Origin of the sequence: Bacillus cereus group sp. N14 (assembly GCF_016483555.1) — a bacterium.
Lineage (GTDB): Bacteria > Bacillota > Bacilli > Bacillales > Bacillaceae_G > Bacillus_A > Bacillus_A wiedmannii.
In genome coordinates this window covers 57,672-173,014 of record NZ_JAEHBQ010000010.1, presented here as the reverse complement: position 1 = coordinate 173,014, position 115,343 = coordinate 57,672, and the positions used below count along the sequence as shown (strand labels likewise).

Here is a 115,343-nt window from a genome sequence, read left to right as displayed (position 1 = left end):
GGATCATTTAGATGAACATGATAAAGAGGGGATTCATAACTTAGTACAATTTTTAAAAGAGACGAGTGATAATCCGAATACGTGGTTATATACGGTTAAGCATTTAGATGTTGAAGTAGATAATGAGTTTATTATATGTTGTATTGAAAAGTTAATGGAGAAGTTTCCGAACTCAGATTTTGTTAAATTGCATGGTGCGCAGTGCTTTATTCGCCTTCAAGAATTAGAAAAAGCCGGGCAAATGCTGACAAGTGTTGAGAAGAAAAATAATCGTGCTTTATATCATTTAATAAACGGAAGATATGCTTTTGAACAGGAAAGTTATATAGAAGCGATTTCAAGTTTTCGTTCATCATTACAATTAGACGCAGATCAGCCGATTGCTTGGAGTTTTCTCGCTTTATCATACATGTATATCGATCAATCTGAAAAGGCGTTGCAGTTTTCTCAAGTTGCTTTAGAACGTAGTCCAGAAAGATTCACTTTAACGAATCACGGATTAATATTAATAGATTTAGAAAGATATGAAGAAGCGTATGAAATTTTTAATGACCTATTAAGAGAGAATAAAAATGAGGCACATGTATGGTATGAGCGCGCGAGATGTGCGCATCATTTAGGGAAATTACATTTAGCGATAAAAGGGCTTAAAGTAGCGATTTATTTGGATAGTAATGCACCTTACATCTATACGAAACTTTCGGAAATATACGAGTCTGATTTGAAGGATGAGGAAAGTACGAAAGAAATTTTATTAAAAGGTATTGAGAATTGTGACGATAAGGCACCTCTATACGTAAAACTCGGTGACTATCATTTTCAAAATGATAGTCTGGAAGAAGCAGAAATATTGTATAATCGTGCTTTAGAAGAAAATCATGATGATGTTTATTCTCACTTTGGACTTACGCAAGTTTATATGGCGAAAGAACAATACAAGGAAGCGAAACAATATATTCTCGGTATTGAAAAACAAATTGAAAAGAGCCAAGATTTTCTTATGAATGCGGGAATGGTTTTATGGGATGCTGAGATTGAACTTGGTGGAAATGAAGAAGGGTTTAAAGTAGCTTTGTCTAAGTTAGAGAGTGGTATAAAGCAGAGCGAATATAATGTGGCAAGTGCGTTAGATGAATATGTGAATCGAATTAAAGGAACGGTATTTGTACAAAGAGGTATAGCATTCTTAAGAACGTTACACAAAGAAAGAAATGAAATAAGCGAATACGGTTGTTATACAGGTATTTTATATGAATCTATTGGGCAGTACGGCCAAGCGATGAAAAGGTATAATAAGGCGATAGAACAAAAGGAAACGGCATTACCGTATTACCGAATTGGTGAAACACTTATGGCATTAGGGCAATTGACAGAAGCAAAGCAAGCGTATGAAACTTGTTTAGAGCTTGATGGGAATTTCGTCGGTGTACATTTACAGCTTGCGGAAATATACGAAAAAGAAGAAAACCGTTCTAAAGAACAAAGTCATATGGTTCAGGCTATGAAAGAAGAGCCGATGCATATTAATATGGAATATTTGGCACAGCTTTCAGTAGAAATGAGTCTTCAGGAAGAGTTACTGACAGAACTAGAACAATTAGCGGACGAAGTACCTGAAATATGGCGATTAGATGCGATTGCATATGTGTATGGAGCGATGGATGAAATAGATAAAGAACAAGCACAGATTGAAGAGGCACTTCAATTAGATAGTGAGCATATAGAAGTTCTATATCATTATGCCAAAGTGTTAGTGAAAAAAAGGAATGCAAAAGCAATTGAAATTGCAATGAAAGTTATACAAAAAGATGCAAATAATGAACAAATATTTGATGTGTATGTAAAAACGATAGAACAACATAAGAAATTGTCTAACATACGAGATTTTCTTCATACATTAAAGGTGAAGAAGGCAGAAAGAAGTATGGCATTTATGTATGCTGCATCTGCGGTGACGGAAAGATGGATTGAACGGCAACAAAATGAACAGCCGAAAAAATCCATAATTACGAGAGCTTTTTATCGTATGAAAAACCGTGCGAAAGAAATTTCGATTATTACTACAATCATTGATTTGTATGAAATCTCGTTAAAGTTAAATCAAAAAAATAGTATGGCAGCGCAGCGATTTTCACTATTTTACGAGAATGTGGCGATGTATAAAGAGGCGATAGATGTATTGCAAACATCGTTAGAAAATAAATGGGATTACGATGTAGCGAAGCAACTTGTAAATCTTTTCATGGCGTGTGAGGAAGAAGATATGTTACGGGATGCTTCAGAATTAACGAAGCAAATGGTTCGAGAGTTACCAGATGATTATGATACGCTTCTTTTACAAGCACAAGTATTCTTTAAAATAGGAGAAGAAAGAAAAGCAGAAAAGATTACCTTACAATTAATGGAGCAAACACCGTTTGTAAGTAGAGCGTTTCTTGCTTTAGGAGAAATGTATCAAAGTCAAGAAAGGTTTGAAGAGGCAATTCATGTATTAGAAAATGCTTCTATACATCATCCAAATGAAGCAGCAATTCTTCTTTCTTTAGCATCTTCGTATCATGGTGCCGGACAAACACTAAAGGCAGAAAAAATAACAAATGATGTATTAACAATAGATGCGAGTGATTTGTTAGCAAGATATGATCGCGCTTGTTATTTAGCACAGTTAAATAGAATTGAAGAGGCGAAGCAAGAGCTTGAAATTGTTCTTCGTGAGGATGAATCAAGATTCTTTGCTGAGCTTATTGAAGAAGATGAAGATTTAGCTGGAATACAAGAATTTAAGAAATAATTGTATAGGAATTGTGAAAAAAGGGTATAATTAAATATATATTTCGAATTAGTTGACAATTTATTGCCCAATGGCATAAAATAGCTTTTAATAAAGTATACAAATCTGAAGACGAGAACGAGTAAAATAATGAATTGTTCCCCAGAGAGCCGGTGTATAGCTGAAAGCCGGTGTGCAGACGTTATTTGAAAATCATCTCCGAGGAGCCGAGGCTGAAAATAAGTAAGCCCGGACGGATGTCTACCGTTACAAAGAACACGTATGATAGTACGTTGCTAAGTGCTATTAGCGAAGAGCTAATAGAATTAGGGTGGTAACGCGGTTAAACCCGTCCCTACTTCATGGGGACGGGTTTTTTGTGTGCTTTAAAATATTCAAAAGGAGTGATTGTAGATGAAGAAAGTAGATGTAAAAGAGTCAGCTGTAGGGAGAGAAACACGTATTCGTAAGCAGTGGAACGAGCAAAGTATTTTCGAGCAATCAATTCAGAATCGAGAAGGCGCACAGTCTTTTGTGTTTTATGAAGGACCACCAACGGCGAATGGATTACCGCATGTAGGTCATGCGCTTGGACGGACAATTAAAGATGTAGTAGCAAGATATAAAACGATGGCTGGTTATAAAGTGCTACGAAAAGCGGGATGGGATACACACGGTTTACCTGTAGAATTAGGTGTTGAGAAGCAACTCGGTATTTCTGGTAAACATGAAATTGAAGAGTATGGAATTGAGCCATTTATTCAGAAGTGTAAAGAGAGTGTATTCACATATGAGAAGCAGTGGCGTGAATTCACTGAAAGCATCGGTTATTGGGTAGATATGGATGATCCATACGTTACGCTAGAGAATCCATATATCGAAAGTGTATGGCATATTTTAGGGACGATTCATGAAAAAGGATTATTGTACAAAGGGCATAGAGTCTCACCATACTGCCCAAGTTGTCAAACTTCACTAAGTTCACATGAGGTTGCACAAGGGTATAAAACAGTAAAAGACTTAAGTGCAACAGTTAAGTTTCAAGTAAAAGATAGTGAAAATGAATATTTCCTAGGGTGGACAACGACACCTTGGACACTTCCAGCAAATGTTGCGCTCGCTGTACATCCAAATATGGAATACGTGAAAGCGAAACAAGAAGGTCATGTATACATTGTTGCGAAAGAACGTGTACAAGATGTATTAAAAGAAGACTATGAAGTATTATCTGTTCATAAAGGTGAAGAATTAGTAAACACATCTTATATGCCGCCATTTCCAATGAAAGAAGTTACAAATGGCTATCACGTTATCGCAGCAGATTTTGTCACGGCAGATAGTGGTACAGGACTCGTTCATATCGCTCCAGCATATGGGGAGGACGATTATAGAGTCGTTCAAAGTGAAGGATTGTCATTCTTGCATGTTGTAGATGAGAAAGGTGAATATACAGAAGCAGTACCATTTTTGAAAGGGAAATTTGTTAAAGATTGTGACGTGGATATCGTTCGTCATTTAGCGAAGGAAGGTTTACTGTATCATAAAGAAAAGTATGAACATAGCTACCCACATTGCTGGCGTTGTGATTCACCACTTCTTTATTATGCAGGAGAGAGTTGGTTAATCCGAACAACTGCAATTAAAGATACATTTTTGCAAAATAACGATTCTGTTACTTGGTATCCAGACCATATGAAACATGGACGCTTTGGTAAGTTTTTAGAAAATATGGTGGACTGGAATATTAGCCGAAATAGATATTGGGGAACACCATTAAACGTATGGGAATGTGAAAGTTGCGATCATCAATTCGCACCGAAAAGCATTGCTGATTTAAGAAAGCATAGTACAAAAGAAACACCGGAAGATTTGGAATTGCATAAGCCATATGTAGATGAAGTGCAAGTTTGCTGTGAAAAATGCGGAAGTACAATGAATCGTACACCAGAAGTAATTGATGTTTGGTTTGATAGTGGTTCCATGCCATTTGCGCAATATCATTATCCATTTGAAAATAAAGAGTTATTTGAAGAACAGTTTCCAGCGGATGTTATTGCAGAAGGCATTGATCAAACACGCGGATGGTTTTATAGTTTATTAGCAGTATCAGCACTATATACAGGAAAAGTACCTTATAAACGAGTGTTATCACTAGGACATGTATTAGACGAAGAAGGACAGAAAATGTCTAAAAGTAAAGGGAATGCACTAGATCCAGTTGATTTAGTAAATCAGTTTGGTGCAGATGCTTTAAGATGGGCGCTACTCGTTGACAGTGCACCGTGGAATGCGAAACGTTTTTCTGAAAGAACAGTACTGGAAGCAAAATCTAAGTTTGTAGATACATTAGTCAATGTGTATAGCTTCTATGTTTTATATGCAAATTTAGATGGGTATAATCCGAAAGAAACGTATGATGTAAAGCGGACGAAATTGGATGAATGGGTATTATCAAGATTGCATAGCACTACGAAAAAAGTGAGAACAGCACTTGATGATTATCAATTTACGAATGCAGCTCGTGAAATCGCGGCACTTGTAGATGAAGTAAGTAACTGGTATGTAAGACGATCACGTAATCGTTTCTGGGAGTCTGGTATGAATGCTGAAAAAGCAGCTGCGTATGAGACACTTCATGAAGTACTTGTAACAATTAGTAAATTAATTGCACCATTTACACCGTTTGTCGCTGAAGATATTCATTTGAATTTAACTGCAAGTAGCGTTCATTTAGAGGATTATCCAGTTGTAAATGAATCACTACTTCAGCCGAAATTAGAAGAGGAAATGGATGCAGTTTTACAGGTTGTTGAACTTGGAAGAAGTAATCGTAATCAGCATTCTTTAAAAGTAAAACAGCCGTTAGCAGAACTTGTATTACTAGCGCATAATGAAAATGATATGGATTGGGAATCTTATCGTGATATCGTCATGGATGAGCTAAATGTCAAAGCGTTTCATGTTGAACTCGATGAAACGAAATATACGTCCTATCAATTAAAGCTGAATTTTAAAACAGCTGGGCCGAAGCTTGGTAAAAATGTGAATGCAGTAAATACATGGCTAAAACAATTACCAAAAGAAGAAGTGCAACATTTTGTATCTACAGAAAGAGCAGTTTACGAAGCAGCACCAGGAGAAGAAGTAGTTGTAACAGCTGAAGATGTACTGGTAGAGAAAGTCGCAAAATCAGGATTTTCTAATACGACTAACGGACAATATACAGTTATGTTAGATACGAATGTAACGGAAGAATTGTTACAAGAAGGAGTAGCTCGTGAATTCATTCGAGCGGTTCAAGAATATCGTAAGCAGTTAAATTTACCGGTTAATTTACGAGTAGATGTTATTCTTGATACAGAGGAAGAACTACAACGAACATTAACGAACCATAAAGATTTATTGGAAGAAAATTTACTCGTTAAGCAATTTACATTTGATCACTTAACGAATGAAGACGATGAACTATCTTTAGGTGAAGCGAAAGTTCGAATTAAATTAAGCGCGGCTCATTAAAGAAAAAAGGAAGTTGGAATGATTCCAACTTCCTTTTTGTATGATGGAAATTTATCCGGCTAATTTCCTCATAATCCATTCGATAGGTCCTCTAGAAAATTTCTTTCCCCATAACACACTAATTAAAATGCTAAAAATGAAAAATCCACTAGCAAATAATAAAACGAATAGTAGTGATTGTTGTTCCATTTTATTTAATAGAATTAACGTCCCAATACCGATAAATACATGGCTGACATAATGAGTTAATGTTAATTGTCCTGTTTGTACAATGGAAGTGACAAACCAATTATTTCTATATTTTTCAGCGATGTTGAGGCAAATGATTAATATAGCAATAGCGGATCCTGTAGCAGATAAAATATATAATACATTTGGTAAGATGGGTCCTGTATTAAATAAAAATGTGGCAGCCTCTTTGCCGATATATGGAATAAAAAAGTGAGTAAGCCCTTTTGATAAAAGTTCTGACAATATTGTAATTGTAATACCCAGTAAGAGTAATCTTTCTCTAATTTTCTTATTATGAAGATCTAACCTGCCAATTATCATACCGATTAAGAAGAACGAGAACCAAGGGAAAATAGGGTGATAGCCATTAAAGAATAAATTGCGAAGAAAACCTTGTATTGTCCAGAAGTCTACATAGTTTATGAATGGAGTAGGTCCTCCCCAACCTTCGAAAGTATTGAAAGTAAGCTGAAGAGCTTGTGCGATTAATAAAATAATGATAGAAAGAAAAAGTAATAGTTTTTTGCGTACTGTAATGAGTAATGCAGCGACGAAAAGGTAAACACCGTAGTAGTGTATTATATCCCCAGTCCACTCTAGTCCATATAGTAGTAATCCTAAAATAAATAAGAATAGTGATCGTTTCCATATGGTCTTTCGGCTATTAGAAATTTTTATTTTTTCATTGCTAGCAACGGCTGACCTAGTCATTAAAGTGATACCGATGCCTGCAAGTATAACAAACAAAGCAGAAGCTCTACCTTCAAATAGTGACATGAGGGTTATTAAAAAAGGGGGACCATTTCCTTCTGCACCTGTTATCACCATGAAATTAACAAGTAGCATACCAAACATCGCCAAAGCTCTAGCGAAATCTAAGCCGATAATGCGCTTTTTTGTATTCACTTCAATCCCTTCTTTCAAAAATGCTATTTACAGCTTCAATCCAAATTTGTTTATAATCTATCTTTGCATCAATCATCATAAAATTCCCGATATTATCAAGCACCAATGCTAACATATGAGCTTTTGAAACTAGATTTTTATTTTCAATTAATTGAAGTTTATTTGCTTTTGTAAGGAGTACCTCAAATCCATGTAAATATTCTGTTTGCACAGTTAGTAATCGATCTTTGTACATATTGTTTCTTGAAGATAGTAAAACATATTCTTGTAACACAAGATTAAAATAAGGGTCGTTTCGCTGTTCATCAATTATTTTAAGGCCAATTGCAATACATTTTTCAATAAAATTTGTTTTCGTAAATTCTTCTGTATGAAAATACGAAGAGAACTGCATAGCTTTACATAATTCAGTAAAAATACATTCAATCAAGGCATCTTTAGACTTAAAGTAGTAATATATAGATGGTTTTGCGATACCAACCTTCTCACCAATCATCGTATAAGTTGTTTTAGCAATACCGTACGTAGCAAAAAGGCGATAACTTGCTTCCATTATTGAAGAGAGTGTTTCTTCACTTTTACTCATAATAGATCCTCCTAAAAAAGGTTATTTAAATCGTATCATTCATTAATAATTTTTTCAACCTACCGTTAGGTAAAAAGTCTATTTTTTTAAACAGTAATATGAAAAGTTTCAGGGATAAGGAATGACTTTAGAAATTTCTTTCTAAAGTATTGTTTTCACTTTACGCATAAATATTGAGAAAATTTCACTGACCCTAAATGGAAAGGTAATAGAATTGTTTATAGAGAATTACTCGTAGATTCAATTTTTATCCCCCCATGTTGTGGGGAATGATTGCCTAGTGGTAATGGGATAAGGTTGAGCTACTTTATTAGGGGGAGTGGTTCTATGTTTAATAAAAAAATGGTGGCAATGGCAATGACTGTGCCATTAGTAATGGGGACGATTTCTACGGTTTCGGCGTTGGAAAAACAACAGCAAGTAAAGCTAGAAGCTTATTCGCCGCAGAAAAAAGCAACTGAATATTTAAAAGAAAATGCTGCACAGTATGGATTGAAAACAGACCTTTCAGACTTGCAATATATTTCTACAACAGAAACGTCAGTAGCTTCATATGTTAGATTCCAACAAGTTGTTAATGGTGCGCCTGTATTTTCAAAACAAATTACAGTTACACTTAACGGAGAGGGAAAGGGCGTACTTGCTGTTTCTGATTATCAATCCGTCAAAGGTGTGAAGGAAGTAACGACAAAAATTAGTGAAAAAGATGCAATACAAAAATCAATGGCGTATGTTGGAGAAGCAAGTGAGCAAAACTTATGGGCTCCTACAGAGAAAGAATTCGGATATATTGTTGAAGAGGGAATTGCTCGTCCAGTATATAAAGTTGTAGTCCATTCTAATAACCCGTTTGGTGCATGGGAAACATTTATTGATGCAGAAAATGGGAAGTTAATTAAAAAGGTTGATATAAACCGAAAAGCTGAAGGGACAGGAAAAGTATTTTTACCTAACCCAGTCGTATCTAGTGGTAGTAAAGTAGGCTTAAAAGATAATAACGATGCGGATTCAACAGCGTTAACGAATCAATTGAAGACTGTTACGTTAAAAGGTTTAGATGGGACAGGATTTTTAATTGGAGAGTATGTAACAATTTCTTCAAAAGCAAAAACAAAATCTACAAATTTACAATTTAACTATACACGTGCAAATGATAGCTTTGAAGATGTTATGTCGTATTATCATATCGATACATTACAGCGTTACATTCAAGGGTTAGGTTTTAAAAATATTAATAATCGCTCTATTAAAGTGAATGTGAATGGAACGACGGCGGATAACTCATTTTATTCTCCGACAACGAAAGCTTTAACTTTTGGTACTGGCGGAGTAGATGATGCAGAAGATGCTGGTATTATCGCACATGAATACGGACATTCAATTCAAGATAACCAAGTTCCTGGCTTTGGTAGTTCAGCAGAAGGCGGAGCGATGGGAGAAGGATTTGGTGACTTCTTAGGTGCTACGTATGAAGATGCAGTATCGACAACAGGCTACGGAAAAGCATGTGTTGGAGAATGGGATGCGGCTGCTTATTCTAGTTCAGATCCGACGTGCTTGCGCCGATTAGATACGAATAAAGTGTATCCGAAAGATGTTACAAATGAGGTACATGATGATGGGGAAATTTGGGCACAAGGTCAATATGAGATGGCACAAGCTTTTGGACGTGATGTAGCAACGAAAATTATTTTACAATCACACTGGTCATTAACACCAAACTCTAAATTCAGTGATGGAGCAAAAGCGATTAAGCAAGCGGATACTCTTTTATATGGCGGACAACATGCTGCTGATATCGATCGTATTTGGGCAGCAAGAGGAATTAGTACGAATTAATATAAAAAGTCGTGGCGTTTATAAGCCACGACTTTTTAATTTGCTTAAGAACTGGTACTAGTAAAGTAAGCTATATGAATGCTAATGTAAATTCATCCGCATTCTAGTTGTTTTTTTCTTCTTTAAAAACAAAATGCTCTTTAAATTTTCTAGACTCAACTTTTTGACCGTTTCTCATAGAGCGGAAAGGGTGTTCTTGCCAAGTAATGATTACATCAACTTCATCTGCTTTTGTGGCAACTGGAAAATTAGTATGTTCAAATCCAGTTTTTCCACTTGCTAAGCGACTTTCCTTTCGTGAGAAAAGTTCATATTTCGTTTTCGTTTTTGGCTCGTTGCGGAATACTTCGACTTGTACGTTATATACTTCACTGTTACCAACATTTTTTACTGAAAATTGATATGTTTTAAATTCATCTTCTTTAGCTTGAAGCATATTTTTATCTATGTTCTTCGGTTCATCAATATTCACTTTCCATTGATCAGAGTTTTGGGAGATTGGTAAAGATTTTGGTGAATAGGCGTATGTTTCATTCACTGCAATTAGGCATAACAAAAGAAGAAAGAAACTAATCGCTTTTTTCATATAAACACCTCGCTATAAAATTTTTATCCCGCATTAACGGGCAGTAAGACCCCCACCTCAAAATTCAGGGAAAGCAAAGAAGTTAGGTGGGGGATCAACTGCCCGTAAAAGCCCGATTGGTTCAACTAATAATCAGTGGGGATGAACAAAATCCCCACTGATTAAAGTTTCACTTTATTAATATGCGTAAATAAAACGGAATTTATGTAATAAAATGGAAAAAGGTGATACTTTGATTCAAATAAATTTGAAAAAACTTGAAGAGGTAGTAGGTGGTGAAGGGTTACAAGAATCGTTTCATCATATAGAGATACATGGTGTCTGTATAGATTCCAAAAGCATTAAAGAAGGAAATGTATTTGTCCCAATCATTAGGGTGAAAGATGGACATGATTATGTGAAAGAGGCATTCGATAATGGAGCTGTCGCTTCCTTATGGAAAAAGTCTTACGGCACTCCGCCAAAAGGGATGCCAATTATATTTGTAGATGACACTTTATTTGCTTTGCAACAATTGGCACAATTTTATCGAAAAGAGCTAAATGTAAAAGTAATTGGAATTACAGGTAGTAATGGTAAGACAACGGTAAAAGATATAATAAGCACGATTTTAAGTACAACTCATCGTGTGCATAAAACAAAGGGGAATTTTAATAGTCAAATCGTTTTACCATTAACAATTTTAGAGATGAAACGAGATACAGAGTTTTTAATTCTTGAAATGGGGATGAGTGAAAAAGGACAAATTCGAAACTTATCAATAATAGCACAGCCAGATGTAGTAATCATTACAATGATTGGCCATTCTCACTTAGAGACGCTTGGATCAAAAGAAGAAATTGCGAAGGCTAAATTAGAAATTATTGATGGATTAAAAGGTGAAGGATTATGTTTGTATAATGGAGATGAACCATTGCTTTTGAAAAATAAGAATCTATCGAGTATAAATTGTAAGGCATTTGGTGAAAAGTATACAAATGATTTGATTCCAACAAACGTGCAATTAGATGAATATGGTGTTCATTTTAAATTAAATGATTCAAAAATACAGTACGATGTTCCCTTACATGGAAAACATAATATTTTAAATACGATTGTCGGAATCGCCGTAGGTCAATTTTATAATGTCACTACAGAAAAAATACAGAAAGCATTGCGACAAGTAAATATTACTCATATGCGCTTTCAATTTTTAACTGCTAAAACAGGGTTTACAATTATTAACGATGCATGGAATGCCAGTCCCTCTTCAATGAAGGCTGCAATTGAAACGTTACAGATATTAAATGCCTATAAGAAAAAAATGATAGTAATTGGGGATATGCTGGAGTTAGGGGAGAATGCTGAAACATATCATAGAGAAATTGGTAAAATGTTAAATGAAGAGAGCATTCAATATGTATTCACTTATGGAGAGTTAGCTGAAATTGTAGCGGAAGAAGCGAGAAAGAAATATGATACAGGAAAAGTACAGTCATTTAATAGTAAAGCCAAGATAGCAGAGGAAGTATTAAAAGTTATAACGAAAAAGGATGTTGTATTACTAAAAGGCTCACGTGGAATGGCTTTAGAGGAGATTGTACAAAATTGGATATGAAAAATCAAAATATATTAAAAAAGGCTTGCGTTTTATAAAGTGAAGAGATAGAATACTCTGTAAATATAAAAAGTGAGGATCAGGAAAAGTACATGATGCAAAGGTCTACAGAGAGCAATCGGTTGCTGAGAAGATTGCGATACCGCATGATGGAAGGACACCTGTGAGTGTTGCTTTGAACGTGATAATTAGTAAAAGCAAACGGTACCTACCGTTATCGGGGCTAAGATGGTCATTATGACAATTTGGGTGGTACCGCGGAAAAATCCGTCCCTATTTATAGGGGCGGATTTTTGTATTCTTTGAAAGGAGGTGAGTGACCGTGGATGATGACGATGACAACAATAACGTAAATAAATATAAAATTACTGGAGGGAAAATAATGAAGCGTTCACTCACAAAAGAATGTACAAAGCAAAGCGGAAAGGTTGTATTACTTCAAGGATGGGTAAAAAAGATTCGTCATCTAGGTAATGTTAGTTTTTTATTAATAAGGGATCGATCGGGAGTTATGCAATGTGTATTAGAAAATGAATTAGCTGGATATAAGGTAGATGTGGAAAGTGTCGTTCAAGTCGTTGGTGAAATTGTAGAGACTTCGAAAACAGAGTTAGGGGTTGAAGTGCTTGCTCACGAAGTGAAAATATTAAATGGCGCAGAACCACTTCCGTTTGAAATAAATAAAAAGAAGTTACAAATTGGTTTAGATCAACTACTGAATGAGCGGGTATTATCATTAAGACATGAGAGAACCGGGGCGATATTTAAAGTGAAATCTACACTCGTTCAGAGCTTTAGTGAATTTCTTATAGAGAACGATTTCACACGTATATTTACTCCGAAAATTGTTTCGCAAGGGGCAGAAGGAGGCGCGAATGTTTTTAAGCTTCCATACTTTCAAAAAGAAGCTTATTTAGCACAATCACCACAGTTTTATAAACAGATGATGGTAGCTGGAGGTTTAGAACGTGTTTTTGAAGTTGCACCTGTTTACAGAGCGGAACATCATAATTCTTCCCGTCATTTGAATGAATATATATCGTTAGACGTAGAACTTGGATTTATTCATGATTTTTATGAAGTGATGCAATTAGAAACGGATGTTTTACGATATATGTTTCAACAAGTAGCAAAAAACTGTGAAAAAGAACTACAACTATTACAAATAGAAGTACCTGTTATTATAGAAATACCAAAAATTACATTGTTAGAAGCGCAAGAAATTTTGAAAAATAAATACCGGAAAGAGTCGCCAAGTGGGGATTTAGATACAGAAGGTGAAAAACTACTAGGGAAATATGTGAAGGAAACATATAAGAGTGAGTTAGTTTTCATTACACATTATCCGAAAGAAGCTAGGCCGATGTATACGATGCCGAATAATGAGAATCCGTCTATTACTGATTCGTTCGACTTACTATATAAAGGATTAGAAATAACATCAGGGGCACAACGAATTCATGATTATGAAAAGTTACTTGCTTCTTTTAATGAAAAGGGATTACATCCAGATACATTTCAATCTTATTTAAATACATTCCGATACGGTTGTCCCCCGCATGGTGGTTTTGGAATTGGATTAGAGAGAGTTGTATACAAACTATTAGAATTAACAAATGTACGAGAGGCGAGTGCTTTTCCAAGGGACTGTACAAGACTTATCCCTTAATAATAGGGGAGGGAAGTGTATCCGTTGTGCTATTTTATAGTACAACGGATTTTTTAGTTCATAAAACTCAGCACTTTCTCACCAAATTTTAATGTAAGCTTAATTGTTCTCTCTTTTTTCACCTTTAGTATAATCCTTAGAAACGAAAGAGATATACAAGGTGAAGGGAGAAATATTACATGCGTATTTTAGTTGTACCATCAGGATTTAAAGAAAGTTTAGGGGCGAAGGAAGCTGCTGATGTAATGAAAGAAGGGATTTTAAAAGTCATGCCGTTAGCTACTGTAGAGACTTTACCAATGGTGGATGGTGGGGAAGGTTTTACAGAGGCAATTATAAATATTACTGGTGGAAAAATGTATGAAGTAGAAGTAACGGGACCTGTAGGAGAAAAGATACAATCTTATTTTGGTGTTTTTGAAACGAGAAATGGTGAGCGTACAGCTGTTATTGAAATGGCTGCTGCAGCAGGATTACGCCTTGTACCGAGAAATTTACGTGATCCTAGAAAAACGACTACTCATGGTGTTGGGCAGTTAATAGAATTAGCTTTAAATAAAGGGGTAGATCGTATATTAATAGGGTGTGGTGATTCAGGAACATCTGATGGCGGAGCTGGTATGGCTGAAGCGTTAGGTGTAAAGTTTTTAAATGAAGATGGAAAGGAAATACAAATTCAAGGTGGAACCTCTTTATTACAAGTTTCAAACATAGATACATCACAAGTAGATGCTAGATTAAGGCATGTTCAAATCGATGTTGCCTGTAATTGGTTTAATCAATTATGCGGCGAGCAGGGAGTAGCGCGAGTATTCGGTCCGCAAAAAGGTGCTAACGAAGCCCAAGTAATAGAACTAGAAAAAGCACTGGAGCGCTATGCTTCTGTTATAAAAAAAGATATAGGTATAGATGTACATCATACGCCAGGTAGTGGTGCATCTGGCGGACTTGGTGCTGGACTGCAAGCTTTAATTGGTGCAACGCTTCATCCGAGATACGATATTATTATGAAGTATATGGATTTAAATAAACTATTGCTAGCGTGTGATCTTGTATTTACTGCGGAAGGAAGTATAGATTTTCAAACACCACGTGGAAAAATTCCAGCTGAGGTGGCTAAATGCGCAAAAAAATATGGATTACCAGTAATCGCATTAGTTGGGACAGTCGGTAAAGGTGCACGTATTAATTACGATTATGGAATTGATGCATATACAAGTATATTACCAATGCCATCTTCATTAGAAAATGCATTTTCTAATGCGGAGAAATGGCTTCGTGATTGTACAGAGAGTACGATGCGTACAGTTTTAGTTGGTTATCAAATCGCTTCTCGGTTGAATAAAAGTGGGTACGTATCATGATTGAAAAAAATGTAGTGGAATTACATGTGAACAGTACTGATCATCCGAAAACTAAGCCATCTTGGATTCTGCCCATAGCACTTATATTAATAGTAGAAATAGTTCTTTTGCTTCCATCGTCATTAACGATGGAAGCAAAATGGAGTTTGTTTGGATTTTGCTGTGCAATTATATTATGGACAACAACAACGATAAATTCGGCCTATATCGCACTTGGATCTGTCCTATTTCTAATTATTTCAGGAATAGCAAAGCAAGATCTTTTATTTGATTCGTTAGCTTCAGATGTCATTTGGCTTATGATCGGTTCCTTTATTTTAGGAAGGGCACTTCAAGTTACCGGTTTAGCTGAGAAAATGACGTGCTTTGTTGTAAATCGTGCTCGGAATATTTTGGGCTTGTGCGGGATTTTGACAATGATTATTCAAATACTCGCATTCTTTATTCCATCAACATCTGGACGCGCAGCGGTTGTATTACCTGTTTTTCAAGCTATATCAAAAGAAATTGGGAGTAGAAGAATTACGAAAGCATTAGCAATTTTAATGCCTACTATTATTTTAGTTTCAACAAGTTCTACAATTATTGGTGCAGGTTCCCATTTAATTGCCCTAGATATGTTAAAGGAATTTAATAATAAGGATATTACATTTGTGGAGTGGTTAATATGGGGATTTCCATTTGGATTCATAATGAGCTTTATAAGTTGTCGTGTAATATTATTTTTATTTTTAGACAAAGAGGAAGTAAAAACAAAACTGAAACAGAAAAAAGTTAAGTTTGAATTATCGCGAAATGAAAAGTATACAATCAGTATTTTAATAGCGATGGTAGCTTTTTGGTTAACAGAGTCGTTTCACGGTTTGGAAATTGCAACTGTAACGATAATCGGAGTGTTTTTATTAACTTTGCCAAAACTGGGCGTGATGCAGTGGAAAGAAAGTTTAAAAGGTGTCTCATGGAACTTAATTTTATTTGTTGGAGCAGCAATTGCATTAGGGAAATCTTTAATGGAGAGTGGTGCAGCGCAATGGATTATGCAGAAGTTATTTTTAGTAACAGAACTAATTAATAAGCAATCCATTTTCATCGTGTTACTCGTAATTGTTATTCTTTCAGTCACATCACATTTATATATTACATCTCACACAACGAGAGCGGTAATTTTTATTCCGCCATTATTATACTTTGCAAGTAGTCTACAGCTAAACGAAGTCGCTGTACTATTTTTAGGCATTGTTGGCATGAATTATTGTTTAACCTTTCCAGTCAGTTCTAAAGCATTACTTTTATTTCAAGAAAGTGATAGAGAAACTTTTCAGCCGCAAGATTTATTAAAGTTAAGTAGCTATTTAAGTGTTATGTATATGTTTGTAATGGTTGTATTTTACTATGCATATTGGCAGTGGGTTGGATTGTCTCTCTAAAAATCAGGAATATAATTCATTCCTGATTTTTTCATTAAGTCGAAAAGAATATTGGGTATTATTTCTTTTGGAGGAAAGTCTTACTTGTTATACTGAAATGGTATGAAAAGATTATATAATGTGGGAGGCTTTTATGGGAGAAAGGATTTTAATTGTTGAGGATGAAGAAAAAATTGCGCGTGTCGTGCAGTTAGAATTAGAGTTTGAAGGATATGAAAGTGAGATTGCTAAAACAGGAACAGAGGCAATGGAAAAGTTTCAAGCTGGTAAATGGGATTTAATTTTACTTGATGTAATGCTTCCAAATATAAGTGGGTTAGAAGTACTTCGAAGGATACGTTTGAAAAATGCTGCAATACCTATTATTTTATTAACCGCTCGTGACTCAGTTGTTGATAAAGTAAGTGGCTTAGATCAAGGAGCAAGTGATTATATTACAAAGCCATTTCAAATAGAAGAACTTTTAGCGAGAATTCGTGCATGTTTAAGAATTTCAAACGTAAGAAAAGAAGAGGAAAATAGTAGTTATCAAATTGCAGATTTATATTTAGACGAGAAAACACGAGAAGTGAAAAGAGGGAATCATTTAGTGGAATTAACACCACGTGAGTTTGATTTATTACTATTTTTAATGAAGCATGAAAATCAAGTGTTAAATCGAGAACAGATCGTAACGAATGTTTGGGGATTTGATTATTATGGTGATACAAATGTTGTCGATGTGTATATTCGATATTTACGTAAAAAAGTAGATTGTAATGTGGACGTACCACTTATTCACACTGTTAGAGGTGTTGGGTATGTCTTAAAGGTGTAGTATATGAAAATTAAAAATAAAATATATTTATTCTCTACAGTATGGTTACTACTTATTTTGTTACTTATTAATAGTTCTATATACTTTTTGTTTTATAAAGTTACAACGAACGGAGAGTTAGAACGATTAAAACGTGAGGCAGTACATATTATAGAAGGAATGAATGCGGAATCAGCCAAAGAAATAGACGCAGTAAATCTACTACAACCATACTTACCTTCAAACGGTATGATTAGAGTTATTAATGAAAATTCAAATGTAATGATTAGACAAGAAGTGGATAGTACAAAACCAATCCCAGCAGTAAATACGAAATTTGAAAGAAAAGAATCGGCGGGAATTTATGAGAAGAATGGTGGGAAATTCGCTTATATAAAAATGCCAATTATTTGGAATGATGGGAAAATCGTTTCGTTAGAAATGACAGAACGTTTAGATAGTTTGCAAGAGAATTTAAATATGTTAAAAAATGTATTAGTTATTGCTTCACTTTTCGTTTTAATTCCGTCTTTTTTTGCGGGAAGAATGTTAAGTAAACTCATTTTAAAACCTGTAAACTCTTTAATACAAACAATGGAACATATACAAGATAGAGGGATATTCAAAAAGATATCGCTAGAAAAAAAATCAAAAGATGAATTGTACAAAATGGGAACGACATTTAATAAAATGATAGATTTATTACATCAAAACTTTGAAAAACAACAGCAGTTCGTTTCAGATGCTTCACATGAATTGAGAACACCGTTAACAGTTATTGAAAGTTATGCAAAATTATTAAAAAGATGGGGAATGAAAAAACAAGATGTTTTAGAGGAATCTGTAGAAGCGATATACTCCGAGGCAGTAAGAATGAAAGGTATGACAAATCAAATGTTACTGCTTGCCAACAGTAGTGCGGGGTGGAAGTTGGAAACGAAAGAATCAGATGTAGTTCGTTTATGCAAGTTGACTGCGGAACAACTAGAAAAAACATATAATCGGGATTTTCGTGTTATTACAAAGGAAGAAAAGATTGTTGTAAATATTGATGAACAAAAAATAAAACAAGTATTAGTAGTATTATTGGATAACGCAATGAAATACAGTAAAGATTCAATCGATATGATAGTAGGAATACAAAAAGAAAGAGTCTTTTTTTCTATTCAAGATTACGGTATGGGAATTCCTAAGGAGGATATACAGAAAGTGTTTGATCGCTTTTTTCGAGTGGATAAAGCGAGGAGTAGAGAAACAGGAGGAACAGGTCTAGGATTGTCGATTGCGAAACAAATTATTGATGCTCATGAAGGGAATATACAACTGGAAAGTGAAGAGGGAAAATGGACGAAAGTTACCGTATATTTGCCTCGTTTTTTATAAAGAGATAGGAGCTTGAAAATGAAAAAGAAATGGAAGGTTGCATTGTTACTTTGTTTTGTGCTTGTAAGTGTGGCTTTTGTATCACAACGTATTGTTTTTAAGCAAGGAGAAAACATATTATCTGAAAAACAAATTCAGAATATTGTGTCTGAACAGTATCCTGGAAAAATAAAAAATATGAAATTAGTAAACAAAGGGGAACAAGATGTATATAAGGTAAATCTTTCAAATGAAAAAGGCTCATATGAAATAATAGTAGATGCTCAAAGTGGTAACATAAAACGTGCAAAAGAAATATCATTAAAAAGTAATACAATAACGAAAGAAAAAGCGGAAGAAATGGCACTTCAGAAAGTACAGGGGATCATTAAACAAACTATATTAGAAAAAAGAAATGGGATAGAAGTATTTGTTATAACGATAGAAACAAATGTTGCTCAAAGTACATTAGTTGAGATTGAAAAAACAACTGGCAAAATTCAATTGTTACAGAAACAAACGACAAAAGTTACAGAGCAGCAAGCAAAAGAGATTGCAGTGCAGCAAGTACAAGGGAATGTGAAAGGGATAAGACTAGAGAAAAAGAACGAAAAAAATGTCTATGTAATAGAGATAGAGAAAAGTGCGAATGAGAATGTAATGGTAGAAATTGAAGAAGCGACGGGTGCTTTTATTGGTACTTCACAAATACAAAAAGTCGTTACAGAAGAGCAGGCGAAAGAAGTTGCGTTACAAAAAGTACCAGGCGGTTTTATCGAGAAGGTAAGTGTAGTCAATATAAATGGTACGTCTACCTACCAAATTATAATAAAAAAACAAACAGAAACGGTTGATGTAAGAGTACATACAATAACAGGTGAAGTCATGTCTACTACAGCAGTAAATAATGCTATTCAGCAAAAGGAGTCATCTCAACAACAAGATGACGATGATCAAGAAGAAGGTACTGATGATCACGGTGATGATCACGGTGATGATGACGAAGGATAATGAAAAAATAAAAGAGGTTTCTCATCAAATTTTCATATAGCCCTTGACAGTTATAAATATAACCGATATACTTCATATTAATTTCAAAAGAAAATATATTCTAAATATTAAAATGTGTTGAATAGGAGTAGTAAGGTCGTATATTTGTACAGAGAGCTATGGGTTGGTGTGACATAGTCAAATGACATCCTGAACTCGCCTAGGAGCAGTAAGGTGGAACGGAATCACATTCTTAGTAAATCTTAACGGTTAACCTTCGATATTAGGTTTGTAATCAAACGATTACTACTAAGGTGGATTCATAATGGAATCAATAAGGGTGGTACCGCGTTAAGTAAATGGCTTAGCGTCTCTTTATATAGAGACGTTGAGCCATTTTTTTATTTTATGGAAATAGAAATGGAGGTTTTATTCGGATTGGTTTAAAAGATTTAATTATTTATATAAAGTAATTTAACTAGGAGGAAAATAAGATGAAACAGACGGAGCAATGGACTTCGAAATTAGGTTTTATAATGGCTGCAGCAGGATCAGCAATTGGACTTGGCGCAATATGGAAGTTTCCTTATATCGCTGGGAAGAGTGGGGGAGGAGCATTCTTTTTAATCTTTATATTATTTACTGTATTAATTGGACTACCACTACTTATAGCTGAATTTATGATTGGACGCAGTACGCAGAAACAAGCAGTTGGAGCATTTAAAAGTATCGCACCTAATACAGGATGGCACTGGATTGGACGCCTTGGCGTTGGAACTTGTTTTATACTACTTTCGTTTTATAGTGTTGTAGGTGGATGGGTGTTAATTTATTTATTCAGAGGAGTAACGGGACAACTTATTACTCCGGGACAAAATTATGGAGCATTATTTACTGAAACAATTGGAAATCCCGCTTGGGCGATTATGGGACATTTCGCTTTTATGTTCATTACGATTTGGGTTGTATCAAAGGGTGTACAAAATGGAATTGAAAAAGCAAGTAAATATATGTTGCCAGCATTGTTCGTTTTATTTGTTGCTCTTATTATTCGTTCATTAACACTTGATAATGCAATACAAGGTGTGAAGTTTTTCTTACAACCAGACTTCTCAAAGATTACTTCAGAAAGTATTTTATTCGCGATGGGACAATCATTTTTTGCGATTAGTATCGGGATTTCGATTATGGTTACCTATAGCTCGTATTTAAATAAAAAAGAAAGTTTACCAAAATCAGCAGTTACAATTGTTGGATTGAATTTATTTGTTTCATTATTTGCAGGTCTTGCTATCTTTCCGGCCGTATTTTCATTAGGAATGGAGCCGACAGAAGGTCCTGGATTACTATTTATCGTATTACCATCTGTATTTAGTCAAATTCCATTCGGTGGGTTGTTCTTAACAGTATTTCTTGCACTATTTACATTTGCAACATTAACATCGGCATTTTCTCTACTAGAGACAGTTGTTTCAGCATTAGCAAATGGTGACCAAGAAAAGAGAACGAAATTATCATGGATAATCGGTTTCGGCATTTTCTTAGTAGGTATACCATCCGCGTTATCATTTGGAATATGGAGTGATATTACGATTTTCGGAAAGAATATTTTTGATGCAGTAGACTTCTTATCTAGTAATATATTAATGCCACTTGGAGCACTATTTATTAGTATTTTCGTTTCATTCAAAATGGAAAAGAAGGTGCTAGAAGCAGAGTTTTTTGTAGGTGGAAATTATGGAAAGAAAGTATTTACTTGTTGGGCGTTTTTACTTCGATTTGTAGCGCCACTTGCAATAATCATCGTCTTTTTAAATGTAATAGGGATTATTTAATCTAGGATGTTATAATATTCAGTAAAAAAGAAGGTGATGATTATAAAGGCGAATTTGATGGGAACAGGGAAATACATGAACATTAGAGGGAAAAAGCTATACGTTGAAACGTATGGAAATCTTAAAAATAAACCAGTCCTATACTTGCATGGTGGACCAGGAGAAAGTTGCTATAATTTTTCATTTCATCAAGCGGAACGTTTAAAAGATGCTTTATATGTAATAATGATAGATCAAAGAGGTGTTTGTCGCTCAGAAGAAATTACTGAGGACGAAGCTTTTGGATTAAATGATTTGATTGAAGACTGTGAGGAACTAAAAAAAGTATTACAAATTGAGAAATGGTCTGTCATTGGACATTCTTTCGGTGGATATGTAGCATTGTTATATGCTTCGATATATCCAAGTTCAATAGAGAAAATCATATTTGAAGCGCCAACTTTCGATTTTGCATTAACAAGTAGAGCTTTGTTACAAAAGACAGGGCATTTATTAAAAAAGTATGGAAAAGAAGAAGTAGCAGAAGAGTCCATCGCTTATTCATCTAGCAATGCTACTTCAGAAGAGTTGCTAGATGCTTATATAAGACTAAGCAATGAATTAGAAGAAAATAGAATGGGGATTTACAATTATAAGGAAGATGTGACAGACGAGAGTTTGTATAGTGATGAAGAGTGGGAAGTATTTTCAAATCGCTCCAAAATTCATTTTGATAGATTAAAAGTAGAAGGAGCAGTTCATACTTCATTATTACAAAAAATAAAAGATATACAAAATCCAATGTTATTAATTGTAGGAAAACACGATGCAGTAACGTGTGAAAAACAAATTGAAATATTTAATAAAGATGCTCAAAATGGGGATTGTATTGTATTCGAAGAGAGTGGTCATACACCGCATTATGAGGAAGCAGATAGATTTGCAGAAACAGTCATGCATTTTTTGAAATGAAGAAAAGGGTGCTTCTATAAATGAGAAGCACCCTTTCTAAATTTCTGGATATGTGATTGTTATGTTTGGCCATTTACTTTGCCAATTCTTTTTAATAACTCTGTTTTTGTACATATGTATACGTTCTTTTGTTTCAAGAAAATGAGTTGTTGGCCTCACTTGTAAGGAAAGAACATCTTCAATACCACATGGGGCTGTTAATATGACGTTGTTTAGTTCGTCAAGCGTAACTCCTAAAGCGGTCGCTGTTTCAGGAAACCTAGAAATAGCATCAACGGAAGAAGAGTACGGTGGCATATTATTCACTACATGCATACGAGCTTGATTTTTTACCGACCAAGGTATAGAAGCATCCATATTTACCAGTGCTTTCTCTAGTGATTGCTCATATACCTCATCTGTATGTAATTGATCAAAATAAATGACATCAATATCTGGTGTAGCCGTTCGTATTTCGTAGTCATGTAAAGTATCCCAAACTTTAGAGCGAACAAATCCGGCGCAAATCCACCAATCTGGTAGCTCTAGTGATTTTGCCATTTGTAATATATCCATCATCCATTCGTCGTTTTCGATTAAGCGAATTATATCTTGCTCTGTTTGTATAGTCATTTGTTATCCCACCTACTATTTTTATAGAGGACTAATTCATCAGTTTAATAATCCATGTGATCCAGTAAGCACCTGGTATGAATAACAGTTGTGCTAATAACGTACCAAAAAGTCTAGAAATCATTAGCCAACCATACATTTTACTCATTGCTTCTGCACCTTCTTCTGATTGAAGAGCTCGCTCTGTTAAAAGAGCGATACGTGGATCGAGCAGCACTGTTAATAAAATAGTAGCAAAACCATTAATAAGGCCAGAAGTTGTAGTAGCTTTTGTTGCGTAAGCTGGAAGTAAAAAAGAAGCGTATAGGGCTGAAAGAACACCAGCTGTATAAATTGCAGTAGCAAACATGTTAATAAGCATAATACGTTTTGGAATACCACCGATACGCAGTCTATGAATCATTTCTAATTTTGGAAAGCGTACGTATTTTCTTGTGTACTTTAATTTTTGAATGTTATTTGTTTTCATCATTCGAATGAAAGAACCATCTGTTTCAAAGTTTTGAATGACGTATCCAAATAATTTGGTCAAAGTTGGATACAGTATAATTGCAAGTAAAGTACCGACAGAAGCGGATAATAGAACGAGCCGTATAGTATGTTCTAAATTAATGGAAGCGTCTCGTTTTGCCTCATCGACAATCCCGCCGATTAAAAAGGCTTGTAGCATGTTAGATGTTCTTGATATAAGTAACACCATGCCTACGACAGACAAAGCAACAGCAATTCTCTTTAAACGCACTCCAGCTAATCGAATACTATAAGAGCTTGTTTCAACCGCGTGAATAACAATTGTGAAAACCATTATAACAATTAAGGTTATTGACATTAGATTCACCAGTTTCTATTAAAATAATTATAACCTTTTTACTTTATCATATGTATTCCATTTTGTAACTGAACGTATGTGACATAGAATAAGAAATTTCCGAAAAGATAAATAATGATAGTATAGTAAAAGGTAGGCATGAAAAAGCCTTCTATATAATATGCAAAGTAAATAGGAGCGGGGGATTAAATTTGTACACAACATTTCTATTTGACTTAGATGGAACCTTGACGGATCCGAAAGAAGGAATTATAAATTCAGTATTATATGCATTAAAAAAGGTTGGAATTGAAGAATTACATGTAAGCGAGTTAGATTCATTTATTGGTCCACCCATCCAGCAATCATTCGTAGAGAGATACAATATGAACGAAGGAGAAGTTGAACGAGCTGTTTTTTATTTCAGAGAGTATGTAAAGCAGCGTGGATTGTTAGAAAATAATGTTTACGAGGGTATTCCAAATCTCTTAAAACAATTAAAAGATACCGGAAATCATTTATTTATAGCAACTTCAAAACCTACTGTATTTGCAAAACAAGTACTAGATCATTTTCAACTAACGAATTATTTCGAAAGTATCATTGGAAGTAATTTAGATGGTACAAGAATAACGAAAGAAGAAATCATTGCTCATATTTTACAAACAAATGAAGAATTTAATAAAGAAGACATTGTTATGATTGGAGATAGAAAGCACGATATAATCGGTGCGAATCATAATAAGATTGCTTCAATTGGTGTTTTATACGGTTATGGTAGTAAAACAGAATTGACTGAAGTTGGTGCGACTCATATAGTAAAGGATGTAAAAGAACTACATCATTTTTGTTTAGAAAATAGTTTGATAAAGCAGTAAACATAGAGACTAAAAATCCCTTTATAACGTATGACGATGAAATCGTTTATCCCGCGTTAACGGACAGTAAAACTCCCACCTCAAAATTCAGTTGGAGCAAAGAAGTTAGGTGGGAGATCAACTGTCCGTAAACGTCCGATTGGTTCAACTAATAATCAGTGGGGGATGTACAAAACCCCCACTGATTAAAGTTTCACTTTATGTTTAAAGGGATTTTTCATATGTAATCGAATACTTATAATTAGACATTTTTAGCATGAAAAATTTGTATGAATAAGAGGAGGGATGTCAGAAATAAAAGATTAGTAGAAGTTTATCAATAAAAGTTTGAATTTTCAGTTTAAAGGAGGGGTATGATTGGAGCTAGTTATTATATTATTAGCACTTAGTTTACTTATGTTTGTAGCATATAGAGGGTTTTCTGTTATTTTATTTGCACCGATATTTGCATTATTTGCGGTATTTTTAACAGAGCCTAGTTTTGTATTACCTTTCTTTTCGAATATCTTTATGGAGAAAATGGTAGGTTTTATTAAACTATATTTCCCTGTATTTTTACTTGGGGCAATATTTGGAAAAGTAGTAGAAATGTCAGGAATTGCAGACTCGATTGCAAAGACAATTATAGAGTTAGTTGGTGAAAAACGTACGATTTTAGCGATTGTATTAATGGGTGCTATTTTAACGTATAGTGGCGTTAGTGTGTACGTAGTAGTGTTTGCTGTATATCCGTTCGCAGCTAAGCTGTTTCGACAAGCGAATATTCCGAAGCGTTTAATCCCTGGAACGATTGTACTTGGAGCGGTCACATTTACAATGGATGCGCTACCTGGATCACCACAAATTCAAAACGTAATACCTACAACATTTTTTAAAACGGACATTTATGCTGCGCCGATACTGGGTATTGTAGGGGCAATTTTTGTACTGACGTTAGGATTACTATATTTAGAGAGTAGACGTAAGAAGGCGAAGGCAGCAGGAGAAGGGTATTTTGGTTTTAACGATGGGGATACTGAAATGGCAGCTTCTTTGCAAGTGCAAGTAGAACAAAAAGATATGCCATTACTGAAAAGCATTGAAATTACAAGAGTTCAGCAAGTGATTGCTTTTATACCACTTATTTTAGTAGGTGTAATGAATAAAGTTTTTACTATTATGATACCGAAGTGGTATCCGAATGGTTTTGATTTTTCTGCAATTGGCATGAAAGCATTTGGAAAAGTAGAATTAAGTGCAGTAGTTGGAATTTGGTCAGTAGAATTAGCACTTATTATAGGTATTGTAACAACGTTATTATTATATTGGAAACGAGTAGTAACAGGATTTCAAGCTGGATTGAATACAAGTATTGGTGGAGCGTTACTTGCAACGATGAATACAGGAGCTGAGTTTGGATTCGGTGGTGTCATTGCAGCACTTCCAGGATTCGCGATTATGAGAGATGGTATTTCTGCCACATTCACAAATCCTCTAGTGAATGGAGCAGTAACGACAAATATTTTAGCCGGTATTACAGGCTCTGCATCAGGAGGAATGGGAATTGTTTTAAGTGCGATGGGAGATAAGTTTATTGCAGCGGCTAATCAATTTGATATTCCATTAGAAGTAATGCACCGTATCGTGTCAATGGCATCGGGAGGAATGGATACATTACCACATAACGGAGCTATTATTACTATTCTTACAGTAACAGGTTTAACACATAAACAGTCATATAAAGATATATTTGCTATTACAATTTTGAAAACGGTTGCTGTATTTTTAGTAATTGCATTCTATACTGCAACAGGAATTTATTAAGTCGATATTTTATAAACTAAAACATTAATTAGGGTAAGAAGGGGTGGGGTACTTGCAAGAAGTTGCTGAGTTTCGTATGCCGAAGTCCGTATTATATGGAAGAAATTCGCTAGAAAAGCTGGGGGAACAATCTAAGAAGTTGGGGAAAAGAGCGTTTATAGTTACGGATACAATTATGGAGAATTTAGGATATGTTGAGAGGTGTATGCAACAATTAAATACGAAAGGTATTACTGTTATTACATATAATAAAGTAAATGCTGAGCCTACAAATATACACGTGTTAGAAGCGTTAACTATTTGTAAAGAAGGAAAGTGTGATTTTATTATTGGTATTGGTGGTGGAAGTTGTATTGATGCGGCGAAAGCAGTTGCGGTGTTATATACAAATGGTGGAGAAGTGGAAGATTATGTCCAAAAAGATATGGAAATAGACAAAGATCCGCTACCACTAATTGCAATCCCAACAACTTCTGGTACTGGATCGGAAGTAACAAGTGTAGCAGTAATTACGAATAAACGAACAGATGTAAAAATGATGATGAAGCATCCAAATTTCACACCGCAAGTAGCGATTATTGACCCAATTTTAACGCGTTCGGTACCACCTCATATTACAGCAGCAACAGGGATAGATGCATTATGTCATGCAGTCGAAGCATATATTTCTAAAGTTTCACAATCGCTTACCGATGTACTTGCACTTTCCGCTATTGAAAGTATTATGAAATATTTACGTAGTGCATATGAAGATAGAGAGAATATGGAGGCAAGAGAAGCGATGATGATTGCTTCTTTACAAGCTGGAATCGCATTTTCAAATGCATCTGTTACGTTAGTTCATGGAATGTCAAGGCCGGTAGGAGCGTTATTTCATGTACCACATGGTATATCGAATGCAATACTATTACCTACAGTTTTAGAATATACAAAAGTTAGTGCAGTAAAAAGACTAGCGGATATTGGTCGTTGTTTAAATAAAGATTTGTATTCCTATTGTGATGAAGAAGTAGCCGACTACACGCTGGGAGAAATAAAAAAACTTTGTTTTGATCTTCGTATTCCAAATTTAAAAGAATACGGAATTGGTGAGGTTGAATTTGAAAAAGCTATTTCTAAAATGGCATCAGATGCAATTGAAAGTGGAAGTCCAGCAAATAATCCACGTGTGCCATCATATGATGAAATTAAACAGTTGTATCGAGAATGTTTTCATTATCAATATGAAGATTCTATAAAAACATTCGGTAATTAATTTCAGAATATTCTTATAAAATTTCCTTGGAAATAGTTAAAACAAGACTTTATATTATAAAGTCTTGTTTTATTATGTATAATATACATAATAAAATGTTGTGATTATTTTTGAAAAACAGTATAAGGTGGGTGTTTGTGTAATGAAAACAATAGGTTTAATTGGTGGTATGAGTTGGGAATCAACTTCTGAATATTATCGAATCATAAATGAAGAAATAAAAGAGAGATTAGGAGGGTTACATTCAGCAAAATGTATGATTAATAGTGTGGACTTTGAAGAGATTGAGCGATTCCAGTCTAACGGAAATTGGAATGGAGCGGGAGAAGTATTAGGGAATGCAGCATATTCGTTACAGAGGGGAGGAGCAGATTTTATAATTATTTGCACAAATACAATGCATAAAGTAGTTGAGAAAATAAAGGAGAATATTCATATTCCAGTCTTACATATCGCTGATGCAACTGCGAAAGAAATTAAAAGGAAAGATATTCAAAGGGTTGGTTTGCTTGGAACTAAATATACAATGGAGCAAGATTTTTATAAGTTACGCATAGAAGAGAATCATATAAAAGTAATGGTTCCATCAGAAAAGGATAGAGATAAAATAAATGAAGTAATATATAAAGAATTGTGTTTAGGAAAGATAACATCCCAATCTAGAGAGTATTATAAAAGAGTTATAGAAGAGTTAGTAAAAGAAGGGGCACAAGGAATCATATTAGGTTGTACAGAAATAGGGTTATTAATAAAACAGGAAGACATATCCATTCCGGTATTTGACACAACTTATATACATGCAGTTGAAGCAGTTAATTTCGCTTTACAAAATAGATTATAATTATATTATGTAACCTAGTTCAAGTTTGTGGAAAACATTCAGAAAATATTTTATAATGTAAGTGGTTACAATTGAGGGGGAATGCGTATGTTTTCAGTTCAACCAATCGCATTTGTACATAATGAAAGAAAGGAAATAAAAGATGATGAGTGGGGAGAAGTAAGATCCTGTATTACTGTAACTGAAATGTATACAGAGGAAAGTATACAAGGGATTGAAGATTTTTCTCATATTGAAGTTGTTTTTTATTTTCATAAAGTAACTGATGAACAAATTCAATATTTTGCTAGACATCCTAGAAATAATAATGATTATCCTAAAGTAGGCATTTTTGCACAGCGCGGGAAAAATCGTCCGAATCGCATAGGAGCAACAATTGTAAAGGTGATCAAAAGAGAAGGTAAATCAATTATTGTTGAGGGGTTAGATGCTATTGATGGCACACCTATATTGGATATAAAGCCGATAATGAAAGAGTTTATGCCGAAAGAAGAAATTGTACAGCCTAAATGGGCAACGGATATAATGAGACAGTATTGGAAGGGGAATGGAGTAAAATGAGAATATATGAGGCAACAATTGCAGATTTAGATGGACTAGCATCAGTTTTTAATAACTATCGTATGTTTTATAGACAAGATTCCGATTTAGAAGGAGCAAAAGTATTTTTGCGAAGTCGAATCGAGAGAAAAGAATCCGTTATTTTTGTTGCAGTTGAAGACGGCAAATATATTGGCTTCGCACAATTATATCCATCATTTTCTTCCATTTCGATGAAAGAATTATGGATTTTAAATGATTTATTTGTACAAGCAACTAAGCGCGGGGCAGGAACAGGTAAAAAATTATTAGAAGCTGCTAAAGAATTTGCATTAGAAAATGGTGCAAAAGGTGTAAAATTACAAACGGAGATTGATAATTTATCAGCACAGCGATTATATGCTGAAAATGGTTATTTGAGAGATAATCGTTATTTTCATTATGAATTAACGTTTTAAAAAAATATAAGATTAAAAGAGACGTTTTCATTGTGAAAACGTCTCTTTTAATTTGTATTATAGTTGATTTAAAATCCAATTTGTAGCATCTTCAAAGTTTTCTGCAATGTAGTTTGGTTCAATATGTGCCCATTTGTCTCGGTACGTATGTAAAGCATCATATCCAGCGCCTGTTCGAACTAATATCGTTGTCGCATGTACTGTTGCGCCTGCAACGATATCAGTCCAGCGATCACCAATTACAGCGCATTTTTTTAAATCAAGCCCATGTTTTTCAGCTGCTTGCAGCAGCATACCTGTACTTGGTTTACGGCATTCACAACCATCACCGTGTTTGTGAGGACATACGTAAATATCATCAAAGCCGAAACCTATTAATTCTTGTGCAAAATCAGCTACAGTTGCTATCCCATCCGCGATACCTGGCTGATTTGTGAAAGAGAAAATTTTTATATTTTGAGATTTTAGTTTTTGCAGAGCTGCTTTTGTAAAAGGAAATAATGTAAAAGATCCGGGGTAATGTATTGTAGTGTCACCACCAATTGTACCGTCACGATCAATAAAAATTGCTTCGATGTTTGTCATAGTTATAGTCCTTTCAATTAAAAAGTAGTTTAAAAATGTTTTACAAATCGATATCCATTTACTTCATATCCTAATTTTTTGTAAAAAGGATGTGCCTCTACTCTTTTTGTTCCACTGACTAGCCATGTGCCGATACAATTATGTGTCTTTGCTAATTGCTCCGCATAATCCATTAATATTTGTCCAATGCCTTTCCGTCGTATTGTAGAATCAACACTAATAATTGAAATCTCTCCATAACGAGTTACATCTTCTAGATTTTCACGTATACGAAACCCAAGTAATCCACATATGGTTTCTTCTTCCTCATAAACATATAAAAAATCAAACGGACTCATTTGTACGAATTGCAATCGGTTGTTCATATCTTCATAGGAAATAGAGGAACCCTTTAATTCTGTTGTTAAAGAACAAAGTGCATCTATATCGCCTATCGTAGCTTCACGAATTTGAAAAGACATATAATCCACTCCAATAAAATGTAATCAAACATTAAATATTCTGTTAAAAAGTATGTATTCCTGCAACGAAAATAAATATTTTATAATGATATATAGATAGTTATATGTTATTCTTTTCCTTGATTGTATTGGAAATGGAAAGAAGGGGAATGTATGTTAGAAGTGAATATCCGCTCTGCCGGATATGATATAGGAGAAAAGACAATTCATGATATTGCCTTTTCAATTGAAAAAGGTGAATTAGTTGCACTTATTGGTGCGAATGGTGCTGGGAAGAGTACGACGATTAAAACGATGCTCGGTTTACTTGTAAATATGAATGGTGAAATATCATTTGGTGAAAAGAAAAATCCTTATGCATACGTGCCGGAACACCCGACATATTATGATTATTTGACGCTTTGGGAACATATCGAACTATTAATGGCTGCTCGCGAGAATGAGGTAGGAAGCTGGGAAAGAAAAGCAGAAGAGTTATTACATATGTTTCGAATGGATAAACATAAACATGAGTATTTATCAAAGTTTTCAAAAGGTATGAAACAAAAATCGATGCTCATTTTGGCATTTTTAACTGAACCAGATTTTTATATCATTGATGAACCTTTTATCGGTTTAGATCCAGTAGCTACGAAAGAGTTTTTAAGTTATTTATATAAAGAAAAAGAACGTGGCGCAGGAATTTTACTTTGTACGCACGTATTAGATACAGCTGAAAGAATTTGTGAGAGATTTTTACTCATTTCACAAGGTACATTAGTCGCAGATGGACATTTAGAATCTATCCAAACGTTAGCGGAAATGCCAGGGAGTTCATTATTAGACTGTTTTGATGTAATCGTAAGGCGTGAACAGCATGATTAAACAACAATTTTATAAAAGATTGCGCCATGAACTGGGGCGTAAATGGAAGTCAATACGTTCTATAACTGATTGGACGGTTGCACTATATATTATTATTCCTGCACTTATATTTATAGGGATTTATTATCGTTCACTATGGATGGAAGAATTATCGATGGGAGAGACAGTTTATTTCGGATTAGGTCTACTCGCATTTTATGTGATTACATATTCTAGAGGAGTTCGCTCATTTTTTGAACAAGCGGATAGTTTATTTTTAATTTCTTATCCCACTCACATGCAAAAGTTAATCCAGTATGGCATGACATATACGTTCATTCGAATAGCGATAACGAATGTAGTGGTAGTAGTTGCTATGTTACCCGTGTTGATGAAAAGTATTGGAGTGGCGCAGGTACAAATCATATTATTTTGGCTATTCTTTACTGCATTTCGATTTATGTTATCGTTGTTAACGAGATTTATTCATATACGTGTGGGGAAACGATGGCTAATATGGATTGTAAAAAATGTGATATTTTCTATAAGTCTATCCTTTTTTGGATTGAGTCTGTTTCTTATTTATAAAAATTCCTTTTATTCTATACTATGTATCGGTCTAGCAGTTTTATTAATCATCGTATTAATAAAAGAAAAACTAAATTATAAAAATTGCTTTTTTAAAGAAGTTGAGAAAGAGAAAGAAGAAAGTATGCGCTGGACGAGTGGGATTATGCAAGTTGGTGGTCATGCGGCTAAACCGAGTAGTTCGAATAAAAAGCCGTGGATGTTTCCACGTTCTAAAAAGTTTTTAGGGAAGAAAAAAGATTCTCGTATTGTTGAATCCTTTTTAAAAGAATTTTTCCGTACAAGTAGTGCACGAATATTTTATATTCAAATTGTATGTATAAGTACTGTAAGTATTATCATGAGTCCGAGGTGGATTGTAGCTATTATTCTTGTATTTTCTTTAGTTGCAATTTCTCGTTATGCGCGCGATTATTGGAATGAATTTACGAAAAAAATGTTTCTTCATTTATATTGTGATGAAGGAAAATTACTACTGTTAAGATGGAAGGCAGATCGCTATTTATTACTTCCAGTACTGCTTTTGTATGGAATAGTTATACTTTCTCATTTTTATTTATTACCAGCTGTAATTGCCGGGATTATTTTTATAGTATGGATTGGTTGGATTGTATTTTTACCATAGAAAAAGAGCCGGAAAATGGCTCTTTTTTTAATCTGTTACACATTGATAAAGGAAATATACTAAAACGAGTATGCTTGCGGCGGAATACATGACATCTAAAGTCATCTGATTGCCTCCTCATTGTTGTTGTATTTATATTGTATGAAATCTTACAATTTCATATTCAAGTGAAAAATATGTGAACGTTAACAAAATTGTAAAGTGCAAAAATTACAATCATTTTGTATAATAGAAGGTACAACCGTTATATAAAACATAATGAGTGAAAGGGGAGGGAACATACATGCCAAATTGGTTTAGAAAAACCTTAGTCGCATTAATTACCGTATTTACATTTGGTTTAGTGACGCCTCCTTCCATATTGCTTGATAATGCCAAAGCTGCGGACAAGCCTACGAGCACAGCTGGGCAACAAAATTTGGAGAGTACGTCCTATACATATGAAGAAACGAATGACAGGTTAACCACTGATACTTTTATTACGTACGCAATGCAAGAAGCAGAGAAGCAGTCGATGCAAAAGTTTGGCACTAAAATTGGTCCAGTAATTGAAGATGAGTTTAAAGATGTAATATTACCGAAAATTGAAGAGGCAATTGCTGAGCTTGCAAGTGATGTGCCAGAGGAGTCATTGCAATCATTAGCAATTTCTCAAAGACCAGCTGGCGGAAATAATGAAAAGATTTTTCATGTGTATGACACGAAATCAGGAAATGACTTATTGCGATTTCATGTAAGAAGAGATCATCCACCGCAAGATGGTTATTATTTTAATTTCCACTATCACCGTTTTGATGATGGGTACTCAGGACACCATGAATTAGGGAATATTTATTGGAATACGAATGTACCGCCAAAGTGGCTTTCTTAAAAAGAACAAGAGAAAATCTTGTTCTTTTTTATGCTTATAGAAGGGTAAGGCAACTATATTGTTGAATAAAATAGGTTTAGGAAAAAAGAAGTAAGGGAGTATGGGAATGCAAAAATATATTGTTTTTGACTTTGATGGCACATTAGTAGATTCACAAAATATATTTGTACCAATTTATAATCAAATTGCTGAAAAGCACGGATATAAAACGGTAAGGGAAGAAGAAATTGAGTATTTGCGTAAATTAACGATGCCAGAGAGATGTAAACAACTTGATGTACCATTGTATAAACTACCGATATTAGCGCTGGAGTTTTATAAATTGTATCAACCCGCTATAAAAGATCTTATTTTGTTTCATGGGATGAAGGATGTATTAGATGAACTGCATAAAAAAGGATACGGAATTGCCGTTATATCTTCTAACTCAGAAGAGCATATTCGGGCATTTTTACACAATAATGATATAGAAAATATACAAGAGGTATATTGTTCTAAAAATTTGTTCGGTAAAGATAAAATGATAAAAAGATTTTTAAAATCGAAAAAAATAACAGAGAAAGATATGTTATACGTCGGTGACGAACAGCGAGACGTAGCAGCGTGTAAAAAGGCTGGGGTGAATGTAATATGGGTATCTTGGGGGTATGATGTTATTGAAACAGTGAAAAAAGATGCACCAGATTATATGGTCAATACACCAATGGAAATTGTACAAGTAGTACAAGGGGCGTATTCTTAATATGAATACACTTTGAGCAGGTATTCAGCATATTGAATTTTGGGTAGCAAATTTGGAGGAATCCATTTCTTTTTACGATCCGAAGGGGTTTATTGTAGAAGTAGCGTATACATCAAATGTAGAAATGCAAGGGGAATAAAAATGAAAACAATTACAGCGTGGCAAAACAATATACAAATAGTAAAAGATGCAGTTAATATTGAAGAAATCTCCAAAGGTTTCTCACCGGATAAGAAATATATAATTACGAGTGCGAATAACGAAAAATATTTATTACGGACAGGCGATATAAAAGAGTATGAAAGAAAGAAAATAGAGTTTCAAATTTTAAATGAAATGCAAAACCGTAGTGTGCAAGCACAAAAACCAATTGAAATGGGTTTGTTGGCAGAAGAAGGTTTATGCTATGGCATTTTTTCATATTTAGAAGGGGAAGATGCGAAGAAGCTATTGCCTACATATACACAAAAAGAACAATATGATATTGGTATAGAAGCAGGAAAAGATTTAGCAAAAATGCATACATATGAAGCTCCTAAGGATATCCTTCCATGGTATGAAAGAGCAATGGAAAAACATCGAAAATATGTAGAGGCATATAAAACATGTGGAATAAAAATAAAAAATGATGATAAAATCATAAAGTTTATAGATGAAAATGAAATATATTTAAAGAACCGCCCAAATCGATTTCAACACGATGATTTTCATTTAGAAAATATAATTGTACGTGATGCGAAATATGTAGGTGTTGTTGATTTTAATGGTTATGATTGGGGTGACCCACTTCATGATTTCGTAAAAATTGCACTATTTGCAAGAGACATTAGTATTCCGTATTCAATCGGACAAATAGAAGGCTACTTTAATGGGGGAATACCAGAGGAGTTTTGGAACTTATATGCGGTGTACGTTGGCATGACAGTTTTCTCATCAGTTGTGTGGTCCTTACGAGCAGCACCGCATATGTTAGAGGATACGTTAGAACGCCTTACTATCGTTTTAGAGGATCATAAAAACTTTGAGTTATTAAAGCCAATCTGGTTTCAGCCAGAAAAGATTGCTATGAAATAGGAAAGGTAGGTGTGATTCACATCTACCTTTATTTTTTTACCATTCTTCATTTTGAAGCAGTTGTAATGCTAACTTTAAATCTACATCTTCCTGTATATGTTCCGGAGTCCAGGGGATATGTATATGCGGTTGTATACCAATTCCGGACATTCCTTCGCCTTTATCTATAATAGAGAGCCGTGAAGTAGGGTAGTAAAGTGCGAATGTATCAGCCCATTCCATTACCGCTAAATTAGAATAATCATTTAAACCAGCAGTAGGACGACCTATTACTTTTACTTTCAATGATTTTTTTGCAACTTTTACAAAAGAATCACCAGAACTTCCACATGTAACATCTGTTAATATAACTACTCTACAAGGTGATTTTCGTCCGTGTATTTTTAATGATTGAAGTTCTTTTGGTAACTCAGAAGTATCAAATGTAACGAATCCTTTTTTATAATTCCTTTTTAAATCTTGAATAAATATATCTGTGAATAATTTGGAAAGTTCGTCTAAAGAATCATAATCTTCCATTTCGATGTCTTTCATACGTAATTGATAGTTTCGTTCTGTATGATTTAATTGCATTGTATCTGAAGAATCTAAAAGGGAGATCTCTTTGTCTTCGAATAAGTAAGGAAGTAATTTAAAAAATGCATCATCACTTCCACCACGATTCAAACGCACATCAATAATTAAGTTCGGAAAAGAATTAAGCTCATTTTTGTGTGAGTCTAATAATTTATTAATCGCTTCAGTATTTGCGAAATCAGTCAAAGTAATTAAGAGTGTGTCTTTATTATGCTGTTTAAATGAATAAATAGGCGTGTATTCATTTTGTTTATACTTTTGTAAAGTAATGGTTTCGATTACGCCATCTTCATTTATAAGTGTACAAGTTGATGATTGTAATAAAACATAATCCCATTTTTCGCGTTCATATGTATTCTCATTTAAATATTTCTTATATTTTATTAATAGCTCAGGAATTTTCATATTATCTAATGCTAAAATTGACTGTCCTTTTTTCACTCTTACTTCATGTGAAGTGGATGTAATATATAGGCGGTCTTCGTATCTTTTCACCTGGAAGCCAATACTGTTAAGAGGTTGATTGTTAGAGTGCACTTTAAAAAACATATGATTATCTTTAAAATCTAGTAAGTAATCACGTACAATTTCAGTAAATTGTACTGGTGTTAGTTCTCCTTGTTTCTCTAGTTTCTCGACTGTCTGTAAATATGTAGTAGGATCGTCCCATCCTTTCTTATCTATACAACCTGAATAATCGTGATGAGTAATCGAAACAATTTCTTTGAAAATTTCTGTGTACACAGCTTTTCCTCCTAATAATTTAATTAGTTGAATAATAGAATTCTGTATCCTTTACGTATTATCCTTTTTTTTGCATAGAGAAAAGGGGAATAGAGGGAAGTGTTATCTTCCCTCTATTAAAATATTTATTTGATTTTCTTAAATACAAGCGGCTGCGTACTTAACATAGCTGGTACATGTAACTGAAGGGATGGGAATTCACCACTTACATTCATTTCATAAGCGAATAATAAACTCATTTTCATTTGGAATAAATCAACTTTTGCAGAGAAGATGTCGTAATGATGATGAGCTAATTGAATATCCATCCCCATAAATTGTACAAATAACGAATCATCTCGTTTGTATACTCGTAATGTTCCGTATGCAGGATGCTCGAAAATACCGGTATAATCTTCTAACTTGTGAGAAGGTGTAGTCCCTTTAATTTGTTCAGGAATGGATTCAGTTGCTTCTTTCATCATTTCCTTCATTTTTTCAGTATCTTCTACAGCACGTTTATGCCAATCAATGAATTCTAATTCAAGTAGTTCGTCATAAATTTGATTAGCGAGATAAGTAGGTAGTAATGTGTCTCCAGCATTCGTTAAAATAACAAGGCCTATGTTTTCTGTTGGTATGAATGAAACAAGTGCTGAAAACCCATCAATATTACCGCCATGATGAATTACCTTATTACCACGGTAAGCGCTAATAAACCAACCAAGACCATAACTATTTAATGGAGATTCCGGAAGTGATAAAACTGGTTGATCTGGAATGGAATTATGTGGTGTATACATTTGTTGTAATAATTCAGAGGAGATTAATTCATGATCTCCAAATTTCCCTTCGTTTAAGTGAAGAAGGACCCAATTTGCCATATCTTCAATTGTAGAATTAATACACCCGGCAGCGCCGACCGTATCGATGTTATGGAATGGAACTTCTTTTATTTTACCGTCATTTTCAACGTAAGGTAATGCATAATCATCTGTATTTTGTGAGTCTGTAACAGAGAAGTTTGTTTGATCCATATTTAAAGGCTCTAAAATATGTTCTGCAACATATTGTTCCCATGTTTGATTCGTAATGTTTTCTACAATATAACTAATTGTCGCATACATTAAGTTGTTATAAAGAAATGCTGTACGAAACGGAGCATCAAGTGGTAAATGTTTTATTTTTTCAACGAGATCTTTTCGAGATAAGGAAGAGCTATACCAAAGAGCCTCATGACGGCTTACACCAGTTCGATGAGAAGCTAAATCTCGTCCGGTAACTTGTGAGCTAGCAAGTAGTTCAGATAAAGAGAAGTTAGGTATATAAGACTGGATAGGAGTATCCCAATTAAACTTTTTTTGTTGTGCTAATAAGCTTAATGAAAGTGTGCCAAAAGCTTTCGTTGAGGAACCGATTGCGAACCGAGTACTCGGTGTAACAGTGTCTTTTGTCTCTAGATTTCGATAGCCAAATCCTTCTGAAATAATAACTTCACCGTCTTTTATAACAGCCACAGCAGCTCCAGGAACGTTTAAATCCTTCATCATTTTTTCAACCGTTGTTTGTAAAGAAGTCATAACAGGAGTTTCAATTTTAGACATACTTCTAACCTCCAAATATAAATTTTATCCTACCGCACTATACTTTCGGTAATAGAAAATGAAAACCTTTTTAATTATGGAAAGTTAATAATTTTGTAAGAATTATTGAAATGAAATTTTATTAATCAAGATTATTAAATTCACTGTTTTTCATGTTATGATAAATTTCATATAAGATTGAAAGAAGGTTTTACTATATATGAAACATGCTGAATATGAATACTTAAATTTATGCCGCCATGTAATGGAGCATGGTACGAAGAAAGAAGATCGTACAGGGACAGGCACTGTATCTGTATTTGGATATCAAATGCGTTTTGATCTAAGTAAAGGTTTTCCTTTATTAACGACAAAGAGAGTGCCATTTCGCCTTGTAGCAAGTGAACTGCTTTGGTTTATGAAAGGTGATACAAATATTCGTTATTTATTGCAGCATAATAATAATATTTGGAATGAATGGGCATTTAAGAGCTGGGTAGAAAGCGATGAGTATACTGGTCCTGATATGACTGATTTCGGTCTTCGCTCACAACAAGATGAAGAATTTAAAGTGCAATACGATGAGCAAATGGAATTGTTTAAAAAGAACGTTTTAGAAGATGATGATTTCTCAAATAAATTTGGTTATTTAGGAGACGTATACGGTAAGCAGTGGCGTGCTTGGAAAACGACAGCTGGTGAGACACTTGATCAATTAAAAGATGTAATTGAAATGATCAAAAAAACGCCGGACTCACGTCGTTTAATTGTTTCTGCTTGGAATCCTGAAGATGTACCAAGTATGGCATTACCACCTTGTCATACGTTATTCCAATTTTATGTAGCAGATGGCAAACTTTCTTGTCAGCTATATCAAAGAAGTGGTGACATATTCCTTGGAATTCCATTTAACATTGCAAGTTATTCACTGCTAACACATTTAATTGCACATGAATGTGATCTTGAAGTGGGAGAATTTGTTCATACAATTGGAGATGCACACATTTATACGAATCATTTTGAACAAGTAGAAAAGCAATTGGCACGTGAACCACGTCCATTCCCGAAACTTACATTAAATCCAGATGTGAAATCTGTATTCGATTTTGAAATGGAAGATTTAACAATTGAAGGATATGATCCACACCCAGCAATTAAAGCACCGGTTGCAGTATAATTGTAGAGGAGATGAAAAAATGATTGTTTCATTTATGGTCGCAATGGACGAGAATAGAGTAATTGGCAAAGATAATAATTTACCTTGGCGTTTACCAAGTGAATTGCAGTATGTAAAGAAAACAACGATGGGCCATTCACTTATTATGGGCAGAAAGAACTACGAAGCGATTGGTAGACCACTGCCTGGAAGACGTAATATTATTGTAACTCGTAATGAAGGGTATCATGTTGAAGGTTGTGAAGTAGCACATTCTGTAGAAGAAGTGTTTGAACTATGCAAAAATGAAGAGGAGATTTTTATTTTTGGTGGAGCGCAAATTTATGATCTCTTTTTACCTTACGTAGACAAGTTATATATAACAAAAATCCACTACGCATTTGAAGGTGATACATTCTTTCCAGAAATGGATATGACAAATTGGAAAGAAGTTTTTGTTGAAAAAGGTTTAACGGATGAAAAGAATCCGTATACGTACTATTATCATGTATATGAGAAACAACAATAATAATAATAATAAGGATTGATGTGAAATTCACATCAATCTTTTTATTTGTATTCGTTAATATAAGTTTATAGATGATATTCAATAGTGCTATAATGAAATCTAGCATGTAAAAATGCTAAAATTTTCAAAAGTATTCATATAGAAAGAGGAGGAGAATTGATTGAGAAAGATATGGGGGATTCTTTTTCTTTGCTTAACGTTCATGTTAGTTGGATGCGGTAAAGAAGAAAAACCACAAGAAGCGTTTGATACATATACAAAAGCATGGAATAAACAAAAATTTGCAGAAATGTATGATCAATTATCAGAAAAGGCAAAAAAAGGTATTTCGAAGAAAGAGTTCACTGAGAAATATGAAAAAATTTATTCTGGCATTGAAGTGAAAAACTTAAAAGTAGAAGCAGGAGAAGTAAAAGAAGATAAAAAAGATGAAGGTCCTGTTCCTTTTAAAGTAAGTATGGATACAGTCGGTGGTAAAATCAATTTTGCCCATGAAGCAAAAATGGTGAAAGAAAAAGATGGAGATAAAGAATCTTGGAAAATAGATTGGACTCCTGATTTTATATTCCCAGGTATGACAAAAGATAGTAAAGTGCGTATGCAAACGACAGAGCCAAAACGTGGTGAAATATACGATCGTAATGGAAAAGGTCTTGCAACGAATGGGAAAGCTTCTGAAATTGGAATAGTTCCAGAAAAATTAGACGATACTGCTCCGCAAACGAAAGAGACAGTAGCGAAGTTATTAAATATGTCTGTAGAAGAAATTGATCAAAAACTAGCTGCTAAATGGGTAAAACCAGGGTATCTCGTACCAATTGGAATTTTGCCTGAGGGGGCAACGCAAAATACGTACATTGATTTATCAGGTGTTTCAACAAAACCTGTAAATGTTCGTACATATCCGTTAGGGGAAGCGGCAGCTCATCTGACTGGTTATATTGGAAAGGTAAATGCTGAAGATTTAAAAACGCTACAAAAGAAAGGCTATCAAGCTGATGATCCAGTTGGTAAAGCCGGTTTAGAGCAAGTATTAGAGGAAAAGCTACGCGGTAAAAAAGGTGGCCGTGTCTTTGTAGAAGATGCGCAAGGAAAAGAAATTAAAAATTTAGCAAAAACAGATGCTGTTGATGGAGAAAATGTAACTTTAACTATTGATAGTGCTGTTCAAGAAAAAACGTATAATGAAATGAAGGGCGAAGCTGGTTCAAGTGCAGCAATTAATCCGAAAAGTGGAGAAACAATTGCACTAGTAAGTAGTCCAGCATATGATCCTAATATAATTGCACGAGGGACATCGAAGGCACAACGCGAAGCATGGAATAATGATCCGAAAAAACCGATGACGAATCGATTTACACAATTATCAGTTCCAGGATCTGTATTTAAGCCTATTACAGCTGCAATTGGTCTTGAAACGAAAACGATTGATCCAAAAGAAGAGTTGAAAATTGAAGGATTAAAATGGACAAAAGATTCTTCTTGGGGTAATTATTATGTAACACGTGTGAAAGATGCAAATCCGATTGATTTGGATAAGGCGATGAAATACTCGGATAATATTTATTTCGCACAAGAAGCTTTGAAAATCGGAAAAGACAAGTTTATGAGTGAAGCGAAAAAATTCGGATTCGATGAGAAATTACCAATTGAATATGGATTCCCAGCTTCTAAAATCGCAAATGATGGTATTAAAAATGATATTCAAATGGCAGATACAGGATATGGACAAGGACAAGTATTAATGACTCCTCTTCATTTAGCTTTAACGTATGCGCCAATTGTAAATGATGGAACGATTCCATCACCGTATATTATTAAAACAGATAAACAACCAAAAGCTTGGAAAGAAAATGTAATTTCTAAAGGAAATCAGGATATATTAAAAACTGCTATGACGAAAGTAATTAATGATCCAGACGGTACAGGGAAAATTGCTAAAATTGATGGAATGACTCTTGCTGGAAAAACAGGGACAGCGGAATTAAAAGTATCGAAAGAGGCCGAAGGAAAAGAACTAGGCTGGTTCGCTGCATTTGATTTGAATTCACCAGATATGGTCATTACAATGATGATTGAAGATGTAAAAGGTAGAGGCGGAAGTAATATTCCAGCTGAAAAAGTGAAACATGTGTTTCAAAAATAGAAAATGATGAAGACTATCTCCATGGAATGTGGAGGTAGTTTTTTGTTTCACCAAAACGTATTGAAAAGATAGTGTTTATTAACTTACGAAAAAAAAGCAGCTATTTTTTATTGACATTGAACATAACTTTTTGTATTATACTTACATAAGGTAAGTTATTTACTTTCGAAATATAAATCTCAAATTAAAGATAAAATGTGTAAAAGGGAGAGAATACAATGACAAAAGTACTATTTATTACAGCAAATCCAAATTCAGCAGAAGGTTCTTTCGGAGTGGCAGTAGGGGAAGCTTTCATCGAGGCTTATAAAAACGAACATCCACAAGACGAAGTTGTAACAATTGATTTATTCAACACTACAGTCCCAGTAATCGATGCAGATGTATTCGCTGCTTGGGGTAAATTTGCAGCAGGTGAAGGTTTTGAAACTTTAACTGAAGTTCAACAACAAAAAGTTGCAGCAATGAACACAAACTTAGAAACATTTATGCATGCAGATCGTTATGTATTCGTAACTCCAATGTGGAACTTTAGCTATCCACCAGTAGTAAAAGCATACTTAGATAACTTAGCAATCGCAGGTAAAACATTCAAGTATACTGAAAATGGTCCAGTTGGCTTATTAGAAGGTAAAAAAGCACTTCATATTCAAGCAACAGGTGGCGTTTATTCTGAAGGAGCATACGCAGCTGTAGACTTCGGCCGCAATCACTTAAAAACAGTATTAGGATTCATCGGTGTAAATGAAACTGAATACATTGCAGTTGAAGGTATGAATGCAAACCCTGAAAAAGCACCAGAAATTAAAGAAGCAGCAATTGCTAATGCTCGTGAATTAGCAAAACGTTTCTAATATAGAATACTTAAAAATGTCCAAGCACTTGTTGTTTGGACATTTTTTCTTCTTTTTCCTTCGTTTGTCTAGTATAATGAAGGTCGGAATGATAATAGGTGGGGGTTCTGTATGATTCAAACGTTTTTTAAAATCTTTTATTTAATTTTAATCGTAATTGCGATTACACCGAGAATGTGGCGTCTGAAAAGACAAGTAAATACGATGTTGCCACAAGAAAAAGATAATGTTGTGTATAAAACGACAAATTGGTTTGGTAAGAAAATGGTACGTGTAGCTGGTGGGGCAATTGAAGTAAATGGTCTGGAAAATGTTCCAAAAGATAAGCCGGTACTAGTTGTAAGTAATCATCAGAGTAATATGGATATTCCTGTTTTACTAGGTTACTTAAATAAACCAATTGGATTTGTTTCAAAAGCAGAGATTAAGAAGTTTCCAGTTGTACCAACTTGGATGGAACTTATGAATTGTGTATTTATGGTTCGTAATGATCGTCGTCAATCTCTTCAAGCGATTAAAGATGGAATTGAGCTGTTAAAGAACGGGCATTCTATCGTAATCTTCCCAGAAGGGACGAGAAGTAAGGGTGGCGAAATTGGAGAGTTTAAGGCTGGGAGTTTTCACCTTGCAGTAAAGTCAGGTGTAGCAATCTTACCTGTAACGTTAGATGGGACATATAAAATGTTTGAAGCGAATGGAAACCGTATGAAACCAGCTCATGCAACAGTAACAATTTCTAAGCCGATTACACCTGAAGAGTATGCGAATATGGATATTAAAGAATTAACGAAGCATACACAGGATGTTATCGCATCACAATTACATAAGTAATAAAAAAGGTTTCAGCTTAATATAAGCTGAAACCTTTTTTATGCTGTAGGTAAGACATAAAAGAGTACGCAGAAGAACATCATCGCACTACCACCTAAAACGAAAAGATGCCAAATGGCATGATTGAAAGGTAACTTTTCCCAAAGGAAGAATATAGCCCCTACAGAATATAAAATTCCACCTGCTAAAAGTAGTGAAAAACCATGTCCAGTTAGATTTTCATAAAGTGGTTTAATAGCAACGATTATGAGCCATCCCATTATGATATAGCATAATGTTGATGCCTTAATAAAGCGACGTACAAAGAAAATTTTGAAGATGATACCTCCGAGTGCTAGTGTCCATATAATAGCGAGTAACGTCCAGCCTAATGGTCCGCGAAGCGTAATAAGTAAAAAAGGAGTATATGTGCCAGCGATTAATAAATAAATGGCTGAGTGATCTAGTATAGTAAATAATTTTTCTACTTTTGGATGATGAATGCTATGTAACAAGGTCGAAAACAAGTACAGTAAAAACATGCTTACACCATAAACCGTAAATGCAACTACAGCAGATGCGGTACCATGCTTAGAGGCATGAATAATTAATATAATTAAGGCAGGGATGCTTAAAATGGCACCGATACCATGTGTAATTGCATTTGCAATTTCTTCTTTCACAAAATGCGTCATTCGTGTCATTTTTTCAGTCATAATGCAAATCCTTTCTACTATCATAAAATAATATGTCATTTCCCTTACCATATCATACACAAGGGCAATAGAAAATGAAATTTGTATAATTGATTATATTTTTGAATTTTTTTGACAAAAAGCAATGGATTTGTTGACGTTTTCAAACTTTTTTGACAAAATAAAATTATGCAATAGTAGGACAAGGAATCTACTAATAAAGGGGATGGAGAAATGTTTTCAAATATTGGCTTTCCAGGATTAATTTTAATTTTAGTAGCTGTACTCATTTTGTTTGGGCCGAAAAAATTGCCAGAAATCGGAAAGGCTTTAGGGGAAACGTTAAAAGAATTCAAAAAATCAACGAAAGAATTGACTGATGATGCATTTCAAGAGAAGGAAAAGAAAGAAAAAATGTAATGAATTTTCCTCGAAATGGATAAATAAAGTGTGGTGAACGAGATGGAAGATCGGGAAATGAGCGTAGTAGAACATATTGTTGAGCTTCGCAAACGAGTAATATATACAGTACTATCCTTTGTCCTATTTTTAATTATCGGATTTACTTTTACGAAGGATATTTATTTTTGGCTAGTAAAAGATTTACCAATGAAATTAACTGTTCTCGGTCCAAGTGATGTATTATGGATTTTTTTCTCGATTGCTACAGTATTTGCTATCGTTTGTACAATTCCTTTTGCTGCTATACAAATTTGGTTATTTGTAAAACCGGGTTTACATCCAAATGAACAAAAAATGACAGTAATGTATATACCGGTATTGTCTATATTATTTATTGCAGGTTTATGTTTTGGATATTTCGTTGTAATGCCGTTTTTATTTCATTTTTTAACTACGATAGGTAATGAAATGTTTAATACGATGTTTACGACAGAAAAGTATTTTCATTTTGTTCTTAATTTAACAGTTCCATTTGCTGTAATTTTTGAATTACCTGTAGTTGTCATGTTTTTAACGAGTATTGGACTGTTAACGGCGGAATTGCTAATAAAAATAAGAAGGTATGCTTACGTAGCATTGATTATCATTGCATCGTGTATATCACCGCCGGATTTTTTATCACATAGTTTAGTAGCGGTACCACTTATTTGTATTTATGAAATTAGTATCGCTTTATCAAAGATTGTCAGTAAGCGGAAAAAGAAAAGAGAAGAAGAAATACAGTCGAAAAGTGCCTCGTTATAAAGGCACTTTTTTTATTTATTTGTTATACTTTAGACATAAACGTATACAATATATAGAAGAAAAAAATTATAGAATCTCCAAAATTTAGACAAACTTTGCGCTTTGCTAAGTTTATACTAAAATTATTAAGCAATATATGGATAACGGGATTCCTGTCTGATCGATATTTAGGACGGAGGATAAATAGAGTGTAAATCTTCTAACCAAAAGGACTACAGGGATTGACTAAGGATACTTTTGTATTCATAGAAGTCTCCACTTTAAACAACGTGTTATAGCGTAAAGTAGAGGAAGTTCAAAAATCCAATGAAAAAGAGGATTGATATTGTGATTACGAAAAGTTTTTATTTCACTCATTCAACAGGGGATTGTATTAAAATATTCGAAATCCCTGTCCTACAGGCACAGCATCCATTATCGTTTCTAATTCAGTCTCGTCTTCAATTATTTATTGCAAAAATTCAAAAACAAAAGCACCCAAGATTTTCGTATTCTTTCCGTGAATATTTGCAAAATTGTTTGAAGTGGAATGATTATTTAAATGTATATAAAACAAATACCCTTGAAAAAAATGCATGATACAGAGTATGGACAGGGTTAGTAAACTCTGTCTTTTTCATTTTAGGTATAAAAATATAATTAATTTGGTGAAATTTGTTCGAAATTGTTGAAAGCACAGGGAATGCTAGTATAATAACAAGGAGAGCGTATTGGAAAGGGAAGAATATAATATGCAAAAAATTAAAATTGTAACAGATTCAACTGCAGATTTAACGCAGGATGTAATCGAAAAGTATGGCATTCATGTGCTACCATTATCAATCTCTGTAAATGGACAAACGTATTTAGATCGCGTTGATTTACAACCTGATGAATTTATTGAAGAAATGATCAAATCAGAGGAATTACCAAAAACATCACAACCGGCAATGGGTACATTTGTAGAAATGTATGACAAGTTAGGTGAAGATGGAAGTGAAGTACTTTCCATTCATATGACAAGTGGAATGAGTGGTACTGTGGCAACTGCCAATAGTGCTGCATCAATGACCGACACAAAAGTAACAGTTGTTGATTCTCAATTTATTACACATGCTTTAGCATATCAAGTAATAGAAGCTGCAAAAATGGCAAATGAAGGACGCTCACTAGAAGAAATTTTAAAACGTGTAGATGAAGTGAGAAAGAATACTCGTTTATATGTAGTAGTAGATACATTAGAAAATTTAGTGAAGGGTGGGCGTATCGGTAAAGGAAAAGCGTTTATCGGTTCGCTACTTAATATAAAGCCAATTGCTAGCCTTGAAGATGGTGTTTATAACCCTGTAACGAAAGTGCGTAGCCAAGGTCAAATTGTAAAAACGTTAGCTAAGTTATTTGAGGAAGATACAGCTGGAAAAGTTGTAAAAGCTGTTGCAATTCCGCATGCGAAAGCAATTCCTTTAGCTGAAAATGTAAAAGCGGCTGTTGAAAAAGTGAGTGGATTTGCTCAATCAGAAATTTTCTTTACAACGCCTATTATTAGTACTCATACAGGTCCAGGTGCAATTGGATTTATGTATTTAGCAGAGTAATAAAAAGCTACTTGAAATGAATTTTCAAGTAGCTTTTTTTTATGTGAATAGAAAGTAAGAAATAAGAAGGGTTATACAGGCACTCCCGCTAATGATATAGCGAGTCTGTAAATATTCATTCATAGAAAACACCCACTGATTAAAGTTTTACTTTATGATTTTCTATAGTATATGTTGGATATAGAAAATAAGTAGTTACGTTATACGTGTAATGTTTCAATTTTTTCATTTACTTGCTTACCGTTTGTTGCGTTATTATAAGTAAAGGTTTGGCCTAAAAAGAGTACATGCAGTTGTTCCCACGGTAACATACGTAAATTCCAATTATTTCGAAGCCTTGTTACTGCCTCGCGGGGTGTTTCATCGGCGAGGGCAAAAGCTCCGTAATGCATCGGTATAAAGTGTGTAGCGTTTAAATCTAAATAAGCTTGCACTGCCTCTTCAGGTGAAACATGAGATGCTTTCATAAACCACTCTGGTTCATAAGCGCCAATTGGCATAAGGGCAATATCAATTGAAAAGCGTCTGCCAATTTCTTTGAAACCTTGGAAATAGCCACTGTCACCACAAAAATAGACGGTTTCTTTCGTTGGTTCATTATTAATAATCCATCCACCCCAATGTGATGTATTCATATCAAATAAGGATCTTCTCGTCCAGTGCTGAGCAGGTACGAAGTGAAAGGAAACATCATTAATGATTGTATTTTCCCACCAATTATACTCTTCTACATGAGTAAATTTTTTGCGAGTAAATAGTTTTTTCAGTCCAATAGGTACAAGGTATAAAACATCATCATTTAGCTGGCGAAGCGATGAAAAATCTAAATGATCATAATGACCGTGTGAAATGAGGACAATATCAATTTTAGGTAGTTCTTGTATAGAAAGACCAGGTTCAGTAAGTCTTGGAACTAATTTTAATTTAGTAGCCCATACTGGATCTGTTAATATATTCAGCCCATTCGTTTGGATAAGGAATGTGGAATGACCAATCCAAGTTACAGACGTCTTTTCAAAGTTGTTTTGTAGGAATTTACTTTGTTTAACAGGTGATTGTTCTACTAAAAAAGAAAAATCCTTTTTATTTTGTTTTCGTTCTTTTCGCCAACGTATAAAGGAACGAATTGATTTTTTTGTACTCACATTATCCATGTTTTCATAACGTTTTGTCATGAACATCACCTCATTTAAAATCGTTGTAATTGTATTGTACCGAAATGTTGTTAAGGAATACAGTGTATAACATGGATGAATGTTTAAGGAATTGTTAAAAAATAGGGGGATGCGTTTACAAAAGTAACAATAAAATTAGTTTTGCAACTTCTATTTAGAGAAATAATAGTAAAAAAATAAATTTTGTCTAGTAATTGGCTTGAAATAAAGAAGTAACATACGTAAATTCGTACGATTTCGTGAACAAATGTAGTAAACAATTTTCTCGTAGTGTTAACTTTTGTTATGATAAACATAACCTATTTAAATTTAGGATAGAGAAAAGAGGTTTATAAATGAAGCGTTATCAAAAAATAATTGGTCTTATGGTTGTATTTTGTCTCTTTGTACTTGCTGGATGTAGTGGATCGGGTTCAAAGCTTCGTAAACCATTGAATTGGGATTTAGAAACTTTCCAATTTACAAATCAAGATGGAAAGTCATTTGGTACAAAAGATTTAAAAGGGAAAGTTTGGGTTGCAGATTTTATGTTCACAAATTGTCAAACAGTTTGTCCACCAATGACTGCAAATATGGCCAAGCTGCAAAAGATGGCAAAAGAAGAGAAGATAGACGTTCAGTTTGTTTCATTTAGTGTAGATCCAGACCTTGATAAGCCGGAAAATCTGAAAGCTTTTATTCAAAAGTTTACAGAGGATACTAGTAACTGGAATTTATTAACGGGATATTCGTTAGAAGATATTACGAAGTTTTCAAAAGATAATTTCCAATCACTTGTAGATAAGCCGGAGAATGGTCAGGTCATGCATGGTACATCATTTTATTTAATTGATCAAAACGGAAAAGTAATGAAAAAGTATAGTGGCATTAGTAATACGCCATACGAAGACATTATACGTGATATGAAGCGATTAGTGGATTGAAAATAAGGGTGCATAGCACCCTTATTTTTTTGCATTAGTCTATGGATAAAATGTCATGTTGTTGTGGAAGTTTTGGTGCCCGAATTTCTAACACGCCGTTTTGATACGAAGCTTTCGCTGCTTTTTTATTAATTGAGTACGGTAATTTAATCAATCTTGATGCTTCTGAAATGGAACGTTCTCGGCGATAATAGTTATGAGATGTTTCTTCATCTGCTTCTTCTAGTATCTCTTCTTTTACAGAGACCTTTAAGTATTCAGTTTGTATTTCAATTTGAATTTGTTCTTTTTGGATACCCGGCAGTTCAGCTGTAACTACAAGCTCTTCACCAACTTCATATAAATCTACAGGGAATGTTAATAAACGGTTTCCTTTTTGGAAAAAATGATTTAAATCAGCGATTACATTGCGAAGTGGTGTTTGCTCGAAGAAATCATCAATTTGCTTTAAATAATTGCGAACCGGTGGGCGAGAAGAGTCTTTTTTTTCTTCACTCATGGTATTCCCTCCTAGAAATCAATTTGCAATATCATATGACAAAAGCGGAGAAAGGTGATTGCCTAGTTTTCATGTTTTCATAAAAAATTGTTAAAAATGTGAAATGGAGTGATTTTTTTATAGTTTTTGGTCGCCATATTCAATTGATTATGCTAGTATAAATAGGGTTGATATAGTAGTATATAGACAGAATGAAAACTGAAAGAGGGTAAGAAGTATGTGTGGTTTTGTAGGATGTTTATGTGAAAACCCTAGAGAGTTTTCAGAAACAGAAAAACATCAATTTGAAAATATGAACACGATGATTTTCCACCGCGGTCCAGATGACGAAGGATATTTTCGTGATGAACATGTACAATTTGGCTTCCGCCGTTTAAGTATCATTGACTTAGAGGCAGGACATCAGCCGCTAACTTATGAAAATGATCGATATGTAATTATTTTTAATGGTGAAATTTACAACTATGTAGAATTACGTGAAATGTTACTTGAAAAAGGTGCAACGTTTGCAACACAATCTGATACAGAAGTTATCATTGCATTGTATGCACATATGAAAGAAAAATGTGTAGACTATCTTCGTGGTATGTTTGCATTTATGATTTGGGATCGTGAAGAGAAGAAACTTTTCGGTGCACGTGACCACTTCGGTATTAAACCTTTATACGTCGCACAACAAGGTGATACTACATTCTTCGCATCTGAGAAGAAAAGTATTATGCATGTGATGGAAGATAAAGGAGTTAATCCAACGTCACTACAACATTACTTTACGTACCAATATGGTCCAGAGCCAGAAACATTAACAATTGATGTTAATAAAATCGAGCCTGGTCATTATTTCGTAAAAGAAATCGGTAAAGAGATGGAGATCCATCGCTACTGGAAACCTTATTTCAATGCTTCAAGCGCAACGAAAGAGGAGCATATCCAAGCAATTCGTGATGTGTTATACGATTCAGTAAAAGTGCATATGCGCAGTGATGTACCAGTAGGTTCATTCTTATCTGGTGGTATCGATTCATCTATTATCGCTTCTATCGCAAGAGAAATGAATCCAAATCTTTTAACATTCTCTATTGGTTTTGAACAACGTGGTTTCAGTGAAGTTGATGTTGCCAAAGAAACTGCTGAGAAATTAGGCGTTAAAAACCATAACGTATTCATTTCAGCGAAAGAGTTTATGGATGAGTTCCCAAAAATCATTTGGCATATGGATGATCCTTTAGCTGATCCAGCAGCTGTACCATTGTACTTCGTTGCAAAAGAAGCACGTAAGCATGTAACAGTTGTTCTTTCAGGTGAAGGTGCAGACGAGCTATTTGGTGGTTATAACATTTATCGTGAGCCAAACTCACTAAAAATGTTCTCTTACATTCCTAGCCCAGGTAAGAGCGTTCTAAAAGCATTAAGTGGTGCTCTTAAAGAAGGATTTAAAGGAAAGAGCTTCCTAGAGCGTGGATGTACGCCAATTGAAGAGCGTTACTATGGAAACGCGAAAATCTTCCGTGAAGAAGAGAAAGTTGAATTAATGAAGTATTACAATGAAAGTGTTAACTATATGGATATCACGAAACCATTGTATAACGAGATTAAAGATTATGATGATGTAAGCAAAATGCAGTATATTGACATGTTCACATGGTTACGCGGTGACATTTTATTAAAAGCTGATAAAATGACAATGGCAAACTCATTAGAACTTCGTGTACCGTTCTTAGATAAAGAAGTATTTGATGTTGCATCTAAAATTCCAACTGAATTTAAGATTGCTAACGGAACTACGAAAGCTATTTTACGTGAAGCGGCACGCGGAATCGTTCCAGATCACGTATTAGATCGTAAAAAACTTGGATTCCCAGTACCAATTCGTCACTGGTTAAAAGACGAAATGCATGATTGGGCTATCAATATTATAAACGAGAGTAAAACAGAGCATTTAATCGACAAACAGTATGTATTAAACTTACTGGAAGCACATTGTGCAGATAAAGGCGATTATAGCCGTAAAATTTGGACTGTACTTGCGTTTATGGTATGGCACCAAATTTATGTTGAGCATAAATACGATACGAATAAGTTCCATGAAGAAACAAAACGTGCGTATAGCTTAGTTTAATTAGAAAAACCTTAAGATCGCATACGGTCTTAAGGTTTTTTTCATAAATAGGAAGTATTATTGATACAATAATAGTAAAAGGATGGACAACATATGATTACGTTTGAGAAAGTTACTGTAGAAAATGAAAGCGTTGTTAAAGAAATGTTTAAATCGCATAGTTTAGGTGAGAAAAAGGTAAAGTACTGTGTGAAAGTTGATGATACATATATTGGTGTAATAGATTATAGTGTTCAAGAGGAACGAGCTGTTTTATCACAGCTAATTATTCATTTTGATTACCAAGGTTACGGTTATGGTGCAAATACGTATTTTACATTTGAAGAAATGATGAAACAAAGAAATGTGAAAGAAATAAAAGTGCTACAAGAGGAATTAACAGAAAAGGCGAAGTCTTTCATAGAGAGTTTTGGTTTTACTTCAGAAGATGAAGAGTATGTAAAGAAAATATAACGATGATTACTTATGCGATAAAATAAATATAAGGCAGGTGGATGTATGACGATGACTTCTGGTCTTGTATTAATTGGAGGGTGCTTTATAGTAGCAGAATTATGTCATATACTCATTCGGAAAAGAATGAGTAAGAAAAAAAAGCCGTATGAATTACAATACGTCCCTGTCTTTTTCATTATGTTTTGTATGCTAAGTACATTACAAAATCTAATGAACTTTCCACCACTTGTGAATGTTTTTTTAAAGTTCGGTTTACTTTATAGTGGTGCTGGAATAACACTTTTATTTATTTTATTTTGCATACGTTATGTTCACTATCAATCGTATATATTTATTTTAAATTGGTTAAAGCAAGATGATAGAAACCGCCTTACATAAGGCGGTTTTTTTATTTGTAATTGTAACAGAACTTGTACATTTCACATAAAATAGGACGAGTAGCAATGCAAACATATTACAAGAAAGGGGCGGGCAATAAAATGAAACTTGTTATAGACGCAGGGCACGGTGGATATGATTCTGGTGCTGTTGGTAATGGTTTAGTAGAAAAAAACTTAACACTTCAAATTGCTAGACGCGTTCGAGACATTTTAACGGTAAATTACCCAATTACAATTAAAATGACACGTGATAGTGATGTGTTTATTTCTTTATCGGAACGTGCTAATATTGCCAATGCTTTTGGTGCGGATTATTTTATTTCATTTCATATTAATAGCGGCGGGGGTACAGGTTTTGAAAGCTATATTTATAATGCGTTATCCAACAGCAGCACTGCATATGCAAAGCAACAAAAGATGCATACAGCAGTAAATCCTGTATTAACAAAATACGGTCTTCGTGATCGAGGAGCAAAAAAAGAAAATTATGCGGTATTAAGAGAAACCGCAATGGATGCAATTTTAACTGAGACTGCCTTTATTGATACAACGTTTGATGCAAATTTATTAAAAAATCCACAATTTATTGAAGATCTAAGTCAAGCGTATGCGAATGGAATAGCGGCTATTTTTGGAGTAGCTCCAAATCCACAACCTCCTAACCCACAACCGACACCTCAAACGAAGGGAATCGCTTATATCCTTGGGAAAAATGTAAATTTAAGAAATGGTCCATCAACTTCTTCCTCAGTTATTCGTCAATTAAATTCTCCAGAATCTTACGTTGTATATCAGGAAAGTAACGGATGGTTAGATTTGGGGAATGGACAATGGGTGTATAATGATCCTTCTTACATTAATTTTGTAAAGACAAGTAATAGTGATGGAAGTCCGATTGGGGTTGCATATATACAAGGGATGAATGTAAATTTAAGAAGTGGTCCATCAACTACATCTGCAGTTATCCGCCAATTAAATTCTCCAGAATCTTATTTAGTATATATAAATGAAAATGGTTGGTTAAACCTTGGTGGAAATCAGTGGGTATATAATGATCCATCGTATATTAAGTATACTCAATATTAGGAATTAAAATGATAATGCAATATGGATGCGTATCTTTGTTATGTATAACAAGGGTACGCATTTTAATAACAACATTTATTTTCATACTTATGCACTATGTTTTAAAAAGAAACATTAGAAAAGCGGATAGAATCTAAATAGTATATATTAAAAAAGTTTTCTGATATACATTGACAATATATGTAGGATACATTAATCTTTAATTGTTAATGATAATCGATTTCATCTAGGGAGGACATATGATACATACTAAAAAACTAATTATGTTCTGCATTATGATACTCATGGTTTTAATTGCAGGATGTAGTAAAGAAGAGAAAAAGGAAAATGATATATCAGCGAAAGCAAAAGATTCATATACGGTAAAGCATGCAATGGGCGAAACGACAGTAAATGGTACACCAAAAAGAGTTGTTGTTTTAACGAATGAGGGTGCTGAGGCACTTTTAACTGTTGGAGTAACGCCAGTTGGAACGACAAAACCACGAGCTGGGGATGAATGGTATCCTCATTTAGCGAATGAGTTAAAAGATACGAAAGTAGTAGGAACTGAGCGTGACATTAATTTAGAGGCAGTAATGAAGCTTCAGCCGGATTTAATTATTGGTAATAAAATGCGTCACGAAAAAATATACGAGCAGTTAAAAGAAATCGCGCCAACAGTATATGCTGAAACATTGCGCGGTGATTGGAAAGAAAACTTTACGCTTTATACAAAAGCTGTAAATAAAGAAAAAGAAGGGCAAAATGCTCTTAATGATTATAAAAAGCGTATTGCAGGAATAAAAGAACAATTAGGTGATAAAATTAACTCTAAAGTTTCAATTATTCGCTTCGTCCCAGGTGATGTTCGTATTTATCAAAAAAATTCATTCTCAGGCGTTGTATTAAATGATATTGGATTTAAACGACCACCACTACAAGATAAAGATGAATTTGCGATAAAAGGAATTACAAAAGAACAAATTCCAAATATGGACGGGGACTACTTATTCTATTTCACATCTGATAAAGATGCGGATAAGAATAATGAAGGAAACACGTTAGCGAAAGAATGGACAGAAGACCCGCTCTTTAAGCAGTTACAGGCTTCTAAAGATAATAAAGTATTCGAAGTAGATGAAGTGATTTGGAATACAGCAGGTGGTATTGTAGCTGCAAACCTTATGTTAGATGATATTGAAAAATATTTTCTAAAGTAAATGAATGGTCGAGTACATCACTTTAAATGGGTGATGTACTTTTTTATTTGTGAAAATACAGAAAATTCCTTCTTTTGAGTGTGGATAAGTTGTACAATTAAACCAATTATGGAATAAAGGAGTGGGAATGAATGAAAGCTACTCATAAAGATTGGATTTTGTTTAACGGAAGAATTGTAAATACGAAGGAAGAACAGCCGATGATTCCATTAGAGGAGAGAGGCTTTCAATTTGGTGATGGTATATACGAGGTATTTAGACTATATGATGGGAAGCCACATTTATTAGATTTACATTTAGAACGATTCTTTAATTCTATGGAAGAAATAAAACTAATTCCACCGTTTACTAAGGAAGAGTTAGTGGAAGAGTTGCATCAAATGATTGAAAAAAATCGATTTCAAGAAGACGGGAATGTATATTTGCAAATATCAAGAGGTGCTCAAGCACGTAATCATGTATATGAGTCAAATATGCAACCAACATATTTTGCAAATATTGTTTCATTTCCAAGACCAATTGCTGCTATGGAACGAGGAATAAAAGTTACTGTAGAAGAGGATATACGGTGGAAGTTCTGTCATATAAAATCTTTAAATCTGCTCCCTAATATTATGATTAAAAATAAAATAAACGAACAAGGCTATCAAGAAGCGATATTAGTACGAGATGGAATTGTAACTGAAGGGTGTCATTCGAATTTCTTTATGGTGAAAAATAATAGATTGATTACACATCCTACTGATAATTTCATTCTACACGGCATTACACGTCACTACGTTATTACATTAGCGAAAGAGTTACATATTGAAGTAGAAGAACGAGAATTTTCGCTACAAGAAGTATATGAGGCTGAGGAGTGTTTCTTTACAGCGACACCACTTGAAATATTCCCAGTCGTTCAAATTGGTGATGAACAGTTTGGAACCGGCGAAAGAGGACCAATTACAAAAAAACTCCAAGTTGCGTATGAAGAAAGTATTAGTTTGTTTAAAGTTACGAATTAATATTGAGGAAAAAAGCTGGTACTCCCCCAGCTTTTTTTCATGATATAATTCAAGCATAGGACAAGTTTTGAAAACGCTGTAAAAAGGGGATTTAATGTATGAATTATGAAGATTTTAAAGAAGTAATTCACGGTAGAAGAAGTGTTAGAAAGTTTACAGAACAAGAAGTATCCACTAGTGATATAAAAGAAATTATTGATTGTGCTCGTTATGCACCGAGTGATACGAACTCACAAACGTGGGAATTCTTGGTCATTATGAACCGAGAGAAAATTAAAGAAATTGAACAAATGACATGGGATGCATTACATAAACTTGCGGCAAAAGCGGCAGAAAACGGAGAAGAGAAAGCAGGGAAATTACTTACACGTTCTTTCGGACCATATGCAACAGCTTTCTCGGAGGCGCCAGTATTAATCGTATGTTTGGCCACGCCATATGAATCAAAGTTTCGTGAAAAGATTTTTGATCCAATTGCTTTTGTTCCAGATTCAGTTTGGGAAGAAGAAGGAATTAAGAGTAGCTGTTTAGCGGCACAAAACTTAATGTTGGCTGCACATGCGAAGGGGCTTGGTACTTGCCCGATGACAGGACCGGTATTGTTAGCTCAAGATGAACTACGACAATATTTACAAATTGAGCCTGAAAAACAAATAAATATGGTTATTTCACTCGGTTTTCCAAAAGATAAGCCTAAGAAACTTCCAAGAAAAGAAGTAGATGAGATTACAACATTTGTTTTTTAAAGCCTAAAATAAAAAGACATTGAATGAACAATGTCTTTTTATTTTGGACAGGTATGTAATTCATCTGTTGGGCTAAAATGATAGAGAAGAGGGAATTACTATTTATTTCATAAAAAAAATTAATGTTCTATTAAGGAAAATATGATACATTAATCGTGAGCAAGATTCTATTTGTTCATGAAAGTTTTAAAATTAGTTTTAAAATTTAAAAGTTATTTTTGTATAATAAATTATAATGAAATGACAGGGGGGATGAATTTTGAAAAAATTCATAATCACTGGATTGTCTGTATTGTTATTAGCCGGTTGCGGTGCTCCGCAGGAAAAAGAGGATGCGCAATCAAAGCAGGAAGAAAAAGTTGTAAATGCAAGTAATGAGAATATAGTTGTATTTCCTGAAGGAGCAGTGCCAGTTGGAGAAGGAAAAGTAAAAGTCATTACACCAGACGGTACTTCTGAAAATGGTAATATACCGGCTGTATTCATCAAAAAGGATACTTTAATTCAGCAAGTTGAATTAGAGCTTTCTAATTTTCAAAACGATAAAGAAACATTTATATTTGTAGATCAAGTATATGCAGATAAACATCAAGTCACTAGTACAACACAGACAACAGTACAATTAAAAGAAAAAACGCTTGAGACAGGTAATCATACGGTTACTGCAGTTCAGTATGAAAACAATGACCCGAAAGGAAAGGTTATTAGTTTTAATCAAGCAACATTTGAGACAAAGCCTGCGTCTTAAGAAGAATAAAAAGTACATTACTCAAAAAAGTAGTGTGCTTTTTTATTTGGACTAGAGTGTGCAAGAGTGAATAACTTGTTTCGTTTTCTAATACGATTAAATAGGAAGAAATCACTTGTTACTACTATGACAGAGAAAGAGGTTGAAGATGTGAATCGGTGTATTCGTATCGTCTTGATTAGTATAATGATGGCAGTAATTTGGTTTACGATACAAGAGGTGATTCAAATTACGTTTAATTACCAAATTCATGACTTAGTAATAGGATCTAGTTGTTTTACCATTGTGTATCTATTATATCCCGCATTAATGGGCAGTAAGACCTCGCCTTAAACTCGGTATATGTGAGGAGATTAGGTGGGAGATCAACTGTCCGATTGGTTTAACTAATAATCATTGGAGATGAACAAACTCTCCAATGATTAAAGTTTCACTTTATGATAAACTCGAATTAAGGTAAGTTTTACAAGAAAAATGTAGGTATTTCATTTGAAATGTCGAATAGTACATACGATGTCGTAATAACAAATTTTCTATTGTTTACTGTGAAACAGAAGAAGGAGAGATAGTAGTTATGAAACGAGCTCTTATTAATATTGATTATACATATGATTTTGTAGCGGAAAAAGGTGCTTTAACTTGCGGAAAACCAGGTCAAGAAATTGAGAAGGAAATTGTACATATAACGACGCAATATATTGAAAATGGAGATTACGTTGTCTTTGCGATTGATAAACATGAAAAAAATGATGTATATCATCCAGAATCAAAATTATTCCCACCCCATAATATAGCTGGTACAAGTGGAAGAGATTTGTTTGGGGAATTACAAGATGTATACGAAACATATAAAAATGCTGAAAATGTATATTACATGGATAAAACACGATATAGTGCATTTGCAGGAACCGACTTAGAAATGAAGTTAAGAGAAAGAGGAATAGAAGAAGTTCATCTTGTAGGTGTTTGTACTGATATTTGTGTTCTTCACACAGCAGTAGACGCTTATAATAAAGGATTTAAAATTGTTGTTTATGAAAAGGCAGTTGCATCTTTTAATGCGCAAGGGCATGAATTTGCACTTGGACATTTTAAATCTTGTTTACATGCAGAAGTGAAATGAAAAAGAGGCCTTTAAAAAGGTCTCTTTTTTGCGTTTAAACTGAGAGGACATTTTGTTCAATTAATTTTTTTATGAATGGGCTAATATTTTGTGGTAGCTCATTTAAATTAAAAAATTGTACATGTAATGATTCGACTCCATCAGCTTTTAGCAAGCCACCTGTAATATCTTTGCAAAGGTAAGCGATTGTTATAGGGTAAAATTCATCTCCGTTCGGTAATTTCACAAAAAATTCTTTTCCGGAAAATACGCTTATTTACTGTAAAGAGCCTATTTCAATCCCTGTTTCTTCAAGCACTTCCCGTCTTCCGGCTTCTTCCGTTGATTCATCAAGTTCAACAAATCCACTGGGAACACCCCAAACACCATTTCGCCTTTGTTGTAGTAATATTTGTCCTTGTTCATTGAAAACAGCTACAGCAACGCCAGCTAGATTGAGTGGTCTTGATCCAATAACTTCTCTTAGTTCTTCGATATAGCCCATTGTGAGTTAACCTCCGCGAGTCAAAATATTTTCAAATGAACAATTCGGCGTTGTGTTAATATTCCCCTTTTTGTTTAGGTAAGTATTGAGGTCTTAACATAAAGTCATTTATAAAAAATTCTATTGTTATCTCCCTTTAGATAATAAAAAAGGGTATATTTATAGAAGAAAGTGTAACAAGTTTTAAGGAAATCAAAAGGTATGACAATAAATTAGTTTTTCATGAAATTTTCATTAGTTAAGGGTGTGGATGGATGAGTTTATTAACGTATACTGAAGAATTTTTTAATTATGTAAGAGAGTTTTTACTTTTAAGATTTTTACTATTTGCTTTAGTACTAATCATTATCTCTTTTGTAATTAACCGCATTATTGATTGGTTTTTTAGGAAATCAAGCTTTTTTGATGAAGAGGTAGAGCAAACAATTCAAAGTGTGATTCGATCTATTTTTAGATATATCATCATCATCAGTCTAATCATATATTTAATTAGCCAATTTGTAGATATAAAAAGTATCATTGCAGGTGCAGGGATAGCGGGTGTTGTTATCGGTTTTGCTGCACAACAGATGTTAAAAGATGTTATATTAGGCTTTGCGAGATTAGCGGACAAAGAGTTTCGTGTTGGCGATTTTGTTACTTTTAACGGAACAAATTCAGGAACGATTGAGGAAATTAGTATTCGTTTTATGCAAATTCGTGAATGGTCAGGAAAACTTCTTACGATACCACACGGAGAGATTAGGACGATACAAAATTTTAATAAAGGATGGATGCGCGTAATTGAACGGATTACGGTAAGTTATCAGGAAGATCCTATAAGAGTTAAGGAATTGTTAGAAGAAGTTTGTGTTAATTGTAATGAAAAATTGGCTTCGAGTCTTTATAAAGTAGAGGATGAAGCTGTTGAACCGTTTAAATATGTTGGTGTCACAGATTTAAACCCGAATCTTAAATATGTTGGATATGAATTTTGTATTACAGGTTTAATAAAGCCAGAAGATTATTTTGAAACTTCTAGACAAGTAAGGTTTGAATTAATGTCTATGTTCCATAAGAATCAAGTGCAAATGCCAGCAGCAAATATGGTCGTTACTACTGAAAGTTTACAGCATAACCATGGTGGACAATCTTTATCGGACAGCTAAAGAAGAACAAGAACAGTTTGTTAACAAAATTCTGTTTTTAATATTGGATAGAAAAACAATATTAAAATGATTAATTTAAAGAAAGAACTGAAGGAATTCGGTTCTTTCTTTATTTGTAGAATTTAGAAATTTCTTAATGTTATAATGGTAGTTGGTGATGAAAATGAACTTTGAAGAAAAAGAGATGCATCGTTTAGAAGCATTAAAAGCAATTGCTGAATTATTAAATGAAGCAACAGACTTACAGGACATGTTAGAAAAAGTGTTACATACATTGTTACAAGTTATGAATTTACAAACAGGGTGGATATTCTTTATCGATGAAAGTGGAAAGCACCGTATGCTTGTAGATGAAAACTTACCACCGGCTCTTACATGGAAAGAGAAGAAGCCGATGTGTGAAGGAGATTGCTGGTGTGTAGAGCGTTTTGTGAATGGGAGATTAGAAAAAGCAACAAATATTATTGAATGTAAGCGGATAGAGGATGCGATTGAATGTAATTGGGGAGAGACCGAAGATGTTACGCATCATGCGACAATTCCCCTTAGGTCTGGATCGGAGAAGTTTGGTCTATTAAATGTGGCCTCACCTCAAAAAACACATTTTTCAGAGGAAGAATTAGCATTACTAGAATCAATTGCATTTCAAATAGGAACGACAATACAACGTATTCAGTTAGTAGAGAAAGAACGTAAATACGTAGTGGTAGCTGAAAGAAATCGACTTGCACGTGATTTACATGATTCAGTAAAACAATTGTTATTTTCTATTATGCTAACAGCAAAAGGTACTTTAAATATGACGCAAGATAGAGACTTGCAAGAGATGTTGAGCTATATTGGAGAATTATCACAGGAAGCATTACAAGAAATGACACTTTTAATTTGGCAATTAAGACCGGAAGGATTAGAGAAAGGTTTAGCAGAAGCAATTAAAAATTACGGAAAGTTGTTAGGGATTCAGGTGGAAGTTCGAATTGATGGTATGGTTTCAATTGGAGATGAAATAGAAGAAGTTTTATGGCGTATTAGTCAAGAAGCAATACATAATTGTAAAAAACATGCTTCATGTGAAAAGGTAAATATTCTTTTAAAAATAGAAAATAACCAGTTGTATTTTTACATAGAGGATAACGGAATAGGATTTATACAAGATCACGTAAGAGAGTCAGCGCTCGGTTTAAAAAGTATGAAGGAACGTATTCAGTTAATGAGGGGATCATTTCAAATAAAAACTGAGCTGAAAAAGGGTACAAAAATTGAAATTCAATTGCCGGTTTAAAGGGGAGAAAAAGATTGAAGATTAAATTACTACTAGTTGAGGATCATCATATCGTTCGAAGAGGACTTGTATTCTTTTTAAAAACGAGAGAAGAATTTGAAATAGTTGGGGAAGCAGAAAATGGTGAAGAGGCATTAACATTCATTCAAACGGAAAGACCAGATGTAGTATTGATGGATCTATCAATGCCGAAGATGGATGGTATAGAAGCAACAAAACGGATAAAACAATATGATGAAACAATAAAGATACTTATATTAAGCAGTTTTTCAGAGCAAGATTATGTTTTACCAGCACTGGAAGCTGGAGCAGATGGTTATCAATTAAAAGAAGTACAACCAGAGCAACTTGTTGCTTCTATCATTGCAGTACATGAAGGAAATGCGAATTTTCATCCGAAAGTAACACCAGCACTATTCGGACGGTCAGCAGTCAAGAAAGAAAAAGAAAACCCTTTTTCCATGTTAACGAAAAGAGAGCAAGAAGTACTTCGTGAAATTGCGAAAGGGCGAAGTAATAAAGAAATTGCAGCAGAGCTTCATATTACAGAACAGACTGTGAAAACACACGTTTCAAATGTTTTAGCTAAATTGGAAGTAGATGATCGTACGCAAGCTGCATTATATGCGGTGAAGCACGGGGGAAATAATAAGTATGAATAATTATGTCCCTTGTTACGACAGAATACATATGAGTATTTAAAATTTATCCCGCTATTTGCGGGCTTATAATTAGTGGTAGATGTACAATACTCTCACTGATTAAAGTTTCAATTTATAGTAGTGCTAAATAAAGGTTTTTCTTCTTTCTATAATTAGGTACAATAAAACTACGATGGAAGGGGAAGATATGCTATGCCAGGTACAAGAAGTGGGATTGGAAAAATTCAAGCTTCGTTAAACGGTTTATCACCGAAATTGCGAAGTATTGCCGAACATATATTGAAACATCCACAAGATGTTGTACATAAATCTATTACAGAATTAGCTGAAGTTACGAATAGTTCTGAAGCTACGATATTCCGCTTATGTAAGCATCTCGGTTTTCAAGGGTTTCAAGATTTAAAGATTACATTAGCTCGTGAAATTGTACATACTCCTATGCAAAATATTCATGAAGAAGTATCGGCAGAAGATAGTATGGTCACTGTTGCTAAAAAAGTTTTTCATTCGCATATTACAGGACTGCAAGATACATTGCATTTGTTAAATGATACAGCGCTAGAGCAAGCCGTAAAGGTATTGCAAGATGCAAGTCGTATTGAGTTTTATGGAAATGGTGGTTCTGGTATTATTGCGATGGATGCATATCATAAATTTATGAGAACGGGTATTTCTTGTATTGCTCATACAGATTCACATTTTCAAATTATGGGTGCGGGTTTACTTACTAAAGAAGCAGTGGTAATTGCAATTTCTCATTCTGGTAGCAATAAAGGGTTACTAGAAGCGTTAGAAGTAGCAAAAGCAAGGGGTGCTAGCATTATTGCAATTACGAGCTATCAGAAATCAGCATTAAGTCAACTTGCTGATATTACATTATATACTTCAACACGTGAGACGGAATTCCGCACAGAAGCAAGTTCATCAAGATTAGCACAGTTAAGTTTATTAGATACTTTGTACGTTGGGTTATCGTTACAACGCCAAGAAGAAACATTGCAAAATTTACAAAGTATACGCGAAACAATTTCGATGAAACGAATATAAAAAGTCCTTCAATTGAAGGGCTTTTTATATTGGTCAATAGTTTGATGATATATAATCTAGGTTTACTCGTTATAATTTTTTTTGAAAATATGATGATAATAATTTCCTATATTAAAAAATTTTTATTTATTACTCCGCATCTTGAATTCTAATAAACGATACATAGATGAAATCTCAGTTTTCCCTTCAAATATAGTAAGAAAACATTTGGTTAATAATTCAAATATTGTTCAATATTTAACAATAAGCTTTTAAAATTACATGTTATGATGAACGTGTAATGATGATTGAACATTTAAATTTGGCATAATGATTAGCCAAATCAGTGAAGACAGAAGTTTTGAGATGTACTCATTAAAATTCTAAAACACTAAAGGGGAGATCACATATGAAAGCAGTAGTAGTTAATAAAAATAGTAAAGCAAACATTGAAGTTATTGAAAAGGAATTACGTCCGTTACACTCAGGTGAAGCGCTTGTAGATGTAGAGTATTGTGGAGTTTGTCATACTGATTTACACGTTGCAAATCATGATTTTGGAAACACAGATGGCCGTATTCTTGGTCATGAGGGTGTAGGTATTGTTACGAAAATTGCTGATGATGTTACTTCACTAAAGATAGGTGATCGTGTAAGTATTGCATGGATGTTCCAATCTTGTGGACGTTGTGAATATTGCATAACTGGTAGAGAAACATTTTGCCGTGAAGTTAAGAATGCTGGTTATTCAGTCGATGGTGGTATGGCAGAACAATGTATTGTTACAGCTGACTATGCTGTGAAAGTACCAGAAGGATTAGATCCTGCTCAAGCATCATCTATCACATGTGCGGGCGTAACTACATATAAAGCAATAAAAGTATCACATATTAAACCTGGTCAACCTATCGTCATCTATGGTTGTGGTGGATTAGGTAACCTAGCTATCCAATATGCTAAAAACGTATTTGGTGCAAAGGTAATTGCAGTAGATATTAATGACGATAAATTAGCGTTAGCAAAAGAGGTTGGTGCGGATATGACTATCAATCCAATTTCTCAAGGTCCTGCTGATAAGATTGTTCAAGACGAGTTTGGTGGTGCTTATGCTGCTGTAGTAACAGCCGTTTCTAAAGTAGCATTCAATTCAGCAGTTGATGCAGTACGTGCTTGTGGTAAAGTCGTTGCAGTAGGTTTACCAGTAGAAACTATGGATTTAAACATTCCGCGACTTGTACTAGATGGAATTGAAGTAGTTGGTTCTCTAGTTGGTACTCGTAAAGACTTAGAGGAGGCGTTCATGTTCGGTGCAGAAGGAAAAGTAGTGCCGGTTGTTCAAACTTGTTCTCTAGATAAAGTACAAAATGTATTCGAAGAAATGGAACAAGGTAGAATTCAAGGACGTATGGTAATCGATTTTAAACAGCATAATTGTGATTGCAAATAATTCATTTTAAATATAAAAAGCATGAGTCTAGCTAAAGACATGTAAAAAAGTTAGACAGCAGAAAGAAGATGATCCCTGCATTCAACAGGAATCATCTTCTTTGCATTCCACTACTATCAATGTCGACTAACGAGAAAGGATTAAAGGTTCACTTTATCTACAAACGAAAAAGAATCTTTACTTTTAACAAATTTTTTATGATTTGGAACGGTTTGAATTGCTACAACTTGCGAATCTCTTGCTTTCAGTGCATCTTGAATCCCGATTGTCATAAGCTTAATAAATAGAATCGTAATAAAGAATGAAACGAGAGTATAAAAAATAATCCACCATGAAAGATTCATTTCATTACGATTTAATCCAATAAGGCCTGCCCAATCATTCGATAGAGAAACAGGTTTGAGTACTCCGTCATAGAGTTCACGCATTTGTATCCCACCAATTACAATATCAAGCAACGCTAAATGGATAACGAGTATGAGAGTTTGGACGATATGTTCCATAAATAACACAAATAAGCGGTCAAGTAATAAGACTCGTAAGTGTTTTTTGATAATATGAAAACGGCTAGCACCCAATAATTGTGAACTTAAAATATAATCTTGTTTCATAAATTCATCAACCTCTGAGGATATATATAAAGAAAGTGTAGGCAGAGCGACGAAAATAAGTACGAGTACTTGATAAAACGCAAATGAAATATTTGGATCTAATCTATCAGCATTTGATATGATTACAATATTAACGGGCGTGATGAGTATAAATGCGATAAATAAAGTAGGAATATAGTAAAAAACTTCTGAGCATGCCTGGAAAAATCTCTTGAATTTTGGAGCATATAAACTTAAGAGGATTCCTATACATGTTCCGAATAAAATTCGAAAGAAGCTAATTGCCACAGCTAATAAGATAGTGAATTTTGCTCCTTCTATAATTTGTAAGAAAACAGACTCTCCAAAACGATCAGATCCAAAAGGTGGTATTAACGATGGTGGAAAGGGAGCCTTTCCAAGTAATTCGTTATTGTCATTGTAAAGTAACTGAGGAGGTTTTGGGATGTTATCTTTAAAGAACCAACTATAAATAAAACTAGCTGAAACAAGTATGAATAAATAAGTAAAGCCGATTAAAAAGCGTTTTGATTTCCAAATAGATTTCATAAAGCTACTCCTTTCAATTGTTTTTGCCATCTATTCATCATGAGAGAGATTATTTGAAAAATGGTATAAAATGGTAAAATAATCATAACAAGTATAATAAATGCAGCGGGAGGTGAAATAAACGCCTTCTTAAATAAAAATTGAATAATACCTTGCATATTAAAAACAAATTCTAAAATGAATAAGTTAGAAAGTAAGAAAACAAAAATCGTTTTTAAATGGTAGAAGAAGTGGATAGATATATTTTTGAATAAATGAATGCGTAGTATATAACTTGATGAAAGACCTTTTCCATATGCAACCTCTACGTAATGTTTTCCATGTTCTTCTTGTATGTATAACACCATCATCCGAAACATTTGTAATGTAGGTAAGACCGCTAAAGATAAAATAGGGAGTAAATAAGCGCGATTTTCATTAAAAGAAATAATGGTGAAAGGAGCTTCCCCAAATTTCTTAAGTACCCAAATGAAAAATATTTGCAAACAAATCATCATCATCATATCAGGGACAGCTTCTAATATGAACACAATTCGGTTTATCCATTTTTTTATATAATCTTTTGCTAAAAAATAAAAAAATGCCATGCTAGATGAGATAAAGAGCGCAAGCAAAAAGGCCACAAATAATACAATAAACGAATATAGGTAAGGTTCTAAAACAGTTGGAAATAATGGTGTTGTTTTTAAATGACCAAACTTTGGGTCTGATCCTATAACCAACAATGATTCAGGTGAGAAAACCTGTTTTAACATAGTAACGATCTGGTTAAAAAAATAAATTGGTTGAAAGGTGAATCCTTGTTGAGTGATAAATAAATAAGGTAAATTTAATAATAGTAACAGTGATAAAAGAATTGATGAAAGCTTAATTGTGAATTGAGATATTTTATGTAACATTAAATCCCTCCGACATCTTTTTACAACATTATACAATAAAGTCTAAAATATTGTTTTATTTTTCTGAAAAATATAAATGTTATTAGGTTTTATAGTATGGAACATATATTTACAAGTTAATAAAGTGATAGTAGGATCCGCACTCTAAGACTATTAAGATAAAAGGACGAGTGAACTTAATACAATAAAAACGAGCAAAGTGCACAAAACTTCCATTGCGGAGGTAGTTGCTGTACAACTCCTTTTTCATGCAAATGAGTAGAACGTAAGGAAGGACTATGTATGTGTTGTTAATGAAAGAAAAAGAGAGTGTGTTGCGTAACGAATATATCGCAACTTTACCGCGGGGAAAATCTAAATTTAGTATGTAAGTGAAATGGAATGAGGGGGATAAATTTTTTATTGCGAAAAAAATTTTCTTTTTAAAAATTGATTAATGAAAAAATATTTTATATACTAATTCATGTAAACGGTTTACTAGATCATATTTTGCTAGAAACGAAGGGAAGATTCGCATGGAAACAAGGGGGAGAGTAATCGGGATTGATATCGGTACCACAAGTACAAAAACGGTTGTGTTTACAGAAAAAGGAAAAGTCATTGCGTCACATGCAGTTGATTATCCAATTATTCAACCAAAGGTCGGATGGGCTGAGCAAGATCCTGATGTAATATGTGCTGCTGTATATAAAACTGTAAGCGTTGCCATCAGAAAGGGTAACGTGTTACCAGAGGATATTTCTTCAATCGGTATTAGTACAGCAATGCACGCATTAATTGCAGTAGATAAAAACGGTGCACCATTAACGTGTTCTATCATTTGGGCAGATAATAGAAGTACGAAACAATCGGAAAAATTATTACAACATATGAATGGGCATGACATTTATAGACGAACAGGCACACCAATTCATCCGATGTCGCCGCTTTCTAAATTATTGTGGATGAAAGAGGAAGAGCCAGAATTATATGCGAGCGCTTATAAATTTATTTCCATAAAAGAGTATGTTATTTATCAATTGTTTTCACGTTACGTAGTGGATTATTCAATAGCATCTGCTACTGGGTTATTTAATTTAGAAACATTAAACTGGGATGAAGATGTTTTAACGATGTTACATATGTCATCAGAACAATTATCAACACCTGTGCCAACTACATATATTTTATCGGGTATGAAACCTGAATTAGCACAAAAGATGGGCATTCGTGAAGATACTCCAGTTGTTATTGGTGCAAGTGATGGTGTTCTTGCGAATGTAGGCGTTGGGGCAATATCGCCTGGATCAGCTGCAATTACGATTGGAACAAGTGGTGCGGTTCGAACAATTTCATCAAGTGTTAATACAGATGAAAAAGGAAGAACGTTTTGTTATGCATTAACAGACGAGCACTGGGTGATAGGCGGACCAACGAATAACGGCGGAATATTACTGAGATGGTTACGTGATGAATTTGGTAGCCCAGAACAAGAAGTTGCAAGGAAGCTTGGCATTGATCCATATGATTTATTAATTAAATATGCGGAAAGTGTACCAGCTGGAGCAGGTGGATTGCTATTTTTACCGTTTCTATCTGGAGAACGTGCACCTTACTGGAATGCAAATGCGCGTGGTACATTCTTTGGAATAAACCTTCAGCATAAACGAGAACATTTTATACGAGCAGTCATGGAAGGTGTGTGTATGAGCGTATATTCTGTGGCACTCGCAATTAGGGATTGTACAGGTCCACTTACTGAAATACGCGTTTCAGGAGGGTTTGCGAAATCTGCATTTTGGAGACAAATGCTATCCGATATGATGGGAAAAGAATTGCTTGTTCCTGAAAGTCATGAAGCATCTGCGCTTGGGGCAGCGGCACTTGCTTTATATGCTGTAGGAAAAATTGATTCTCTTGAAGAGGTAAAGGATTGGATAGAAATTGTTCATCACCATGTACCGAATAAAGAAAATACGGCTATATATTTAGAAATGTTTTATATGTATGAACGACTTTACAATCGCTTGAAAGAAGAATTTGATTGTATAGCTGCTTTCCAACGTAAACAATAGGGGGATTGGGAGAAATGGTAGTTGGAATCGTACTAGCGGCAGTTGTCATACTACTTTTACTTATTACGGTAGTAAAGTGGCATCCATTTGTCGCGTTAATTTTAACAGCAATTGGTGTAGGGCTTGCAATGGGAATGCCATTGATTGGAACTTCACCAAAAGATCCAGGGATTATCGATTCTATTAAACTAGGTCTTGGTAATACGTTAGGGTTTTTAGCGATAGTTTTAGCATTAGGAACGATGCTTGGAAAAATGATGGCCGAATCTGGCGGTGCTGAACGAATTGCTAACACATTAATTGATCGTTTTGGGAAGAAACGTGTTCACTGGGCAATGATGTTCGTTGCATTTTTAGTAGGAATTCCTGTGTTTTTTCAAGTTGGATTTGTACTATTAATTCCATTAGTATTTACAATTGCGTTAGAAACTGGGGTATCACTTATTACAATCGGTATTCCATTAGTAGCAGGACTATCTGTTGTACACGGACTCGTTCCGCCGCATCCAGCAGCGATGGCAGCGGTAGGGATTTTTAAAGCAGATGTAGGGAAGACAATTTTATATGCATTAATTGTCGGACTTCCAACTGCAATCATTTCAGGTCCGCTTTACGGAAAATGGATCGGTGCTCGTATACATAAAGAAGTACCATTAGATATAGCGGAGCAATTTATTGAAAGAGATAAGAAGAAGGAACTTCCTAGTTTCGGAAATACATTGTTTACTATTTTACTTCCAGTATTTCTTATGCTAGGTGCATCGATAGCGGAAGTAGCGCTAAGCAAAACAAGTCAACTTGCACAAGTATTGCACTTTATTGGAGATCCAATAGTCGCATTATTAATTGCAACGATATATTCTTTCTTTAGTCTTGGTTATGCTAAAGGTTTCTCAAAAGATAAAGTATTACAAATTACAAATGATTGTTTAGGGCCAATTGCGAACATCCTGTTAGTTATTGGTGCAGGCGGTGCGTTTAATAAAGTATTATTAGATTCTGGAATTGGAACGACAATCGCAGAAATGGCGAAAGAATCTCATGTTTCACCGATATTATTAGGTTGGGGAATTGCGGCACTTATCCGAATCGCAACTGGATCGGCAACGGTTTCTATGATGACAGCAGCTGGAATTGTAGCACCGATTGCAGCAAGTACACCAGGTGTAAACGTTGAACTATTAGCACTTGCAACAGGTGCAGGATCATTAATTTTATCACATGTAAATGATTCTGGATTTTGGATGATTAAAGAGTATTTCGGAATGACTGTGAAGGAAACATTATTAACATGGACTGCAATGGAGACAATATTATCTGTTGTAGCACTTGGACTCATTTCGTTATTAAATATATTTGTATAGAATGGGAGATTGATTAATATGAAACTAGGTTTAATTGGATTAGGAAAAATGGGATTCCCATTAGCGGAACATTTATATGAAGACAAACATGAAGTTGTTGTATATGACGTAAATAAAGAGCTTGTTGAAAAGGCTGGGGCTTTAGGAATTACTGCTCGTCATACATTAAAAGAAATGATTGCTGAATTAGAAGCCCCTCGTACAATTTGGGTAATGGTACCTGCGGGAGAAGTTGTTGAGTCAGTATTAAAAGATGTATATCCATTATTAGAAGAAGGCGATATCGTTATTGAAGGTGGAAATTCATTCTATAAAGATACGTTACGCCGTGCTGAAGAAGCGAAAAGCTTTGGTTTACATTACGTTGATATCGGTACATCAGGTGGTGTAGAAGGAGCTAGATACGGCGCTTGCTTAATGGTTGGTGGAGAAAAAGAAATTTACGATCAATTAGAACCTTTATTTAAAGATTTAGCAGTAGAAAATGGGTATTCTTATGCAGGCCGCGTCGGAAGTGGTCATTTCTTAAAAATGGTTCATAACGGTATTGAATACGGCATGATGCAAGCAATCGCTGAAGGATTTGAAGTGTTAGATAAAAGTGATTTTGATTTCAATTATGAAGATGTTGCAAAAGTATGGGCAAACGGATCGGTTATCCGCGGTTGGTTAATGGACTTAACTGAAAAGGCATTTGCAGATGATCCAAAACTAGATGGTATTAAAGGTGTGATGAACTCTTCAGGAGAAGGGAAATGGACTGTGGAAACAGCACTTGAACTTCAAGCGGCAGCACCAGTAATCGCAATGTCATTATTTATGCGCTACCGTTCTCAAGAAGATGATACATTCCACGGAAAAGTAGTTTCAGCTCTTCGTAATCAGTTCGGTGGACATGAAGTTGTGAAAAAATAGGAAATGATTTTCGAAAAGAAACTTGTGCAAAGGCGCAAGTTTCTTTTTTATAGTGTAAGACATCTCTACTTTAAAAACACCGTCAATCACTGTTTATTTGTACTGATTGTATCAAATATATAGTGAAGCATGAAAGATGTCCTAACATAAAAGTACGAATAAATAAAATGAAGTTTTCATAAATAGTAAAAGGATGATTATGTCATCAATGTAGCTATGAAATGGTGTTACATATGAAAAGAGCGTGTTAATAAAATATGAGGTGGTTAAATGGGAAATGAGCAAGTGAAGAATGCAGGGGAAGAAAAAAAGTTATGTCTTTGTATGATTGTTAAAAACGAGTCTAGAATTATGGAAAGATGTTTAAATGCTACAAAATCAATTGTAGATTTTGTTTCTATTTGTGATACGGGATCAACAGATCATACACCTGAAATTATTGAAAATTGGTGTAAAGAAAATGAAATCCCTGGAACAGTTCATCATGAACCATTTAAAAACTTTGGTTATAACAGAAGTTTAGCAGTGTCATTGGCACAAAAAACATATCCAGAAGCAGATTATTTATTAATATTAGATGCAGATATGATATTAGAAGTTGATCCCGAGTTTGATAAGACTAGTTTAACGGAAGACCATTATCTTACATTGCAATATGATATTCATATTAAGTATTGGCTCACACGCCTTTTAAAAGCTTCTTTACCATGGAAATCTGTCGGTGTTACTCATGAGTATTGGGATATAGATCGTTCCATAGTTGGTGCGAATTACAATACGAGAGTAGCAAGGTTAGAGACGCTTGTCGTTAACGACCCTGGGGATGGGGGGAGTAAAGCTGATAAATTTGAGAGAGATGAGAGATTGTTGTTAGAAGGGATTAATGATCCAGAAACAACGCCTGATTTGCATATAAGATATTTATTTTATTTAGCCCAAACTTATTTTCATTTAAGTCAATTTGAAGATTCAATTAAATGGTATAAAAAAAGAGTGGAAGCAGGGGGATGGGTTGAAGAAGTTTTCTATTCGTTATTGCGAATAGGATTTTGTTATGAACAATTAGCAAACCGTTCAGCAAATAAACAATATGAAGTAACAGAAGCTGATGAAATAGAAAATGCAAAGAATCAAGAAGAGCAAAATACAGCATTAGCTATTCTTTATTTTCAAAGAGCGTGGGAATATAGACCAACTCGGGCTGAACCATTATACCAACTTGCAAGAATGTATCGATTAAAATCTCAAAATAATATTGCTTTGATGTATGCCCTGCAAGGGAAGGAAATTCCTTTTCCGAAAAATGATCTTCTATTTGTAGATTATCATGTGTATGATTACTTATTTGACTATGAGATTTCTATAAGTGCTTTTTATATACCGCATAAAAAACATTTAGGTGCAGTATCACAAAAATATTTGGAATCGAAAAAAGAAGAGTTACCGTTGCATATAGCAAATATGGTAGAAAGTAATGCGAAATTTTATTAAATACATTTTCGGTTAAAGGAGTAGTGGAGTAATCATGGAATTAATACGATGGGCGCTAGAATTAGGGGAATCTGTGCATGGAAATACGTATGAAGAATTGATGCCACTACTAGATTATTATTATGATCGCGATCATTTAAAAGCGTATTGTATCGCAAATCTTCTTATAGACATGGACGTAGCAGAAGAGCATCGGGAAAAAATCGAATTAAGAAGGTGCATTGCTGCTTATTATGCTGGAATGTATAAAGTAGCAAAAAAACATGCAAATGAGCTTTTACTGAAATATCCGGATGTGGATTTATATAAAAATAATTTAAGACTAATGGAAGCATATTTGAATAAAGAATATGATTATTGTCTTTTTATATGCCCAAAGACGTATGGTAGTTTTATAGATGTCGCGCGAGCTTTGAAATGGCGATTGGAGCAAGAGGGAAATACAGCAATTATATCAGAAACAATACTAGAAAATGTGAAAAATACAATTGTGTTTGGAGCACATACGTATGCGCATAACCCGAATCTACTACCGAAAAATGCAATTATTTATAATTTAGAACAGCTATATGAAGGAAGCCCTTATGCACATCCATTTTATTTAATATTATTAAAAGATAGGGAGATTTGGGATTATAGTAAACAAAATATAGAATGGTTAAAACAAAAAGGGATAGGAAAAGAAATAAAACATGTAGGAATGAACTATGCTCCAACTTTGGAAATAAAAAAAGATGCATTTGATGATGAGATCACTGAAGACATTGATATACTGTTTATAGGTGCTCTTAATTCGAGGCGGCAAGCTATTTTAGATCAATTAAAAGCAGTTGCTCCAAATTTAAATATAGTTTTTAAAAATAATGCGTGGGGAATTGCTAGAAATGAATTGATTGCTAGGTCTAAAATTATATTAAATATTCATTTTTACTTGTCAGGTATTCTTGAAACACCTCGGGTATCTTATGCAGTGGCAAATAAAAAGTTTATTATTTCGGAAAATAGTAATCTAGAGGACGAGATGGAGTGGCCAGGAATTGTGTTTACTTCGTACGAAAAAATAATAGAAAATATTTTGAAATATATATCTTTACCAGAAGAACGTAATAAATTAGCAGAACAAGCGTATACCCATTTTGAAGCGAATGGAAGCAGAGGTATACTGAGTCATAATGGTGGAGAATCGTAATTGTGAAGAACTCATACTTGCGTATGAGTTCTTTTTTTTGCCTATCATACTATTTTATCAAGCTAGTTCCCTCTTTATATTGTGTTTTGTATAGAAATTTCTGATAATATATAAGTATAACTTGAAAACAAAGGGGAGAAATAATTATGAAACTAGTCGTTATTAATGGTACACCAAGAAAATTCGGTAGAACGCGTGTGGTGGCAAAATATATTGCCGATCAATTTGAAGGGGAGTTATACGATTTAGCAGCAGAGGAACTGCCTTTATATAATGGGGAAGAATCACAACGTGAATTAGAAGCGGTAAAAAAATTAAAGGCGTTAGTGAAAACTGCAGACGGTGTGGTACTATGTACACCTGAATATCATAATGCAATGAGTGGTGCGTTGAAAAATTCGTTAGATTACTTAAGTAGTAGTGAATTTGTTCATAAACCAGTCGCATTACTTGCAGTTGCAGGAGGCGGTAAAGGTGGAATTAACGCATTAAACAGTATGCGCACTGTTGCTAGAGGGGTATATGCAAATGCCATCCCAAAACAAGTGGTGCTTGATGGACTTCATGTACAAGACGGTGAACTGGGAGAAGATGCAAAACCATTAATTCATGATTTAGTTAAAGAATTAAAAGCATATATGGGCGTATATAAAGAGGTGAAAAAACAACTAGGAGTTGAGTGATATGCCATCTCTGTATAAAGATTCACGCTTGTATTTTATTCTAGGGGCCAATAGTTTATCAGCTATTGGTTCCGGAATTGTTATGATAACGATTCCGTGGTTGTTAATTAAAGAGAGTGGTGGAGATACAACGTTTGGTTATGTTTCCATCATCGCAACTCTGATTATGTTTTTATTAACACCGTTTATTGGGCAAAGTATTGATCGTTTTTCAAGAAAATCTTTATTATTATGTAATGAAGGTATTGGAATAGTCGTTATAGGAATGATGGCTATATGGGGATTTACTGGGCAACCTTATCATTCAATTCACTATATTCTTATATATATAGCAGGGTCATTTTACTATTTATTATTTTATCCTACAATATTTGCGTTCAACCAAGAGATATTTCAAGCAGAACATTATAAAAATTTAAGTGGAACAATGGAAATACAAGGACAGTTAACGCAAGTTATATCAGGAGCGGCTGCAAGCTTTCTTATTGAAATCATTTCTTTAAAATGGATTTTGTTAGTAGATATGTTAACTTTTGCAGGAGCATTCATCCTTTTCTTATGTATACCGTACGTAAAGAAAAAGGAAGTAAAAAAGAAAGTAACATTTAAGAAGCAATTGTTCGAAGGAATTCACTTCATGCAAAAGCGTCCGAAGTTCTTTTGGTTTTTACTTGCGACTTATATGCCTTTTATCGGTGTTATGATGGCAAATTATTTAATCCCGGTATACATTTCAGATATATTAAAAGCCAGTGCCTCAGTATACGCAATAGAAGGTATGATGTACGGTGTCGGAGCGGTTCTTGCGGGAATAAGTATTCCAATTATGATGAAATATATCAAAATAGAAATTTCAATCGTCATGACGATGTTCCTATATGTAATTTCAATTACCGCAATGATTATTGAACCTTCCGTAATGTTGTTATATGGACTTGCAATTTTTCATGCAATTGGAAATGCGGGTACAAGAGTCGCAAGAAATGTATTGATGATGGAGGAAATTCCAAACGAAGTAATGGGACGTGTAGACAGCTTATTTCGATTAATTGGTACAGGAATACGAATTGTATTATTAATGCTGTTTACAGCTGGTGTATCTAAAACTGGGGTAATGCTCCCGTTTTACGTACTTAGCTGTATATTGATTCTATCATTAGGAATTGCTCTTTATTATGTATATTCACAACGTAAAGTAGGGACGAACGTTTCTAATAAATCAATCGTTTAAAAAACCTTCTGCCTTCCAATCTTTTTCTATCATTCCTTTCGAGAGGACTCCCACCTCTAAACGTAAGTGAAGGTGGTGAGGTGAATCGAAAGAAATATTTTATTTTCGAGAAAAAAACGGAAACGTATGTTCTTTTTTGCTATAATATCCTTAACAAGGAGGTGAATAAAATGACAAAGGAAAACCCATCAAACTATAAAACTCTTCAAATTTGGATTAAAAAAGGGCATCGTATGTATTCTTATTTTCAAGAATGTTGTCATAACGCTAAGAACATGTACAACACCACAAACTTTTATATACGCCAGGTGTACACTGGATTAACACAAGAAAAAGAGTTGCAGCCTTTGCAAAAAGAAGTTCTGGATAATATTCATAAAAATATTGGTAAGATGAATGACACACAACTTCTTGCCTATCAGAAGAAATTGGAAAAAGAGAAATTAAAGCCTAAAGAAGAACAGAAAGAGATTAAATGTAATTTGTTTTCAGAACCTAATTTTGAAAACCCTTATGTAGATTACAACTTTCTAGATGCACTATTTAAGGTTATGATTCAAAATGATTATCGAGCTTTGCCTACGCAATGTAGCCAGTCAATTATGAAAGGTTTGTTCCAAAATTGGAAATCTTTTTTTGCTAGTTTAAAAGACTATAAAAAGAATCCAAACAAATATGCTGGAATGCCTAGGATCCCAAAGTATATTCGTTCTTCTGAGAAAGAGATTCTGTATACAAACCAAGATTGCATCATTAAAAACGGTAGATCTTTAAAGTTTCCAAAGACGAAATTACAATTAAATATTGGGAAACTAGGTTTCACTGAAGGTAAACTGAAACAAGTTCGTGTGATTCCAAAATACAATGAATATGTAGTGGAATTGGTAATTGATGTTCCTTCTGAACAACAAATTATTGAAGAGAATGCTCGTTATATGAGTATTGATTTAGGGATTGATAACCTTGCAACCATCGTAACAAACACAGGTATGAAACCTGTCCTTGTTAAGGGCAAACATGTCAAAAGCATAAATCAATATTACAACAAAATGAAGAGTCATTTTACAAGCATTCTTAGAAATGGAAAACAAACTAATGAAGGACCTTTTACTTCTAAAAGGATAGAAAAACTTCATCAAAAACGTTACTTGAAAATAAAAGACGTCTTCCATAAAGTTAGTCACCATATCGTAAAACTAGCTCAAGAAGAAGAAGTTTGTAAAATCGTTATTGGTCAAAACAAAAGTTGGAAACAAGAAACGAATATGGGAAAAAGAAATAACCAATCGTTTTGTCATATTCCATATAGTTTACTGATTCAAATGATTACATACAAAGCAAATGTTGTAGGCATTCAAGTTGTTGTAACTGAAGAATCATATACATCGAAAGCAAGTTTTCTGGATAACGACTTCATTCCAACGTATGGAGAAAATGACCAAAATACAACTTTTTCAGGAAAACGAATAGAGCGCGGCATATATCGTTCAGCAAATAAAACTTTAATTAATGCAGATGTAAATGCTGCGGCTAACATTTTACGAAAAGTAATCCCAAATGCATGGACAAATGGGATAGAGGGGTTAGGCGTGAAACAGCTCGCTAATGTGTTAACTCCCCTGACGTTAATCGTCCGTTAGGTCGAAACGTTAGAAACCCCCACTTCAAGCTTTGCTAAGTGGGGGAGTGTTCATATAATAAAAAGAAAGGGAGTGCAAACGTATATATGAACAAATGGATCATACTTATAATCGTATTATTACCTCCGCTATACATCCTTTATATGACCTTTCGAATGAACAAAGTTGCTCGTGAAAAGTTGAGCTATCACTCTCCGTACGTTCTTATACTGGGTGCAAAGTTATTTGGAGATAGACCGTCTTTATCTCTTCAAAATCGTTTGGATGTAGCGTTGGAGTATTTATTTTCCCATCCTGAAGCGAAAGTAATTGTTTCAGGTGGTCAAGGAGAAGATGAAGATATACCGGAAGCTCATAGCATGAGAAATTATTTAATGGTACACGGTATAGATGAGAGTCGTATTTTAATAGAAGATCAATCTACAAATACGTATGAAAACTTAAAATTTAGTATGGATTTATATAATGTGAAACATGCGGTAGTTGTAAGTAATACATATCATTTATATCGAACGAAAATAATTGCAAAGCGTTTAGGCATGAAGATGGAGGCGCTAGCTGCTGAAACACCAATGCGTTCTAAGAAAAAAATGTATGTACGTGAATATGCTGCAATAATGAAAACGATATTGTTCGACCGTTAGAGCTCAAATTTGAGCTCTTTTTTAATTATAAAGCGTATCATTTGAAATGAATGCCGTATTCCATCAAAATAAAGGAAACAACATTAAAGGAGTTGTATTTGTGATTCAATTTAATCATGTGTCAAAAGCGTATGAAGATGGCATGAAAGCAGTGGATTCATTGCATTTAGAAATTAAAAAGGGAGAATTTTTTGTTCTCATTGGTCCGAGTGGTTGCGGGAAAACAACGACAATGAAAATGATTAACCGTTTAATTGAAACGACTGAAGGATCTATTTTAATCGATGGAAAAGATATTCAACAATATAATATAAACGAATTACGCTGGGATATAGGCTATGTGTTGCAACAAATTGCTTTGTTCCCGCATATGACAATTGCAGAAAATATTGCAGTGGTTCCTGAAATGAGAAAATGGAGCAAAGAAAAAATAAAAGCTCGTGTCGATGAGTTGCTACAGATGGTCGGGCTAGATCCAGACGTATATCGCGATCGCATGCCTGATGAATTGTCAGGAGGGCAAAAGCAGCGCGTTGGTGTCGTAAGGGCATTAGCCGCAAACCCGAAAATCGTTCTTATGGATGAACCGTTTAGTGCGTTAGATCCATTAAGTAGGGAACAGCTTCAGAAGGATATTGTACAATTGCAAAAGAAGATTCAAAAAACAATTGTATTCGTAACACATGATATGCAAGAAGCATTATCACTTGGAGATCGTATTTGTATTATGAAAGAAGGAAAAGTAGTTCAATTAGATACACCAGAAGGTATTATACATAATCCGAAAAATGAGTTTGTAGAAGAGTTCATTGGAAATCGTGGACAACCTTGGTATGAGGGGAAAAGTATAGAAGATGTATTGCCACTTGATGAAAGTATACGGGTAGAAGGGGATGCATTATCATTGCATTCTTCTTTACAAGAAGCATTAGTTCGTGTACGAGCTGACGAAGTCGTTCCAGTTGAAGAAAATGGTCAATATGTTGGAGTTTTAACAAGTCGTCATATTGTTAATTACATTGTTGAACAAATGAAGGAAAGAGGCTAAACAGTGACTGATTTTATACAAACGTTCCAAGAGCGAAAAATAGAATTACTAACTGCATTAAGTGAGCATTTACAAATATCGCTTATTTCACTATTTTTTGCAGTAATTATTGCGGTGCCACTTGGCATTTTATTAACGAGAAAACAACGAATGGCTGAATTTATAATAGGAACTTCTGCGGTTATGCAGACAGTGCCATCACTTGCATTACTCGGACTTTTAATTCCGTTAGTAGGAATTGGAAAACTCCCAGCCATTATTGCATTAGTTGTGTATGCACTATTACCTATTTTACGAAACACATATACAGGAATAAGGGAGTTAGATGAATCTTTAATCGAAGCAGCGAGAGCTATGGGGATGAATAGCTGGAGAAGACTGTGGAAGGTAGAGCTTCCTCTTGCATTACCAATTATTATGGCCGGTATTCGTACGGCGATGGTATTAATTGTTGGAACAGCTACATTAGCAGCTCTTATAGGTGCTGGTGGGCTCGGAAAACTCATATTACTTGGTATCGATCGAAATGATCATGCACTTATCATTTTAGGGGCCGTACCAGCCGCGTTACTCGCTTTATTCTTTGATGTAGTACTTCGAGTGCTTGAGAGTCCAAAACGCTCTTCTAAGCGTATTATATTGACGATATGTATTACTTGTATAATGATTGCTTCTCCCTTTCTTTGGAACACACAAAAGAAAGATATTGTTATTGCCGGAAAACTTGGATCAGAACCTGAAATTTTAATTCAAATGTATAAGCAGCTTATTGAACAGGATACCGATTTACACGTAGAATTAAAACCAGGTCTTGGAAAAACAGCATTTGTATTTGAAGCATTGAAATCAGGAGAAGTAGATATATACCCTGAGTTTTCGGGAACAGCTTTATCTACTTTTGTGAAAGAAGAGCCAAAAAGCACAAATCGGGATGAAGTATATGAGCAGGCTCGCATTGGAATGGAAAAGAAATATAATATGGTTATGTTGAAGCCGATGGAGTATAACAATACATATGCACTAGCTATGCCGAAAAAAATAGCAGATCAAAATAATATAAATACAATTTCTGATTTAGGAAAAATGGCACAGGATGCTAAAGTAGGATTCACATTAGAATTTGCTGATCGTGAAGACGGTTATAAAGGAATGCAAAAATTATATAACTATAAGTTTTTAAATGTGAAAACGATGGAACCGAAACTACGTTATAGTGCAATTCAATCAGGGGATGTTAACGTAATCGATGCATATTCAACTGATAGTGAACTTGAGCAGTATGGACTGAAAGTGCTAAAAGATGATAAAGGGTTATTCCCACCGTACCAAGGTGCACCATTATTAAGAAAAGAGACGTTACAGAAATATCCTGAACTTGAAAAAGTATTAAATACATTATCTGGGAAGATTACAGATGAAGAAATGCGAAAAATGAATTATGAAGTAAATGTGAATGGAAAAAGTAGTGAAGAAGTAGCGAAACAATTTTTACAAAAAGAGAATTTACTTCGTTAATTTTACAAGAAATATACAAATTTATATGTATGAAATGACCGTTCATTACAAAATGAACGGTTTTTTTGTGCATACTTATACATTTTTTCAAAAAAGTATTCCATTTTTCTTCATTTTCTTTTAGAATAAGTAATGTTTTCCTGAAAAAATATAAGAGAAACGTCTATTAGAGAAAAAGGTGACTTTAATAGTTGAACGAACATAACACCTAGAATGACAGATGGGGTGGTACAAATAGAAAAGAAGTTAGGTTTTTTTCCATTAATTGCATTAGTAGTCGGAACGATGGTTGGTGGCGGTGTTTTTAGTTTACCGCATGATTTAGCAGTAGGAGCAAATAGCGGCTCTATAATAATTGGTTGGTGTATTACAGCGATGGGAATGATTCCACTCGCGCTCGTATATCAAACGTTAGCAAGACAAAAACCGGAGCTTGAGGGCGGAATTTATAGTTATGCACGTGCTGGTTTCGGAGAATATATCGGATTTAACAGTGCTTGGGGATATTGGCTAGCAGGAATTTTAGGAAACGTTGCAACAATCATGTTACTGTTTAGTACATTAGGTTATTTCTTCCCCATTTTTAAAGGTGGAAATAATGTTGCGTCTATTGTTGGAGCGTCACTTTTATTATGGACACTTCATTTTCTAATTTTATTTGGAATTCGTGAAGCATCTATTATGAATGTTATTGCAACGATAGGGAAATTAGTTCCAATCGTATTATTTATTGTTGTAATGGTAACAGCGTTTCGCTGGGATACGTTTACACATGATTTTTGGGGAGAAGGAACTATATCAGTTTCCTCTATACTTGGTCAAGTGAAAAATACAATGCTTGTAACTCTTTGGGTTTTCATTGGGGTTGAAGGAGCGGTTGTATTATCTGGTAGAGCGAAAAATAGCCGAGATGTTGGTAAAGCGACAGTACTTGGACTTATTTTAGTAATGTCTATTTATATTTTAATTTCTGTCTTGTCTATGGGAGCGATGACAAGAGGAGAGCTTTCCGTGTTAGAAACCCCATCAATGGGACATGTATTAGAACATGTTGTTGGGACATGGGGCGCAGTTGCGATTAACATTGGGTTAGTTGCTTCACTTGTAGGTACATTAATAGGCTGGTTTTTACTTGTTTCTGAAATTTCCCACGTAGCAGGAAAAGATGGCGTGTTTCCGAAAGTGTTTACGAAAACAAATAAAAAACAAACGCCACATATGGCATTATGGATCTCAAATGGCGTTGCCCAAATTATATTTATAATCGTTCTGTTTTCAGAATCAACATATCAAATTATGTATTTTATTGCTTCAACATCAATTTTAGTACCATATTTATTATCAGCGTTATTCCAATTTAAATTAGTTATTACAAACGAACTAAAAGATGCAAAAGTAAAAAACGGTTCGTTAGCTTTAATTGCTTCTACTTATTCTGTATGGCTTCTATATGCAGCAGGTTTGAAAAATTTATTACTTGTTTCAATCGTGTATGGAATTGGGATTATTGTTTACATGTATGCAAGAAAAGAAAAAGGAAATCGTTGTTTTAAAGGTATTGAGAGATATGTAATGTGGGCAATTGTTATCGCAGCTATCACATCACTTTATATGTTATTAACTGGAAATATAAAAATGTAAAAGTCCTTTTAAATAAAGGGCTTTTTTCTTTGTCTAGAGAATATTTAATACATAAGATATTCAGGAGGGATGAAAATGGAAGAAAAAGAACAGTTAACCAGAATTGTTGATTTAGCGAGTGAAGTAAGGAAAGTATTAGTGCAAGAATCCTTTTTTAATCATCATCCTGAACTACGAGGAGTGATTGAAAATTTAGCGAGTGCTGTAGAGAATTTGGCGGAATTACAGCAAAATACAGATGAAAACGCTGAAGATCGATTACGATATGTACTTGCTAAAATGAAAATTGCTCATAATGCCATTTTACAAGAGAAAAAAGCATTTCCATCTCATTAATATACGTTTTAATTTTGAACCTGGCGGATAACGTCAGGTTTTTTGTTTCTAGTTTTTCGTTTCTTTCATACACTAAGAATAGTATGAAAAAAAGAAGGTGACGAAGGTGAGATTACATAAAGCTCTTCAGCCAAGTTTTATAAAAAGAATGTACTATATGAGGTTTATCGGAAAGTTTACAAAAGCAGAGAGAGAGAAGAATGGAGAGAACTTCTTTGTACAATGCCTATCGCCAATACCATTCACGTTACAAGAGCAATTGAAAAATGAACCATACGTATTTGAAGGTTTATGTAGCAATAAAAAGAATGAAAAAGTCTTTTCGGAATTAAAGAAAAGAAAATTAGAAAAGCAATTGGTTATGTTTCGTCTCTATTATGAAAGAGGACATATATACGTGGAGTTAATTTGTGCAGAAGAACCACGAGAAATGGCCAATGGCTATAAAATGATTCCAGTACCTAAAGTTTCCGAATATAAAAAAGGAGAGTCTTTAGAAAGAAAACTTGGAAATGGCTATTTGTCATTTCTAATGCCAAAATATCCGAAAGACTTTGAGCCTCCCGAATTATTGTGGCACGATGGAAGGTTATATGGAAATATATCTTTAAAGTCATCATCAATTAGTTCAATCGCATATTTTGAACAGCAGCGGGAATGTAAGTATATAGACTTAAATGACTGGATGAAGTATGTGGAAATAGCGGTAGAAGATCAATTGTATTTTGTAAGCAATCACATGTATGAGCAATTAAAAAAACGAATGACTGAAGAAGGTAAGCATGTAGAAGTAGAGGAAATAAAAGTGCACAAGGATGAATGGGAATGGGATGAGCGTGAATCCGTCTTTTTACAGTATGTAAAAAGTTTTGTACGTAATAAAGGGCTATATTTGGATGAAACGGACATTTATAATTTCCATATAAGTGCGAAAACAAATATGTTGACGATTCTAGGTGGTATACCAGGCACTGGGAAATCTCGATTTGTGCAAGCTTATGCAGAAGCACTTGGATTACAGTATGGGGAAGAATTGGTTTGGATTCCGATTTCACCATCGTATCAAGAACCACATGATTTACTTGGTTACCTTCACCCAAATGGTACTTTTATTGAAAGTGAAACAAAATTAGTTAGGGCGTTAATGAAGGCAAAAGAAAATCAAAATCAACTATATATAATCGTTTTTGATGAAATGAATATGTCACATATTGAGCATTGGTTTACTCCATTTCTATCTGTTCTTCAACTTGAAAAGCAAAACCGTATTCTAAATTTGTATGAAGGTGTACAAGAAAAAGAAAATCCAATTCCATCAACAATTGAAATTGGTGAAAATATTATATTTGTAGGTACAGTAAATTTTGATGAAACAACGAAAGAACTCTCAGATCGATTATTAGATCGGACGAATTTAATAACGTTACAAAAGATTCCGTTTTGTGAGATGTGTATGGAACAAGAGAAAATTGTATTACAACCACCTCTGAAAGTAACTGCAGGAGAATTTCGTATAAGCTGGGTCAGGAATAAAGCGATGATTGAGGTGTTTTCTGAAGAAGAGTTAGAACTATTAGATAAGTTACATGTTGTATTGTCATCACATGATATGTCAAAGGGAATTTCATTTCGATGTGCAAACGCAATCGCTACTTACTTGCAAAATATACCGTTCCAAAATAATCATTCCTATATGATCAGTAGAGAAGAGGGATTTGATTTACAAATCAAGCAACGTGTATTGACGAAAATAAGAGGTACTGAAATGATGGTTGGGTCTTTACTTTCTGAAGACGTAAAAAGGGGGGCGACATTACTACCTCTTTTGCAATCGCCACTTGCAAACAGAGTATCTACATTTGAACACTCTTTAGCATATATAAGAGAAAAGCGTAGAGAACTGGAGCTGTATGGCTATGCAAAATGAAGGGCGATATGAAACAGAAATCGTTGATACGAAAGAAACACTCCCTTTTGTATTAAAGTTGATCATTGGAACTGAGGCAAAGGGGGAATATATTTTATTAAATCGTCTTTGTACATCTACTACAGCATTAGTTCAATGTATTTATAAAGTACAAGAATTAAAACCAATTAGATTGCATTACCATTATGAAAGTCCAATGAATATTACTTTTATATGGAATAAAGTATATGAGGGACAGAAAAATATAAAAGAATCAAAATATGAAATAAATGAAAAAAAACAAAAAGTATTAATATATGAACATGGAAAAACGGAATTCTTTTATCCGTGGCGTTGTGGATTATATCATTTTGAAGTGAATATAGAAGATAGAACGTATTATGGCGCATTTCAAATCGTTCCCAAAAATTTTTTTGATGATCAATTTGAAATGATTCAAAACTATGTAAAGTCAATTTTGAATGAGTTGATTTTAGATAGAGGTTATTATAAAAAGACTTTCTCTGCACTTAGTGATATTGAAGATTCTTCTTATTTAGTGTTACTTAGAAAGTTGCCGCAAAAAATGAAAAAGATAAAGCAAATTTTTAAGAAAATAGAATCGAGTTCAAAATTTATACATGAATATAAATGGGAAGAAAAAGAGCGGAAAGCAACGAGAAAAGGAGCCATAGTGACGGAAAGAAAACCGTATGCAAAATATTATAATCGTAAGTTTATAGAACAAAAAAATAGTAAGGAAAATGCATTTCTTAAATTTAAAGCGATGCAATTTTATTTCTATTTACTTGAAGCTGAAAGTTTTTTGAGCCAAACAATTGAAATATTAGAAAGAGTAAAAAGAAAGAAATCAGAAGAATTTCAAGCTGTAAAAACGATTATACAAACAATTGAGCGTAATGGATCAGTGACCGATAGAGAGAAACAAAAGTATAAAAATATTCATTTACTAAAAGAGGCGGATTTGCGAAAAAGCTCTATGAAGATACAAGAATATAAAATATTAGCGCACTTTGTACATGAAAGTGTACAATACTTTCAAACTTTAATGCATTCTCCATTTTGGAGAGAAGTTTCCGAAACAGGTAACATGTACTCACATAACTTACCGATACCACATCAACAACTACTGCAGCATTTAGATGTACTTCCACAATATACAGAACAATCTCCATCTTTATTATTTGTTTATAAACCAACATTTTTAGTGTATGAATATTACGCTTTTTTTATCGTTATTTCCATGTTAGAGCAAATTGGTTTTGAGGCTAGAAATTCCATTCGTGAACAAATTCAAGAACATTTTTATGTAGATGGATTACAGGATGGAACGACAGTAGTTTTACACCGAGATGATATTAGAGTACATGTCGCATTTAATGATTTAATTGAAACTCATCCCCTTATTGCATTAAGTAAAGGGAGTAATTTTTATAATGGAGAAGATACGAAGAAGCCAGACATTCGCTTAGACTGTTATGTAAAGGAAGAAGGGAAATACGTATATCAATCTTCTATTATTATTGAAGTGAAGTATAGCCCAATGTACAACATTTTTCAGCACGTTGGAAATACGAAGGCAACTGAGCAAATGTATAAGTACTGGTCTATAAAATATGTAGAAGAACAGGATGGAAAGAGAGTCTATTATCGAAGGGCCATTTATGAAGTTATTTGTGTATATCCAGGAAGTCATATGCATAGTAAAAAAATTGAGTCTGGATGTGGTGTGTTTTTGCAATTATATCCATATAAAACGAAACAAGGGGAAGAGAAATTAGCCGGAAAACATGGAATGGTACAAATTTTTGAGAAGTGGTTAAAAAGCATGAAGAAGTAAAAAAATCCTTTTTTATAAAGGATTTTTTTAGATTAAGAAGAAATATATGCTGTATGGAAGACAACTTTATACGATTTGAATTTGAAAGTAATATAAGTATGTTGTTAGAAGAACGGTACATGAGGGATAAAAGACGATTAAGATGGAATTTAATTCGTTTTACAGAATATAATAAGTCGTAAATATTTTTAGTTGCATACGAAGATTTGTTCTTATATGATAGATAGTGAAAGCGTTATCAAAAACAGAGCGGCGATGGGAAAGGCGGGTAAATATGTTCCAGCGTGTTCAAACAAAAGAAGAACATTTTTGGTTCGAGCAACTATGGGGAGATTTTTGTGAAGAAAGAAACTTAATGTTCGTAGAACGTAATTTAAATCCATCACGATTTTTATTAATAGAAGATGAACATCATATTGGTACAGTAGAATGTATTAAGTATACGGAACCAGAGCAATCGAATTCTGAGTTTTTCTATCCGTTTTCTAAAAATGATTTAGTGAAAGATTTGAAAAATGTGTATGAAATAGGCAAGTTGAGTATTGCGAAAACGTCTCGTGGGAGAGGACACTTCAAAAGACTAACAGCTATTTTATTTATGCATGCATTAGAAACGAAAGCAGAATGGTATATTGCAGCAGTGACAAAAAGAATGTATATGTATTTATTAACACTCGGTTTCCCAATTGAACCGGTAGATAAGCCATTTCAGTTTCATGATACTTTACAAGGTGTACCAGTGCGAATTCATGCCCGAAAAGGGGCTACGCATTTGTATTCTTTAAAAGAATTTCGAGATGTGATTCAAGGGAATGCTCATGCACAGGCATTAATTGCAGAATACAGTAAAAATATTATGTTAACAAAATAAAGCGAAATGAATATATATAATAAAGAGAATGCTATTTTAATATGAAGTCATTCTTCATGAAAAAAGACCCTTATTATTTTAATAAGGGTCTAAAAATTATAATCCAAATATACTAAAAATCATTTTGCGGCGCTTCGGCTTCTTTTCTCGTTCATATGTTGGTTTTGAATCGGGAGTAATATATATTGGTTCTTCTTTCTTCAGGGAAGCTTCTAGCTTTTGAATTCGCTCTAACATTTCCTCCATTTCACGGCGATGTTGTAAAAGTTGGTACGTAACAACATCATTTGCCTTATCTTGCATTTGTTCTTCCATTCGATCTAGCCTTCTCGTAATAGTGTTTAATTGAGCTGCTAATTGCTCAAATTCATGTGATGATTTGTCTTGAACAATTGTATTTACTTGAGTTTTTAATTCTTCAACATCATTTGATGATGTTTTTTGAGTAGGGTGAGAGTTTTGAGACTGCTCTATTTGTGAAAGATGGAATTCTAACATTTGATCTAAATCTTCTTGTGTGAAAATAAAGTGACCATATTTATTTTTTTCTATCGTAAGATTTAATTGTTGTGCAATCCGGACAACAGCCTTTGGGCTAACACCTAATTTTTTTGCGATAAATGGTGTTTTATATTCCAAAATAATCCCTCCTATATATATCCTGTTGAATGATTTCGATCTATGAAGGAAGTTCCCTTCTAGTGTGACAAAAGAAGTGTGGAATCGGCAAAGAAAGTGTTTTTTCACGAAATGAAGCTGTGAAGAATATATCGTTTATATAAAATGTTTTATCTTAAGATTTAGAACTATTTGACTGATGGAAATGAATTAGATTATCATAATGATAAATATCTTTTTTATGTATGCATATAATATATAAAAAGGTGGTTGCTAATGTAGAATTTTGTTAGAGTATTAGAATGCTTACTTCACTTGAATAAAATTAAGTAGGAGGTGGCTTCCTTGCTTACAATGTAAGTAAGGAGAAGTATTTGGACATATATAGTATAAGTATAGTGATTGTTTTAATTGCCTTAACGGCATTTTTCGTCGCAGCAGAATTTGCAATTGTTAAAGTGCGAAGTTCACGAATTGACTATTTAATTGCAGAAGGAAATAATCGCGCAACATCTGTCAAAACAGTCATTACAAACTTAGACGAATATTTATCTGCTTGTCAGCTAGGAATAACAGTTACAGCTCTGGGGATTGGTTGGTTTGGTAAACCGGCGTTAAAGCAAATGTTTGACACGCTTTTTGTAAATTTGAACATTTCTACTCAACTAGCAGACATTTTTGCTGTAATTTTAGTGTTTTTGTTTATTACATTTTTACATGTTGTAATAGGGGAATTGGCGCCAAAAACATTCGCGATTCAAAAAGCTGAACAAGTGAGTTTGTTTGTTGCTAAACCATTAATTTTCTTTTATCGTATGGCGTTTCCATTTATTTGGATCCTAAATGGATCAGCCCGAATTATTACGAAGTTGTTAGGGCTGAAACCACCGAAAGGGCACGATGAGGTTCATTCAGAAGAAGAATTACGGTTGTTAGTTTCAGAAAGTTACAAAAATGGAGAGATTAATCAATCTGAATATAAATATGTAAATAAAATTTTTGAATTTGATGATCGTATAGCGAAAGAAATAATGGTACCCCGAACTGAGATGCATATTATAAGTAAAGAAATGCCTGCTGAAGAAGCCTTGCAAAAAATGTCTCGGGAAAAATATACGAGATATCCAGTTGTAGATGGGGACAAAGATCACGTAATAGGCTTTGTAAACTTTAAAGATATTTTCACAGATTTTGTGCAGCATAATGCAGTAAGTAATAAGAAAGTAGAGCAATATATTAGGCCAATCATTTTAGTTATCGACTCTATCCCAATACACGACTTATTTTTAAAAATGCAAAAAGAAAGAACGCATATTGCTATATTGATAGATGAATACGGTGGTACGTCTGGACTTGTTACAGTTGAAGACATTTTAGAAGAAATAGTGGGAGATATTCAAGATGAGTTTGATACGGATGAACAGCCAGAAATTCAACAAGTTAGTGAAACGAAAACAATACTAGAGGGAAAAGTGCTTGTTAGTGAAGTGAATACGTTATTAGGTTTAACAATTGATGATAATGGAGTTGATACAATCGGTGGTTGGATTTTAACGAAGAATATAGAAATTGCTGAAGAGGATTTCATTGAAATTGAAAATTATAAGTTTTGTGTAAAAGAATTAGATGGACACTATATAAAGAGATTAGAAGTTACAAAAACTGTAGAATCAATTGTTATTTTAGAAGATGAAAAACAAATTCCATTTCAAGAACAAATTAGTTCGTAGACTCTGCTATATGGCAGGGTTTTTTTGAGCATAATGTTTTTTGCAGAATAAGGGCTATGATACAATGGCATAAGTCAGACCTTTCACTAGGTGAAATATTGTTGTATACATATATTTGGAAGGGGAAGAGTTATGAAAAAGCATTTATATATAAATGGAGATTGGAAGTCTGTAAACACTTATAAACCATTATACGCACCATATTCTGAAGAAACGTTAGCGGAAATTGCACAAGGAACGGAAGAAGATGTACAAGAGGCTGTTACTGCTGCAAAAAATGCAATGAAAAAAATGAATACATTATCTGCATATGATCGTGCGACTATTTTAGAGAAGGTTGCACAAAAAATGGATGAAAGAAGAGAAGAATTTGCAGAGATTATTGCAAAAGAAGCTGCAAAACCAATTCGTGCTGCGAGGGGAGAAGTAGATCGTACCGTTCAGACATACAAATTTGCAGCGTATATACGGCGAGACACTGCCACTTGATGCAGCACCTGGTGCAGATGGGCGTATTGCATACACAATACGAAAACCGATAGGGGTTATAGGAGCTATTACACCATTTAATTTCCCATTAAATTTAGTGGCACATAAAGTCGGCCCTGCAATTGCTGCCGGAAATACAGTTGTGTTAAAACCAGCTGATCAAACGCCATTATCGTCTTACGCATTAGTTGAATTATTTGAAGAGGCAGGATTGCCAAAAGGAGCTTTAAATATTATTTCCGGTCCCGGTTCAACTGTAGGTGAGGCGATAGTTACAAATGATGATGTTGCTTCCATTACTTTTACGGGAAGTCCGAAAGTTGGAATTGGAATTAAGGCAAAGGCTGGATTAAAGCGAGTTACGTTGGAACTGGGATCAAATGCTGCTGTTATTATTGATGAAGATGTAGAATTAACAGATGAAGTAATTGAACGTGTAAAATGGGGAGCATTTGTAAACAATGGACAAGTTTGTATTTCGGTACAACGTGTTTTTGTACATGAAAAGAGAATGGATGAATTTCTTTCAAAGCTAAAGAAAGCGATGGAAACAGTTGTTGTAGGTGATCCATTGCTGGAAGAAACGGACGTATCGGCTTTAATTTCGAAAAAAGATGTAGAGCGAATAGAAATGTGGGTGCAAGAAGCTATTAAGGAAGGTGCAACTGTTTTATACGGTGGTAAGAAACGTGATGCAAGGATTTTTGAACCAACTGTATTAACAAATGTTCCAGAGTATGTATCTGTTCAGTGCCAAGAAGTATTTGGTCCACTCATGACAGTAAATACATTTAAAGAATTTGATGAGGCAATTGAGCAAGTAAATCATTCACGTTACGGTCTACAAGCAGGTGTGTTTACAAATAATTTGTTTAAAGCAATGCGTGCAATTGATGAGCTAGAGGTTGGTGGTGTCATGATTAATGATATTCCAACGTTTAGGGTAGATCATATGCCTTACGGTGGTGTTAAGGAAAGTGGTACGGGGCGTGAAGGAATTAAATATGCAATAGAAGAAATGACAGAAATGAAATTAGTGTGTATTAAAAAATAAAGTAGATCGAGCTTAAACATCCTAATAAAAAACGAGTAGGAAATGTTTACGATTCCATACTCGTTTTTTTATTGTTTGTTTTACGTTTCTCGGAACGATTTAATTTAACCAAGTGTACCTTTTACTTCATTTCTTGTTTGAAAATAGCATCTTCTACATAAATTTGTTCTTTGTCAACAGCAGTGCTATGAGATAATACTAAACCGATTGGTGTTTCTATGCCTTTATTTTGAACAATTGTAAAAGGAACATTTTTTTCATTTGCTAATTTAATGTATTTTGATAAATGTGGGTAAGCAATGCCACCATTTAGGAATATTTGTAATGATTGAGAAGAGCGCATGCTACTAGCTACTTCAGAATATACATTACTTTGCATTACTTGACCGATAGTTAAAGCGATTTCTACACGCTCACGTAATGTAGTTAAATACATATTACGTTCTTCTGGTTTGTTCTGCTTTTGGCCGTAAATGCCTTCTTGGAGATAATCTTCCACATTTTTATTTACCATATTTTTCACACCTTTCATTTTCTATTGTACGAAAGAATGAAGCAGGATGCAAAAAAAAGTCGCATTGAATGTAAAAAACTTTGAATGAAAGGAAGGGAAATGGAATGTATCAATCCAAACAATTAATAAAGACATTAAAAAATTTTATCAACACATATTAACAAAATGTGACAATAATCTATTAACTAATCGCATTTTTTGTGTTAATATTCAAAATATAAAGGGTGTTCGTCGCATGGAAATGGAGGGAATGGGGGTTTTTCCAATCGATAAGGATATTAAAGAAGTATTTTGTTCGCACTTGAAAAACAACAGGCACCAATTCGTTGAGAACTGGAAAAACAAAATGATAATTTCCGATAAAGATCCATTTAAACTAGAAGCAGTTCAAAATGGAGAGGATTTATTAGAGTTAATTATCGAACTTACTATGGAAGAAAAAGATATAGATTATCTTCAGCCATTATGCGAGAAAATTGCTATTGAACGTGCAGGGGCAGATGCGAATATTGGAGACTTTGTCTATAATGCAAATGTGGGAAGAAATGAACTTTTCGAAGCGATGTGTGAATTAGATGTTAGCGCACGTGAATTGAAACCGATTATGGCCCAAATACATACTTGTTTTGATAAATTAATTTATTATACTGTTTTAAAATACTCGGAAATTATATCAAAAAATTTAGAGGAAAAACAGCAATATATTAACGAAACACATAAAGAAAGGCTGACGATTTTAGGGCAAATGTCAGCAAGTTTTGTACATGAATTCCGTAACCCACTCACTTCAATTATGGGATTTGTTAAATTATTAAAGGCAGACCATCCAAGTTTATCTTATTTAGATATTATTTCTCATGAATTAGACCAATTAAATTTTCGTATTTCGCAATTTTTACTCGTATCGAAAAAAGAAATGTGGAATGAATCAGAACAATTTTGGCTTAATGATTTGTTTCAAGATATTATACAGTTCTTATATCCGAGTTTGGTCAATGCAAATGTTTCGATTGAAAAGAATTTACCGTATCCAATTCCACTTGTTGGCTATCGGAGTGAAGTGAGACAAGTATTTTTAAATATATTAATGAACTCAATTGACGCTCTAGAATCAATGAAAGAAGAACGGAAAATTATCATTGATGTATTTGAAGAAGATCAATCGATTCGAATTGTGATAAAAAATAATGGGCCAATGATTCCAGCTGAAAGTGTAGAAATGATTTTCGAACCATTTGTAACTACTAAAAAGTTAGGAACTGGTATTGGATTATTTGTATGTAAACAAATTGTAGAAAAACATAATGGGTCTATCATGTGCCGTTCAGATAACGAATGGACAGAATTTCAAATTGTATTTCAAAAATAAACAGTCTACACCAAATGAATGGTGTAGACTGTTTTAATTCGTAAGTATAACGGCTTCTAATTTAGGATCTTTAGTTGAATAACCTAAAAGTGAAATTGTATATATGATGTTCGGTTCGACTTTGAAATTCGGTATAGTTAGTAAGACGCTGGGATTATCGGCGAGTGAAACTTCAATATCTGCTGTACCAGGACTAACTTCCAAAAAATCTGTTATTTGTTTAAAGAGTACATTTTCAAATAAATGATCTCCACCTTTTAAATCTACATTTACAACAGGGGTATCTGGAGAAAAATGTGCAAAGCGTATTTTTGCTTGACCAGCTGGTAAATGTGTATTATCAAGCATAGGTTGTAATTGTAGATGATTATCACTATTTATTGCGGAAAAAGTATAAGTGTGATTCCCCATTATTGGTACTAAAGCTGAAAAGATGGGAGTTTCATTTCCAACAGGGACAATATCTATACGGTATTTACCTTGCACTAATGTTAAATAGGGACTAAATTGTTTAAATGAAATATTTTTAATAACCTTTTGCCCGTTTACTAAAATGTCAACCGCAGGTGTATTTGAAGCAGAGTGAAAAAAACGTATGTGTGACGGTAAAGCAGCTTCTTGTGAATCTCTTTTTTCATACGCCTGTACCAGTTTCGTAAGCGCATCGTAATATTTCATATATAGTTCTACATATTTTTTCGGATTTTTAAATTGATAGTAACGAGCGAGCTGTTCGTAACGTGCAGCTTCTTGTCCATATTTTTCGATTTCAGATTGAGACATGAATATTCCTCCTTTGTCATCATTAAAACTATATGCTTAACAAGAAAGAGGTTATGCGAAAAAATTGTTTTTTGAAGGAGAAAAGTTGAAAATTAATAAAGAGTATTGCTTATGGATAAGTGTTTTTTAGGCGAAAGAGCCTTATAATTTTCTAGAGTATACAGCAATATATCATCTATGTTGGATGATGATGTACCGATTACAATGTATATTTCGAAATAAAAAACCTTAAGAGCGTATGAAGTAACATATCGAAAACATGTCCAAAAATCCTTAGGAAACTAGGGATTTTTTTAATAATGGGCAAATACACATACAAAGTGATAATTGTCCTACATAAATTATAAAGGAAAGGTAGTTTAAATATAAGGAAAGGAATAAAATATTGGGATGGGGATATCCAAAAAGGAATTGTGAATGGAGTTATGGAAGGTTTTGTGCTTTACGATGTAGGATGAATTTTGAATTTGTAACATTATTTTTTCTATTTACGTTAGCAAGTGGCAGTATTAACCGATAAAAGAGCGTCGTGCCGAACTGATTAATGTGGTTAATCGGTTCTTTTTTTATTGTATAAAACGGAGGAGAATGTATGTGGAATATTGGTTTATATAAAAAATAATTGCTATGCATTTAGTGGGATTAATTGTCGATATTTGTTTGAAAATATGCAATATAAAGTAGGAGAATAGGAAGGAGTTTAAAGGGAGTTTCGTCGAAGTTTACACAATGTCGGCAATTGAGGGAAGCTGATATTATGTTAAGAAAATATGTAGTGAAGCGTTTATTTTATATAAAGGAGGGTTATTTGAGCGTATAGATAAGGGTTGGTCTTCATTTTAAGTTCTGAATTTTCTGTTTTTGAAATTAATATTTAGCACTCATTTGTATATTTTATAATAGTTTTTTGATAAAATCACTGCTTTCGCAGAGGGTTCTTTTTTATGAAAGAAACGTCAATTTTCTTCATATATATATACAAATTGGAGAAATGGGGGAGCGCTATGCGCGATTACTTAATTAAACCACTTGTTGGTCAGCCGTATCCAATGATTTCACATGGAAAAGGTGTGTATTTGTATGATCAAAATGGAAATAAATATTTTGATGGCTCGTCAGGGGCAATTACGGCAGGTATTGGACATGGCGTAAAGGAGATTGCAGATGTTATAAAAAAGCAAGCAGAGGAGATTGCTTTCGTTTATAGATCACAGTTCACGAGTGAACCAGCTGAAAAATTAGCGAAGAAATTAAGCGATTTAAGTGTAGGAGATTTGAACTGGAGCTTTTTTGTGAATAGTGGTACGGAAGCAAATGAAACAGCTATGAAAATTGCAATCCAGCATTTTCAAGAGCGAGGTATTCAAGGGAAGCATAAAATTTTGTCACGATGGATGAGTTATCACGGTATTACGATGGGAGCCTTATCAATGTCTGGGCATCCACTGCGCAGACAACGTTTCGTGTCAATTTTAGAAGATTATCCAACTATTCCAGCTCCATATTGTTTTAGATGTCCGGTGCAAAAGGTATATCCAACTTGTCAGCTTGCTTGTGCGACTGAACTAGAAAGATCAATTGAAAGAATTGGTGCAGAACATATCGCAGCTTTTATCGCTGAACCGATTATCGGAGCAGCTGGAGGAGCAGTCGTTCCGCCGAAAGAATATTATAAAGTCATTAAAGATATTTGTAGTCATTACGATATTTTATTTATTGCTGATGAAGTAATGACAGGGCTTGGTCGTACTGGCGCATGGTTTGCGATGGAGCATTGGGGTGTAGAACCGGATATTATGACTCTTGGTAAAGGTTTAGGAGCTGGATATACACCGATGGCAGCGACGATTGTAAGTGACCGTGTTATGGAGCCAATTTTACGTGGATCGCGTTCTGTAATGAGTGGGCATACGTTAAGTGCAAATCCATTATCTGCAGCAACAGCTCTAGCTGTTATTGAATATATGGAGAAACATAATCTACCTGAAAAAACAGCAGAAAAGGGAGAGTATTTAATAAAAGGACTACAGAAAGTTCAGCAACAATCGACAATCATTGCTGATGTGCGCGGAAAAGGGTTGCTGATTGGAGTAGAATTGCAACCGTTTACAAAAGCGTCGGAACTTATTTCGGTTGCAGCTAAAAATGGTCTTCTATTATACCAAGCTGTTTCAGGGCAAGCAGGAAAAGAAGATAGTGCACTGCTTGTAGCACCGCCGATGACAACTACATATTCCGAGTTAGATGAATTACTTTCAATTTTTGCAAAAAGTGTAGAAGAAATGATGCAAAAAGGAGGGCATAGTATCGCATGACAACTATTACGAATACATTCGATAAATTAAAAGAGATAGAGGAAGTAATTTCTTTGTTCCACGATGATATGACATTAATGTTTGGAGGATTTGGGGGGATTGGATCCCCTCCATCTTTAATACAGGCGATTTTAGAAAAAGGAGTTACAAATTTAAATTTAATAGGAAATGACACGGGATTTCCTGATGTAGGAATTGGTCGTCTTGTTACGAATGAAAGAGTAAAATCATTAATTACTTCACATATTGGTTCAAATCCAAATGCAGGAAGACAGCTAAACGAAGGAAGGTTACAAATCGAGTTTTCTCCTCAAGGAACATTAGCAGAGCGTATTCGCGCTGGTGGTGTAGGACTTGGAGGTGTATTAGTTGATGTAGGTGTTGATACGATTGTAGAAGAGGGAAAACGTACAGTTGAAATGAATGGCAAGACATATTTAGTTGAAACAGCATTAACTGCTGAGGTTGCAATTGTATATGCGAAAAAAGCGGATCCGTTTGGTAATCTTGTGTTTGATAAAAGTGCTCGTAATATGAATCCTCACGTAGCTATGGCAGGGGATATAACGATTGTAGAAGCAGAAGAAATCGTTCCACTTGGAAGTTTAGATCCAGAAGAAATTGTTGTCCCAGGAGTATTTGTAAATTATATCGTACCGTCGGAAGGAGTGAATTGGAAATGGGTATGGGCGTAGAAGTGAGAGATAAGATTGCTAGGCGCGCGGCGAAAGAAATACAAAATGGTATGATTGTAAATTTAGGTATTGGTATACCATCGCTTGTACCGAATCATCTTCCTGACGATATAAATGTTATGTTTCATGCGGAAAATGGAATTGTAGGTATGGGACCTACGCCAAGAAAAGGGAATGAAGACGAAAATTTATGTAACGCAGCAGGTTTACCGACTTCTCTTATTACAGGAGCGAGTTATTTTGATAGTTGCACAGCGTTTGGGATGATTCGAAAAGGTTTATTAGACATAACGATTCTTGGTTCATTACAAGTAAGTGAGAATGGTGATTTAGCGAACTGGATTGTACCAGGAAAACGCGTTCCAGGTATTGGGGGAGCGATGGATTTGGCACAAAAAGCGAAGCGGGTCGTTGTTGTGATGAATCATGTCGATAAATACGGAAATGCAAAGATTGTTTCGGAGTGTACATTACCATTAACTTCAAAGAAATGTGTAGATTTAATTATTACGGATATGGCAGTTATGGAAGTGACGCAGGGTGGACTCGTTTTACAAGAATTAATGAGTCCATACACAGTGGAAGATATAAAACAACATACAGAAGCTGATTTTAAAATTGGCTCTAACTTACTAGTAATCGAATGAGGGGAGATGTAATATATGGAGCAATTAAAAAAGAAAATTTGTGATTATATCGAGAGTCATGAAGAGGAAAGTGTAAAATTTTTAAAACGATTAATTCAAGAAAAAAGCGTATCTGGTGATGAAAGTGGTGCGCAGGCGATTGTGATTGAAAAATTACGTGAGCTAGGTTTAGATCTTGATATTTGGGAACCTTCATTTTCTAAAATGAAAGATCATCCTTATTTTGTATCACCGCGTACAAGTTTTTCAGATAGCCCGAACATAGTGGCAACTTTAAAAGGAAGTGGCGACGGGAAATCTATGATATTAAATGGACATATTGATGTCGTACCAGAAGGAGATGTGAATCAGTGGGACCATCACCCTTATAGTGGTGAGCAAATAGGGAATCGTATATATGGTCGTGGAACAACGGATATGAAAGGCGGCAATGTCGCACTGATGCTTGCGATGGAAGCCATTATTGAATCTGGTATCGAATTAAAAGGAGATATTTATTTTCAAAGTGTAATAGAAGAAGAGAGCGGCGGGGCAGGAACATTAGCGACTATATTACGAGGATATAAAGCAGATGGTGTCATTATTCCAGAACCGACAAATATGAAGTTTTTCCCGAAACAACAAGGGTCCATGTGGTTTCGTCTACATGTGAAAGGCAAAGCAGCACACGGTGGTACACGTTATGAAGGAGTAAGTGCAATTGAAAAAAGTATGTTTGTTGTAGATCATTTGAGAAAATTGGAGGAGAAGAGAAATACCCGAATTACAGACCCGTTATTTAAAGGAATCCCGATTCCAATTCCAATTAATATTGGGAAAATTGAAGGAGGGAGCTGGCCAAGTTCTGTTCCTGATTCATTAAATTTAGAAGGAAGATGTGGTATTGCGCCGAATGAGACTATAGAGGCAGCAAAAGAAGAGTTTGAGAATTGGATCGCTGAATTAAATGATGTGGACAATTGGTTTGTTGAAAATCCTGTAGAAGTAGAGTGGTTTGGAGCGAGATGGGTTCCTGGTGAACTAGAAGAAAATCATGAGTTAATTACGACACTAGAGCATAACTTTGTTGAAATCGAAGGGAACAAACCAATTATTGAAGCATCTCCGTGGGGGACTGATGGAGGTTTATTTACACAAATCGCTAACGTACCAACGATAGTATTTGGTCCAGGAGAGACGAAAGTAGCACATTATCCAAACGAATATATAGAAGTTGATAAAATGATAGCTGCCGCAAAAATAATTGCATGTACATTACTAGATTGGTGTGAGGTGAAAAAATGAAATACTATGAATCTTTTAGAGAACAGACGAATGGCTATACAGTTGAAGGTGTTTTAGACTATTTTAATAAACGTATTCGAGTAGACCACTACACAGGAAATATTGAGAGGATTATCCAAACAATTGACGAATTAGCAGAGAAGCATTCTTTCACTAAATGTATTATTAAAGGAAAGGGAGAGCATGTTTCTACATGGCTCTCTTTCGGTTTTTTATTGGAAGCAACAATACCGCATTATTTTCAAGGTCACGATGCATACTTCTTCGTGAAATTTATTAGTGATGAAAGACGAAATAGTATTCATTGGGCTGAGGAAGATACCATTTTAAGCGGTGTTAAAGCAAAAGAAGTAAAGGAAAAAATAGTCCCAGAGAAATTTTTATTAAGAAAAGCGACAGAAGTGGATGCGGAAGAATTAGCAGCTGTCTTTGGAAAAGTATTTGAAGTTTATCCGACGCCTTTAAACGAAGCGAGTTATGTAAAACAAACGATGAAGGAAGACGATACAATATACTATGTGTACGAATTCGAGGGGAAAATAATTAGTACAGCATCTGCAGAAATGAATATAAAAGAAGGAAATGCAGAATTAACAAATTGTGCTACTTTACCCGAATATCGTAAGCATGGGTTTATGAAAAGTTTACTAATTAAGTTAGAAGAAGAACTGCAAGAAAAATCGATTTTCTGCTCCTATACAATTGCTCGATCGCTTTCTTTCGGAATGAATGCGGCCTTTCATCAGTTAGGTTATACGTATACAGGAAGACTGGCGAACAATTGCTACATTTTCGATAAGCTGGAAGATATGAATATATGGGTGAAAGATTTGTCTAAATAGTACGATATAAAAAATAGAACGGAATCGTCATGCTTATAATCGCATATAGGTATGCCGGAAATTCGGCATGTTATTGCTGGATTTTCGGCAAAAGGGGGGATGACATTGCTAGCAGTTTCGACACAAGAAGTCATTGAAGCGATTTTGGGCAGTATTGATGAGGCTATACACGCAGTAGATGAAAATGGTATTACAATTTTTTATAATACTGTAGCTGCGAAACACGATGGATCAAAAATTGAAAAAGTGTTAGGTAAACATTTGTTAGAAGCGTTTCCTTCTTTATCTAGGGAAACAAGTACGTTAATGAAAGTGTTAGATACAAAAAAACCAATTGTTCATCAAGTTCAGCATTATCAAAATATAAATGGGGAAGACATTTGTACAGTAAATACGACGTTACCTATTTTTATAGATGGAAATATTGCTGGAGCTGTTGAAATTGCAAAGGACTATTCTACAGTTCAAAAACTTACGGATACAATTGTAGATTTGCAGTCAAAAATAAAGCGGTCATCTAGAAAAAAAGCAATTAAAAAGCATGTTGCATTTGAGACAATCGTGACGGATGATGCTCGATTTAAACAGACGAAAGAATTAGCACAAAAAGTAGCGCCAACTGATGCAAATGTTTTAATATATGGGGAAACAGGAACAGGGAAAGAGTTATTTGTACAAGCGATTCATGAAGCTTCTAAACGGAAGAACAAGCCATTTATTGCACAAAACTGCGCAGCTTTGCCAGAGTCGTTATTAGAAAGTTTATTGTTCGGAACGACGAAAGGTAGCTATACTGGGGCAATTGAACGAGCGGGATTATTTGAACTTGTAGATGGTGGGACATTGTTTTTAGACGAACTGAATTCAATGCCTCTCGATTTACAAGCGAAAATGCTACGTGTATTAGAAGATGGTGTAATTCGTCGAATTGGTGATAATAAGACGAGAAAAGTAGATGTTCGCGTTATTACCGCAATGAATCAGCCACCAGAAGTATGTTTAAGAGAGAATAAAATTCGTACGGATTTATATTATCGATTAAATGTCTTTTCATTATATATTCCGCCGCTACGTGAAAGAACTGAGGATGTATTATTATTAGCGTCTTATTTTTTGAACGAATATAATAAAAGTTATAAAAAAGGTGTACTTCAAATGGATAAGGAAGCGAAAGAAAGACTACAAGCTTATCAATGGCCTGGCAATGTTCGTGAGCTAAAACATACAATTGAACATGCTGTCATTATTGCAGAAAGGGATACACTAACAGCCAATTGTTTACCGCGTACATTTCGGAAAGAGAATCTGCCAAAGAAGAAGAGCATATTGCCACTTAGAGAAGCACTTCATCAAACGGAAAAGGAATTAATAGATCAAGCGTTACTTGAAACGGAAGGCAATATATTACAAGCTGCAAAAATGTTAGGTATCCCTCGCCAAACGCTTCAATATAAATTGAGTAAGTACGACAAAACCGCCGAATAATTGGCGGTTTTTGTGTGTTTGCACCAATAAAAGCGTGTTTACATATATAAAAAGTAATGAATATGATAGTATGTATGGATTTCATACAGTGCTTACAAATATTTTTTTGTTTATGTAATAGCGTTCTCCGTACATTTACTTATCAATAATGTAGAGTTGGCATAACTATTGCTTATATAAAGGATGAGCGTATAAAAAGGGGGAATAGCAATGTTACATGATGTATACAAACCAAATCGTCACTGGAAGGATATCGAGTTGTGGAAGGATGTTACTGAAGAGCAATGGAATGACTGGGTTTGGCAATTAACGAATACGATCAAAACTTTGGATGACTTAAAGAAAGTGATTAATTTAATACCTGAAGAAGAAGAAGGCGTTAAAATTTCAACAAAAACGATCCCGTTAAATATTACACCGTACTATGCTTGGCTAATGAATCCTGATGACCCACGCTGTCCGATTCGGATGCAATCTGTACCGATCTCGGAAGAGTTATATAAAACAAAATATGATTTAGAAGATCCGCTTCATGAAGATGAAGATTCACCAGTTCCAGGGCTAACACATCGTTATCCAGACCGCGTATTGTTCTTAGTAACGAATCAATGTTCTATGTATTGTCGTTATTGTACGCGCCGTCGTTTTAGTGGACAAATTGGAATGGGTGTGCCGAAGAAACAATTAGATGATGCAATTGGTTACATTCGTGATACACCACAAGTACGAGATGTATTAATTTCTGGTGGTGACGGTCTTCTTATTAACGATAAAATTTTAGAATATGTATTAAAAAATTTACGAGAGATTCCGCATGTCGAGATTATTCGTATCGGAACGAGAGCGCCGGTAGTATTCCCGCAGCGTATTACAGAAAACTTATGTAACATTATTAAAAAATACCATCCAGTATGGTTAAATACACATTTCAATACTTCTATTGAAATTACAGAGGAATCGAAAAAAGCATGTGAAATGCTAGCAAATGCTGGTGTTCCAATCGGAAACCAAGCAGTAATTTTAGCTGGTATTAACGACAGCGTTCCAATTATGAAAAAACTTATGCATGACTTAGTAAAAATCCGTGTACGCCCATACTACATTTATCAATGTGACTTATCTGAAGGTATTGGTCATTTCCGTGCACCAGTATCTAAAGGTCTTGAAATTATTGAAGGTTTACGCGGTCATACATCTGGTTATGCGGTTCCAACATTCGTTGTAGATGCACCAGGAGGCGGCGGAAAAATTGCGCTTCAACCAAACTATTTAATTTCGCAAAGTGCAGATAAAGTTGTGCTTCGTAACTTTGAAGGTGTTATTACAACGTATCCAGAGCCAGAGAGCTATATCCCAGGAAGAGCAGAAGGGTACTTTAAAGAAATCTATCCAAACTACGAAGAAAAACGTTCAGATGTTGGTATCGCAGGTCTTATGAGTGATAAGAAATTTAACCTTGTTCCAGACGACTTACAGCGTATGAGCCGTCGTAAAGACTATGAAGATAATGACACTCATGCATCACTAAAAGATAAACGTGATAAGCGTGATCAACTTAAAGATAAAAAGTATCAATCGCAAATGGCTAAATTAGAAGAAAACGACAAAAAAAATGAGGGTGATGCAGTATGAATTGTATGTGGTGTGACAGTACAGAAGCGAAAGAAAGCTTGAATACTGTATATTGGGAATTACCAGATGGTACGAAAGCCATTGAAATCCAAGAGACACCATGCATTTCTTGTTCCTCATGTGGTATGGACTATCAAGCAGATCAAACAGTGAAAGAAATAGAAGATCAATTGTTTCTAATTTATACGAAAGATTTACCAAAACAACTAACATATGAAGAATTAATGGGAAGACCACGTCTATTAAAAAGAAATTATTTCGACTTTTAACCAGCTTTTATGCTGGTTTTTTTCTTTTTTGCCTTGTATAATGTATCCAAGTTAGAAAGGCAGGGAATATTTTTGAAAAAGACATTTTACCACTATATGATGAAGCATCGTGCAGCTTTATTTAGTAATGAAGTATCGAATTTAGCAGAAGCAATGTATGATGATTTAAGCTTTCCAAAGCAATCTGAAGATTATGATGAAATTAGTTCATACTTAGAGTTAAGTGGATTGCTAGAAAGTATGTCTATATTTGATGAAGCTTGGGATTTATACATACAAGAGAGATAAGAACTATATGAAATTTTTGACGTGAAGCTAGTCTATTTGCTAGCTTTTTTTACGTTGTAAATAATTTTTTTTATACGGTGATATTTTTATTGAAAAAATTTATGAATATACGCTTCTGTGATAAGCGTTTTTATGTAGGTTGCATATACTGTTATCAAAATCACGACGTCAAAAAAAGGAGAGATATAGATGGCGAGAAAAAAGCAACCTAAATATAACGTAGGGGACATAGTCGTGATTACGCTATATGGAACCGTTGGTAAAATCACAAATATGAAGGTTTTAGATGGAGTATACGTTTACGAAGTCAATAATCACGATGGGTTTTACGTAGAGCAAACGTTGCAGCACGTTTCAGAGCAAGATATGAAAAAAGGTGAAACTGAGTGGATTGAATTAAACTATAATTTCACATTTGGTGATCTCGTGCAAGTAACAGGATATGATAAAGATGTGTTTCGTATTGTTGGTTTTCGTACAGAAGTATGGAGATATAAAAATGACGCATGGGAAGATACTATATACGAATTGTCACGAATTACGGATGGTGAATGGTTAGAAGCGGATGAGTCAGATTTAACGTTACTTGCTAATGCTCAAACGGCAAATGCAATTTTGAAGAAAATGAAACAAGATAAAGCTGGTATGAATAAATTAGATTTAGGAAAATTAAAGTCAATTAACAACTCAAAAAAAGTGAGTGTTAAGACAAATCGTCAAGAAATCATTGATGGATTACTTGATATTTATAACGATTATCAATTGTTATTCGATACATTTAAAGATGAAGAATACAAAATTGTTATGGATGTTGTTCATAATTATTTAGTTAAATTGACAGAGAAAAAATAGTTAACTAGAAAGAGAGAATGAATTGAACAACAACATATGCAGTATAAGGTATGCCTACAATTATTAAAAAAATAAAAAGCCATTTAATAAGAGAGTCTGCCCATTGATCTTCATGCATGAACTCTTCTTTTGTTTGCCCTACTTCTTGTTCTACCTCATATTGGTATTCCATAATTAAATCCCCCTTTTTGATAGCTTGTACTACCATCGTATGCATCTCGTCCAAAGGATATGACCTATAAAAAAAGAAAAACTATTTTTCTAATCTCATATACATAATTTTGAGATTTTTTCATAAAACAGAAATAAAGGAGTGATGCTCATGAAGGAAATTGAGGTCGTAATTGATACGGAAGAGATTGCGGAGTTTTTTTATGAGCAACTAATTGAAAGAGGGTACGTCCCAAAACGAGAAGAAATTGAAGATCTCGCAGATATTACATTCGAGTATTTATTAGAGAAATGTATGATTGATGAAGTTTTTGATGAAGAGGATGAGTGAAAGTAACGGCGGGCTTAACTCGTCGTTTTTTACTCTTTACAAACTTGTCACAAATAAAGTCAGAAATTATTGGTATAATTAAAAGAAAATTTTACTCAAGAGGTGAAGGGATGTTCAAAAAAATTATTGATTCTTTATTAGGTAGGAAAAAAAATCGTTCGTATTCTAGTAGTGATTATCGCCATAGAGGTCGCTCTTATTCAAGTAGCGATTATAAACGACGTTCATCTGGTTATGGGCATCAGCATTATAAAAGAAAACGTAAAAGTCGTAGCTTCTTTTCAAGTAGCTGATGAAATGGCGTCGTATACTAGCTTTATTTGATAGACCACTGCGAAAAAATACAATCGTTGCAGAACGTTATAAAATTGAATCAGTAATTGGAATGGGCAGTTATGGGGTTACATATGTCGTTAATGACTTACAAATAAATAGATATAAAGTCTTAAAACAATTAAGACAGAGTAAACAAAGATATGAGTCTGGTAGAAAATCATTTGAACAAGAGAAAATGATTTTACAAACATTAAATCATCATGCAATTCCTAGTTTATATGATCATTTCGTATGGGAGAAAAAAAGCTTTTTCGTGATGGAATATATGCCTGGTAAAAATTTCGAAGATTATATTTTCTTAGATGGGCATGCATATACAGAACGTGAAGTTTTTAAAATTTTATATGAAATATTAGAAATTGTATCGGTGTTTCATAGTAAAGGTATTATTCACCGAGATTTACGTATTCCGAATATATTAATGAAAGAAAATCGAATTAGTATTATTGATTTTGGTTTGGCTAAATTGAAGGGTGAGGGTGATGAACGAGCTACAACTTATGAAGGTGAACAAGCTATGATGCGAGAAGTTCACTTTCGTAGCGATTTTTATGCGCTTGGTCATTTCTCGTTATTTTTATTGTATGCAGGCTATGAATCTAATGAAAAACATGAAAAACCATGGTATGACGAATTAACTTTGGAAAATTATAACCGTGAGATGCTTATGCGAATGTTACAAATAAAAACGCCGTACTATGAGAATGTACAAGATTTAAAAAAAGATATAGCTTTTGCTTTAGAAAGGATGGAGGTTCCATGTTTCAAAAGTTTTTAGCAAGTGTTGGTATTGGTAATGCAAAAGTAGATACAGTTCTTGAAAAAGATGAGTATATTGTTGGAGAAGAAATACTAGGGAAGGTTCATATAACTGGTGGTTCAGTTAGCCAACAAATTGAAAGCATTTACTTAACGTTATCGACGTCGTATGTACGAGAAGTGGATGATAAAAAAGTAACAGCAACATATGATTTAGAGCGAGTTCGTTTAACAGAACCTTTTTCTGTTGAGCCGAATGAAAAAAAAGAAATTCCATTTTCATTTATAATGCCAGTTGAAACGCCGCTTACACTTGGAATGAAAACCGTTTGGGTGCATACAGGTCTTGATATTAAACGCAGTATAGATCCAAGTGATCGTGATTACATTCAAGTGTTGCCCAATGCACTATTAAATAGTGTGTTAGAGAGTGTAAATCAATTAGGTTTTAAAGCGCGCCATATAGAATGTGAAGAATTACCGTATCGATTACGTAAGCAAGTTCCGTTTGCACAAGAATTTGAGTTTGTTCCTGTTTCCGGAGAGTATTATGGGAAATTAGATGAATTAGAATTATTAATCTTACCAAGCGCTTACGATCGCTTAGAAATTATTATGGAAGTAGACAGAAAATCTCGCGGATTAGCAGGTTTATTTGCGGAAGCGCTTGATCTTGACGAGAAAGTGGTTCGCTTTACAGTAACGAACGAAGATATTCCAGCAATGAAGGAAAAAATTAACAATTATATTTTTTAATAAACTATGCATAAAAAAGAAATGGAGAGGAAAACTAAAACAACCGCTCCATTTTTTTGCATAGTGAGGTTATGTATGTGAAACGATATCGACATTTATACTTGTTAAGTTTTACGTTACTCATTTGTTTTGTCGTATTATCACTTTCGTATCATACCGCTTGTATTGAGAAATTTGACAATATAGTCGCGCATTTTATTCAAAGTTTTCGGAACGATTACTTGACAGCCTACTTTACTTGGATGTCTTTCATCGGTTCCAAAAGAATATATTTTCCGTTACTCATTATTCTTGTAATGTATTTTCTCGTTAGAAAAAAATTGCTTAGTGCATTACTTCTAACAATTAATTATTATGGATCTCGTTATTTAAACAGTATGCTTAAACTATGGTACGAACGAGCAAGACCTGATGTAACGCAGCTTGTTACTGCAACTGGATATAGTTTTCCGAGCGGTCATACGATGAATGCTACTGCTTTTTTAGGATTTATTGCATACGTCACAATTACAGAAGAACGTATTACATTGCATAAAAAATTGTTGATTATTTTTATAGCGAGCTTTGTTGTATTATCTATTTCAGTTAGCCGAATATATCTTGGCGTTCACTATCCATCTGACATATTAGCAGGATGGGCAGCTGGCGGTAGCTGGCTCGTTTTATGTGTTATATTTCATAAAGCTTTCATTAAAAAAGAACCTATGTCATAATAGGTTCTTTTTCCATTGGTTCAACATGAATGTGTGCATGGTAAATACCAAACTTTTTCCGGAGCATAGCCTCGATGTTGTCAGTAATACAATGACTTTCACCAACATCCATACGAGCATCTACTTCGATTGTAATATCAACGTACGTTTGATTCCCGTACATACGAGCACGAATATCTACGATATTTTCCACGCCACCAATATGTTCAATAGCATCAGCGTACTCTTCCATCTTATCTGGATCGATTCCATCCGTTAACATATGAGAAGCTTCTACGAAAATCTCCCATGCAGTTTTACAAATAATAAGGCCGACAATTAAAGCAGCAATAGGATCTAAAATAGGCATTTGGAACTGTGAACCGACAATACCTACTACTGTACCAATACTTACGAGAGCATCTGATAAATTATCCTTTGCAGCGGCTTCTAATGATTTACTTTTTGTGCGCGCTGCAATCTTTTTCGTATACAAATACACAAAGTACATAACGACAGCAGAAAATAAGGCTACCCATGCAGCAAGTACATTAGGCGCTGCGTGTTTCGGATTAAAAAAAGATTGAATGGCACTAATAACAACTTCTAATCCGACCGTTGCCATAATAAAAGAAGCAACAAGTGATGCAATTTGTTCTGCGCGCGAATGACCATAAGGATGATCTGGGTCACGAGGTTTACGAGAGATTTTTAGACCGATTAATATCGCTAAAGAAGCACCGATATCCGTTAAGTTATTTAAACCGTCAGCACGTAATGCGCTAGAGAGGGTAATATAACTGATGATGATTTTCATAGAGGATAAAAATATGTAGGCCATTATGCTGACAATCGCACCTTTATCAGCTTCTTTATGAGAAAGAGTATCCAATTTAATCACTCACCTTTCTACAAGGAATTTCTTTCTATAAATAGAGTATCAAACGAAACTCGTGTGGGTCTATACAAACATTGTTGACGTTTTTTAGCTTTTTAAGAAGGGGATAACAAAGTTTCGTGAAGGAAAAATATGTTGTAAAGTGCAAAGTTAGGGTGTGAACGCGATTTGGATCGAGGGGATAGGGGAAAGGATACATATATTATGATGAATCCGTATACTATACCGCTCAAAGGTGATTGGGCAAAATAAAAACCCTCTAGAAAATATTTTTCAGAGGGTCTTCATCTTATCTTAGTATGCTTCTAAAAACTCAGTAACTTGCTCTTCAGTTTTTGCGTTAGCGCTATGTAAGTGGCCTAGCTTCTCGCTATTTTGATATACAAGTAAACTTGGAATACCCATTACTTGATACTCTTCAGCGATACTTGGGAACTCATCTTTATTAATAGAATACCATTCAAACTTATTGAACTCTTCCATTAAATCTCCGATAAAGTTGTCCATACGCACACAATCGGGGCACCATGTAGTAAAGAACTTAACAACTACTGGCTCCTCACTTGCGATGATGTCTTTGAATTCCTGTTCAGATTTGATTTCTTTCATGTCTTGTTTCTCCTTTTTCACTATCAATATTTTTGGTTGTTTAGTTGGTGTATTTGCTGTGAAATGAAAACTTCTAACGAAATTCTAACGAGAGTTTTCTTTCTGAATAATTCGTTTGCAAATTGATCCACCGCAGTTTCTTGAATTCCTGGTACAACATGGAAAAATTGTCCAATGTGATACCTACTCTGTTAAGTCCTAAACGTTCGCTAATGATCTTCGGATGTATACCTTAGAAACTAGAAACGAATATTAGGAACCTCACTTTTCTTTATAAGCTTTTTCATGAGCTGTGTCAAACTTATGAATTGTAAGGTTACTATTTTAAGTAGGGTAAATCAAATTGTATTCATGATAGCTATCGCTATAACGTTCTTTTCTCACATATTTTTATGAGATGTTTATGAAGCGCCTATAATATAATGTCGGATAAAACAAGCAATCTCTTTCCGGCACTTAGAGAAGATAAATGGTGGATGATCATTACTCATAAATTTTATGAGTGAATTAAACAACAAGCAGGAAATTCAAAAAAAGATGTAGGGGATGCATGTATGAATTTAGAGGAATCGTTATAAGAACGTATTCGTGAAGTTGTGAGAGAAGAGATTAGGGCAGCGTTATATGAGTTCCAGCAATAATCACAACCCAAAAAAGTAATATGGGTGAAAGAAGCGTGACTAACAAGAGGGGAAATTGCTGCACTGTATAGAGTGAAAGAAAAAACAGGATGTGGAACGCGAAAGGGATCATAAGAACATCTTAGGAATTATTTAGCGGTTAAGAAGTCAGGGGAATTAGGATGTTGAAATGGGTGAAGAAACAAAAACGCCCACCTTGCATTGTTTGTGAGAAACAAGAAGGTGAGCTTCAATTAAAAGAAACGAATTGGATTTGTGAAAATTGTGCCCAAATTACGCATGAACAAGGTATTGAAAGAGATACCTATACCCTTTTACACCTTATTCCATAAATAAGAAAGCTGGTGGGCTTCTGATTCAAGAGCTATTAAATGATCGTTATTAATAGAGTTATTCGTATACATTCTGTTCTTTTGGATGTTAAGGACAGTATAATTCACATCGTTATATTCATTTGAAAATGTTGATTCATTTAATAATGTTAGTGTTGAGTTGATGTTATATTTATCAATTCGCTCTTTCTTTCCTTTGAAAAATAGTTTAATAAGATGCGGGTCATCATTAATGAGCAAACCGAGTTCAGGTGATGAGCGGACGATTAAATTATCTGATAACCAATGCGATTTACCTGGATCAAACCAAGAGACGTCTTTGTTTTTAATAAATTTTTTGTACTGCTTTATAACATCAATGTAGTTTTGCTTTTTCTTCTGATCAACAGTTTGTACTAATGTTTCAAAACATTCAAAAGGTAGTTCGTTTTTATGAAATTTAATAACAGTTTCTCGTAATTGTTTCCAGTAATCAAAAACCGGGTGATATTCAGGTTGAGATTTTAAATTCTTTACAAAATTTGTTTTAGCAGCACTACTTTTCAGTGTGAAGTCTAAAAATTGTGTAAGTCCCACTTTAATTTCCGCCATGTTACACCCCCTTTCCAAACATTACTAATTCGATATTGGAAAGGGAAATCCTGCATTTTTAAGTAGGTGAACTAGATGTTAGAAAAACCGATGTTCATACACATGGAAGTTGAGGGAGAGTAATACTAAAATTTCATTTGTTTTTTACTGTAATAAATAAATTCATTTGAATAGAAGTGAAAAATAGAGGTTTGCCTTAGTCATTTATGAAAGTCGAGAATATTTATAACCATAGGAGTAAATATACAGGTCCGATTTTTGTAATGATGGAGGGAATTGATGTGGACATAACTCAAAGCATGGCAAGAATAGTGGTTAATGGGAAGGATCTTCCGTTTAATTCAGTTAGAACTTCTGTATGGAATCAAGGGCCTGTAAATGATTTAATTGTTTCAACAAATCAGAGAGTCGAGGAGTTTTATCAATTTATGTGGTCACAAGTGCCAGTCACGCTTGCGATGTATTTTCTTCAGGGTGCGGACTTAATGAGGTTTGCCAGAATTATTGGAATTAATCAAAGTGTAACGGGGGAATATATATATCATTTCTCTTGGGGATAAAACGAATGTAAAGTAGCTTAACAGCTGCTTTTTTATTTTGTAAAAGAATTTTAGAAGATTAGAAAATAAGATTAGAGCGTGATATAGGTAATTTGTGACTGTTTTTCAAGTTCGTAAAGTTAATCCGTTACTTCATTTCATACAAGGGGTGCGGCTATGAAATGAAGTTTTTAAGGAGCACAAAAAATAAAAAAACAGAGAGACATAATTTTGTCCCTCTGTTTTTTTATATTATTCACAAATAGTTCCAGTTGCTATACCAGTTGGAGCAACACCTACTGGAACCGTATCTATAACTGTATTTGTAGCAGTATTGATAACAGAAACAGTATTGCTACCTTGGTTTGTAACGAAGGCGAGAGTACCATCTGGTATGATGGTTACTTGATCCGGGGATAAAGCAACAGGAATTGTATCAATTACAGTATTTGTCGCCACACTTATTACCGATACATTATTACTAACTTTATTTACAACGTAAATACGAGTGCCGTCTGGTGTAATATCTATACCAACCGGTTCAAAACCTACGTTAATTGTATTAATAACGGAATTAGTAGCGGTGTCAATAACAGAAACAGTATTGCTGTTTTGATTTGTGACATACGCAAGAGTACCATCTAGTGTAAAGACGATTATCCTAGGCCGAATGCCAACAGGAATGGTAGCGCTAACTGTATTCGTAGCAGTATTAATAACAGAAATATTGTTGCTTAATTCGTTTGCAACATATGCAAAGGTTCCATTTGGAGAAACAGTGATCCCTTGCGGATCGTTACCAACAGGGATGGTATCAATAACCGTGTTAGTAGCGGCATTAATAACAGAAACATTATCACTCGCGTGATTTCCAATATAAACAGTTGTGTTATTTGGTGAAACAGCTACGCCAATTGGATCAGCCCCAACAGGAATGGTAGCAATAACTGTATTCGTAGCAGTATCAATTACAGAAACGTTATCAGAAAAAATATTAGTAACATAAGCACGAGCGCCATTTGGTGAAACTGTTACTTCAAGAGGTGCATTACCTACAGTAATTGTATCAACCACAGTATTTGTTCCGGTGTTAATTACAGATACTGTATCATTTGTAGGGTCATCTATGAGTCCTGCATTTGTAACATATACTAGGAAATTACATGCAGGTCCAGTCGGCCCAGTCGGCCCAGTCGGCCCCGGTGGACACTCACAATCGCCAGTGGGCCCTGGTGGTCCTTCTGGCCCCTGAATGCCTTGCACACCTTGAGGTCCAGTCGGTCCTTCCGGTCCTTCCGGTCCTTGCATGCCTTGCACACCTTGAGGTCCAGTCGGCCCCTCGATTCCTTCCGGCCCTTGAAGCCCTTGCACACCTTGAGGTCCAGTCGGTCCTTCTGCTCCTTCCGGCCCTTGAATTCCTTGTACCCCCTGAGGTCCAGTTGGCCCTGGTGGTCCAGGAACTCCCATTCCAGTCCCAGAGCCAGTGGGTCCAGGTGGTCCAGGTGGTCCTTGAAGCCCTTGCACACCTTGGGGCCCAGTCGGTCCTTCTGGTCCTTCCGGTCCTTGAAGCCCTTCCACGCCTTGAGGCCCAGTAGCTCCTGCAAGTCCTTCCGGTCCTTGAAGCCCTTGCACACCTTGAGGTCCAGTATGTCCTTCCGGTCCTTCTGGCCCTTGAATGCCTTGCACACCTTGAGGCCCAGTTGCTCCTTTAGGTCCTGGAAATCCTCTAGGTCCTGTCGCTCCAGTAGGACCGGGTATTCCGATAATATTTAATAGAGAACTATTCAATATTCCTTGCAAAATTAAGTTGAATGTTTGTTGTAACAATGGGTCCGAAATATTGGAACAACTAATGAGCGAAGATAAATTTTGGAATAGAAATTGGAATAACGCAGAGATTTGATTAAGAGATGCAGTAGGCAAAGAATTGATTAATTGAATGATAGTTCGTATAACTAAATTTTTATTTGGAGTATTTGGTTGTACTGCAATGATTAAATCATTTAACGCTTGTAATGATGATTGGAGTATTTGTATAGTTGTTGGATTTGGCGTGGTAAAGAAAGAAAGGATAGCTTGATTTAATTGGTTAATTAGGGACAATAATTCTTGTTGCTGAGAAGATGAGAAGAAAACAGGTGTACAACAATTAGTTTGATCGCATGAGGATATAGAAATAAAACAGGGGAATTGGAATTTTTCGCACGGATCGTTTGAGTTTTGATTATTTTTCATAATTACCTCCTTTTTAAAATTTTTTAATCGTTAAGTATGCCTTAAGAATTTGTATTTTCTTCTGCATTTAAAGGATTTGTAAGTATTTGTGTAATGTTCAGGAATATTTTTCTTCTAAGTATATGTTTAGAAAAACGAGACGTTCTTATGGGATGTATAATCAATAATTGGTTATTAAAAGGAAGTGTAAGTAAGACTAGAAAACAATATGGAAATATATTTTTATTAAATTAAAACATAAAAAGAGTAATTTATTAAGTGTTCTAGTGAAGAAGTCATCTATTTGCAAAAACTGCTTAGTTTAATAGGGAAAGTAATATAAATAGATATCTATGTTTGAATTTTTAACAGGTAGATGTGGGATTGAATAAGATGAAAGTAATTACTTAATGTTGGGATAGGTTATAAATGGAGAACCAACTAAAGGAAATATTTGGTGCGTTGATAGCAGCTATAGGTACAATAACTGCCGCTATTGGAAGTACACCTTTTTATTTTATAAGCAGTAATGTAAGGAAAGATTTGAATGTATACGGGAACGTATTACAAGCAGTTGGAAATGCTTTAGAGGCTGATGGTCAAGGGGAAATATCGCTTGAAAAAATCGGAAATGAAATTCAATCAATTGGTAATGTAACTGTAATATCTGGATTGGTTATTGAGTTTAAAGATGAAACAAAAATTAAATTAGTGATTGCTGGGAATTGGACACAGGCTTTAGGAGGACTTACAGCATTAGCAGATGAATTTGAGGATACTTCAGATAAAGATGAATCTTTAAATATTGTAGGAAACTTATTGCAAGCTATAGGGAATTCATTGCAAGCAATTGGAGGTATTTATGAACTGAAAACTAATAGAGAAGAGAGACAGTATGGTAAAGAAAATCGATTAAATGATATTGAAAAAAATTCAAACATTCAAGTGAATAGCGAACCGAATGAAAAAAATAAAGAAGGTCAACTTATAGAAATAACAGGAAGTTGGATACAAGCCGTAGGTTCCGTAATTTCATTAATTGGACAAATACGTGAAGAAAGTGAGGAGTTGGAGGGGAGCGATTGATAGACTAGCTTAAAAAATTAAAATGTAACTATGTTCTAAAATGGCAATGAGTAATTTTCACCTTGTTTTTTGATGAACCATTATTATATAAAAATCATATAATATATTGTAGGACAAGCAACCAGCTTATAATCTATTAAATACTCAAAGAGCTTACCTTTTATATATCTTCGCATCTACTGATCTAGATGCTCTTTTTTATTGAACAAAACAACCATTTGGATAGGAGGTTAATAATGGGGATGACATTAGAAGAATTAGAAAAGTGTTATAATAAAGCCTTTATTGAGGGAGCAGAGTACGTAGCTGTTCAGATTGAAATGGATGGATTTCATAGCGATGAAGTAATTATTAACGACAAATACAGTATAGATTCTAAATTAAAGTATTATAAGAAAACATACAATGAAAATTTAGAACATAGATGGATTCCAGGGATTCGTATTGTAGGTTTTGCATATGGCTATTCGTTCTCAGAAATTCTACATGAATTAGGGTTGTTAGTGAAGAAATGATTAAACAAATAGCAGTTATTGTACGTGATGCCGTGATTTTAGTGGCGTCTTTTTTTGTTGTGAAGGAAAGATAAAAATAAAAAAGAGAGCTTAAGCCCTCTTTTTAATAAATGCCTAACTTTTATGCACAGATTGGAATCCCTAATGCTATTAAAGTCAATGCTACTTGAAGAGAAAGTTCTAATCTAGCAATTTCGATTCCAGCAACTGATACCACTAAAAGAGGTTGTCCATTAACGAACAAAACACAGCTTTCCATACTTTCGCCTCCTTTCGAGTAATCTAATATAGTATATGAATAAAATTGTAATATGAAATAGTCAAATTAATGGATTTAATAGAATTGATAATTTAACCTATAGTATAAAAAAATTAAGTAGACTAATAGCTGATTTATTAACACCATATATGAAGGACAAGAATATATTAGGAGTATATAAAAACGTAGGAGTGGTAAATATGTTCTTTGTAAAGTTACGCGGCAGGAATGAAGTTCCACCAGTAGAAACAGATGCTCGAGGAGAGGCTTTCTTTAAATTAAGCCCGGACAAGCTTAGCCTAAAATTCAAGTTAGATTTATTCGATATAGAGGATGTAGTAGCTGCCCATCTGCATATTGGAGCAAAAGGAACTAATGGTCCTGTTGTAGCTTTTTTATTTGGACCAATAACAAATCCGATTTCAATAGAGTGTGCAACGCTTACGGGAATGATTACTCAAGAAGATTTGGTTGGGCCGTTAGCGGGTCAAACATTAGGTACTCTTGTAAATGAAATCATATCTGG

Annotated in this window: 109 protein-coding genes, 4 pseudogenes and 3 other annotated features (2 of these 116 cut by a window edge); of the genes and pseudogenes, 88 read left to right on the top strand and 25 right to left on the bottom strand. The window is 34.3% G+C overall.

Going from position 1 to position 115,343, the window contains the following annotated elements:
* A protein-coding gene (locus JDS82_RS16330; RefSeq protein ID WP_199713594.1) for a bacteriocin-processing peptidase family protein crosses the window boundary here: on the top strand, positions 1 to 2,791 show its 3' portion. Its footprint begins 1,412 nt before the window's first position; the window shows 2,791 of its 4,203 coding nt (coding positions 1,413-4,203); its start codon lies beyond the left edge, outside the window; the stop codon is at positions 2,789 to 2,791.
* 99 nt (positions 2,792 to 2,890) lie between these two features.
* Positions 2,891 to 3,130: a binding site (T-box leader), on the top strand.
* A gap of 54 nt (positions 3,131 to 3,184) precedes the next feature.
* On the top strand, positions 3,185 to 6,286 hold the full coding sequence (gene ileS, locus JDS82_RS16325; RefSeq protein WP_000754925.1) for an isoleucine--tRNA ligase: 3,102 nt from the start codon (positions 3,185 to 3,187) through the stop codon (positions 6,284 to 6,286).
* A 51-nt stretch (positions 6,287 to 6,337) separates the two neighbouring features.
* Here ileS and JDS82_RS16320 read toward each other — a convergent pair whose 3' ends face one another.
* Both JDS82_RS16320 and JDS82_RS16315 read right to left on the bottom strand, forming a co-directional pair.
* The gene (locus JDS82_RS16320; RefSeq protein WP_001093117.1) at positions 6,338 to 7,423 is read right to left on the bottom strand and encodes a DUF418 domain-containing protein; all 1,086 of its coding nucleotides are present in this window, start codon (positions 7,421 to 7,423) and stop codon (positions 6,338 to 6,340) included.
* A gap of 1 nt (position 7,424) precedes the next feature.
* A complete protein-coding gene (locus JDS82_RS16315; RefSeq protein WP_000045221.1) occupies positions 7,425 to 8,009 on the bottom strand; it encodes a TetR/AcrR family transcriptional regulator in 585 nt (194 codons plus the stop codon).
* Positions 8,010 to 8,336: 327 nt separating this feature from the next.
* On the opposite strand from JDS82_RS16315, the gene JDS82_RS16310 reads away from it, so the two are divergent.
* On the top strand, positions 8,337 to 9,848 hold the full coding sequence (locus JDS82_RS16310) for a M36 family metallopeptidase (protein WP_199713593.1): 1,512 nt from the start codon (positions 8,337 to 8,339) through the stop codon (positions 9,846 to 9,848).
* A gap of 103 nt (positions 9,849 to 9,951) precedes the next feature.
* Here the strand turns inward: JDS82_RS16310 and JDS82_RS16305 are convergent, their stop codons facing one another.
* Positions 9,952 to 10,434 (bottom strand): hypothetical protein, encoded by a 483-nt coding sequence (locus JDS82_RS16305; protein WP_199713592.1) that lies wholly within the window; start codon positions 10,432 to 10,434, stop codon positions 9,952 to 9,954.
* A 214-nt stretch (positions 10,435 to 10,648) separates the two neighbouring features.
* Between JDS82_RS16305 and JDS82_RS16300 the strand changes: the two genes are divergently transcribed.
* The 9 genes from JDS82_RS16300 (at position 10,649) to JDS82_RS16260 (ending at position 22,425) form a co-directional block, all read left to right on the top strand.
* Entirely contained in the window at positions 10,649 to 12,031 is a 1,383-nt protein-coding gene (locus JDS82_RS16300; RefSeq protein WP_199713591.1) for a UDP-N-acetylmuramoyl-tripeptide--D-alanyl-D-alanine ligase, read from the top strand.
* A 66-nt stretch (positions 12,032 to 12,097) separates the two neighbouring features.
* Positions 12,098 to 12,309, top strand: a binding site (T-box leader).
* A gap of 104 nt (positions 12,310 to 12,413) precedes the next feature.
* Positions 12,414 to 13,700 (top strand): aspartate--tRNA(Asn) ligase, encoded by a 1,287-nt coding sequence (gene aspS / locus JDS82_RS16295; RefSeq protein ID WP_199713601.1) that lies wholly within the window; start codon positions 12,414 to 12,416, stop codon positions 13,698 to 13,700.
* A gap of 179 nt (positions 13,701 to 13,879) precedes the next feature.
* The gene (locus JDS82_RS16290; protein WP_088058332.1) at positions 13,880 to 15,064 is read left to right on the top strand and encodes a glycerate kinase family protein; all 1,185 of its coding nucleotides are present in this window, start codon (positions 13,880 to 13,882) and stop codon (positions 15,062 to 15,064) included.
* A complete protein-coding gene (locus JDS82_RS16285; protein WP_199713590.1) occupies positions 15,061 to 16,491 on the top strand; it encodes an SLC13 family permease in 1,431 nt (476 codons plus the stop codon). Before JDS82_RS16290 ends, JDS82_RS16285 begins: the two co-directional genes overlap by 4 nt.
* Positions 16,492 to 16,624: 133 nt before the next feature.
* Positions 16,625 to 17,308: a response regulator transcription factor gene (locus tag JDS82_RS16280; protein WP_048560534.1), complete on the top strand. Its 684-nt coding sequence runs from the start codon at positions 16,625 to 16,627 to the stop codon at positions 17,306 to 17,308.
* A gap of 3 nt (positions 17,309 to 17,311) precedes the next feature.
* The gene (locus JDS82_RS16275; protein ID WP_199713589.1) at positions 17,312 to 18,670 is read left to right on the top strand and encodes a HAMP domain-containing sensor histidine kinase; all 1,359 of its coding nucleotides are present in this window, start codon (positions 17,312 to 17,314) and stop codon (positions 18,668 to 18,670) included.
* An 18-nt stretch (positions 18,671 to 18,688) separates the two neighbouring features.
* Complete coding sequence (locus JDS82_RS16270; protein WP_199713588.1) at positions 18,689 to 19,660, top strand: PepSY domain-containing protein; 972 nt, start codon at positions 18,689 to 18,691, stop codon at positions 19,658 to 19,660.
* Positions 19,661 to 19,768: 108 nt separating this feature from the next.
* Positions 19,769 to 20,017: a binding site (T-box leader), on the top strand.
* 116 nt (positions 20,018 to 20,133) lie between these two features.
* Positions 20,134 to 21,474 (top strand): sodium-dependent transporter, encoded by a 1,341-nt coding sequence (locus tag JDS82_RS16265; RefSeq protein WP_076537359.1) that lies wholly within the window; start codon positions 20,134 to 20,136, stop codon positions 21,472 to 21,474.
* A 36-nt stretch (positions 21,475 to 21,510) separates the two neighbouring features.
* Entirely contained in the window at positions 21,511 to 22,425 is a 915-nt protein-coding gene (locus JDS82_RS16260; protein ID WP_199713587.1) for an alpha/beta fold hydrolase, read from the top strand.
* A 36-nt stretch (positions 22,426 to 22,461) separates the two neighbouring features.
* On the opposite strand, the gene JDS82_RS16255 is transcribed toward JDS82_RS16260, so the two are convergent.
* Both JDS82_RS16255 and JDS82_RS16250 read right to left on the bottom strand, forming a co-directional pair.
* Positions 22,462 to 23,037, bottom strand: a complete 576-nt coding sequence (locus tag JDS82_RS16255) for a nucleotidyltransferase family protein (protein WP_000155283.1) — start codon at positions 23,035 to 23,037, stop codon at positions 22,462 to 22,464.
* 31 nt (positions 23,038 to 23,068) lie between these two features.
* The gene (locus tag JDS82_RS16250; protein WP_199713586.1) at positions 23,069 to 23,866 is read right to left on the bottom strand and encodes a lipid II flippase Amj family protein; all 798 of its coding nucleotides are present in this window, start codon (positions 23,864 to 23,866) and stop codon (positions 23,069 to 23,071) included.
* A 191-nt stretch (positions 23,867 to 24,057) separates the two neighbouring features.
* Here JDS82_RS16250 and JDS82_RS16245 point away from each other — a divergent pair, with 191 nt between their 5' ends.
* The 6 genes from JDS82_RS16245 to JDS82_RS16220 all read left to right on the top strand — a co-directional run bounded on the left by JDS82_RS16245 (position 24,058) and on the right by JDS82_RS16220 (position 29,620).
* A complete protein-coding gene (locus tag JDS82_RS16245; RefSeq protein WP_199713585.1) occupies positions 24,058 to 24,723 on the top strand; it encodes an HAD family hydrolase in 666 nt (221 codons plus the stop codon).
* Between the two features lie 357 nt (positions 24,724 to 25,080).
* Positions 25,081 to 26,526 (top strand): GntP family permease, encoded by a 1,446-nt coding sequence (locus JDS82_RS16240; protein ID WP_000424302.1) that lies wholly within the window; start codon positions 25,081 to 25,083, stop codon positions 26,524 to 26,526.
* Between the two features lie 52 nt (positions 26,527 to 26,578).
* Complete coding sequence (gene eutG / locus JDS82_RS16235; RefSeq protein WP_001158512.1) at positions 26,579 to 27,781, top strand: alcohol dehydrogenase EutG; 1,203 nt, start codon at positions 26,579 to 26,581, stop codon at positions 27,779 to 27,781.
* A 142-nt stretch (positions 27,782 to 27,923) separates the two neighbouring features.
* Complete coding sequence (locus JDS82_RS16230; protein WP_048566485.1) at positions 27,924 to 28,622, top strand: aspartate/glutamate racemase family protein; 699 nt, start codon at positions 27,924 to 27,926, stop codon at positions 28,620 to 28,622.
* 87 nt (positions 28,623 to 28,709) lie between these two features.
* Positions 28,710 to 29,183, top strand: coding sequence for an SAM-dependent methyltransferase (locus JDS82_RS16225; RefSeq protein ID WP_000493248.1), 474 nt, complete (start codon positions 28,710 to 28,712; stop codon positions 29,181 to 29,183).
* Positions 29,180 to 29,620, top strand: coding sequence for a GNAT family N-acetyltransferase (locus tag JDS82_RS16220; RefSeq protein WP_199713584.1), 441 nt, complete (start codon positions 29,180 to 29,182; stop codon positions 29,618 to 29,620). The genes JDS82_RS16225 and JDS82_RS16220 overlap by 4 nt, the downstream gene beginning before the upstream one ends.
* Before the next feature lie 57 nt (positions 29,621 to 29,677).
* Here JDS82_RS16220 and JDS82_RS16215 read toward each other — a convergent pair whose 3' ends face one another.
* Positions 29,678 to 30,205, bottom strand: a complete 528-nt coding sequence (locus JDS82_RS16215; protein WP_000181713.1) for an HAD-IIIA family hydrolase — start codon at positions 30,203 to 30,205, stop codon at positions 29,678 to 29,680.
* Between the two features lie 29 nt (positions 30,206 to 30,234).
* Positions 30,235 to 30,666 carry a GNAT family N-acetyltransferase gene (locus JDS82_RS16210; protein ID WP_000009790.1) on the bottom strand — a complete coding sequence of 144 codons (432 nt, stop codon included), beginning with the start codon at positions 30,664 to 30,666 and terminating at the stop codon, positions 30,235 to 30,237.
* A gap of 153 nt (positions 30,667 to 30,819) precedes the next feature.
* On the opposite strand from JDS82_RS16210, the gene JDS82_RS16205 reads away from it, so the two are divergent.
* The 6 genes and pseudogenes from JDS82_RS16205 to JDS82_RS16180 all read left to right on the top strand — a co-directional run bounded on the left by JDS82_RS16205 (position 30,820) and on the right by JDS82_RS16180 (position 35,409).
* A complete protein-coding gene (locus JDS82_RS16205) occupies positions 30,820 to 31,530 on the top strand; it encodes an ABC transporter ATP-binding protein (RefSeq protein ID WP_000895230.1) in 711 nt (236 codons plus the stop codon).
* Complete coding sequence (locus JDS82_RS16200; protein WP_000595453.1) at positions 31,523 to 32,722, top strand: ABC transporter permease; 1,200 nt, start codon at positions 31,523 to 31,525, stop codon at positions 32,720 to 32,722. The genes JDS82_RS16205 and JDS82_RS16200 overlap by 8 nt, the downstream gene beginning before the upstream one ends.
* A gap of 283 nt (positions 32,723 to 33,005) precedes the next feature.
* Complete coding sequence (locus JDS82_RS16195) at positions 33,006 to 33,593, top strand: YpjP family protein (RefSeq protein ID WP_001134419.1); 588 nt, start codon at positions 33,006 to 33,008, stop codon at positions 33,591 to 33,593.
* Positions 33,594 to 33,699: 106 nt separating this feature from the next.
* Entirely contained in the window at positions 33,700 to 34,335 is a 636-nt protein-coding gene (locus JDS82_RS16190) for an HAD family hydrolase (protein ID WP_046955676.1), read from the top strand.
* 22 nt (positions 34,336 to 34,357) lie between these two features.
* Positions 34,358 to 34,471, top strand: a pseudogene (locus JDS82_RS30375) (aminoglycoside phosphotransferase); the annotation flags it as partial.
* 5 nt (positions 34,472 to 34,476) lie between these two features.
* Entirely contained in the window at positions 34,477 to 35,409 is a 933-nt protein-coding gene (locus JDS82_RS16180; protein WP_098058080.1) for an aminoglycoside phosphotransferase family protein, read from the top strand.
* Positions 35,410 to 35,445: 36 nt separating this feature from the next.
* On the opposite strand, the gene JDS82_RS16175 is transcribed toward JDS82_RS16180, so the two are convergent.
* Both JDS82_RS16175 and JDS82_RS16170 read right to left on the bottom strand, forming a co-directional pair.
* The gene (locus tag JDS82_RS16175; RefSeq protein ID WP_000287825.1) at positions 35,446 to 36,729 is read right to left on the bottom strand and encodes a S41 family peptidase; all 1,284 of its coding nucleotides are present in this window, start codon (positions 36,727 to 36,729) and stop codon (positions 35,446 to 35,448) included.
* Between the two features lie 125 nt (positions 36,730 to 36,854).
* A complete protein-coding gene (locus JDS82_RS16170) occupies positions 36,855 to 38,312 on the bottom strand; it encodes a serine hydrolase (RefSeq protein WP_048566482.1) in 1,458 nt (485 codons plus the stop codon).
* 199 nt (positions 38,313 to 38,511) lie between these two features.
* Here JDS82_RS16170 and JDS82_RS16165 point away from each other — a divergent pair, with 199 nt between their 5' ends.
* The 5 genes from JDS82_RS16165 to JDS82_RS16145 all read left to right on the top strand — a co-directional run bounded on the left by JDS82_RS16165 (position 38,512) and on the right by JDS82_RS16145 (position 43,807).
* Complete coding sequence (locus JDS82_RS16165; protein ID WP_000679623.1) at positions 38,512 to 39,468, top strand: thymidylate synthase; 957 nt, start codon at positions 38,512 to 38,514, stop codon at positions 39,466 to 39,468.
* Positions 39,469 to 39,487: 19 nt separating this feature from the next.
* Positions 39,488 to 39,976 carry a dihydrofolate reductase gene (locus JDS82_RS16160; RefSeq protein WP_000637215.1) on the top strand — a complete coding sequence of 163 codons (489 nt, stop codon included), beginning with the start codon at positions 39,488 to 39,490 and terminating at the stop codon, positions 39,974 to 39,976.
* Between the two features lie 160 nt (positions 39,977 to 40,136).
* Positions 40,137 to 42,122: a penicillin-binding protein 3 gene (gene pbpC, locus JDS82_RS16155; protein ID WP_199713583.1), complete on the top strand. Its 1,986-nt coding sequence runs from the start codon at positions 40,137 to 40,139 to the stop codon at positions 42,120 to 42,122.
* A 218-nt stretch (positions 42,123 to 42,340) separates the two neighbouring features.
* Positions 42,341 to 42,976, top strand: a complete 636-nt coding sequence (locus tag JDS82_RS16150) for an FMN-dependent NADH-azoreductase (RefSeq protein WP_000170044.1) — start codon at positions 42,341 to 42,343, stop codon at positions 42,974 to 42,976.
* A gap of 111 nt (positions 42,977 to 43,087) precedes the next feature.
* Complete coding sequence (locus JDS82_RS16145; protein ID WP_199713582.1) at positions 43,088 to 43,807, top strand: lysophospholipid acyltransferase family protein; 720 nt, start codon at positions 43,088 to 43,090, stop codon at positions 43,805 to 43,807.
* A 38-nt stretch (positions 43,808 to 43,845) separates the two neighbouring features.
* Here JDS82_RS16145 and trhA read toward each other — a convergent pair whose 3' ends face one another.
* Positions 43,846 to 44,502, bottom strand: coding sequence for a PAQR family membrane homeostasis protein TrhA (trhA, locus tag JDS82_RS16140; protein ID WP_000136880.1), 657 nt, complete (start codon positions 44,500 to 44,502; stop codon positions 43,846 to 43,848).
* 213 nt (positions 44,503 to 44,715) lie between these two features.
* On the opposite strand from trhA, the gene JDS82_RS16135 reads away from it, so the two are divergent.
* The 4 genes from JDS82_RS16135 (at position 44,716) to JDS82_RS16120 (ending at position 47,261) form a co-directional block, all read left to right on the top strand.
* A complete protein-coding gene (locus JDS82_RS16135; RefSeq protein WP_000492443.1) occupies positions 44,716 to 44,901 on the top strand; it encodes a twin-arginine translocase TatA/TatE family subunit in 186 nt (61 codons plus the stop codon).
* Between the two features lie 42 nt (positions 44,902 to 44,943).
* Entirely contained in the window at positions 44,944 to 45,687 is a 744-nt protein-coding gene (tatC, locus tag JDS82_RS16130; RefSeq protein ID WP_000390128.1) for a twin-arginine translocase subunit TatC, read from the top strand.
* 327 nt (positions 45,688 to 46,014) lie between these two features.
* The gene (locus tag JDS82_RS16125) at positions 46,015 to 46,266 is read left to right on the top strand and encodes a DUF2535 family protein (RefSeq protein ID WP_000629012.1); all 252 of its coding nucleotides are present in this window, start codon (positions 46,015 to 46,017) and stop codon (positions 46,264 to 46,266) included.
* 152 nt (positions 46,267 to 46,418) lie between these two features.
* Complete coding sequence (locus JDS82_RS16120; RefSeq protein WP_033657798.1) at positions 46,419 to 47,261, top strand: DegV family protein; 843 nt, start codon at positions 46,419 to 46,421, stop codon at positions 47,259 to 47,261.
* 200 nt (positions 47,262 to 47,461) lie between these two features.
* On the opposite strand, the gene JDS82_RS16115 is transcribed toward JDS82_RS16120, so the two are convergent.
* Positions 47,462 to 48,436 (bottom strand): MBL fold metallo-hydrolase, encoded by a 975-nt coding sequence (locus JDS82_RS16115; RefSeq protein WP_199713581.1) that lies wholly within the window; start codon positions 48,434 to 48,436, stop codon positions 47,462 to 47,464.
* 335 nt (positions 48,437 to 48,771) lie between these two features.
* Between JDS82_RS16115 and JDS82_RS16110 the strand changes: the two genes are divergently transcribed.
* Positions 48,772 to 49,359: an SCO family protein gene (locus JDS82_RS16110; protein ID WP_000833345.1), complete on the top strand. Its 588-nt coding sequence runs from the start codon at positions 48,772 to 48,774 to the stop codon at positions 49,357 to 49,359.
* 34 nt (positions 49,360 to 49,393) lie between these two features.
* Here the strand turns inward: JDS82_RS16110 and JDS82_RS16105 are convergent, their stop codons facing one another.
* Positions 49,394 to 49,858, bottom strand: coding sequence for an Hsp20/alpha crystallin family protein (locus tag JDS82_RS16105; protein ID WP_001288089.1), 465 nt, complete (start codon positions 49,856 to 49,858; stop codon positions 49,394 to 49,396).
* A gap of 217 nt (positions 49,859 to 50,075) precedes the next feature.
* On the opposite strand from JDS82_RS16105, the gene asnB reads away from it, so the two are divergent.
* From asnB to JDS82_RS16055, 10 genes are all read left to right on the top strand, one after another.
* Positions 50,076 to 51,977: an asparagine synthase (glutamine-hydrolyzing) gene (gene asnB / locus JDS82_RS16100; protein ID WP_000333826.1), complete on the top strand. Its 1,902-nt coding sequence runs from the start codon at positions 50,076 to 50,078 to the stop codon at positions 51,975 to 51,977.
* Positions 51,978 to 52,070: 93 nt separating this feature from the next.
* Complete coding sequence (locus tag JDS82_RS16095; protein WP_000627516.1) at positions 52,071 to 52,430, top strand: GNAT family N-acetyltransferase; 360 nt, start codon at positions 52,071 to 52,073, stop codon at positions 52,428 to 52,430.
* 51 nt (positions 52,431 to 52,481) lie between these two features.
* Complete coding sequence (locus JDS82_RS16090; RefSeq protein ID WP_000200466.1) at positions 52,482 to 52,811, top strand: hypothetical protein; 330 nt, start codon at positions 52,482 to 52,484, stop codon at positions 52,809 to 52,811.
* 101 nt (positions 52,812 to 52,912) lie between these two features.
* Positions 52,913 to 53,899, top strand: coding sequence for an N-acetylmuramoyl-L-alanine amidase (locus tag JDS82_RS16085; RefSeq protein WP_000779885.1), 987 nt, complete (start codon positions 52,913 to 52,915; stop codon positions 53,897 to 53,899).
* Between the two features lie 239 nt (positions 53,900 to 54,138).
* Positions 54,139 to 55,101: an ABC transporter substrate-binding protein gene (locus JDS82_RS16080; RefSeq protein WP_199713580.1), complete on the top strand. Its 963-nt coding sequence runs from the start codon at positions 54,139 to 54,141 to the stop codon at positions 55,099 to 55,101.
* Between the two features lie 131 nt (positions 55,102 to 55,232).
* Positions 55,233 to 56,108, top strand: coding sequence for a D-amino-acid transaminase (gene dat, locus JDS82_RS16075; protein WP_048566480.1), 876 nt, complete (start codon positions 55,233 to 55,235; stop codon positions 56,106 to 56,108).
* Between the two features lie 98 nt (positions 56,109 to 56,206).
* Entirely contained in the window at positions 56,207 to 56,854 is a 648-nt protein-coding gene (locus JDS82_RS16070; protein WP_001105300.1) for a nitroreductase family protein, read from the top strand.
* 259 nt (positions 56,855 to 57,113) lie between these two features.
* Positions 57,114 to 57,602, top strand: coding sequence for a putative periplasmic lipoprotein (locus tag JDS82_RS16065; protein WP_000713484.1), 489 nt, complete (start codon positions 57,114 to 57,116; stop codon positions 57,600 to 57,602).
* A gap of 126 nt (positions 57,603 to 57,728) precedes the next feature.
* Entirely contained in the window at positions 57,729 to 57,935 is a 207-nt protein-coding gene (locus JDS82_RS16060; RefSeq protein WP_199713600.1) for a hypothetical protein, read from the top strand.
* Positions 57,936 to 58,176: 241 nt separating this feature from the next.
* Positions 58,177 to 58,725 carry a cysteine hydrolase family protein gene (locus tag JDS82_RS16055; protein WP_000816771.1) on the top strand — a complete coding sequence of 183 codons (549 nt, stop codon included), beginning with the start codon at positions 58,177 to 58,179 and terminating at the stop codon, positions 58,723 to 58,725.
* Positions 58,726 to 58,759: 34 nt separating this feature from the next.
* On the opposite strand, the pseudogene JDS82_RS16050 reads toward JDS82_RS16055, so the two are convergent.
* Positions 58,760 to 59,209, bottom strand: a pseudogene (locus tag JDS82_RS16050) (NUDIX hydrolase).
* Positions 59,210 to 59,463: 254 nt separating this feature from the next.
* On the opposite strand from JDS82_RS16050, the gene JDS82_RS16045 reads away from it, so the two are divergent.
* From JDS82_RS16045 to adhP, 5 genes are all read left to right on the top strand, one after another.
* The gene (locus tag JDS82_RS16045; protein WP_000055425.1) at positions 59,464 to 60,357 is read left to right on the top strand and encodes a mechanosensitive ion channel family protein; all 894 of its coding nucleotides are present in this window, start codon (positions 59,464 to 59,466) and stop codon (positions 60,355 to 60,357) included.
* A 163-nt stretch (positions 60,358 to 60,520) separates the two neighbouring features.
* Positions 60,521 to 61,639, top strand: coding sequence for a GAF domain-containing sensor histidine kinase (locus JDS82_RS16040; protein ID WP_048563128.1), 1,119 nt, complete (start codon positions 60,521 to 60,523; stop codon positions 61,637 to 61,639).
* Between the two features lie 14 nt (positions 61,640 to 61,653).
* Positions 61,654 to 62,301: a two-component system response regulator CasR gene (gene casR, locus JDS82_RS16035; RefSeq protein WP_000694651.1), complete on the top strand. Its 648-nt coding sequence runs from the start codon at positions 61,654 to 61,656 to the stop codon at positions 62,299 to 62,301.
* 192 nt (positions 62,302 to 62,493) lie between these two features.
* Positions 62,494 to 63,348, top strand: coding sequence for a MurR/RpiR family transcriptional regulator (locus tag JDS82_RS16030; RefSeq protein ID WP_048563126.1), 855 nt, complete (start codon positions 62,494 to 62,496; stop codon positions 63,346 to 63,348).
* A 388-nt stretch (positions 63,349 to 63,736) separates the two neighbouring features.
* Positions 63,737 to 64,774, top strand: a complete 1,038-nt coding sequence (gene adhP / locus JDS82_RS16025; RefSeq protein WP_048563125.1) for an alcohol dehydrogenase AdhP — start codon at positions 63,737 to 63,739, stop codon at positions 64,772 to 64,774.
* 140 nt (positions 64,775 to 64,914) lie between these two features.
* Here the strand turns inward: adhP and JDS82_RS16020 are convergent, their stop codons facing one another.
* Both JDS82_RS16020 and JDS82_RS16015 read right to left on the bottom strand, forming a co-directional pair.
* Positions 64,915 to 65,934, bottom strand: coding sequence for an ABC transporter permease (locus tag JDS82_RS16020; RefSeq protein WP_000836587.1), 1,020 nt, complete (start codon positions 65,932 to 65,934; stop codon positions 64,915 to 64,917).
* A complete protein-coding gene (locus JDS82_RS16015) occupies positions 65,931 to 66,833 on the bottom strand; it encodes an ABC transporter permease subunit (RefSeq protein ID WP_000902495.1) in 903 nt (300 codons plus the stop codon). The genes JDS82_RS16020 and JDS82_RS16015 overlap by 4 nt, the downstream gene beginning before the upstream one ends.
* A gap of 515 nt (positions 66,834 to 67,348) precedes the next feature.
* On the opposite strand from JDS82_RS16015, the gene gntK reads away from it, so the two are divergent.
* From gntK to JDS82_RS15935, 16 genes are all read left to right on the top strand, one after another.
* Positions 67,349 to 68,887 carry a gluconokinase gene (gntK, locus tag JDS82_RS16010; RefSeq protein ID WP_199713579.1) on the top strand — a complete coding sequence of 513 codons (1,539 nt, stop codon included), beginning with the start codon at positions 67,349 to 67,351 and terminating at the stop codon, positions 68,885 to 68,887.
* Positions 68,888 to 68,901: 14 nt separating this feature from the next.
* Positions 68,902 to 70,251 carry a GntP family permease gene (locus JDS82_RS16005; protein WP_199713578.1) on the top strand — a complete coding sequence of 450 codons (1,350 nt, stop codon included), beginning with the start codon at positions 68,902 to 68,904 and terminating at the stop codon, positions 70,249 to 70,251.
* An 18-nt stretch (positions 70,252 to 70,269) separates the two neighbouring features.
* Positions 70,270 to 71,166, top strand: coding sequence for a phosphogluconate dehydrogenase (NAD(+)-dependent, decarboxylating) (gene gnd / locus JDS82_RS16000; protein WP_000765992.1), 897 nt, complete (start codon positions 70,270 to 70,272; stop codon positions 71,164 to 71,166).
* Between the two features lie 270 nt (positions 71,167 to 71,436).
* The gene (locus JDS82_RS15995) at positions 71,437 to 72,657 is read left to right on the top strand and encodes a tetratricopeptide repeat-containing glycosyltransferase (RefSeq protein ID WP_199713577.1); all 1,221 of its coding nucleotides are present in this window, start codon (positions 71,437 to 71,439) and stop codon (positions 72,655 to 72,657) included.
* 34 nt (positions 72,658 to 72,691) lie between these two features.
* Positions 72,692 to 73,846, top strand: coding sequence for a CgeB family protein (locus JDS82_RS15990; protein WP_199713576.1), 1,155 nt, complete (start codon positions 72,692 to 72,694; stop codon positions 73,844 to 73,846).
* Positions 73,847 to 73,992: 146 nt separating this feature from the next.
* The gene (locus JDS82_RS15985; protein ID WP_000780350.1) at positions 73,993 to 74,529 is read left to right on the top strand and encodes an NADPH-dependent FMN reductase; all 537 of its coding nucleotides are present in this window, start codon (positions 73,993 to 73,995) and stop codon (positions 74,527 to 74,529) included.
* A 1-nt stretch (position 74,530) separates the two neighbouring features.
* On the top strand, positions 74,531 to 75,760 hold the full coding sequence (locus JDS82_RS15980; RefSeq protein WP_001139651.1) for an MFS transporter: 1,230 nt from the start codon (positions 74,531 to 74,533) through the stop codon (positions 75,758 to 75,760).
* A gap of 170 nt (positions 75,761 to 75,930) precedes the next feature.
* Positions 75,931 to 77,400: an RNA-guided endonuclease InsQ/TnpB family protein gene (locus tag JDS82_RS15975; RefSeq protein ID WP_199713575.1), complete on the top strand. Its 1,470-nt coding sequence runs from the start codon at positions 75,931 to 75,933 to the stop codon at positions 77,398 to 77,400.
* Positions 77,401 to 77,486: 86 nt separating this feature from the next.
* Complete coding sequence (locus JDS82_RS15970) at positions 77,487 to 78,044, top strand: YdcF family protein (RefSeq protein WP_098058088.1); 558 nt, start codon at positions 77,487 to 77,489, stop codon at positions 78,042 to 78,044.
* 100 nt (positions 78,045 to 78,144) lie between these two features.
* Positions 78,145 to 79,092 carry an ABC transporter ATP-binding protein gene (locus JDS82_RS15965; RefSeq protein ID WP_048566474.1) on the top strand — a complete coding sequence of 316 codons (948 nt, stop codon included), beginning with the start codon at positions 78,145 to 78,147 and terminating at the stop codon, positions 79,090 to 79,092.
* A 3-nt stretch (positions 79,093 to 79,095) separates the two neighbouring features.
* The gene (locus JDS82_RS15960) at positions 79,096 to 80,607 is read left to right on the top strand and encodes an ABC transporter permease/substrate-binding protein (RefSeq protein ID WP_000129146.1); all 1,512 of its coding nucleotides are present in this window, start codon (positions 79,096 to 79,098) and stop codon (positions 80,605 to 80,607) included.
* Positions 80,608 to 80,820: 213 nt separating this feature from the next.
* Entirely contained in the window at positions 80,821 to 82,248 is a 1,428-nt protein-coding gene (locus tag JDS82_RS15955; protein WP_000129474.1) for a basic amino acid/polyamine antiporter, read from the top strand.
* A 75-nt stretch (positions 82,249 to 82,323) separates the two neighbouring features.
* The gene (locus tag JDS82_RS15950; protein ID WP_000391452.1) at positions 82,324 to 82,584 is read left to right on the top strand and encodes a hypothetical protein; all 261 of its coding nucleotides are present in this window, start codon (positions 82,324 to 82,326) and stop codon (positions 82,582 to 82,584) included.
* Positions 82,585 to 82,690: 106 nt separating this feature from the next.
* The gene (locus tag JDS82_RS15945; RefSeq protein WP_199713574.1) at positions 82,691 to 84,511 is read left to right on the top strand and encodes an AAA family ATPase; all 1,821 of its coding nucleotides are present in this window, start codon (positions 82,691 to 82,693) and stop codon (positions 84,509 to 84,511) included.
* A complete protein-coding gene (locus tag JDS82_RS15940) occupies positions 84,501 to 86,351 on the top strand; it encodes a hypothetical protein (RefSeq protein WP_199713573.1) in 1,851 nt (616 codons plus the stop codon). The genes JDS82_RS15945 and JDS82_RS15940 overlap by 11 nt, the downstream gene beginning before the upstream one ends.
* Positions 86,352 to 86,625: 274 nt before the next feature.
* Positions 86,626 to 87,222: a hypothetical protein gene (locus JDS82_RS15935; RefSeq protein ID WP_000487799.1), complete on the top strand. Its 597-nt coding sequence runs from the start codon at positions 86,626 to 86,628 to the stop codon at positions 87,220 to 87,222.
* Between the two features lie 96 nt (positions 87,223 to 87,318).
* Here the strand turns inward: JDS82_RS15935 and racA are convergent, their stop codons facing one another.
* Entirely contained in the window at positions 87,319 to 87,861 is a 543-nt protein-coding gene (gene racA, locus JDS82_RS15930) for a chromosome-anchoring protein RacA (RefSeq protein WP_000456016.1), read from the bottom strand.
* 353 nt (positions 87,862 to 88,214) lie between these two features.
* On the opposite strand from racA, the gene JDS82_RS15925 reads away from it, so the two are divergent.
* Positions 88,215 to 89,570, top strand: coding sequence for a hemolysin family protein (locus tag JDS82_RS15925; RefSeq protein ID WP_002108356.1), 1,356 nt, complete (start codon positions 88,215 to 88,217; stop codon positions 89,568 to 89,570).
* Positions 89,571 to 89,702: 132 nt separating this feature from the next.
* A pseudogene (locus JDS82_RS15920) lies at positions 89,703 to 91,113 on the top strand (aldehyde dehydrogenase family protein).
* 121 nt (positions 91,114 to 91,234) lie between these two features.
* Here JDS82_RS15920 and JDS82_RS15915 read toward each other — a convergent pair.
* Complete coding sequence (locus JDS82_RS15915) at positions 91,235 to 91,627, bottom strand: YueI family protein (protein ID WP_000247570.1); 393 nt, start codon at positions 91,625 to 91,627, stop codon at positions 91,235 to 91,237.
* A gap of 235 nt (positions 91,628 to 91,862) precedes the next feature.
* On the opposite strand from JDS82_RS15915, the gene JDS82_RS15910 reads away from it, so the two are divergent.
* Positions 91,863 to 92,996 (top strand): BA2291 family sporulation histidine kinase, encoded by a 1,134-nt coding sequence (locus tag JDS82_RS15910; protein WP_000425100.1) that lies wholly within the window; start codon positions 91,863 to 91,865, stop codon positions 92,994 to 92,996.
* Positions 92,997 to 93,029: 33 nt separating this feature from the next.
* On the opposite strand, the gene JDS82_RS15905 is transcribed toward JDS82_RS15910, so the two are convergent.
* The gene (locus JDS82_RS15905; RefSeq protein ID WP_000083267.1) at positions 93,030 to 93,779 is read right to left on the bottom strand and encodes a DUF4397 domain-containing protein; all 750 of its coding nucleotides are present in this window, start codon (positions 93,777 to 93,779) and stop codon (positions 93,030 to 93,032) included.
* A 1,004-nt stretch (positions 93,780 to 94,783) separates the two neighbouring features.
* Between JDS82_RS15905 and JDS82_RS15900 the strand changes: the two genes are divergently transcribed.
* The 10 genes from JDS82_RS15900 to JDS82_RS15855 all read left to right on the top strand — a co-directional run bounded on the left by JDS82_RS15900 (position 94,784) and on the right by JDS82_RS15855 (position 104,088).
* On the top strand, positions 94,784 to 96,094 hold the full coding sequence (locus JDS82_RS15900; protein WP_001205889.1) for an aspartate aminotransferase family protein: 1,311 nt from the start codon (positions 94,784 to 94,786) through the stop codon (positions 96,092 to 96,094).
* Positions 96,091 to 96,789, top strand: a complete 699-nt coding sequence (gene atoD / locus JDS82_RS15895) for an acetate CoA-transferase subunit alpha (RefSeq protein WP_000208097.1) — start codon at positions 96,091 to 96,093, stop codon at positions 96,787 to 96,789. Before JDS82_RS15900 ends, atoD begins: the two co-directional genes overlap by 4 nt.
* Positions 96,774 to 97,436 carry a CoA transferase subunit B gene (locus JDS82_RS15890; protein ID WP_000525267.1) on the top strand — a complete coding sequence of 221 codons (663 nt, stop codon included), beginning with the start codon at positions 96,774 to 96,776 and terminating at the stop codon, positions 97,434 to 97,436. Before atoD ends, JDS82_RS15890 begins: the two co-directional genes overlap by 16 nt.
* A 15-nt stretch (positions 97,437 to 97,451) precedes the next feature.
* A complete protein-coding gene (locus tag JDS82_RS15885) occupies positions 97,452 to 98,720 on the top strand; it encodes a peptidase (protein WP_048563106.1) in 1,269 nt (422 codons plus the stop codon).
* On the top strand, positions 98,717 to 99,562 hold the full coding sequence (ablB, locus tag JDS82_RS15880) for a putative beta-lysine N-acetyltransferase (protein ID WP_000878612.1): 846 nt from the start codon (positions 98,717 to 98,719) through the stop codon (positions 99,560 to 99,562). Before JDS82_RS15885 ends, ablB begins: the two co-directional genes overlap by 4 nt.
* Positions 99,563 to 99,661: 99 nt before the next feature.
* Positions 99,662 to 101,047: an arginine utilization transcriptional regulator RocR gene (gene rocR, locus JDS82_RS15875; protein WP_199713572.1), complete on the top strand. Its 1,386-nt coding sequence runs from the start codon at positions 99,662 to 99,664 to the stop codon at positions 101,045 to 101,047.
* 210 nt (positions 101,048 to 101,257) lie between these two features.
* Positions 101,258 to 102,679, top strand: coding sequence for a lysine 2,3-aminomutase (kamA, locus tag JDS82_RS15870; RefSeq protein ID WP_000902132.1), 1,422 nt, complete (start codon positions 101,258 to 101,260; stop codon positions 102,677 to 102,679).
* Positions 102,676 to 102,948, top strand: coding sequence for a YokU family protein (locus JDS82_RS15865; RefSeq protein WP_000995761.1), 273 nt, complete (start codon positions 102,676 to 102,678; stop codon positions 102,946 to 102,948). Before kamA ends, JDS82_RS15865 begins: the two co-directional genes overlap by 4 nt.
* Positions 102,949 to 103,020: 72 nt before the next feature.
* Positions 103,021 to 103,236 carry a YozE family protein gene (locus tag JDS82_RS15860; RefSeq protein ID WP_000750728.1) on the top strand — a complete coding sequence of 72 codons (216 nt, stop codon included), beginning with the start codon at positions 103,021 to 103,023 and terminating at the stop codon, positions 103,234 to 103,236.
* 189 nt (positions 103,237 to 103,425) lie between these two features.
* Positions 103,426 to 104,088, top strand: coding sequence for a hypothetical protein (locus tag JDS82_RS15855; protein WP_000101496.1), 663 nt, complete (start codon positions 103,426 to 103,428; stop codon positions 104,086 to 104,088).
* A gap of 4 nt (positions 104,089 to 104,092) precedes the next feature.
* Here the strand turns inward: JDS82_RS15855 and JDS82_RS15850 are convergent, their stop codons facing one another.
* Positions 104,093 to 104,260 carry a DUF3930 family protein gene (locus JDS82_RS15850; protein WP_000456535.1) on the bottom strand — a complete coding sequence of 56 codons (168 nt, stop codon included), beginning with the start codon at positions 104,258 to 104,260 and terminating at the stop codon, positions 104,093 to 104,095.
* A gap of 150 nt (positions 104,261 to 104,410) precedes the next feature.
* On the opposite strand from JDS82_RS15850, the gene JDS82_RS15845 reads away from it, so the two are divergent.
* From JDS82_RS15845 to JDS82_RS15825, 5 genes are all read left to right on the top strand, one after another.
* Positions 104,411 to 104,590, top strand: coding sequence for a YozD family protein (locus JDS82_RS15845; RefSeq protein ID WP_000658451.1), 180 nt, complete (start codon positions 104,411 to 104,413; stop codon positions 104,588 to 104,590).
* Positions 104,591 to 104,700: 110 nt separating this feature from the next.
* Positions 104,701 to 104,883 (top strand): hypothetical protein, encoded by a 183-nt coding sequence (locus tag JDS82_RS15840; RefSeq protein WP_000473373.1) that lies wholly within the window; start codon positions 104,701 to 104,703, stop codon positions 104,881 to 104,883.
* Positions 104,883 to 105,704 carry a serine/threonine protein kinase gene (locus JDS82_RS15835; protein WP_000872030.1) on the top strand — a complete coding sequence of 274 codons (822 nt, stop codon included), beginning with the start codon at positions 104,883 to 104,885 and terminating at the stop codon, positions 105,702 to 105,704. The genes JDS82_RS15840 and JDS82_RS15835 overlap by 1 nt, the downstream gene beginning before the upstream one ends.
* On the top strand, positions 105,686 to 106,441 hold the full coding sequence (locus tag JDS82_RS15830; RefSeq protein WP_199713571.1) for a sporulation protein: 756 nt from the start codon (positions 105,686 to 105,688) through the stop codon (positions 106,439 to 106,441). The genes JDS82_RS15835 and JDS82_RS15830 overlap by 19 nt, the downstream gene beginning before the upstream one ends.
* Before the next feature lie 77 nt (positions 106,442 to 106,518).
* Positions 106,519 to 107,154 carry a phosphatase PAP2 family protein gene (locus JDS82_RS15825; RefSeq protein ID WP_064477325.1) on the top strand — a complete coding sequence of 212 codons (636 nt, stop codon included), beginning with the start codon at positions 106,519 to 106,521 and terminating at the stop codon, positions 107,152 to 107,154.
* Here the strand turns inward: JDS82_RS15825 and JDS82_RS15820 are convergent.
* From JDS82_RS15820 to JDS82_RS29745, 3 genes and pseudogenes are all read right to left on the bottom strand, one after another.
* On the bottom strand, positions 107,144 to 108,025 hold the full coding sequence (locus tag JDS82_RS15820) for a cation diffusion facilitator family transporter (protein ID WP_199713570.1): 882 nt from the start codon (positions 108,023 to 108,025) through the stop codon (positions 107,144 to 107,146). The genes JDS82_RS15825 and JDS82_RS15820 overlap by 11 nt on opposite strands.
* A 300-nt stretch (positions 108,026 to 108,325) precedes the next feature.
* A complete protein-coding gene (locus tag JDS82_RS15815) occupies positions 108,326 to 108,640 on the bottom strand; it encodes a thioredoxin family protein (RefSeq protein WP_199713569.1) in 315 nt (104 codons plus the stop codon).
* Positions 108,641 to 108,738: 98 nt separating this feature from the next.
* Positions 108,739 to 109,034: pseudogene (locus tag JDS82_RS29745) on the bottom strand (site-specific integrase); the annotation flags it as partial.
* A 408-nt stretch (positions 109,035 to 109,442) separates the two neighbouring features.
* Between JDS82_RS29745 and JDS82_RS15810 the strand changes: the two are divergent.
* Positions 109,443 to 109,613 carry a hypothetical protein gene (locus JDS82_RS15810; RefSeq protein ID WP_000922286.1) on the top strand — a complete coding sequence of 57 codons (171 nt, stop codon included), beginning with the start codon at positions 109,443 to 109,445 and terminating at the stop codon, positions 109,611 to 109,613.
* Here the strand turns inward: JDS82_RS15810 and JDS82_RS15805 are convergent.
* Entirely contained in the window at positions 109,596 to 110,204 is a 609-nt protein-coding gene (locus JDS82_RS15805) for a hypothetical protein (RefSeq protein WP_088092660.1), read from the bottom strand. The genes JDS82_RS15810 and JDS82_RS15805 overlap by 18 nt on opposite strands.
* 206 nt (positions 110,205 to 110,410) lie before the next feature.
* Here JDS82_RS15805 and JDS82_RS15800 point away from each other — a divergent pair, with 206 nt between their 5' ends.
* The gene (locus tag JDS82_RS15800; RefSeq protein WP_000862002.1) at positions 110,411 to 110,764 is read left to right on the top strand and encodes a hypothetical protein; all 354 of its coding nucleotides are present in this window, start codon (positions 110,411 to 110,413) and stop codon (positions 110,762 to 110,764) included.
* A 231-nt stretch (positions 110,765 to 110,995) separates the two neighbouring features.
* Here the strand turns inward: JDS82_RS15800 and JDS82_RS15795 are convergent, their stop codons facing one another.
* Positions 110,996 to 112,978: a YVTN family beta-propeller repeat protein gene (locus JDS82_RS15795; protein WP_199713568.1), complete on the bottom strand. Its 1,983-nt coding sequence runs from the start codon at positions 112,976 to 112,978 to the stop codon at positions 110,996 to 110,998.
* A gap of 408 nt (positions 112,979 to 113,386) precedes the next feature.
* Here JDS82_RS15795 and JDS82_RS15790 point away from each other — a divergent pair, with 408 nt between their 5' ends.
* Together JDS82_RS15790 and JDS82_RS15785 are read left to right on the top strand one after the other, a co-directional pair.
* Entirely contained in the window at positions 113,387 to 114,043 is a 657-nt protein-coding gene (locus tag JDS82_RS15790; protein ID WP_048563100.1) for a DUF6944 family repetitive protein, read from the top strand.
* A gap of 236 nt (positions 114,044 to 114,279) precedes the next feature.
* Entirely contained in the window at positions 114,280 to 114,558 is a 279-nt protein-coding gene (locus JDS82_RS15785) for a hypothetical protein (protein WP_048563099.1), read from the top strand.
* Positions 114,559 to 114,679: 121 nt separating this feature from the next.
* On the opposite strand, the gene JDS82_RS15780 is transcribed toward JDS82_RS15785, so the two are convergent.
* On the bottom strand, positions 114,680 to 114,817 hold the full coding sequence (locus JDS82_RS15780; protein ID WP_000443219.1) for a DUF3956 family protein: 138 nt from the start codon (positions 114,815 to 114,817) through the stop codon (positions 114,680 to 114,682).
* 200 nt (positions 114,818 to 115,017) lie between these two features.
* Between JDS82_RS15780 and JDS82_RS15775 the strand changes: the two genes are divergently transcribed.
* Positions 115,018 to 115,343, top strand: the 5' portion of a protein-coding gene (locus JDS82_RS15775) for a CHRD domain-containing protein (RefSeq protein WP_199713567.1). 73 nt of this gene lie beyond the right edge of the window; only the first 326 of its 399 coding nucleotides appear in the window; it begins with the start codon at positions 115,018 to 115,020; the stop codon falls past the right edge of the window.

Bases quoted from the DNA above. Each gene is read 5' to 3' on its own strand.
- ileS (WP_000754925.1), top strand. From the start codon at position 3,185: ATGAAGAAAGTAGATGTAAAAGAGTCAGCTGTAGGGAGAGAAACACGT.
- JDS82_RS16315 (WP_000045221.1), bottom strand. From the start codon at position 8,009: ATGAGTAAAAGTGAAGAAACACTCTCTTCAATAATGGAAGCAAGTTAT.
- JDS82_RS16310 (WP_199713593.1), top strand. From the start codon at position 8,337: ATGTTTAATAAAAAAATGGTGGCAATGGCAATGACTGTGCCATTAGTA.
- JDS82_RS16305 (WP_199713592.1), bottom strand. From the start codon at position 10,434: ATGAAAAAAGCGATTAGTTTCTTTCTTCTTTTGTTATGCCTAATTGCA.
- JDS82_RS16300 (WP_199713591.1), top strand. From the start codon at position 10,649: ATGGAAAAAGGTGATACTTTGATTCAAATAAATTTGAAAAAACTTGAA.
- aspS (WP_199713601.1), top strand. From the start codon at position 12,414: ATGAAGCGTTCACTCACAAAAGAATGTACAAAGCAAAGCGGAAAGGTT.
- JDS82_RS16290 (WP_088058332.1), top strand. From the start codon at position 13,880: ATGCGTATTTTAGTTGTACCATCAGGATTTAAAGAAAGTTTAGGGGCG.
- JDS82_RS16285 (WP_199713590.1), top strand. From the start codon at position 15,061: ATGATTGAAAAAAATGTAGTGGAATTACATGTGAACAGTACTGATCAT.
- JDS82_RS16280 (WP_048560534.1), top strand. From the start codon at position 16,625: ATGGGAGAAAGGATTTTAATTGTTGAGGATGAAGAAAAAATTGCGCGT.
- JDS82_RS16275 (WP_199713589.1), top strand. From the start codon at position 17,312: ATGAAAATTAAAAATAAAATATATTTATTCTCTACAGTATGGTTACTA.
- JDS82_RS16270 (WP_199713588.1), top strand. From the start codon at position 18,689: ATGAAAAAGAAATGGAAGGTTGCATTGTTACTTTGTTTTGTGCTTGTA.
- JDS82_RS16265 (WP_076537359.1), top strand. From the start codon at position 20,134: ATGAAACAGACGGAGCAATGGACTTCGAAATTAGGTTTTATAATGGCT.
- JDS82_RS16260 (WP_199713587.1), top strand. From the start codon at position 21,511: ATGATTATAAAGGCGAATTTGATGGGAACAGGGAAATACATGAACATT.
- JDS82_RS16255 (WP_000155283.1), bottom strand. From the start codon at position 23,037: ATGACTATACAAACAGAGCAAGATATAATTCGCTTAATCGAAAACGAC.
- JDS82_RS16250 (WP_199713586.1), bottom strand. From the start codon at position 23,866: ATGTCAATAACCTTAATTGTTATAATGGTTTTCACAATTGTTATTCAC.
- JDS82_RS16230 (WP_048566485.1), top strand. From the start codon at position 27,924: ATGAAAACAATAGGTTTAATTGGTGGTATGAGTTGGGAATCAACTTCT.
- JDS82_RS16225 (WP_000493248.1), top strand. From the start codon at position 28,710: ATGTTTTCAGTTCAACCAATCGCATTTGTACATAATGAAAGAAAGGAA.
- JDS82_RS16220 (WP_199713584.1), top strand. From the start codon at position 29,180: ATGAGAATATATGAGGCAACAATTGCAGATTTAGATGGACTAGCATCA.
- JDS82_RS16215 (WP_000181713.1), bottom strand. From the start codon at position 30,205: ATGACAAACATCGAAGCAATTTTTATTGATCGTGACGGTACAATTGGT.
- JDS82_RS16210 (WP_000009790.1), bottom strand. From the start codon at position 30,666: ATGTCTTTTCAAATTCGTGAAGCTACGATAGGCGATATAGATGCACTT.
- JDS82_RS16205 (WP_000895230.1), top strand. From the start codon at position 30,820: ATGTTAGAAGTGAATATCCGCTCTGCCGGATATGATATAGGAGAAAAG.
- JDS82_RS16200 (WP_000595453.1), top strand. From the start codon at position 31,523: ATGATTAAACAACAATTTTATAAAAGATTGCGCCATGAACTGGGGCGT.
- JDS82_RS16195 (WP_001134419.1), top strand. From the start codon at position 33,006: ATGCCAAATTGGTTTAGAAAAACCTTAGTCGCATTAATTACCGTATTT.
- JDS82_RS16190 (WP_046955676.1), top strand. From the start codon at position 33,700: ATGCAAAAATATATTGTTTTTGACTTTGATGGCACATTAGTAGATTCA.
- JDS82_RS16180 (WP_098058080.1), top strand. From the start codon at position 34,477: ATGAAAACAATTACAGCGTGGCAAAACAATATACAAATAGTAAAAGAT.
- JDS82_RS16170 (WP_048566482.1), bottom strand. From the start codon at position 38,312: ATGTCTAAAATTGAAACTCCTGTTATGACTTCTTTACAAACAACGGTT.
- JDS82_RS16165 (WP_000679623.1), top strand. From the start codon at position 38,512: ATGAAACATGCTGAATATGAATACTTAAATTTATGCCGCCATGTAATG.
- JDS82_RS16160 (WP_000637215.1), top strand. From the start codon at position 39,488: ATGATTGTTTCATTTATGGTCGCAATGGACGAGAATAGAGTAATTGGC.
- JDS82_RS16150 (WP_000170044.1), top strand. From the start codon at position 42,341: ATGACAAAAGTACTATTTATTACAGCAAATCCAAATTCAGCAGAAGGT.
- JDS82_RS16145 (WP_199713582.1), top strand. From the start codon at position 43,088: ATGATTCAAACGTTTTTTAAAATCTTTTATTTAATTTTAATCGTAATT.
- trhA (WP_000136880.1), bottom strand. From the start codon at position 44,502: ATGACTGAAAAAATGACACGAATGACGCATTTTGTGAAAGAAGAAATT.
- JDS82_RS16135 (WP_000492443.1), top strand. From the start codon at position 44,716: ATGTTTTCAAATATTGGCTTTCCAGGATTAATTTTAATTTTAGTAGCT.
- tatC (WP_000390128.1), top strand. From the start codon at position 44,944: ATGGAAGATCGGGAAATGAGCGTAGTAGAACATATTGTTGAGCTTCGC.
- JDS82_RS16120 (WP_033657798.1), top strand. From the start codon at position 46,419: ATGCAAAAAATTAAAATTGTAACAGATTCAACTGCAGATTTAACGCAG.
- JDS82_RS16115 (WP_199713581.1), bottom strand. From the start codon at position 48,436: ATGACAAAACGTTATGAAAACATGGATAATGTGAGTACAAAAAAATCA.
- JDS82_RS16110 (WP_000833345.1), top strand. From the start codon at position 48,772: ATGAAGCGTTATCAAAAAATAATTGGTCTTATGGTTGTATTTTGTCTC.
- JDS82_RS16105 (WP_001288089.1), bottom strand. From the start codon at position 49,858: ATGAGTGAAGAAAAAAAAGACTCTTCTCGCCCACCGGTTCGCAATTAT.
- asnB (WP_000333826.1), top strand. From the start codon at position 50,076: ATGTGTGGTTTTGTAGGATGTTTATGTGAAAACCCTAGAGAGTTTTCA.
- JDS82_RS16095 (WP_000627516.1), top strand. From the start codon at position 52,071: ATGATTACGTTTGAGAAAGTTACTGTAGAAAATGAAAGCGTTGTTAAA.
- JDS82_RS16090 (WP_000200466.1), top strand. From the start codon at position 52,482: ATGACTTCTGGTCTTGTATTAATTGGAGGGTGCTTTATAGTAGCAGAA.
- JDS82_RS16085 (WP_000779885.1), top strand. From the start codon at position 52,913: ATGAAACTTGTTATAGACGCAGGGCACGGTGGATATGATTCTGGTGCT.
- JDS82_RS16080 (WP_199713580.1), top strand. From the start codon at position 54,139: ATGATACATACTAAAAAACTAATTATGTTCTGCATTATGATACTCATG.
- dat (WP_048566480.1), top strand. From the start codon at position 55,233: ATGAAAGCTACTCATAAAGATTGGATTTTGTTTAACGGAAGAATTGTA.
- JDS82_RS16070 (WP_001105300.1), top strand. From the start codon at position 56,207: ATGAATTATGAAGATTTTAAAGAAGTAATTCACGGTAGAAGAAGTGTT.
- JDS82_RS16060 (WP_199713600.1), top strand. From the start codon at position 57,729: ATGACAGAGAAAGAGGTTGAAGATGTGAATCGGTGTATTCGTATCGTC.
- JDS82_RS16055 (WP_000816771.1), top strand. From the start codon at position 58,177: ATGAAACGAGCTCTTATTAATATTGATTATACATATGATTTTGTAGCG.
- JDS82_RS16045 (WP_000055425.1), top strand. From the start codon at position 59,464: ATGAGTTTATTAACGTATACTGAAGAATTTTTTAATTATGTAAGAGAG.
- JDS82_RS16040 (WP_048563128.1), top strand. From the start codon at position 60,521: ATGAACTTTGAAGAAAAAGAGATGCATCGTTTAGAAGCATTAAAAGCA.
- JDS82_RS16030 (WP_048563126.1), top strand. From the start codon at position 62,494: ATGCCAGGTACAAGAAGTGGGATTGGAAAAATTCAAGCTTCGTTAAAC.
- adhP (WP_048563125.1), top strand. From the start codon at position 63,737: ATGAAAGCAGTAGTAGTTAATAAAAATAGTAAAGCAAACATTGAAGTT.
- JDS82_RS16020 (WP_000836587.1), bottom strand. From the start codon at position 65,934: ATGAAATCTATTTGGAAATCAAAACGCTTTTTAATCGGCTTTACTTAT.
- JDS82_RS16015 (WP_000902495.1), bottom strand. From the start codon at position 66,833: ATGTTACATAAAATATCTCAATTCACAATTAAGCTTTCATCAATTCTT.
- gntK (WP_199713579.1), top strand. From the start codon at position 67,349: ATGGAAACAAGGGGGAGAGTAATCGGGATTGATATCGGTACCACAAGT.
- JDS82_RS16005 (WP_199713578.1), top strand. From the start codon at position 68,902: ATGGTAGTTGGAATCGTACTAGCGGCAGTTGTCATACTACTTTTACTT.
- gnd (WP_000765992.1), top strand. From the start codon at position 70,270: ATGAAACTAGGTTTAATTGGATTAGGAAAAATGGGATTCCCATTAGCG.
- JDS82_RS15995 (WP_199713577.1), top strand. From the start codon at position 71,437: ATGGGAAATGAGCAAGTGAAGAATGCAGGGGAAGAAAAAAAGTTATGT.
- JDS82_RS15990 (WP_199713576.1), top strand. From the start codon at position 72,692: ATGGAATTAATACGATGGGCGCTAGAATTAGGGGAATCTGTGCATGGA.
- JDS82_RS15985 (WP_000780350.1), top strand. From the start codon at position 73,993: ATGAAACTAGTCGTTATTAATGGTACACCAAGAAAATTCGGTAGAACG.
- JDS82_RS15980 (WP_001139651.1), top strand. From the start codon at position 74,531: ATGCCATCTCTGTATAAAGATTCACGCTTGTATTTTATTCTAGGGGCC.
- JDS82_RS15975 (WP_199713575.1), top strand. From the start codon at position 75,931: ATGACAAAGGAAAACCCATCAAACTATAAAACTCTTCAAATTTGGATT.
- JDS82_RS15970 (WP_098058088.1), top strand. From the start codon at position 77,487: ATGAACAAATGGATCATACTTATAATCGTATTATTACCTCCGCTATAC.
- JDS82_RS15955 (WP_000129474.1), top strand. From the start codon at position 80,821: ATGACAGATGGGGTGGTACAAATAGAAAAGAAGTTAGGTTTTTTTCCA.
- JDS82_RS15950 (WP_000391452.1), top strand. From the start codon at position 82,324: ATGGAAGAAAAAGAACAGTTAACCAGAATTGTTGATTTAGCGAGTGAA.
- JDS82_RS15940 (WP_199713573.1), top strand. From the start codon at position 84,501: ATGCAAAATGAAGGGCGATATGAAACAGAAATCGTTGATACGAAAGAA.
- JDS82_RS15935 (WP_000487799.1), top strand. From the start codon at position 86,626: ATGTTCCAGCGTGTTCAAACAAAAGAAGAACATTTTTGGTTCGAGCAA.
- JDS82_RS15915 (WP_000247570.1), bottom strand. From the start codon at position 91,627: ATGGTAAATAAAAATGTGGAAGATTATCTCCAAGAAGGCATTTACGGC.
- JDS82_RS15910 (WP_000425100.1), top strand. From the start codon at position 91,863: ATGGAAATGGAGGGAATGGGGGTTTTTCCAATCGATAAGGATATTAAA.
- JDS82_RS15905 (WP_000083267.1), bottom strand. From the start codon at position 93,779: ATGTCTCAATCTGAAATCGAAAAATATGGACAAGAAGCTGCACGTTAC.
- JDS82_RS15900 (WP_001205889.1), top strand. From the start codon at position 94,784: ATGCGCGATTACTTAATTAAACCACTTGTTGGTCAGCCGTATCCAATG.
- atoD (WP_000208097.1), top strand. From the start codon at position 96,091: ATGACAACTATTACGAATACATTCGATAAATTAAAAGAGATAGAGGAA.
- JDS82_RS15890 (WP_000525267.1), top strand. From the start codon at position 96,774: ATGGGTATGGGCGTAGAAGTGAGAGATAAGATTGCTAGGCGCGCGGCG.
- JDS82_RS15885 (WP_048563106.1), top strand. From the start codon at position 97,452: ATGGAGCAATTAAAAAAGAAAATTTGTGATTATATCGAGAGTCATGAA.
- ablB (WP_000878612.1), top strand. From the start codon at position 98,717: ATGAAATACTATGAATCTTTTAGAGAACAGACGAATGGCTATACAGTT.
- rocR (WP_199713572.1), top strand. From the start codon at position 99,662: ATGACATTGCTAGCAGTTTCGACACAAGAAGTCATTGAAGCGATTTTG.
- kamA (WP_000902132.1), top strand. From the start codon at position 101,258: ATGTTACATGATGTATACAAACCAAATCGTCACTGGAAGGATATCGAG.
- JDS82_RS15865 (WP_000995761.1), top strand. From the start codon at position 102,676: ATGAATTGTATGTGGTGTGACAGTACAGAAGCGAAAGAAAGCTTGAAT.
- JDS82_RS15855 (WP_000101496.1), top strand. From the start codon at position 103,426: ATGGCGAGAAAAAAGCAACCTAAATATAACGTAGGGGACATAGTCGTG.
- JDS82_RS15850 (WP_000456535.1), bottom strand. From the start codon at position 104,260: ATGGAATACCAATATGAGGTAGAACAAGAAGTAGGGCAAACAAAAGAA.
- JDS82_RS15845 (WP_000658451.1), top strand. From the start codon at position 104,411: ATGAAGGAAATTGAGGTCGTAATTGATACGGAAGAGATTGCGGAGTTT.
- JDS82_RS15840 (WP_000473373.1), top strand. From the start codon at position 104,701: ATGTTCAAAAAAATTATTGATTCTTTATTAGGTAGGAAAAAAAATCGT.
- JDS82_RS15835 (WP_000872030.1), top strand. From the start codon at position 104,883: ATGAAATGGCGTCGTATACTAGCTTTATTTGATAGACCACTGCGAAAA.
- JDS82_RS15830 (WP_199713571.1), top strand. From the start codon at position 105,686: ATGTTTCAAAAGTTTTTAGCAAGTGTTGGTATTGGTAATGCAAAAGTA.
- JDS82_RS15815 (WP_199713569.1), bottom strand. From the start codon at position 108,640: ATGAAAGAAATCAAATCTGAACAGGAATTCAAAGACATCATCGCAAGT.
- JDS82_RS15810 (WP_000922286.1), top strand. From the start codon at position 109,443: ATGTTGAAATGGGTGAAGAAACAAAAACGCCCACCTTGCATTGTTTGT.
- JDS82_RS15805 (WP_088092660.1), bottom strand. From the start codon at position 110,204: ATGGCGGAAATTAAAGTGGGACTTACACAATTTTTAGACTTCACACTG.
- JDS82_RS15800 (WP_000862002.1), top strand. From the start codon at position 110,411: ATGAAAGTCGAGAATATTTATAACCATAGGAGTAAATATACAGGTCCG.
- JDS82_RS15795 (WP_199713568.1), bottom strand. From the start codon at position 112,978: ATGAAAAATAATCAAAACTCAAACGATCCGTGCGAAAAATTCCAATTC.
- JDS82_RS15790 (WP_048563100.1), top strand. From the start codon at position 113,387: ATGGAGAACCAACTAAAGGAAATATTTGGTGCGTTGATAGCAGCTATA.
- JDS82_RS15785 (WP_048563099.1), top strand. From the start codon at position 114,280: ATGGGGATGACATTAGAAGAATTAGAAAAGTGTTATAATAAAGCCTTT.
- JDS82_RS15780 (WP_000443219.1), bottom strand. From the start codon at position 114,817: ATGGAAAGCTGTGTTTTGTTCGTTAATGGACAACCTCTTTTAGTGGTA.